The organism is Streptomyces sp. NPDC029466 (genome assembly GCF_055574515.1).
In genome coordinates this window covers 17,406-130,340 of record NZ_JBVHZH010000001.1, presented here as the reverse complement: position 1 = coordinate 130,340, position 112,935 = coordinate 17,406, and the positions used below count along the sequence as shown (strand labels likewise).

The 112,935-nt window shown below is 71.7% G+C and carries 95 protein-coding genes, 1 other RNA gene and 2 pseudogenes (1 of these 98 cut by a window edge); 54 read left to right on the top strand and 44 right to left on the bottom strand.

Features of this window, described 5'->3' with window-relative positions; all coding sequences use genetic code 11:
• From ACZ4XD_RS00565 to ACZ4XD_RS00555, 3 genes and pseudogenes are all read left to right on the top strand, one after another.
• Window positions 1-86: pseudogene (locus ACZ4XD_RS00565) on the top strand (class I SAM-dependent methyltransferase); its annotated part reaches 664 nt to the left of the window's first position; the annotation flags it as partial.
• A gap of 185 nt (window positions 87-271) precedes the next feature.
• Entirely contained in the window at window positions 272-1,339 is a 1,068-nt protein-coding gene (locus ACZ4XD_RS00560) for a prenyltransferase/squalene oxidase repeat-containing protein (RefSeq protein WP_468036767.1), read from the top strand.
• Between the two features lie 130 nt (window positions 1,340-1,469).
• Window positions 1,470-2,279 carry a maleylpyruvate isomerase family mycothiol-dependent enzyme gene (locus ACZ4XD_RS00555; protein WP_468036765.1) on the top strand — a complete coding sequence of 270 codons (810 nt, stop codon included), beginning with the start codon at window positions 1,470-1,472 and terminating at the stop codon, window positions 2,277-2,279.
• A gap of 14 nt (window positions 2,280-2,293) precedes the next feature.
• Here the strand turns inward: ACZ4XD_RS00555 and ACZ4XD_RS00550 are convergent, their stop codons facing one another.
• The 4 genes from ACZ4XD_RS00550 to ACZ4XD_RS00535 all read right to left on the bottom strand — a co-directional run bounded on the left by ACZ4XD_RS00550 (window position 2,294) and on the right by ACZ4XD_RS00535 (window position 6,062).
• On the bottom strand, window positions 2,294-3,304 hold the full coding sequence (locus ACZ4XD_RS00550) for an LLM class F420-dependent oxidoreductase (RefSeq protein ID WP_468036763.1): 1,011 nt from the start codon (window positions 3,302-3,304) through the stop codon (window positions 2,294-2,296).
• Window positions 3,305-3,462: 158 nt separating this feature from the next.
• Window positions 3,463-4,278, bottom strand: coding sequence for a DUF5336 domain-containing protein (locus ACZ4XD_RS00545; RefSeq protein WP_468036761.1), 816 nt, complete (start codon window positions 4,276-4,278; stop codon window positions 3,463-3,465).
• Window positions 4,279-4,477: 199 nt separating this feature from the next.
• Window positions 4,478-5,383, bottom strand: a complete 906-nt coding sequence (locus tag ACZ4XD_RS00540) for an N-acetylmuramoyl-L-alanine amidase (RefSeq protein ID WP_468036759.1) — start codon at window positions 5,381-5,383, stop codon at window positions 4,478-4,480.
• A gap of 19 nt (window positions 5,384-5,402) precedes the next feature.
• A complete protein-coding gene (locus tag ACZ4XD_RS00535; protein ID WP_468036757.1) occupies window positions 5,403-6,062 on the bottom strand; it encodes a class I SAM-dependent methyltransferase in 660 nt (219 codons plus the stop codon).
• Window positions 6,063-6,665: 603 nt separating this feature from the next.
• On the opposite strand from ACZ4XD_RS00535, the gene ACZ4XD_RS00530 reads away from it, so the two are divergent.
• From ACZ4XD_RS00530 to ACZ4XD_RS00520, 3 genes are all read left to right on the top strand, one after another.
• Entirely contained in the window at window positions 6,666-9,008 is a 2,343-nt protein-coding gene (locus ACZ4XD_RS00530; RefSeq protein ID WP_468036755.1) for an acyl-CoA dehydrogenase, read from the top strand.
• A 56-nt stretch (window positions 9,009-9,064) separates the two neighbouring features.
• Window positions 9,065-10,258 carry a lipid-transfer protein gene (locus ACZ4XD_RS00525; RefSeq protein ID WP_468036753.1) on the top strand — a complete coding sequence of 398 codons (1,194 nt, stop codon included), beginning with the start codon at window positions 9,065-9,067 and terminating at the stop codon, window positions 10,256-10,258.
• Between the two features lie 439 nt (window positions 10,259-10,697).
• Window positions 10,698-12,149 (top strand): MFS transporter, encoded by a 1,452-nt coding sequence (locus ACZ4XD_RS00520; RefSeq protein WP_468036751.1) that lies wholly within the window; start codon window positions 10,698-10,700, stop codon window positions 12,147-12,149.
• Between the two features lie 325 nt (window positions 12,150-12,474).
• Here the strand turns inward: ACZ4XD_RS00520 and ACZ4XD_RS00515 are convergent, their stop codons facing one another.
• From ACZ4XD_RS00515 to ACZ4XD_RS00500, 4 genes are read right to left on the bottom strand one after another with little or no spacing between them, the layout of a single operon-like run.
• Complete coding sequence (locus tag ACZ4XD_RS00515; RefSeq protein WP_468036749.1) at window positions 12,475-13,080, bottom strand: response regulator; 606 nt, start codon at window positions 13,078-13,080, stop codon at window positions 12,475-12,477.
• Window positions 13,077-14,582, bottom strand: a complete 1,506-nt coding sequence (locus ACZ4XD_RS00510) for a sensor histidine kinase (protein WP_468036747.1) — start codon at window positions 14,580-14,582, stop codon at window positions 13,077-13,079. Before ACZ4XD_RS00510 ends, ACZ4XD_RS00515 begins: the two co-directional genes overlap by 4 nt.
• A 6-nt stretch (window positions 14,583-14,588) precedes the next feature.
• Complete coding sequence (locus ACZ4XD_RS00505; RefSeq protein WP_468036745.1) at window positions 14,589-15,317, bottom strand: ABC transporter permease; 729 nt, start codon at window positions 15,315-15,317, stop codon at window positions 14,589-14,591.
• Window positions 15,317-16,300 (bottom strand): ABC transporter ATP-binding protein, encoded by a 984-nt coding sequence (locus ACZ4XD_RS00500; RefSeq protein WP_468036743.1) that lies wholly within the window; start codon window positions 16,298-16,300, stop codon window positions 15,317-15,319. Before ACZ4XD_RS00500 ends, ACZ4XD_RS00505 begins: the two co-directional genes overlap by 1 nt.
• A gap of 455 nt (window positions 16,301-16,755) precedes the next feature.
• Between ACZ4XD_RS00500 and ACZ4XD_RS00495 the strand changes: the two genes are divergently transcribed.
• The 3 genes from ACZ4XD_RS00495 to ACZ4XD_RS00485 all read left to right on the top strand — a co-directional run bounded on the left by ACZ4XD_RS00495 (window position 16,756) and on the right by ACZ4XD_RS00485 (window position 19,787).
• Window positions 16,756-17,631 carry a MaoC/PaaZ C-terminal domain-containing protein gene (locus ACZ4XD_RS00495; RefSeq protein ID WP_468036741.1) on the top strand — a complete coding sequence of 292 codons (876 nt, stop codon included), beginning with the start codon at window positions 16,756-16,758 and terminating at the stop codon, window positions 17,629-17,631.
• Window positions 17,632-17,700: 69 nt separating this feature from the next.
• Complete coding sequence (locus tag ACZ4XD_RS00490) at window positions 17,701-18,777, top strand: Zn-dependent alcohol dehydrogenase (protein ID WP_468036739.1); 1,077 nt, start codon at window positions 17,701-17,703, stop codon at window positions 18,775-18,777.
• 68 nt (window positions 18,778-18,845) lie between these two features.
• On the top strand, window positions 18,846-19,787 hold the full coding sequence (locus tag ACZ4XD_RS00485; protein WP_468036737.1) for a 3-oxoacyl-ACP reductase: 942 nt from the start codon (window positions 18,846-18,848) through the stop codon (window positions 19,785-19,787).
• 114 nt (window positions 19,788-19,901) lie between these two features.
• Here the strand turns inward: ACZ4XD_RS00485 and ACZ4XD_RS00480 are convergent, their stop codons facing one another.
• Window positions 19,902-20,069, bottom strand: coding sequence for a hypothetical protein (locus ACZ4XD_RS00480; protein WP_167539201.1), 168 nt, complete (start codon window positions 20,067-20,069; stop codon window positions 19,902-19,904).
• A gap of 98 nt (window positions 20,070-20,167) precedes the next feature.
• Window positions 20,168-21,718, bottom strand: coding sequence for a hypothetical protein (locus ACZ4XD_RS00475; RefSeq protein ID WP_468036734.1), 1,551 nt, complete (start codon window positions 21,716-21,718; stop codon window positions 20,168-20,170).
• A 264-nt stretch (window positions 21,719-21,982) separates the two neighbouring features.
• Here ACZ4XD_RS00475 and ACZ4XD_RS00470 point away from each other — a divergent pair, with 264 nt between their 5' ends.
• Genes ACZ4XD_RS00470 through ACZ4XD_RS00460 form a run of 3 tightly spaced genes read left to right on the top strand, consistent with a single transcriptional unit; the run spans window position 21,983 to window position 24,789 of the window.
• Entirely contained in the window at window positions 21,983-22,849 is an 867-nt protein-coding gene (locus tag ACZ4XD_RS00470; RefSeq protein WP_468036732.1) for a Nif3-like dinuclear metal center hexameric protein, read from the top strand.
• On the top strand, window positions 22,846-23,589 hold the full coding sequence (locus tag ACZ4XD_RS00465) for a zinc ribbon domain-containing protein (RefSeq protein ID WP_468037162.1): 744 nt from the start codon (window positions 22,846-22,848) through the stop codon (window positions 23,587-23,589). Before ACZ4XD_RS00470 ends, ACZ4XD_RS00465 begins: the two co-directional genes overlap by 4 nt.
• A gap of 3 nt (window positions 23,590-23,592) precedes the next feature.
• Window positions 23,593-24,789, top strand: coding sequence for a bifunctional RNase H/acid phosphatase (locus ACZ4XD_RS00460; RefSeq protein ID WP_468036730.1), 1,197 nt, complete (start codon window positions 23,593-23,595; stop codon window positions 24,787-24,789).
• Window positions 24,790-24,899: 110 nt separating this feature from the next.
• On the opposite strand, the gene eda is transcribed toward ACZ4XD_RS00460, so the two are convergent.
• Both eda and yaaA read right to left on the bottom strand, forming a co-directional pair.
• Entirely contained in the window at window positions 24,900-25,559 is a 660-nt protein-coding gene (gene eda / locus ACZ4XD_RS00455) for a bifunctional 4-hydroxy-2-oxoglutarate aldolase/2-dehydro-3-deoxy-phosphogluconate aldolase (RefSeq protein ID WP_468036728.1), read from the bottom strand.
• Between the two features lie 135 nt (window positions 25,560-25,694).
• On the bottom strand, window positions 25,695-26,492 hold the full coding sequence (gene yaaA, locus ACZ4XD_RS00450; protein WP_468036726.1) for a peroxide stress protein YaaA: 798 nt from the start codon (window positions 26,490-26,492) through the stop codon (window positions 25,695-25,697).
• Window positions 26,493-26,646: 154 nt separating this feature from the next.
• Between yaaA and ACZ4XD_RS00445 the strand changes: the two genes are divergently transcribed.
• Window positions 26,647-28,152 carry an RNB domain-containing ribonuclease gene (locus ACZ4XD_RS00445; protein WP_468036724.1) on the top strand — a complete coding sequence of 502 codons (1,506 nt, stop codon included), beginning with the start codon at window positions 26,647-26,649 and terminating at the stop codon, window positions 28,150-28,152.
• Here ACZ4XD_RS00445 and ACZ4XD_RS00440 read toward each other — a convergent pair.
• Together ACZ4XD_RS00440 and ACZ4XD_RS00435 are read right to left on the bottom strand one after the other, a co-directional pair.
• A complete protein-coding gene (locus tag ACZ4XD_RS00440; RefSeq protein ID WP_468036722.1) occupies window positions 28,139-28,870 on the bottom strand; it encodes a hypothetical protein in 732 nt (243 codons plus the stop codon). The two genes, ACZ4XD_RS00445 and ACZ4XD_RS00440, sit on opposite strands and share 14 nt — an antisense overlap.
• Window positions 28,867-29,679, bottom strand: coding sequence for a MerR family transcriptional regulator (locus tag ACZ4XD_RS00435; protein WP_468036720.1), 813 nt, complete (start codon window positions 29,677-29,679; stop codon window positions 28,867-28,869). Before ACZ4XD_RS00435 ends, ACZ4XD_RS00440 begins: the two co-directional genes overlap by 4 nt.
• Before the next feature lie 109 nt (window positions 29,680-29,788).
• Between ACZ4XD_RS00435 and rnpB the strand changes: the two genes are divergently transcribed.
• Together rnpB and ACZ4XD_RS00425 are read left to right on the top strand one after the other, a co-directional pair.
• An RNA gene (rnpB, locus tag ACZ4XD_RS00430) (RNase P RNA component class A) lies at window positions 29,789-30,190 on the top strand.
• Between the two features lie 88 nt (window positions 30,191-30,278).
• Entirely contained in the window at window positions 30,279-31,277 is a 999-nt protein-coding gene (locus tag ACZ4XD_RS00425; RefSeq protein WP_468036718.1) for an NAD(P)H-dependent flavin oxidoreductase, read from the top strand.
• Between the two features lie 85 nt (window positions 31,278-31,362).
• On the opposite strand, the gene ACZ4XD_RS00420 is transcribed toward ACZ4XD_RS00425, so the two are convergent.
• The 3 genes from ACZ4XD_RS00420 to ACZ4XD_RS00410 all read right to left on the bottom strand — a co-directional run bounded on the left by ACZ4XD_RS00420 (window position 31,363) and on the right by ACZ4XD_RS00410 (window position 34,571).
• Window positions 31,363-32,385, bottom strand: coding sequence for a trypsin-like serine peptidase (locus ACZ4XD_RS00420; RefSeq protein WP_468036716.1), 1,023 nt, complete (start codon window positions 32,383-32,385; stop codon window positions 31,363-31,365).
• Window positions 32,386-32,632: 247 nt separating this feature from the next.
• The gene (locus tag ACZ4XD_RS00415; protein WP_468037160.1) at window positions 32,633-33,523 is read right to left on the bottom strand and encodes an SDR family oxidoreductase; all 891 of its coding nucleotides are present in this window, start codon (window positions 33,521-33,523) and stop codon (window positions 32,633-32,635) included.
• A gap of 97 nt (window positions 33,524-33,620) precedes the next feature.
• Window positions 33,621-34,571, bottom strand: coding sequence for a DUF4429 domain-containing protein (locus ACZ4XD_RS00410; RefSeq protein ID WP_468036714.1), 951 nt, complete (start codon window positions 34,569-34,571; stop codon window positions 33,621-33,623).
• A gap of 178 nt (window positions 34,572-34,749) precedes the next feature.
• Here ACZ4XD_RS00410 and ACZ4XD_RS00405 point away from each other — a divergent pair, with 178 nt between their 5' ends.
• The 4 genes from ACZ4XD_RS00405 to ACZ4XD_RS00390 all read left to right on the top strand — a co-directional run bounded on the left by ACZ4XD_RS00405 (window position 34,750) and on the right by ACZ4XD_RS00390 (window position 40,031).
• Window positions 34,750-36,381, top strand: coding sequence for an alkaline phosphatase D family protein (locus tag ACZ4XD_RS00405; RefSeq protein ID WP_468036712.1), 1,632 nt, complete (start codon window positions 34,750-34,752; stop codon window positions 36,379-36,381).
• 173 nt (window positions 36,382-36,554) lie between these two features.
• The gene (locus ACZ4XD_RS00400; RefSeq protein WP_468037158.1) at window positions 36,555-37,871 is read left to right on the top strand and encodes a multidrug effflux MFS transporter; all 1,317 of its coding nucleotides are present in this window, start codon (window positions 36,555-36,557) and stop codon (window positions 37,869-37,871) included.
• A 56-nt stretch (window positions 37,872-37,927) separates the two neighbouring features.
• Window positions 37,928-39,004, top strand: coding sequence for a serine hydrolase domain-containing protein (locus ACZ4XD_RS00395; protein WP_468036710.1), 1,077 nt, complete (start codon window positions 37,928-37,930; stop codon window positions 39,002-39,004).
• Between the two features lie 40 nt (window positions 39,005-39,044).
• A complete protein-coding gene (locus ACZ4XD_RS00390; protein WP_468036708.1) occupies window positions 39,045-40,031 on the top strand; it encodes a small ribosomal subunit Rsm22 family protein in 987 nt (328 codons plus the stop codon).
• 204 nt (window positions 40,032-40,235) lie between these two features.
• Here the strand turns inward: ACZ4XD_RS00390 and ddaH are convergent, their stop codons facing one another.
• Both ddaH and ACZ4XD_RS00380 read right to left on the bottom strand, forming a co-directional pair.
• Complete coding sequence (gene ddaH / locus ACZ4XD_RS00385; protein WP_468036706.1) at window positions 40,236-41,078, bottom strand: dimethylargininase; 843 nt, start codon at window positions 41,076-41,078, stop codon at window positions 40,236-40,238.
• Window positions 41,079-41,242: 164 nt separating this feature from the next.
• Entirely contained in the window at window positions 41,243-41,413 is a 171-nt protein-coding gene (locus ACZ4XD_RS00380) for a DUF6243 family protein (protein WP_468036704.1), read from the bottom strand.
• A 132-nt stretch (window positions 41,414-41,545) separates the two neighbouring features.
• On the opposite strand from ACZ4XD_RS00380, the gene ACZ4XD_RS00375 reads away from it, so the two are divergent.
• A complete protein-coding gene (locus ACZ4XD_RS00375) occupies window positions 41,546-42,145 on the top strand; it encodes a TetR/AcrR family transcriptional regulator (protein ID WP_468036702.1) in 600 nt (199 codons plus the stop codon).
• Between the two features lie 163 nt (window positions 42,146-42,308).
• Window positions 42,309-43,055 (top strand): bifunctional DNA primase/polymerase, encoded by a 747-nt coding sequence (locus ACZ4XD_RS00370; protein ID WP_042154160.1) that lies wholly within the window; start codon window positions 42,309-42,311, stop codon window positions 43,053-43,055.
• A 112-nt stretch (window positions 43,056-43,167) separates the two neighbouring features.
• On the opposite strand, the gene ACZ4XD_RS00365 is transcribed toward ACZ4XD_RS00370, so the two are convergent.
• The 4 genes from ACZ4XD_RS00365 to efeO all read right to left on the bottom strand — a co-directional run bounded on the left by ACZ4XD_RS00365 (window position 43,168) and on the right by efeO (window position 47,593).
• A complete protein-coding gene (locus ACZ4XD_RS00365; protein ID WP_468036699.1) occupies window positions 43,168-44,094 on the bottom strand; it encodes an SCO2278 family lipoprotein in 927 nt (308 codons plus the stop codon).
• Window positions 44,027-45,019: an iron uptake transporter permease EfeU gene (gene efeU / locus ACZ4XD_RS00360; protein ID WP_468036697.1), complete on the bottom strand. Its 993-nt coding sequence runs from the start codon at window positions 45,017-45,019 to the stop codon at window positions 44,027-44,029. The genes ACZ4XD_RS00365 and efeU overlap by 68 nt, the downstream gene beginning before the upstream one ends.
• Before the next feature lie 66 nt (window positions 45,020-45,085).
• On the bottom strand, window positions 45,086-46,414 hold the full coding sequence (gene efeB / locus ACZ4XD_RS00355; protein WP_468036695.1) for an iron uptake transporter deferrochelatase/peroxidase subunit: 1,329 nt from the start codon (window positions 46,412-46,414) through the stop codon (window positions 45,086-45,088).
• 24 nt (window positions 46,415-46,438) lie between these two features.
• Window positions 46,439-47,593: an iron uptake system protein EfeO gene (efeO, locus tag ACZ4XD_RS00350; protein WP_468036693.1), complete on the bottom strand. Its 1,155-nt coding sequence runs from the start codon at window positions 47,591-47,593 to the stop codon at window positions 46,439-46,441.
• A gap of 300 nt (window positions 47,594-47,893) precedes the next feature.
• On the opposite strand from efeO, the gene ACZ4XD_RS00345 reads away from it, so the two are divergent.
• Window positions 47,894-48,604, top strand: coding sequence for a PhzF family phenazine biosynthesis protein (locus ACZ4XD_RS00345; protein WP_468036691.1), 711 nt, complete (start codon window positions 47,894-47,896; stop codon window positions 48,602-48,604).
• A 108-nt stretch (window positions 48,605-48,712) separates the two neighbouring features.
• On the opposite strand, the gene ACZ4XD_RS00340 is transcribed toward ACZ4XD_RS00345, so the two are convergent.
• Window positions 48,713-49,393 carry a biliverdin-producing heme oxygenase gene (locus tag ACZ4XD_RS00340; RefSeq protein WP_468036689.1) on the bottom strand — a complete coding sequence of 227 codons (681 nt, stop codon included), beginning with the start codon at window positions 49,391-49,393 and terminating at the stop codon, window positions 48,713-48,715.
• Window positions 49,394-49,598: 205 nt separating this feature from the next.
• The gene (gene map, locus ACZ4XD_RS00335) at window positions 49,599-50,456 is read right to left on the bottom strand and encodes a type I methionyl aminopeptidase (protein ID WP_468036687.1); all 858 of its coding nucleotides are present in this window, start codon (window positions 50,454-50,456) and stop codon (window positions 49,599-49,601) included.
• Window positions 50,457-50,521: 65 nt separating this feature from the next.
• Between map and ACZ4XD_RS00330 the strand changes: the two genes are divergently transcribed.
• The gene (locus ACZ4XD_RS00330; protein WP_468036685.1) at window positions 50,522-50,758 is read left to right on the top strand and encodes a hypothetical protein; all 237 of its coding nucleotides are present in this window, start codon (window positions 50,522-50,524) and stop codon (window positions 50,756-50,758) included.
• Window positions 50,759-50,912: 154 nt separating this feature from the next.
• Here the strand turns inward: ACZ4XD_RS00330 and ACZ4XD_RS00325 are convergent, their stop codons facing one another.
• Window positions 50,913-51,542, bottom strand: a complete 630-nt coding sequence (locus ACZ4XD_RS00325) for a hypothetical protein (RefSeq protein ID WP_468036683.1) — start codon at window positions 51,540-51,542, stop codon at window positions 50,913-50,915.
• Window positions 51,543-51,706: 164 nt separating this feature from the next.
• Between ACZ4XD_RS00325 and ACZ4XD_RS00320 the strand changes: the two genes are divergently transcribed.
• Window positions 51,707-53,056: a hypothetical protein gene (locus ACZ4XD_RS00320; protein ID WP_468036681.1), complete on the top strand. Its 1,350-nt coding sequence runs from the start codon at window positions 51,707-51,709 to the stop codon at window positions 53,054-53,056.
• Here ACZ4XD_RS00320 and ACZ4XD_RS00315 read toward each other — a convergent pair.
• Window positions 53,053-54,018 (bottom strand): dihydrodipicolinate synthase family protein, encoded by a 966-nt coding sequence (locus ACZ4XD_RS00315; protein WP_468036679.1) that lies wholly within the window; start codon window positions 54,016-54,018, stop codon window positions 53,053-53,055. The two genes, ACZ4XD_RS00320 and ACZ4XD_RS00315, sit on opposite strands and share 4 nt — an antisense overlap.
• A gap of 156 nt (window positions 54,019-54,174) precedes the next feature.
• Between ACZ4XD_RS00315 and ACZ4XD_RS00310 the strand changes: the two genes are divergently transcribed.
• The 7 genes and pseudogenes from ACZ4XD_RS00310 to ACZ4XD_RS00280 all read left to right on the top strand — a co-directional run bounded on the left by ACZ4XD_RS00310 (window position 54,175) and on the right by ACZ4XD_RS00280 (window position 60,021).
• Window positions 54,175-54,861: a FadR/GntR family transcriptional regulator gene (locus ACZ4XD_RS00310; RefSeq protein ID WP_468036677.1), complete on the top strand. Its 687-nt coding sequence runs from the start codon at window positions 54,175-54,177 to the stop codon at window positions 54,859-54,861.
• Window positions 54,862-55,183: 322 nt separating this feature from the next.
• Window positions 55,184-55,519, top strand: a pseudogene (locus ACZ4XD_RS00305) (hypothetical protein); the annotation flags it as partial.
• Window positions 55,516-56,841 carry an ABC transporter substrate-binding protein gene (locus ACZ4XD_RS00300; protein ID WP_468036675.1) on the top strand — a complete coding sequence of 442 codons (1,326 nt, stop codon included), beginning with the start codon at window positions 55,516-55,518 and terminating at the stop codon, window positions 56,839-56,841. The pseudogene ACZ4XD_RS00305 and the gene ACZ4XD_RS00300, both read left to right, overlap by 4 nt.
• Window positions 56,838-57,839 carry a carbohydrate ABC transporter permease gene (locus ACZ4XD_RS00295; RefSeq protein WP_468036673.1) on the top strand — a complete coding sequence of 334 codons (1,002 nt, stop codon included), beginning with the start codon at window positions 56,838-56,840 and terminating at the stop codon, window positions 57,837-57,839. The genes ACZ4XD_RS00300 and ACZ4XD_RS00295 overlap by 4 nt, the downstream gene beginning before the upstream one ends.
• A complete protein-coding gene (locus ACZ4XD_RS00290) occupies window positions 57,836-58,684 on the top strand; it encodes a carbohydrate ABC transporter permease (RefSeq protein ID WP_468036671.1) in 849 nt (282 codons plus the stop codon). Before ACZ4XD_RS00295 ends, ACZ4XD_RS00290 begins: the two co-directional genes overlap by 4 nt.
• Window positions 58,685-58,907: 223 nt before the next feature.
• A complete protein-coding gene (gene npdG, locus ACZ4XD_RS00285) occupies window positions 58,908-59,639 on the top strand; it encodes an NADPH-dependent F420 reductase (protein ID WP_468036669.1) in 732 nt (243 codons plus the stop codon).
• Between the two features lie 172 nt (window positions 59,640-59,811).
• The gene (locus ACZ4XD_RS00280; protein WP_042154130.1) at window positions 59,812-60,021 is read left to right on the top strand and encodes a hypothetical protein; all 210 of its coding nucleotides are present in this window, start codon (window positions 59,812-59,814) and stop codon (window positions 60,019-60,021) included.
• Window positions 60,022-60,118: 97 nt separating this feature from the next.
• Here the strand turns inward: ACZ4XD_RS00280 and ACZ4XD_RS00275 are convergent, their stop codons facing one another.
• Window positions 60,119-60,925, bottom strand: a complete 807-nt coding sequence (locus tag ACZ4XD_RS00275; protein WP_468036667.1) for a site-2 protease family protein — start codon at window positions 60,923-60,925, stop codon at window positions 60,119-60,121.
• A gap of 172 nt (window positions 60,926-61,097) precedes the next feature.
• On the opposite strand from ACZ4XD_RS00275, the gene ACZ4XD_RS00270 reads away from it, so the two are divergent.
• On the top strand, window positions 61,098-64,616 hold the full coding sequence (locus ACZ4XD_RS00270) for an AfsR/SARP family transcriptional regulator (RefSeq protein WP_468036665.1): 3,519 nt from the start codon (window positions 61,098-61,100) through the stop codon (window positions 64,614-64,616).
• A gap of 54 nt (window positions 64,617-64,670) precedes the next feature.
• On the opposite strand, the gene ACZ4XD_RS00265 is transcribed toward ACZ4XD_RS00270, so the two are convergent.
• Window positions 64,671-65,501 (bottom strand): ABC transporter permease, encoded by an 831-nt coding sequence (locus ACZ4XD_RS00265; RefSeq protein WP_468036663.1) that lies wholly within the window; start codon window positions 65,499-65,501, stop codon window positions 64,671-64,673.
• On the bottom strand, window positions 65,498-66,526 hold the full coding sequence (locus tag ACZ4XD_RS00260) for an ATP-binding cassette domain-containing protein (protein ID WP_468036661.1): 1,029 nt from the start codon (window positions 66,524-66,526) through the stop codon (window positions 65,498-65,500). The genes ACZ4XD_RS00265 and ACZ4XD_RS00260 overlap by 4 nt, the downstream gene beginning before the upstream one ends.
• A 334-nt stretch (window positions 66,527-66,860) precedes the next feature.
• Here ACZ4XD_RS00260 and ACZ4XD_RS00255 point away from each other — a divergent pair, with 334 nt between their 5' ends.
• Window positions 66,861-67,886, top strand: coding sequence for a hypothetical protein (locus ACZ4XD_RS00255; RefSeq protein WP_468036659.1), 1,026 nt, complete (start codon window positions 66,861-66,863; stop codon window positions 67,884-67,886).
• Window positions 67,887-68,056: 170 nt separating this feature from the next.
• Here the strand turns inward: ACZ4XD_RS00255 and panB are convergent, their stop codons facing one another.
• A complete protein-coding gene (gene panB / locus ACZ4XD_RS00250) occupies window positions 68,057-68,917 on the bottom strand; it encodes a 3-methyl-2-oxobutanoate hydroxymethyltransferase (RefSeq protein WP_468036657.1) in 861 nt (286 codons plus the stop codon).
• Window positions 68,918-69,108: 191 nt separating this feature from the next.
• Here panB and ACZ4XD_RS00245 point away from each other — a divergent pair, with 191 nt between their 5' ends.
• From ACZ4XD_RS00245 to ACZ4XD_RS00230, 4 genes are all read left to right on the top strand, one after another.
• Window positions 69,109-70,728, top strand: coding sequence for an MFS transporter (locus tag ACZ4XD_RS00245; protein WP_468036655.1), 1,620 nt, complete (start codon window positions 69,109-69,111; stop codon window positions 70,726-70,728).
• Window positions 70,725-71,384, top strand: coding sequence for a TetR/AcrR family transcriptional regulator (locus ACZ4XD_RS00240; RefSeq protein WP_468036653.1), 660 nt, complete (start codon window positions 70,725-70,727; stop codon window positions 71,382-71,384). The genes ACZ4XD_RS00245 and ACZ4XD_RS00240 overlap by 4 nt, the downstream gene beginning before the upstream one ends.
• 298 nt (window positions 71,385-71,682) lie before the next feature.
• Window positions 71,683-72,687, top strand: coding sequence for an endonuclease/exonuclease/phosphatase family protein (locus ACZ4XD_RS00235; RefSeq protein WP_468037156.1), 1,005 nt, complete (start codon window positions 71,683-71,685; stop codon window positions 72,685-72,687).
• A gap of 163 nt (window positions 72,688-72,850) precedes the next feature.
• Window positions 72,851-74,086, top strand: coding sequence for an MFS transporter (locus ACZ4XD_RS00230; protein ID WP_468036651.1), 1,236 nt, complete (start codon window positions 72,851-72,853; stop codon window positions 74,084-74,086).
• Window positions 74,087-74,155: 69 nt separating this feature from the next.
• Here the strand turns inward: ACZ4XD_RS00230 and ACZ4XD_RS00225 are convergent, their stop codons facing one another.
• Complete coding sequence (locus tag ACZ4XD_RS00225; RefSeq protein WP_468036649.1) at window positions 74,156-75,910, bottom strand: NAD+ synthase; 1,755 nt, start codon at window positions 75,908-75,910, stop codon at window positions 74,156-74,158.
• A gap of 100 nt (window positions 75,911-76,010) precedes the next feature.
• On the bottom strand, window positions 76,011-77,627 hold the full coding sequence (locus ACZ4XD_RS00220) for a multicopper oxidase family protein (RefSeq protein ID WP_468036647.1): 1,617 nt from the start codon (window positions 77,625-77,627) through the stop codon (window positions 76,011-76,013).
• Window positions 77,628-78,174: 547 nt separating this feature from the next.
• Here ACZ4XD_RS00220 and glnA point away from each other — a divergent pair.
• The 3 genes from glnA to ACZ4XD_RS00205 are packed head-to-tail and all read left to right on the top strand — an operon-like array spanning window position 78,175 to window position 82,990.
• A complete protein-coding gene (gene glnA, locus ACZ4XD_RS00215) occupies window positions 78,175-79,536 on the top strand; it encodes a type I glutamate--ammonia ligase (RefSeq protein WP_042154106.1) in 1,362 nt (453 codons plus the stop codon).
• A 29-nt stretch (window positions 79,537-79,565) separates the two neighbouring features.
• Window positions 79,566-82,589: a bifunctional [glutamine synthetase] adenylyltransferase/[glutamine synthetase]-adenylyl-L-tyrosine phosphorylase gene (locus ACZ4XD_RS00210; protein ID WP_468036645.1), complete on the top strand. Its 3,024-nt coding sequence runs from the start codon at window positions 79,566-79,568 to the stop codon at window positions 82,587-82,589.
• 53 nt (window positions 82,590-82,642) lie between these two features.
• Window positions 82,643-82,990, top strand: coding sequence for a hypothetical protein (locus ACZ4XD_RS00205; protein WP_468036643.1), 348 nt, complete (start codon window positions 82,643-82,645; stop codon window positions 82,988-82,990).
• A 24-nt stretch (window positions 82,991-83,014) separates the two neighbouring features.
• Here ACZ4XD_RS00205 and ACZ4XD_RS00200 read toward each other — a convergent pair whose 3' ends face one another.
• The 3 genes from ACZ4XD_RS00200 to ACZ4XD_RS00190 form a co-directional block, all read right to left on the bottom strand.
• On the bottom strand, window positions 83,015-83,854 hold the full coding sequence (locus ACZ4XD_RS00200) for a phosphatase PAP2 family protein (RefSeq protein WP_468036641.1): 840 nt from the start codon (window positions 83,852-83,854) through the stop codon (window positions 83,015-83,017).
• Between the two features lie 118 nt (window positions 83,855-83,972).
• Window positions 83,973-85,025 carry a LacI family DNA-binding transcriptional regulator gene (locus tag ACZ4XD_RS00195; RefSeq protein ID WP_468036639.1) on the bottom strand — a complete coding sequence of 351 codons (1,053 nt, stop codon included), beginning with the start codon at window positions 85,023-85,025 and terminating at the stop codon, window positions 83,973-83,975.
• 24 nt (window positions 85,026-85,049) lie between these two features.
• Window positions 85,050-86,681 (bottom strand): glycoside hydrolase family 13 protein, encoded by a 1,632-nt coding sequence (locus ACZ4XD_RS00190; protein WP_468036637.1) that lies wholly within the window; start codon window positions 86,679-86,681, stop codon window positions 85,050-85,052.
• A 223-nt stretch (window positions 86,682-86,904) separates the two neighbouring features.
• Between ACZ4XD_RS00190 and ACZ4XD_RS00185 the strand changes: the two genes are divergently transcribed.
• Window positions 86,905-88,182: an extracellular solute-binding protein gene (locus tag ACZ4XD_RS00185; RefSeq protein WP_468036635.1), complete on the top strand. Its 1,278-nt coding sequence runs from the start codon at window positions 86,905-86,907 to the stop codon at window positions 88,180-88,182.
• On the top strand, window positions 88,179-89,114 hold the full coding sequence (locus tag ACZ4XD_RS00180; RefSeq protein WP_468036633.1) for a carbohydrate ABC transporter permease: 936 nt from the start codon (window positions 88,179-88,181) through the stop codon (window positions 89,112-89,114). Before ACZ4XD_RS00185 ends, ACZ4XD_RS00180 begins: the two co-directional genes overlap by 4 nt.
• A 62-nt stretch (window positions 89,115-89,176) precedes the next feature.
• Here ACZ4XD_RS00180 and ACZ4XD_RS00175 read toward each other — a convergent pair whose 3' ends face one another.
• The gene (locus ACZ4XD_RS00175; protein WP_468036631.1) at window positions 89,177-90,400 is read right to left on the bottom strand and encodes an RNA-guided endonuclease InsQ/TnpB family protein; all 1,224 of its coding nucleotides are present in this window, start codon (window positions 90,398-90,400) and stop codon (window positions 89,177-89,179) included.
• Between the two features lie 203 nt (window positions 90,401-90,603).
• On the opposite strand from ACZ4XD_RS00175, the gene ACZ4XD_RS00170 reads away from it, so the two are divergent.
• The 4 genes from ACZ4XD_RS00170 (at window position 90,604) to ACZ4XD_RS00155 (ending at window position 94,472) form a co-directional block, all read left to right on the top strand.
• Window positions 90,604-91,446: a sugar ABC transporter permease gene (locus tag ACZ4XD_RS00170; protein ID WP_468036629.1), complete on the top strand. Its 843-nt coding sequence runs from the start codon at window positions 90,604-90,606 to the stop codon at window positions 91,444-91,446.
• A gap of 1 nt (window position 91,447) precedes the next feature.
• Window positions 91,448-93,136, top strand: coding sequence for a glycoside hydrolase family 13 protein (locus ACZ4XD_RS00165; protein WP_468036627.1), 1,689 nt, complete (start codon window positions 91,448-91,450; stop codon window positions 93,134-93,136).
• On the top strand, window positions 93,121-94,188 hold the full coding sequence (locus tag ACZ4XD_RS00160; protein ID WP_468037154.1) for a LacI family DNA-binding transcriptional regulator: 1,068 nt from the start codon (window positions 93,121-93,123) through the stop codon (window positions 94,186-94,188). The genes ACZ4XD_RS00165 and ACZ4XD_RS00160 overlap by 16 nt, the downstream gene beginning before the upstream one ends.
• A 71-nt stretch (window positions 94,189-94,259) precedes the next feature.
• Window positions 94,260-94,472, top strand: a complete 213-nt coding sequence (locus ACZ4XD_RS00155) for a DUF4287 domain-containing protein (RefSeq protein WP_468036625.1) — start codon at window positions 94,260-94,262, stop codon at window positions 94,470-94,472.
• An 84-nt stretch (window positions 94,473-94,556) separates the two neighbouring features.
• Here ACZ4XD_RS00155 and ACZ4XD_RS00150 read toward each other — a convergent pair whose 3' ends face one another.
• Window positions 94,557-96,194, bottom strand: coding sequence for a serine/threonine-protein kinase (locus tag ACZ4XD_RS00150; protein WP_468036623.1), 1,638 nt, complete (start codon window positions 96,192-96,194; stop codon window positions 94,557-94,559).
• A 285-nt stretch (window positions 96,195-96,479) separates the two neighbouring features.
• On the opposite strand from ACZ4XD_RS00150, the gene ACZ4XD_RS00145 reads away from it, so the two are divergent.
• A complete protein-coding gene (locus ACZ4XD_RS00145) occupies window positions 96,480-96,836 on the top strand; it encodes a hypothetical protein (protein WP_468036621.1) in 357 nt (118 codons plus the stop codon).
• A gap of 63 nt (window positions 96,837-96,899) precedes the next feature.
• Here ACZ4XD_RS00145 and ACZ4XD_RS00140 read toward each other — a convergent pair whose 3' ends face one another.
• Together ACZ4XD_RS00140 and ACZ4XD_RS00135 are read right to left on the bottom strand one after the other, a co-directional pair.
• A complete protein-coding gene (locus tag ACZ4XD_RS00140) occupies window positions 96,900-97,148 on the bottom strand; it encodes a DUF397 domain-containing protein (protein ID WP_468036619.1) in 249 nt (82 codons plus the stop codon).
• On the bottom strand, window positions 97,145-97,975 hold the full coding sequence (locus ACZ4XD_RS00135) for a helix-turn-helix domain-containing protein (RefSeq protein WP_468036617.1): 831 nt from the start codon (window positions 97,973-97,975) through the stop codon (window positions 97,145-97,147). Before ACZ4XD_RS00135 ends, ACZ4XD_RS00140 begins: the two co-directional genes overlap by 4 nt.
• A gap of 168 nt (window positions 97,976-98,143) precedes the next feature.
• Here ACZ4XD_RS00135 and ACZ4XD_RS00130 point away from each other — a divergent pair, with 168 nt between their 5' ends.
• The 5 genes from ACZ4XD_RS00130 (at window position 98,144) to pulA (ending at window position 106,056) form a co-directional block, all read left to right on the top strand.
• Window positions 98,144-98,626, top strand: coding sequence for an ATP-binding protein (locus tag ACZ4XD_RS00130; protein WP_468036615.1), 483 nt, complete (start codon window positions 98,144-98,146; stop codon window positions 98,624-98,626).
• A 196-nt stretch (window positions 98,627-98,822) separates the two neighbouring features.
• Entirely contained in the window at window positions 98,823-99,257 is a 435-nt protein-coding gene (locus ACZ4XD_RS00125) for an ester cyclase (protein ID WP_468036613.1), read from the top strand.
• 278 nt (window positions 99,258-99,535) lie between these two features.
• Window positions 99,536-102,196 carry a winged helix-turn-helix domain-containing protein gene (locus ACZ4XD_RS00120; protein ID WP_468036611.1) on the top strand — a complete coding sequence of 887 codons (2,661 nt, stop codon included), beginning with the start codon at window positions 99,536-99,538 and terminating at the stop codon, window positions 102,194-102,196.
• Between the two features lie 5 nt (window positions 102,197-102,201).
• Window positions 102,202-103,194 carry a phosphotransferase gene (locus tag ACZ4XD_RS00115; protein ID WP_468036609.1) on the top strand — a complete coding sequence of 331 codons (993 nt, stop codon included), beginning with the start codon at window positions 102,202-102,204 and terminating at the stop codon, window positions 103,192-103,194.
• 171 nt (window positions 103,195-103,365) lie between these two features.
• Window positions 103,366-106,056: a pullulanase-type alpha-1,6-glucosidase gene (gene pulA / locus ACZ4XD_RS00110; protein WP_468036607.1), complete on the top strand. Its 2,691-nt coding sequence runs from the start codon at window positions 103,366-103,368 to the stop codon at window positions 106,054-106,056.
• Here pulA and ACZ4XD_RS00105 read toward each other — a convergent pair.
• Window positions 105,965-108,211, bottom strand: coding sequence for an NACHT domain-containing protein (locus ACZ4XD_RS00105; protein ID WP_468036605.1), 2,247 nt, complete (start codon window positions 108,209-108,211; stop codon window positions 105,965-105,967). The genes pulA and ACZ4XD_RS00105 overlap by 92 nt on opposite strands.
• Window positions 108,208-109,107: a DUF6801 domain-containing protein gene (locus ACZ4XD_RS00100; RefSeq protein WP_468036603.1), complete on the bottom strand. Its 900-nt coding sequence runs from the start codon at window positions 109,105-109,107 to the stop codon at window positions 108,208-108,210. The genes ACZ4XD_RS00105 and ACZ4XD_RS00100 overlap by 4 nt, the downstream gene beginning before the upstream one ends.
• Window positions 109,108-109,577: 470 nt before the next feature.
• Between ACZ4XD_RS00100 and ACZ4XD_RS00095 the strand changes: the two genes are divergently transcribed.
• Window positions 109,578-110,456 (top strand): helix-turn-helix domain-containing protein, encoded by an 879-nt coding sequence (locus ACZ4XD_RS00095; RefSeq protein WP_468036601.1) that lies wholly within the window; start codon window positions 109,578-109,580, stop codon window positions 110,454-110,456.
• A gap of 146 nt (window positions 110,457-110,602) precedes the next feature.
• Complete coding sequence (locus ACZ4XD_RS00090) at window positions 110,603-111,517, top strand: PE-PPE domain-containing protein (RefSeq protein WP_468036599.1); 915 nt, start codon at window positions 110,603-110,605, stop codon at window positions 111,515-111,517.
• Window positions 111,518-111,521: 4 nt separating this feature from the next.
• On the opposite strand, the gene ACZ4XD_RS00085 is transcribed toward ACZ4XD_RS00090, so the two are convergent.
• The gene (locus ACZ4XD_RS00085; protein WP_468036597.1) at window positions 111,522-112,184 is read right to left on the bottom strand and encodes a TetR/AcrR family transcriptional regulator; all 663 of its coding nucleotides are present in this window, start codon (window positions 112,182-112,184) and stop codon (window positions 111,522-111,524) included.
• A gap of 45 nt (window positions 112,185-112,229) precedes the next feature.
• Window positions 112,230-112,748, bottom strand: a complete 519-nt coding sequence (locus ACZ4XD_RS00080; RefSeq protein ID WP_468036595.1) for a GNAT family N-acetyltransferase — start codon at window positions 112,746-112,748, stop codon at window positions 112,230-112,232.
• Window positions 112,749-112,935 lie beyond the last annotated feature (187 nt).

The following is a 112,935-nucleotide window of genomic DNA, read 5'->3' as shown; positions in this document are numbered from 1 at the left end:
ACCCCGTCATCGGCAAGAGCTTCGTCGTCTACGCCACCAAGCCGCATCTGCCCCAGGCGGCCACCGCCGAGCCGGCCGCCGCCGAGGCGAGTGAGTCCGCCGCGGCCCCCGCCACCCCGGCCGCCGAGCCGCCGGCCGGGACCCCCGCGAAGGCCCGCAAGGCCGCGCCGGGCACCAAGTCCGGCGCCAAGGCCCCCGCCAAGGCCCCCGCCAAATCCGGCGCCAAGCCCGCCGCCAAGGCTTCCGCCAAGCGCTCCGCCGGGGCCGCCAAGTGACAAGTCCCGGGCGTACCGAACGGCTCGTCCTGCCGGGGGTGCTCACCGCCGAGCAGGCCGCCCGCACGGTGGCCGGCATCCTGGCCACCCAGCGGCCGGACGGCGCGATCCCCTGGTTCCGGGGCCACCACCTCGATCCGTGGGACCACACCGAGGCCGCCATGGCTCTGGACGCGGCCGGCGAACACGAGCGCGCCGAGGCCGCGTACGACTGGCTGGCGCGGCACCAGAACCCGGACGGGTCCTGGTACGCGGCCTACGCCGACGGCGACGCCGAGGAACCCACCGACCGCGGCCGGGAGACCAACTTCTGCGCCTATCTCGCGGTCGGCGTCTGGCACCACTTCCTGTCCACCGGCGACGAGACCTTCCTCGACCGCATGTGGCCCGCGGTGCATGCCGCGACCGAGTACGTCCTGGAGCTCCAGCAGCCCGGCGGCGAGATCGGCTGGAAGCGCGAGGACGACGGCACGCCCGTCAACGACGCCCTGCTGACCGGCTCGTCGTCCATCTACCAGGCGCTGCGCTGTGCGCTGGCGCTCGCCGAGCAGCGCGAGGAGCCGCAGCCCGACTGGGAGCTGGCCGTCGGCCGCCTCGGCCATGCGATACGCAGCCACCCCGAGCGGTTCCTGGACAAGTCCCGCTACTCCATGGACTGGTACTACCCGATCCTCGGCGGCGCCGTCCGCGGCGCGCAGGCCCGTGAGCGCATCGACGCGGACTGGGAGCAGTTCGTCGTGCCCGGCCTGGGCGTGCGCTGTGTGCTGCCCAACCCCTGGGTCACCGGCGGCGAGAGCGCGGAACTGGCGCTCGCCCTGTGGGCGATGGGGGAGTCCGATCGGGCCGTACAGATCCTCAAGTGGATGCAGCACCTCCGCGCCGAGGACGGGATGTACTGGACCGGCTACGTCTTCGACGACGATGCGATCTGGCCACAGGAACGCACTTCCTGGACCGCCGGTTCGCTGCTGCTCGCGGTGGCCGCCCTGGGCGGCGACGAGGCCACCACCACGGTCTTCGGGGGCGAGCACCTGCCGACGGGGCTCGACCCGGACTGCTGCTAGACGGGGCGCCGTCGGGGTTCGCGCGAGCCCCGACGGCACCGCACCGGGCCCGGCGCCGGCGGGGCCTTCAGGCGTCGTTCCCGGCGAAATCAAGAGGCCGGGCGGGCGCCGGGCACGTACTGTCCGTCACATGACACTCCAAGGCTCCCTCACTCATGAGGAATACTGCGCCCACCTCCTCGCCGAGACCGGCCGGCTCCGGGAGATCGTGCGCACCGCCGACCTCTCCGTGACCGTGCCGACCTGCCCGGACTGGACGCTGGCCGACCTCGCCCGGCACGTCGGCGGGGCGCACCGCTGGGTCGGCGCGGTCGTCACCGGCCGCGCCACGGACTACGTCGACCCCGAGGGCGTCCCGGACGCCAAGGGCCCCGGCGACGACGCCGCGGAGCTGGACGCCTGGCTGGCGGACGGCGTCGAACGGACCGTGACGGCGCTGCGGGAGGCCGGGCCCGACGTGGCGGTGTGGAACTGGGCCGGTCAGGGCGGCACCGGCTTCTGGTCCCGCCGGATGGCCCATGAGACGGTGATCCACCGGATCGACGCCGCGCTCGCCGCCGGTGCCGCCTTCGACGTCCCGCCGGAGATCGCCGCGGACTGCCTGGAGGAGTGGCTGCAGATCTGTGAACTCCCCATCGCCCAACAGCGGCTGGCCGAGCGCGCGGCATCAGGGGAGACCCTGTACGGCCCCGGCCGCACCCTCCACTTCCACGCCACCGACGCCCCGGCCGCACTGAACGCCGAATGGGTCCTCGACCTCACCGGCCCCGGGCCCACCCACCGCCGCGCGCACGAGAAGGCGGCGGTCGCCCTGCGCGGCCCGCTCACCGACGTGCTGTGCGTCGTCCACCGCAGGCTGCCCGCCGACAGTGACCGGGTCGAGGTGCTGGGCGACCGCGCCCTGCTCGACCTGTGGCTGAGCTGGGCGACCTTCGGGTGACCGGCCGGGTGCGATCAGTGGTTCAGCTCGGCCAGCACCCGTAGGGTGTCCGGGTCAGGGGCGGTGACCAGCAGGTCGGTGACCGGGCCCGTGCGCCACAACTCCAGCCGCTCCGCGATCCGTTCGCGTGGTCCGACCAGCGAGATCTCATCGGCGAAGGCATCCGGAACGGCCTGCACCGCCTCCTGTCTGCGGCCTTCGAGGAAGAGCCGCTGCACCCGGCGGGCCTCCTCCTCGAAGCCCATCCGGGCCATCAGATCGGCATGGAAGTTCCTGGCCGCGGGCCCCATCCCGCCGATGTAGAAGCCGAGCATCGCCTTGACCGGAAGCAGCCCCTCGGCGATGTCGTCGCAGACCACGGCGCGGGCCATGGGGGCGATGAGAAAGCCCTCCGGGGCCTCGGACAGGGACGCTTGGTAGACGTCGGTGCGGGTCGGCGACCAGTACAGCGGCAGCCAGCCGTCGGCGATCCGGGTCGTCTGGGCGATGTTCTTGGGCCCCTCCGCGCCGAGCAGGAGGGGGAGGCCGGCGCGCAGCGGGTGGGTGATGGGCTTGAGCGGTTTGCCGAGGCCGGTGCCGTCCGCGCCGCGGTAGGGATGCGGGTGGAAGGCCCCGTCCGACTCCACCGGCCCTTCCCGGCGCAGGACTTGGCGGATCACGTCCACGTATTCGCGGGTGGCGGTCAGCGGGCTACTGGGGAACGGCCGGCCGTACCACCCCTCGACGACCTGCGGTCCGGACAGCCCCAGGCCCAGCAGCACCCGGCCGCCGGAGAGATGGTCGAGGGTGAGGGCGTGCATTGCGGTGGCCGTGGGGGTGCGGGCCGCCATCTGGGCGATGCCGGTGCCCAGTTTGATCCGGGTGGTGTGGGCGGCGATCCAGGTGAGCGCGGTGAAGGCGTCCGACCCCCAGGCCTCCGCGGTCCACACCGAGTCGTAGCCCAGCCGCTCGGCCGCGCGGGCGAGTTCGAGGTGCCGGGGGTCCGGGCCGCGGCCCCAGTAACCCAGTGCCAGTCCGAGTCGCATCCCGATCGCCCCTCTCCGGCGGACGGTGACCCTGAAGACGATTAACTGACGCTTCGTCAGATCGGTGTCGGGGAACTGTACGGGCCGGCCGCCGGCAGCGCAACGGCCCCCCGCCCGCAGGGGCGAGGGGCCGCGAAAGGACCGCTGTGCGTCCGGCGTCAGCCGCGCTGGATGCCGGTGGTGTCCTGGAGGACGCCGCGCCGGCCGTCCTGGGTCTGGGCGATCAGGGCCGCGCCGCGCTGCTCCACCGCCAGATACCAGGTGCCGGGCGCAAGTTCGGCGATCGGCGCCGGGGCGCCGTCCTCGCCGTACAGCGGACGCGCGACGGGCACCGCGAACCAGAACGGGGCGAAGTCCGCCGGGGCACCGGCCGCCGCGGTGGCACCCGCCGGGCCGCCGGCCGTGGCGTCCACCGGCGCCTGCTGACCGTGCGGCTGGCCGCCCTGCGACTGCTGCTGGGCGCCCGGGTAGCCGTAGCCCTGGCTCGCCTGCTGCTGGGCGCCGGGGTAGCCGTAACCCGGGTTGGGGCCGGCCCCGTAGGGGGCGGCGGGCTGCGGCTTCGGGGCGCCGATCAGGGCGACCTTGAGCGGCGGCAGGAGCGGCGTGGCGATGGCGCCACCGGCCAGGATCAGGGTGGCGATCAGGCCGATGATCAGGCCCGCGCCGGCGCTGGGGGCGTCGATGAGGGACCAGAACGCCGTCCATGCCGCGAACACGGTGAGGGCGACACCGAACTGGGCGAGGTCGAGACCGGCGACCTTGCGCACCTGCTGCTGCGGCAGCGCACGGCTGACGACGATGATTGCCGCGCCGATCACCCCGGCCAGGTACACGCTCATCAGGATGGACACCGAGCTCCAGGCGTTGAAGCTGCTGTAGGGGCCGCCGGTGGAAGAGAGGAACGAGGCGATGAACAGCAACACCGCTGCTCCGATCACCACGCCGTCGCCTCGAGTGAGGGAGCGGATGTTCACGTAAGGGTCCTTTGTCGGTTTCGTGGGTCCGGTCGTCGCTGTCGCGGTGCGCGCAGTGCGAGGCACGGCGGTGGCCACCCATCGTAAAGGGGAACCCGTCGCGGAATCCGGCGGCCCGTCGTGTTCGTTTCCGCGCGCTATCGGTACGCCGTCCCGGATCCGGTATCCGCGGGTTCCGGAGCCGGGTTGGGCGGTCCGGTCAGTGCGTCAAGAAGTCCGTAATGCCCTCGGTGATCCCGCGGGCCGCCTTTTGCCGCCAGTGCGCATCGGTCAATTGCGCGGCGTCCTTCGGGTCGCGCATATTGCCGCACTCGATGAACACCTTCGGCACCGTGGAGAGGTTGAGGCCGCCGAGATCGGAGCGCTTGTCGAGCCCGCTGCCGCCGCCGATGTAATTGGACACGGCACTTCCGGTGGCCGTGCGGAACCGGCCGGCCAGCCGCTCGCCCAACTGCCGCGAGGGCCCGACAATCCTGGCGGTGTCGGCCGGGCCCGCCGTGACGCGGGCGGGCAGGATGACATGGAAGCCGCGGTTGCCGGCGCCCGAACCATCGGCGTGCAGGGACAGCGCGGCATCGGCGTGCGCCTTGTTGCCGATCTTCGCGCGCTCGTCGACGCACGGCCCGTAGGGGCGGTCGCCGTCCTGGGTGAGGACGACCTTGGCGCCCTGCGCCTGGAGGAGCGTGCGGGCCCGGCGGGCGAGGTCCAGGGTGAAGGACGCCTCGGCGTATCCGTCGTTGGTGGCGGTGCCGGTGGTGTCGCACTCCTTGCGGTCGTTGCCGATGTCCACCTGCCGGGCGATCTCCCGGCCGTGCTCGCTGTTGTGCGGATTGTGGCCGGGGTCGAGCACCACGACCTTGCCCTTCAGGCTGTCGCGCGGGCCGTGGTCCTTGGCGCCCTTGCCGCCCGGGGTGTGGCTGCCGCCGGGGCCGGTGGCGCTTTCCGCCGGGCCGCCCGGTGCGGGTTGCCCGGCTCCGGGCCCGTCGTGGCCCGACGAGCGCCAGGCCAGCCAGCCGCCCAGGCCGGCGACCACTACGGCGGCCAGCGCGACGAGGAGGGTGCCGCGCAGGCGGCGGTGCGAGGGGAGAGAACTGCCGTTCGACACGTCCGCGATCGTAGCCCGCTCAGATGCCCGCCCCGGTGCGCCGCAGGACATGCAGCGACCCATGGGCCGAGATCTCGGTGAACGCGCCGGACTCCAGGGCCCTGCGGTAGATGCGGTACGGGGCCTGGCCGCCGTCCGCCGGGTCCGCGAAGACATCGTGGATGACCAGCAGCCCGTTGGGCGCGAGATGCGGCGCCCAGCCCTCGTAGTCGGCGGTGGCGTGCTCGTCGGTGTGCCCGCCGTCGATGAAGACCAGACCCACCGGGGCCTGCCAGACGGCCGCTGCCTGCGGTGACCGGCCCACCAGGGCGAGCACATGCTCCTCCAGGCCGGCGGCGTGCAGGGTGCGGCGGAAGGTGGGCAGCGTGTCCATCCGGCCGACCTCGGGGTCGACGACGGTCGCGTCGTGGTACTCCCACCCGGGCTGCTGCTCCTCGCTGCCCCGGTGGTGGTCGACGGTGACGGCGAGGACCCCGGCGCCGCGCGCGGCGTCGGCGAGCAGGATCGTGGACCGGCCGCAGTAGGTGCCGACCTCCACCAGCGGCAGCCCCAGGGCCGCCGCCTCGGCCGCCGCCGCATACAGGGCGAGGCCCTCGTCCACGGGCATGAAGCCCTTCGCCGCCTCGAAAGCGGCGAGTATCTCCGGCTGCGGAGCGGTCGGAGCCGTGGGAGCGGGCATGGGCTTCCTCCTGTGGTGCGGTCAGGGGCTCATCGTGCCGTACGGGGCGGCGCGGGTGGAGTGCGGGTGTCCCCCGGGCGGAACATTCGGATATCGGAACGGCGGTTCGCATTTCCCGCGTCGGGCGCCCCGGCTCTTCCCGGCTCTTCCCGGTGGTTCCTGTCGGGTTCCGGTCCGTTCCCCGACTGTTCCCGTCGATTTCCCGTCGGTGATTTCCGGGATGCCCGAAAGCGGTGAATTCGGGGGTGGGGGAGTGGGGTGGGAGGAAGGGATCGGGAGGGAGTCGTCGGGAGGGAGAGAGGGGTGGGGGGAGGGTGCGGGAAATGACTTCCGGGGTGGAATTCAACGGACTGTTTCCGGTGTGCATCCGAACTGTTCCCCTCGGGGGAATCCCCGCCGGGGGGCTGTCCTGCGTCTGTCGGTTGCTGCCTGCGCGGGGTGGGGTGGGGTGGGGTGGGGCGCCGTCTGCGGTGCGTGCGGCGGCGCTGCCCCCGGGCCCGGACTGCCCGCCGGCCGCGCCGCTGGCTGACCCCTCAACTGGCCTTCTAGCCAACCCTTCAGCTGACCTTCCGTCAGAATGAAACGTGTTCTAGTCTGCCCCGCATGGGCATCGGAATCACACCGGAACACCGTGACCTGGCCGAGGCGGCGGGCGGCTGGGCCGCGCGGGCCGTGCCGCCTGAGGCGGTGCGCAAGCTGCTCGACACCGCGCCCACGCGCCCAGGCCGGCCCGCGTACTGGGACCAGCTCGCGGCTCAGGGCCTGCTCGGGCTCCATCTCCCCGAGGGTGACGGCGGCGGGGGCGGTGAACTGCTCGATCTCGCCGTCGTGCTGGAGGAACTGGGCCGCACCGCGTTCCCCGGCCCCTATCTGCCCACCACCCTCGCCGCCGCCCTCCTGCACCGCGGCGGCGCCCCCACCTTCGTACGGGCCCTGGCCACCGGGGCACGCATTGGCGCCGTCGCGCTCGGCCCGGGCTCGCTCACCGCCGTCGAGAGCCCCGACGGCTATGTGTTGGACGGCACCGCGCCCCCGGTGCTGGCCGGCGCCGACGCGGATCTGATCGTGCTGGCGGCGGAGGTCGCCGCGGAAGCGGAAGTGGAAGTGGAATCGGAGGCGGAAGGTGACGGGGAGGCGGCGGGCGCCTCGGATCGGGCGGACGGAGCGGACGGAGCGGACGGAGCGCACGGGGCGGGCGGGGCGGACGGAGGGTACGGAGCGCAGCGCGGCCGTGGGCGGCGGGCCGGGGAGACGGTCTGGCTCGCGGTCGACGCCGAAACGCTGACCGTACGCGTCCAGGAGAGCGCCGACCCGACCCGGCCGACCGCCGAGGTGAGCGCGCACGGAGTGCCGGTGCCCGCCGAGCGCCGGCTCACCGTCGACAGTGACCTGGTCCGCGACCTGGCCGGGGTGCTGTGGGCCGCCGAGAGCTGCGGCACCGCCTCCTGGGCGCTGCGCACCGCCGCCGAACACGCCGCGGTCCGCGTGCAGTTCGGCCGTCCCATCGGCCAGTTCCAGGCCGTCAAACACCTCTGCGCCGACATGCTCGTACGTTGCGAGCAGGCCGCCGCCCTGGTCTGGGACGCGGCCCGCGCCCTGCACGAGCCACCCGCGGTCCGCGGGCTGGTCGCGGCGCTGGCCACCGCGACCGCCCTGGACGCCGCCGTCAGCTGCGCCAAGGACTGCATTCAGATCCTCGGCGGCACCGGCTTCACCTGGGAACACTACGCCCACCTCCACCTGCGGCGGGCGACCGTCGCCCGCCAGCTGCTCGGCAGCGGCGACACCCACCGGCTGCGGGCCGCCCGGCTCGCCGCCGAGGGTGCCCGGCGCCAGCTGCACCTGGAACTCCCCGCCGGGGCCGCGGAGTTCCGGACCGGGGCCCGGACGGTCCTCGACGGTGTCCGCGGCCTCGACCCCGCCGGCGTACGCCGCGCCCTGGCCCCCACCGGCTACGCCGCACCGCACCTCCCCAAGCCCTACGGACTGGGCGCCGGCCCCGTCCAACAGCTCGCGATCCAGCAGGAGCTGGCGGCCGCCGGGGTCCGGATCAGCGATCTGGGCATCGCCACCTGGGTCGTCCCCTCGCTGATCGCCCACGGCACGCCGGAGCAGCAGGAGCGCTATCTGCTGCCGTCGCTGCGCGGCGATCTGCTGTGGTGCCAGCTGTTCTCCGAACCCGAGGCCGGTTCGGACCTGGCCGCGCTGCGGACCCGCGCCGAGCGGACCGCGGACGGCGGCTGGCGGATCAGCGGCCAGAAGGTATGGACCTCGGCCGCCCAGTGGGCGAGCCACGGCATCCTGCTGGCTCGCACCGACCCGGACGCGCCCAAGCACAAGGGGCTGACCTTCTTCCTCGTCGACATGAAGTCCCCGGGCATCGACATCCGCCCGCTGAAGGAGATCACCGGCGATGCGCTCTTCAACGAGGTCTACTTCGACGAGGTGCTGCTGCCGGCCGACGCGGTGGTCGGCGAGGTCGACAACGGCTGGAAGGTGGCCCGCACCACCCTGGACAACGAACGCGTCCACATGGCCGACCAGTTGACCTTCGACACCGGACTGGAAGCGCTCCTGGACCGCGCCACCGTACTGGACGGCTCGGTGCGGGTGCGGGTGGGCGCGCTGGCCGCCGAGGCGCACGCGCTGGGCTGTATCGGGCTGCGCACCACGCTCCAGCAGGTCTCGGGGCTGGAGCCGGGCGCCGGTGCCAGCATCCGCAAGCTGGTGCAGACCCCGCACCAGCAGAAGGTCGCCGAGCTGGCGCTGGAACTGCTCGGCCCGGACGGCGCCGTGCGCGAAGGGGCCGGTGAACGGGCGCTGCACGGTTTCCTGATGTCGCGCTGTCTGACCATCGCCGGCGGCACCACCCAGGTGCAGCTCAATGTCGTCGCTGAGCGGCTGCTCGGCCTGCCCCGCGACCCGGAGCCCCGCCCCCTGATCTGACTCCCCACTCACTCCCCACGCACTCCCCGGACTCGGCCACCTCCAGGAGGACACGCATGGCTGGCAAGGCGTACATCGTCGGCGTCGGGATGACCCGCTTCGAGAAGCCCGAGACCCGCGAGTGGCAGTACTGGGACATGGCGAAGGAAGCGGGCGGCGCGGCGCTCGCGGACGCCGGGGTCGGCTACGAGGCGGTCGAGCAGCTGCCGGTGGGCTACTGCTACCAGGCCTCGACGGCCGGCCAGCGCGCCGCCTACGAACTGGGCCTGACCGGCATCCCCGTCTACAACGTCAACAACAACTGTGCGACCGGCTCGACCGCGCTAATGATGGCCCGCCAGTTCGTCGCATCCGGCCTCAACGACTGCGTCCTGGCCCTGGGCTTCGAGAAGATGAAGCGGGGCGCGCTGGGCGGCGGCGCGGACGGCGGCGACTTCAGCGCCTCGCCGGTGGCCCGCCACTACGGAGTGATGGCCGCCGCCCACGGCTTCGAGATGACCCCGCCCACCGCCCAGATCTTCGGCAACGCGGCCCGTGAACACATGGAGCGCTACGGCACCACCGCCGAACAGCTCGCCGCCGTCGGCGCCAAGAACCACCGCCACTCCGCCCACAACCCGAACGCCCAGTTCCAGGAGGTCTACACGGTTGAGGAGATCCTCGCCGCGAAGACCATCCACCGGCCGCTGACCAAGTTGCAGTGCTCGCCGACCTCCGACGGCGCGGCCGCCGCGGTGATCGCCTCCGAGCGGTTCGTGCGGGAACACGGTCTGGCCGACCGGGCGGTGGAGATCGTCGCGCAGGCCATGACGACGGACACCGAGGAGAGCTTCACGTCCGGCTCCTGCATCGATGTCGTCGGCAAACCGATGTCCCGGGCCGCGGCCCGGCAGGTGTACGCGGCCGGCGGCCTCGGCATCGAGGACGTGGACGTGATCGAGCTGCACGACTGCTTCTCGGTCAATGAGCTGCTGACCTATGAGGCGCTGGGCATGTGCGCGGACGGGGAGTCGGGGAAGCTGGTCGCCGACGGCGCCACGACCTACGGCGGGCGCTGGGTGGTCAATCCGTCCGGCGGCCTCATCTCCAAGGGGCACCCGCTGGGCGCGACGGGCCTGGCCCAGGCCGCCGAACTGGTCTGGCAGCTCCGCGGCACCGCGGGCGAGCGCCAGGTCCCCGGCGCCCGGGTGGGCCTGGCCCACAACATCGGCCTGGGCGGCGCGGCGGTGGTGACGTTGCTACGGAGGTGAGGGGGTGGGGAATTGGGGTGAGGAACCGTGGTGGGGGACCGGGGTTGGGGGGAGGTCGGTCGGTGCGGGGGGCCGGGCGGTGAGTTCGGCCCGGTGAGGGGGTCCGATCGGCCCGGTGACGGGGGCCGGCCGGCGCGGTGACGGGGTCCGGTCGGCTCGGTGACGGGATCCGGCCGGTGAGCCGCTCGACGCCGTGGCCGGCACTCGACCTGTGTGCCCACTCTGCCGTCCTCCACGTTAACTCGCCCCAGGCATTGGGTAGTTGGCCCAGTGGGGGCCCTCTCACCCCCTAGGGGGCCGCCCCCCTCTCCCCGTAAGGCCCACCCCGTAAAAGCCCCCGCCCCCAGCCCCCGCCCCTCTGCGACTTCCGGCCTAGGTCTTCTGTCAGGTGGCCCATGCACCGATATACCGATGCGGGATTCATACGACGAATGCAAGCATGGTCGGCATGCCGCCGCCGATAGCCACCTCCGCCACCCTGCCCAAGACCGCGCGCCGGAGGACGGCCCCGCCGGCCTGGCTGGTGATGCTGCTGGTCTGCTCCGGGCAGTTCCTGGTGATCCTGGACGTCTCCGTCGTGAATGTGGCGCTGCCCGCCATGCGGACCGGTCTGGGCCTGAGCGAGCTCGGCCTTCAGTGGATCGTCAACGCCTACGTCATCACCTTCGCGGGCTTCATGCTGCTCGGTGGGCGGGCCGCCGACCTCTTCGGCCGTAAGCGGATCTTCGTCCTGGGGCTGGCGCTGTTCACGGTCGCGAGCCTCGGGGGCGGGCTGGCGCAGGAGCCCTGGCAGCTGATCGCGGCCCGTACGGTCCAGGGCATCGGCGCGGCCGTGCTCTCACCGGCCACCCTCACCATTCTGACCACGTCGTTCCCGGCCGGCCCGGCCCGGACCCGCGCCATCGCCACCTGGACGGCGGTCGGCGCGGGCGGTGGCGCGGTGGGCGGCCTGGTGGGCGGGACGCTCACCGAATTCCTCTCGTGGCGCTGGGTGTTGCTGATCAACGTGCCGATCGGGGCGCTGGTGCTGGGCGGCGCGGTGCTGTGGCTCACCGAGAGCCGACAGGGGGCCGGCCGGCGGCTCGATGTGCCCGGCGCGCTGCTGGTGACGGCCGGGCTCGGGTTGGTCGCCTACGGGATCGTGCAGACCGAGACGGACGGCTGGGGGTCGCTGTCCGCGCTGCTGCCGCTGGCCGCCGGGCTGGTCGTGGTCGCGGTGTTCCTCCTCGTCGAGGCGCGCGCCAAGGCCCCGCTGATGCCGCTGGGGCTCTTCCGGCTGCGCTCGGTCTCGTCCGCGAACGGGGCGATGGTGCTGTCCGGCGCCGCGATGTTCTCCATGTGGTACTTCCTGTCCCTCTATGTGCAGAACGTGCTGGGCTACCGGCCGTTGGAGGCCGGGCTCTCCTTCATCCCGCACTCGCTGTCCATCGTCCTGGGCTCCAAGATCGCGCCACGGCTGATGAACCGGCTGGGTGCCAAGCCGCTGGCCATCGCCGGTGCGGTGATCTCCGCGTCCGGCATGGTCTGGCAGGGCACGATGGACGTCGACGGCACCTACCTCGGCACGATCCTCGGGCCCGGCATCCTGATGGCACTGGGCGCGGGCCTGACCGCGACACCGATCGCCTCCATCGCGACCTCCGGGGCCGACCCCGCCGACCAGGGCCTGGTCTCCGGCCTGATCAACACCTCCCGGCAAATGGGCGGCGCGCTGGGCCTGTCGGTGCTGTCCACGATCGCCGCGGCCCGGATCGAGGCGGGCGACGGGCCCAAGGCCCTGGCGGACGGTTACGGGCTGGCCTTCCAGGTCGGCTCGGTGGTCCTGCTCGGCAGCATTCTGCTGATGGTCGTCGCGCTGCCGCAGCGCCGGGCGGACACCGCCCACGGCTGACACCGCCCACGGCTGACACCCGTCGGCGGGTCCCGCAGGCGGCCGGGCGGGCCGGGCGGGCCAGGCGGGCGCCCGGCCAACGGCCTGCCGGGCTTCCCCTGCGGGGCTTCCGCTGCCGGGCTTCCCCCGCCGGGTGCCTGCGGGGTGCCCCTGCCGGGCGCCCGTGGAGTGTCCCCGCCGGGTGTCCCCGCCGGGTCTCCCCGCCGTGCGTGCGTGTGCGCGTCGGGCGTGCCTGCGCGTGCCGGGCGTCGCGAGCGGGACGCCGGCCGTCGTGAGCGGGAGGCGCCGAACGTCGCGAGCCGGAGAGGACGGGGGCGCGCGCCGCCTACAGCCAGCCGTTCTGCCGTGCCGCCCGTACCGCTTCCATGCGGTTGCGGGTGCCGGTCTTGCCGATGGCCGCGGAGAGGTAGTTGCGGACAGTGGCCTGGGAGAGATGGAGCCGGCCGGCGATATCGGCGACCGTGGCGCCGTCCACGGCGGCGGTGAGGACATCGCGCTCCCGCTGGGTCAGCGGGTTGGGGCCGGCGCTCAGTGCCGCCGCGGCGAGGCCGGGGTCGATGACCCGCTCGCCCGCCAGCACCCGGCGGATCGCCGCCGCGAGTTCCTCCACCGGGCCGTCCTTCACCAGGAAACCGGACGCTCCGGCCTCCATGGCGCGGCGCAGATAGCCGGGGCGGCCGAAGGTTGTCACGATCAGCACCTTGCAGGCCGGCAGCTGTTCGCGCAGCTCGGCCGCGGCGTCCAGACCGCTCTGGCCGGGCAGTTCGATGTCCAGGAGGGCGACATCGGGGCGGGCGTCGAGGGCCGCGGCGACGATCCGGTTGCCCGCCGCTACCTGTGCCACGACCTGCATATCCGCTTCCAGGCCGAGCAGCAGCGCGAGCGCGCCCCGCATCATTCCCTGGTCCTCCGCCAGCAGGACCTTGATCACCTGGTCCACTCCTCCGTATCCGCCGCGTCGCCTGTGCCGATCGGGAGCTCGGCCGTGACCCGGAAGCCGTGCCGGCCGTCCGCGCCACTGTGCAGTGTCCCGCCCGCCGCGGCCAGGCGCTCGGCGAGCCCCTTCAGCCCGGTGCCGCCCACCGGCCCCGAGCGTCCGGGCAGCGCCGGCCCGCCCTCGTCGGCGCCGCCGTCCGCGAGGGCCGCGCCACTGCTGCCGACCGTCCCCGGTATGCCGTACGCCTCCCGGCCGTTGTCCATCTCCTGGCCGCTGTCCCCACCCCGGCCGCTGTACGTCTCCCCGCCGCCGCCCATGTCCCGGCCGCTGTACGTCTCCCCGCCGCCGTACGTCTCCCCGCGGCCGGGGACACGGTCGCGGAGCCAGGCCAGGCCGGGGGCCGCGGCAGCGCCGGAGGCCAGGGGGCCGCGGCCGTCGTCCGTGATCGTCAGCCGGACCCGTTCCGCGTCGGCGTGGACCGCGATCTCGCAGCGGGTGGCGCCGCTGTGCCGGACGGTATTGGTGACGCCCTCGCGGACCACCCAGCCCAGCAGGGCGCCGGCCTGCGGGGGCAGCGGCGGCCCGGCCTGCCGCACGACGGGCGCGATGCCGGCCGCCTCCAGCGCGGAACGGGCCCGGTCCAGCTCGGTGGTCAGACTGCCCTCGCGATAGCCGCTGACGGCCTCGCGGATCTCGGTCAGTGCCTGCCGGCCTACCGCCTCGATATCGGTGGCCTGCGCGAGCGCCGCGTCCAGATCGCGGGGTGCGAGCCGGCGGACCGCCTCGGCCTTGACGACCACCACGGACAGGGTGTGCCCCAGCAGGTCGTGCAGATCGCGGGAGAAGCGCAGCCGCTCCTTCTCGACGGCGCTGCGGGCCAGTTCCTGGCGGGTGGTGTTCAGCTCCTGGATGGTGTCGAAGAGACTCAGGACCGTGGCCGTCACCATGCCGGACAGGAAGGTGCCGTAGCCGATGCCGAACGCGCCCCACGGGTCGTCGTCGTGCCAGCCGGTCAGATAGCCGGCCGCCCCGCTGAGCGTGATCAGCCAGAGCGCGAGCTTCTTGCCGCGCAGCGCACGGACCGTACCGGAGGCCAGCGACAGCAGCGGGAAGAACAGGAACCAGTTGCCGCCGAACCCGAGCGCGACGGCGAAGGTGACGGCGGTCAGCATCCCCAGGGCGTACAAGGGACGGCGGGAGTCCCGCAGCCGCGGGTTGAAGGAGGTCCAGATCACGCTGATGTAGAGGGAGTTGAAGACGAGCAGCCCGAGACCGGCCAGCCAGGGGTTGCCCGACTTCCCCTGGATGATGTTGGAGAAGGCACCCAGGCCCATCAGCAGCCAGGGCAGGAAGGCGTACTTGCCCGGCCCCTGCCCCGGCTTCCTGCCCCGCCGTCCGGGCCGGCACGACTCGGTGCCGTCCGCGCCGCCGGGGCTCTTCCCGCCCGCGGTCCGTTGTTCCGTGTGCTGCACTGTCGCTTCCCAGGTCTGCGCCATCGCCGGTCACACCGTGCGTGCGGCCCGCCGGTACGCGTACACCGCGTATCCGCCGAAGAGTGCCAGCCAGACGGCCAGCACCGCTACCGATGCCAGGTCCGGTGCGCTGCCGTGGGTGACGCTCCGGCCGAGCTCCGCGAAGCGGTTGCCGGGCGTCCACCCGGACAGCGAGCGGAGCCAGTCGGGGAACAGCACGGGCGGGAACCACAGTCCGCCGATGATCGACAGCAGCAGCACACAGCCCGTGTTGACCACGCCGGTGGACTGCGCGGACAGGCGGTAGCCGTTGCCGAGACCGAGCAGCGTGAAGGGCATGGTGCCGATCCACAGCAGCCCGGCCAGCGCGGCCCACTGCCAGGCCGGCATCCGGACGCCGTTGACCATGGCGCCCACCAGCAGTACGGCGGCGAGGGCCGGCAGTACCGTCACCGAGCCGGTCAGCCCGCGGCCCACCACCACCCGGAGGGGGCTCAGCGGGGTGATGCGCAACTGGCGCAGCCAGCCCAGCTGCTTGTCCTCGGCGACGCCGGTGCCCGTGCCGACCGCCGCACCCAGCGCGCCGTACGCGGCCATGCCGACCATCGAGGCGATCTTCCACTCCCGGTCGGCGCCGCCCGGACCCACACCGATGTTGGTCATCAGCACATACATCAGCACCGGCATCCCGATACCGAAGATGACGAAGCCCCGGTCCCGGAGGGTGCGGCGGACTTCGAGGCGGAGGTAGTCGAGCATCACGCGCGCTCCTTCACGGGCCGGGCGCCGGCGGTGTGTGCCGGGGCGCCGGGGGTGGCTTCGGCGGCGGTGAGCGCGAGGAACGCGTCCTCCAGGCTGGCGGGGGTGACCTGTAGTCCGCGGACGAGCCCGAGCCCGGCGAGCGCCAGGACCGTGGCGTCGGAGTCCGCCGTCCGCAGCCGCGCGCGGTCGCCGCGCACCTCCACGGCGCTCACGCCGGGCAGCCCGGCCAACGGCCCGGTGGCGGCGCCCGCGAGGTCGAAGGAGACCTGCGAGCTGCCGGCCCGCCGCTTTATCGCGTCGCCGCTGCCGTCGGCGACCACCCGGCCGCGGTCGATCACCACGATCCGGTCGGCGTGCTCGTCGGCCTCCTCCAGATAGTGGGTGGAGAACAGGACGGTGTGGCCGCGGCGGGCATAGGCCCGCATCGAGCGCCAGAAGGCGCGGCGCGCCTCCACGTCCAGCGCCGCGGTTGGCTCGTCGAGCACCAGCAGTTCGGGGTTTCCGGCCAGCGCCACCGCGAAGCGGACCCGCTGGGCCTGCCCTCCGGACAGCCGGTCCACCCGCCGTCCGCCGAACTCGTCGAGGCCCGCCAGCTCCAGGGCCTCGGTGACGTCCATGGGGTGCGGGTAGGTGGCGGCGACGAAGGTGATCAGTTCGCGGACCGTGACCCGCGGGATGGCCTTGCCGTCCTGAAGCATGGCGCCCACCCGGCCCGCCAGCACCGCCGACTCCGGTGGGCCGCCGAACAGTTGGACCGTACCCGTGCTGGGCGGCAGCAGCCCCAGCAGCATATGGAGGGTGGTGGACTTCCCCGCGCCGTTGCGCCCCAGCAGCGCCACCGTCCCGCCCGCCGCGATCTCCAGGTCCAGTCCGTCCACGGCCCGCACCGCGCCATAACTCCGGGTCACCCCGGAGAATCCCACCGCTGCGGCCCCACGCGCCCTTTCCGCCGTGCTGCCGGGCCTTGTCGTCACTGCCATGCTCACCCCGCCTCTCGTCCTGCTTGTCTTCGACGTTACGGAGCGTGATCGGCTCGCGGTAGAGGCGAATGTGGATGAACTCCTCTGACAAATGTCACGGTTCCGCGCACCGAAGGTGGGGATCGGCGCGACGGAGGTGAGGGGCGGTACCACGTACGGGCCGGTCCGGGCGGCGTGGGCCGGCGTGAGAGGTGCGCGCGGCGCCAGGCGGGAGCCCGAGGCGCCAGGGAGGTCTCCGCCGTCCGCGGGGACCGTTTCTGACAAGCCGTCAGGGGGCTTCCGGGTGCCGGACGGATCGGCTATACATGAGAACCATCGGCTAGAACGCGTTCTAGAAGTGTGCCCTGTGCGCTGTCGGAGCGCGGCCGCGCCGACCAGATACGACCCCGGCACGGTCGACGGTGCGGACGGCCGGGCCGGGGTCTTCCCCTCGTGGTGAAGGAGCAAGCAGCCCCATGCCCATCGACGCCGCCAAGGCCACCTCCGCCGAGCCGCGGACCACCGAACTCGCCTGGGACCACAAGGACGTCCAGCTCTACCACCTCGGCATCGGCGCCGGTGCGGCCACTCCGGAGAAAGCGCACCCCGCTACCGACCCGGACGAACTGCGCTACACCCTGGAGAGCGCGCTGCACGTCCTGCCCAGCTTCGCCACCGTCGCGGGCGGCGGAATGGCGCTCGCCGGCGGGCTCTCCGCACCCGGCATCGAGGTCGACCTCGCCGCGGTCCTGCACGGCGGCCAGACCGTCACCGTGCACCGCGCCCTCCCGGTGAGCGGCCGGGCCACGCAGACCTCATCGGTCCCCGCCGTGTACGACAAGGGCAAGGCCGCCGTCATCGTGCTGCGCTCCGAAGTGGCCGACGACGAGGGCCCCCTGTGGACCTGCGACACCCAGATCTTCGTCCGCGGCGAGGGGGGCTTCGGCGGCGAACGCGGCCCCTCCGCCCGCCTCGAACTCCCCGACCGCGCCCCCGATCTGACCACCGAACGCGCCATCCGCCCCGACCAGGCGCTGCTCTACCGCCTCTCCGGCGACTGGAACCCGCTGCACGCCGACCCCGAGTTCGCCCAGCTCGCCGGCTTCGACCGGCCGATCCTGCACGGGCTGTGCACCTATGGGGTCACGCTCAAGGCCGTCGTCGACACGGTGCTCGGCGGCGAGGTCGCACGGGTGCGGTCCTACACGACCCGCTTCGCCGGTGTGGTCTTCCCCGGGGAGACGCTGCGCATCCGTCAGTGGCAGGAGCCCGGCCGGGTCCTGGTGTCGGTCACCGCGGCCGACCGGGAGGAGGCGCCGGTGCTGGCTGACACCGTGGTGGAGCACAGCTGATCCGTCAGGCACGCCCCAGCCGGTCCGGACCGGGCCCGGACCGGCCGTCCGTACGAGAGGAGCCGTGACATGCGCGCAGCCGTACAGCACGAGACAGGGCAGGACAAGCTCGAAGTCCTCGACGACATCGAGGCGGTGGGCTTTGGCCCCGGCAAGGTCAAGATCCGCATCCGGGCGACCGGGCTGTGCCACTCCGACCTCTCGGCGATGAACGGGGTCCTGCCGCAGCCCGCGCCCTTCGTCCCCGGTCACGAGGGCGCCGGCGAGATCCTCGACGTGGGCGACGGCGTCACCGGACTCGCCCGGGGGGACCGTGTCCTGATGTGCTGGCTGCCCGCCTGCGGCAGCTGTCCGTCCTGCCGGCGCGGCCAGACCCATCTGTGCCTGGCCGGGTTCATGAACGCCGGGACGCCCAACTTCCGGCGCCCCGGCGGGGATGTCTTCGGCTTCGCGGGTACCGGCACCTTTGCCGAGGAGGTCGTGGTGGCCGCCAACTGCGCGGTCCCGATCCCGGACGACGTCCCGTACGAGATCGCCGCGCTGATCGGCTGCGGTGTCACCACCGGGCTGGGCGCGGCCCTCAATACCGCCCGGGTGGAAGCGGCTTCCTCCGTGGCGGTCATCGGCTGCGGGGGCGTCGGCATCTCCGTCATCCAGGGGGCGAGGGCCTGCGGCGCGGCCCAGATCATCGCCGTCGACCCGGTGCCCGCCCGACGGGAGGCCGCGCTGCGCTTCGGCGCGACCGAGGCCGTCGCCCCGGAGGAGTTCGCCGACGCCAAGGCCCGGATCACCGCGGGGGAGGGCTTCGACTACGTCTTCGAGGTGGTCGGCAAGTCCGCCACCGCCCGCACCGCCTACGAGATGACCCGGCGCGGCGGCACCCTGTGCGTGGTCGGCGCGGGCGCCATGGACGACACCTTCCAGGTCAATATGTTCGAGCTGTTCTTCGACGAGAAGCGGATCCTGCCGTCCCTGTACGGCGGCGCGGATGTGCTGCGCTCCTACGAGCGGGCCATCGCCCTGTGGCGGGCCGGCCGGATCGACCTGGAAGGGCTGATCACCCATCGCGTCCAGCTCACCGAGATCAATGACGCACTCGACCAGATGCGCTCCGGCACCGCCCTGCGCACCTGTATAGAGCTCTGACGTCCACCGTTCACCCCTCGCAGCGCACCGCACCGCACCGCGTGCCGCGACCACTGGAGAGGACAGGAATGGCACAGCCACTGGAGGGCCTGACCGCGATCGTCACCGGTGCCGGGCGCGGTCTGGGCCGCGCCGAGGCCCTCGAACTCGCCCGTCTCGGCGCCCGCGTCGTGGTCAACGACTACGGGCAGCCGGGCCGCGACGGTTCCGGTGAGGCGTCCTCGGCGCCCGCCGAGGACGTCGTCGCCGAGGTCCGCGCGGCGGGCGGCACCGCCGTCGCCCACCTCGGTGATGTCGCCGACCACGCCCAGGCCCGCGCACTCGTGCGGCTGGCGGTCGACACCTACGGGCAGCTCGACATCCTGGTCAACAACGCGGGCATTCTGCGCGACCGGATGGTGTTCTCGATGACCGAGGACGAGTGGGACGCGGTCATCCGCGTCCACCTCAAGGGCCACTTCAACACCACCCACTTCGCCGCGGCGCACTGGCGCGAGCGTGCCAAGGCGGCCGGCGGCCCGGTCCACGGCCGGATCATCAACACCTCCTCCGAGGCGTTCCTCGCGGGCTCGGCGGGCCAGCCCAACTACGCCGCGGCCAAGGGCGGCATCGTCGGCCTGACGACCTCCACGGCGCTGGCACTCGGCAAATACGGGGTGACCGCCAACGCGATCTGCCCGCGCGCCCGCACCCGTATGACCGAGGATGTCTTCGCCGGCTTCCAGGAGCCCGAGGACGGCGCCCTCGACCCGCTCGCGCCCGAACATGTCGCACCGCTCGTCGGCTATCTCGCCTCCCCGGCCGCGGCACGGGTCAACGGCCAGCTGCTGGTCGTCCACGGCGGCATGGTCGCCATCGCCGAACGTCCGCGGATCGCCGCCAAGTTCGACACCGCGAAGGACGTCTTCAGCTACGCGGAGCTCGATGACCTGCTGACGCCGTATTACGCACAGCGCCCGCCGGACGAGACCTTCGCGGCGGCCGAGGTGCTGGGCCTCAAACGCGGCTGACCGAGGCTGAACGAGACGGAGTACGCACCACGGCCGTGGCCACCGCCCGCTGTCCAGCGAGGCGGCGGTCACGGCCGTGGTGCGGTCCGCCGGTCCGGGCGTGCCGGACCGGCGCTATGCGTCCTGCGTCTGCTTGTCCCGGCGGTGCCGGCCATGAGGGGTGGAGCCGGACTCCTCCGCGGCGGCCGGGCCACGGTGCCTGCCGGAGCTTGCGGCCTCGGCGGCCTGGGCGGATGCCTCCTGCGGGCGCGCCTGGGTCGTGTCGGTTCGGGCTTCGGACATGAAAAGAGTCACTCCGTCAGTTCGCTTACAGCTGTACGCGTCGGGACCTCGCCCGACGACCGCCACGGCTGCTCCCGAGCGGCACTGCCGGTGGCCGGTCAACCGGCTGCGCAGCCCCCGCCCGAAATTCTAACGGGGCCGGAAATCGCGCTCCACCGGGTCTGCCGGGCCGCCAGAGGTGCCTCTTGCAAGGGAACTGGCCTGCATGTTTGGGGATGTCCGGGGGTGCGCGCCGGTTCCGCGTCCGTGGCCTGAAGTTGTGCAGATGCTGTGGAGCGGGTGTCCGCATCCGCCGCATCCGGGACAATCTCCGCGCCGCTCCGGACGCCGGCCCCGGAGGGTGACGCCGCCATCGGCTCCACGGCCCCCACCGGCTCCACGTCTTCCTGCGGCTCCATCGCTGCCTCCGGCCGCACGGCCCTCGCCGGCCTCACTGCCTCCTCCGGTTCCATGGGCTCCACCGGGCGTGACGGTTCCACCGGTGGTGTCACGGGTGCCACAGGTGCCACCGGCCGTGCCCTCCCCGTCCGCCCCGCCGTCCATGTCGGCGCCACCTGCCGCACCGGCCCCATGGGCCCCATGGGCCGCCCCGCCTCCCCAGGCCGCACCGGCTCCACCGACCCGCTCCGCTCCACCGGCTCCACACCCACGGCCATCCGCGCCACCCCGCACGGCTCCGTCCGCGTCGCGTACGGCAGCCGCAGTTCGCCGTCCGCTGTCCACAGGCCGGTCCCCGGCAGCCAGCCCTCCGGTGCCGGGTACTGCCGCAACTGCCGCCCCGAGGGCCGCCAGACGCCCAGCCAGGTGCCGTTCGGCCCGGCCATCCGGAAGGCCACCGCACAGCTCTCCGGCGCCAGCATCTGCCCCGGTTGCACCGCGAATGGTGCGGCCGTCCCCTGCGTGGGCCGCAGGCACTCCGGGAAGCGCACCGGCAGGCTGCTGCCCAGTACGCCCCAGCCCAGCCGGTCGTGCCCCGGGGCGTCCGAGTGCACGAGCAGCAGCCCGCTGTCCGGATCGGCCAGCAGCAGCCGGTCGTTGCTCTCCTCGGTGATCTGGAGCAGCAGACCGGTTTCGCCGCCCCGTTCCAGATCGGTCACCACGGTCTTGGTACGGCCGTCCAACTCCCGGTCCAGCGCCAGCAGTCGGCCGACGCGGTCCAGCCACACGCCGCCCGTGCAGCGTCCCGGGATCCGGGTGACCGGCTCGGGCCCGTTCGCGCCGCCGTGCACCCGCCACAGCGTGGTGTGCTCAGCCCCGGGGGCGAGGGCGTAGGCGAGGGTCCCGCCGGGGGCGGGCGGCAGCAGGGTCAGCCGGGGGGCTGCCACGGCGCCCAGCAGGAGCTCGCCGGTGCCGGGGCCCGTCGGGTAGAGCAGCGAGACGGCGAAGCGGTCGGCGACCCGGCGCAGGATCAGCACCCGCCCGTCCGTGAGCGGCAGCAGGGCGCTGTCCGGCTCCTCGGGCTGGGTGCCCTGCAGCGGCACGGCGTACGGCTCGGGGCCGCTCAGCGTCCAGCGCTCCGGAAACCAGCTTCCGGCCGCGTCGTCGTGCCGGGCGAGCCGGGCGGCGTACGAGCCGTCGGCGGCGATCGTCAGGCGCCCGGCGAGCGGGCCGGCCGGCGCCATGGTGTCCTCAGTGGCACAGATCGTCATCGAGTGGTCACCTCCAGTCGGCAACCGAAGCTAGTTTTCGTACTCCCGGCCGAACGCTGCAAGTTGTGGTACTTCACGCATAAGGGTGGCAGTTGTCCGGTTCGCCGGTGCCGGACGGCGTGGCTGTGCTCCGGCTTCCCGCCCCGGGCCGGTGCGGGGCGGGCGCGGACCGTGCGTTCCCCCGTTCCCCTAAGGGGAAGGTGGTGGGGGAACAGGGGTGGAGGACCGGACGCCATGTCACGGCCGGGAGGTAACCTTCCATCCGTGCCCGTACTGTCTGAAGTCCTCACCGCGCTCGACGCCCTCTGGCCCCCCGAGCGGGCCGAAGGGTGGGACGCCGTCGGCACGGTCTGCGGAGACCCCGGCGCGGAGGTCCGCCGCGTCCTGTTCGCCGTCGACCCGGTCCAGGAGATCGTCGACGAGGCGGTGACGCTCGGCGCCGACCTCCTCGTCACCCACCATCCGCTCTATCTGCGCGGTACGACGACGGTCGCGGCCTCCACCTTCAAGGGCAAGGTCGTGCACACCCTCATCAAGCACGACATCGCCCTGCATGTCGCGCACACCAACGCCGACACCGCCGACCCCGGTGTCTCCGACGCCCTGGCCGGCGCCCTGGACCTGCGCATCGTCGGCACCCTCGTCCCGGACCCGAGCGATCCGGCGGGCCGCCGGGGCCTGGGCCGGATCTGCGAGCTGCCGCATCCGATGACGCTGGCCGAGCTCGCCGCGCACGCCGCCGAGCGGCTGCCCGCCACCGCGCAGGGCATCCGGGCGGCCGGCGACCCGGACCGCGAGATCCGGACCCTCGCCGTCTCCGGCGGCTCGGGCGACAGCCTCTTCGAGGACGTACGGGCGGCCGGTGTGGATGCGTTCCTCACCGCCGACCTGCGTCACCACCCGGCCTCCGAGGCCACCCAGAAGAGCCCGCTGGCGCTGCTCGACGCCGCCCACTGGGCCACCGAATGGCCGTGGTGCGAGCAGGCCGCGGCCCAGCTCGACGCGGTCTCCGACCGGCATGACTGGGGCCTGCGCACGCATGTCTCCCGTACGGTCACCGACCCCTGGACCGCCCACGCGGCGTCCACCCGATTCGTCACCCCGACGCACACCACAGGAGCCCCACGCTGAACGCCGCGCCCGCCGACCAGATCCGCCTCCTCGACGTCCAGGCCCTGGACGTGAGGCTCACCCAGCTCGCCCACCGGCGCAACAACCTCCCCGAGCTGGCCGAGCTCCAGACCCTGGAGGCCGACCTCATCCAGCAGCGCGACCTGCTCGTCGCCGCGCAGACCGAGGAGAGCGACACCAGCCGCGAGCAGACCAAGGCCGAGCAGGACGTGGACCAGGTGCGCCAGCGCGCCGCCCGCGACCAGAAGCGCCTGGACTCCGGTGCCGTCACCTCCCCCAAGGACCTGGAGAACCTCCAGCGCGAACTGGCCTCGCTGGCCAAGCGCCAGGGCGACCTGGAGGACGTCGTCCTGGAGGTCATGGAGCGCCGGGAGGCCGCCCAGGAGCGGGTCACCGAGCTCACCGCCCGGGTCGAGGCCATCCAGGCCAAGGTCGACGACGCCACCACCCGCCGGGACGCGGCGCACTCCGAGATCGACGCCGAGCGCGCGACGGTCTCCAAGGAGCGCGAGCTGACCGTCGCCGACATCCCGGCCGATCTGCTCAAGCTCTACGACAAGATCCGCGCGAAGGAGGGCGGCGTCGGTGCTGCCCGCCTCTACCAGCGCCGCTGCGAGGGCTGCCGGCTGGAGCTGAACATCACCGAGGTCAACGACGTGCGCGCGGCCGCCGCCGACGCCGTCCTGCGCTGCGAGAACTGCACCCGCATCCTCGTCCGCACGCCCGACTCGGGTCTGTAGGCCGTGGCACGCACGCTGATCGTCGAGGCGGACGGTGGCTCCCGGGGCAACCCGGGGCCGGCCGGCTACGGAGCGGTCGTCCTCGACCCGGAGACCGGCGAGGCGCTGGCCGAGGCCGCCGAGTTCATCGGCACCGCGACCAACAACGTCGCCGAGTACAAGGGGCTGGTGGCCGGTCTGCGGGCGGCGCACGCCCTCGATCCACAGGCGTGCGTCCAGGTGCGGATGGACTCCAAGCTCGTCGTCGAGCAGATGTCCGGGCGCTGGCAGATCAAGCACCCGGACATGAAGCCACTGGCCGCCGAGGCCCGGTCGGTCTTCCCGCCCGACCGGGTGACGTACGAGTGGATCCCCCGCGCGCAGAACAAGCACGCCGACCGACTCGCCAACGAGGCGATGGACGCCGGCAAGATAGGCAAGCAGTGGGAGCCGGGCAACTCCAGGGCAGCGCTCGCCACCGCCGCCGTGCCCGCCCGCAGTGCCGCCGCCCGCGCCGCCGACGAGGCCGCCGCCTCGGCGGAGGCGGCGGACGCGGCCCCCAGTGCCCCGGCGGCCGGCTGGGGCGCCCCCGATCTCGGTCCGCCCGCGACCTTCGTCCTGCTGCGGCACGGCGAGACCGCGCTGACGCCCGAGAAGCGGTTCTCCGGCAGCGGCGGCACCGACCCCGAGCTCTCCGCCGCCGGCCGCCGGCAGGCCGAGGCGACCGCCACCGCGCTCGCCGCCCGGGGCTCGATCCAGGCCGTCGTCAGCTCCCCGCTGCGGCGCTGCCGGGAGACCGCCCAGGCGGTCGCGGCCCGGCTCGGCCTGGAGGTCCGTATCGAGGAGGGCCTGCGCGAGACCGACTTCGGGGCCTGGGAGGGGCTGACCTTCGCCGAGGTGCGCGAGCGCTTCCCCGAGGACCTCGACGCCTGGCTCGGCTCCGCGAGGGTGGCGCCCACCGGAGGCGGCGAGTCCTTCGCATCGGTCGCCCGCAGGGTCGCCGTCGCCCGGGACAAGCTCCTGGCCCGGTACGCGGGCAAGACGGTGCTGCTGGTCACGCATGTGACACCGGTCAAGATGCTGGTCCGGCTGGCGCTGGGCGCCCCGCCGGAGTCGCTGTTCCGGATGGAGCTCTCCGCGGCATCGCTGTCCGCGGTGGCGTACTTCTCCGACGGCAACGCCTCGGTACGGCTGCTGAACGACACCTCCCACCTGCGGTAGCGGGGGCAGCCCCGTAGGTCACCAGGTACCCGCCGTACGCGCACGGGCCCGGCACCCCGGACGACCGGGGCGCCGGGCCCGTGCCCGTCCATAGCCCGTACATACCGCCGTCAGGCCGCCAACGCCGCCGCCTCCTGGGCGAGTTGGCGCACCCGGTCCCAGTCCTTCGCGGCCAGCGCGTCGGCCGGCAGCATCCAGGTGCCGCCGACGCAGCCGACGTTGGGCAGCGCCAGATAGGACGGCGCCGACTCCCGGCCGATCCCGCCGGTCGGGCAGAAGCGGGCCTGGGGGAGGGGCGAGACCAGCGAGTGCAGATACGGTGTGCCGCCCGCCGCCTCCGCCGGGAAGAACTTCATCTCGGTGACGCCCTCGTCCAGCAGCGTCACCACCTCCGAGGCCGTCGAGACACCCGGCAGGAACGGCACCCCGGAGTCCTTCAGCGCGCCCAGCAGCCGCGGCGACCAGCCGGGGCTCACCAGAAAGCGGGCGCCGGCCACCAGGGCGGCCGCCACCTGCCCGGGGGTGAGCAGGGTGCCCGCGCCGATCACCGCCTCGGGGACCTCCTCGGCGACGGCCCGGATCCCGTCGAGCGCCGCGGGCGTCCGCAGCGTCACCTCGATCGCGGGCAGCCCGCCGGCGACGAGCGCACGGGCCAGCGGTACCGCGTCGGCGGCGTCATGCAGCACGACGACCGGGATGACGGGGGCGAGCCCGAGGACGGAGGGGCCGGAGGGCGCGGGGGAGGGGGCGGCGCTGGTCACGTCGCTCATGGTGCGCCGGGTTGTCCACTCTCCGCAACGAGTGTTGCACATGCTGCAACGAGTGGGGGTGTGGGCGTGGTCAGGCTCGCGAGGCCATGCCCCCGCGCGAGGCCGTGGCCCCCGGAAGGCCCCCGCCCTGCCCGTCTACAGCTCCGTGACGATCACATCGACGGCCCACGCCTTGCCGCTCTTCGCGGGGGCCTGCGCCTCCACCGCGTAACCCAGCTCGCGCAGCGCCGCCACCAGCTCCGCCGGGCCCGCAGGGTCGAGTCCCGCCGACAGCAGATCCCGTACCAGCCGCCCCTTCGTCGCCTTGTTGAAGTGGCTGACCACCGTCCGCTTCTCCACACCGGCCACGATCTTCGACTGGAGCACCCGCACCGTCGCGGTCCGCTCGGCCACCTCGCCCTTGGGCTTCCACGCCGTCGCATACGCCGCGGACCGCAGGTCGAGCACCAGCCCCTCCCCGGCGGCCGCCGGCAGCACCTCGGCCATCGGCGCCCGCCAGTACGCGCCCAGCGCACCGAGGCCCGGCAGCTTCACGCCCATCGAGCAGCGGTACGACGGAATCCGGTCGCCGATCCGTACCGCGCCCCACAGCCCCGAGAACACCAGCAGTGACCGCTCGGCCCGCTTCCGCGCCGCCGCGTCCAGCGACGCCAGACCGAGCGCGTCGTAGAGCACCCCGGTGTAGATCTCCCCGGCCGGCCGGGTCCCCGCCGTCCGCAGCCCCGCGTTCTTGGCGATCTCGCCCTTGAGGCCGTCGCTGAGCCCGAGCACCTCCTGGGCCTTGGTCTCGTCCGCCGCGCACAGCTCGACGAGCTCGGCCAGCACCGTCTCGCGCGCCGCGGTCAGCCCCGGCAGCGACAGCGCCCCGGTGTCCAGCGGCGCCCCGGCCTCCGCGGAGGCCTTCCCTTCGGACGGCGGCAACAGCACGAGCACGGTGGTTCTCCTTCACGGCGGGTACGGGCGGGGGTGCGGCCCCGGAAAAGCGTAGGGCCTGCGGCGGGCGGGCGAGGACCGCGCCGGGCGCCCGGGACCGGGGCGGAACGCGCACGGCGCGCCGGGAGCCGCCGCCCGCCATACGCTCGGTGTCATGCCCCGTCTCCATATGCATGTGACCGACGCAGCCGAGGCCCCGCTGCGTGTCGCGCTGCATGAGCTGCGCGGCAGGCTGGAGATCCCGGACCACTTCCCGCCCACGGCACAGGCCGAGGCGGAGAGCGCGGCCCGCGCCCCGCGGATCCCGGCCGCCGACGGCGCCGTGGCGACCGAGCACACCCTGGAGGACGCCACCGACCTCCCCCTCTTCACCCTCGACCCGCCCGGCACCCTCGACCTCGACCAGGCGATGTTCCTGTCCCGCCGCCCGGCGCCGCCCGGATCGAAGGCCGGAGGCGGCTACCGCGTCCACTACGCCATCGCCGATGCCGCCTCCTTCGTGACCCCGGGCGGGGCCCTGGACGCCGAGGCGCACCACCGCGTGACCACCCTCTACTTCCCCGACGAGCGCGTCCCGCTGCATCCGTACGTGCTGAGCGAGGGCGCCGCCAGCCTGCTGCCCGACCGGGACCGCCCGGCCGTCCTGTGGCAGCTCGACCTCGACGCGGACGGCGCCCTGACCGGCACCTCCGTCCGCCGCGCGCTGGTCCGCTCGCGCGCCAGACTGGACTACGCGGGCGTCCAGCGGATCCTCGACGACGGGACGGCCGAGGAACCCCTCGCCCTGCTGCGCGAGATCGGCCAGCTGCGGGAGGAGCGGGAGGTCGCCCGGGGTGCGATATCCCTGAACGTCCCCGAGCAGGAGATCGTCGAGCACGACGGCCGCTACACCCTCGAATACCGCGCCCCGCTCCCGGCCTACGCCTGGAACGCGCAGATCTCCCTGCTGACCGGTATCGCCGCGGCCGAGCTGATGCTGGCCTCCGGCACCGGCATCCTCCGTACGCTGCCCACCGCGCCGGACGGCTCGGTCGCCCGGCTCCGGCTGACCGCCCGCGCGCTCGGCGTCGACTGGCCCCATCACACCTCGTACGCGGCGCTGATCCGCACCCTCGACCCGCGCCGCGCCACGCACGCCGCGTTCCTCCAGGAGTGCACCGCCCTGCTGCGCGGCGCCGGCTACACCGTCTTCGACGGCACCGCGCCCGCCGCCTCCGAGGCCCTGCACGCCGCCGTCGCGGCCCCGTACGCGCATGCCACCGCACCGCTGCGGCGGCTGGTCGACCGCTACACCTCCGAGCTGTGCCTGGCGGCCTCGGCCGGCGCGGCACCGCCCGACTGGGTCCGCACCGCGCTGCCCGCGCTGCCCCGGGAGATGGAGCTGGGCACCCAGCGCGCCAACCAGGTGGAACGGGCCTGTGTCGACCTCGTCGAGGCGGCGCTGCTGCGCGACCGGGTCGGCGAGATCTTCGAGGCCCTGGTCGTCGAGATCCAGGAGCAGGACCCCACCCACGGCACCGTCCACCTCTACGACCCAGCCGTCATCGGCACCGTCGAGACCGCCCCCGAAGGCCCCGCCCTCCCCCTCGGCCACCGCATCCCGGTCCGCCTCGCCGAGGCCGAACCGGGGCATCATCCGGTCCGCTTCACGCCTGCTTGAGGGGAGCCGCGGCTGCCTCGGGCGTCCCGGCGGCCTCCGGCGCCCTGCCCGGCTCAGGCGTCCCGCCCGCTTCCGGCGTCCCGCCCGAACCTCGCGCCCCCGCCGCCTCCAGCGCCCCGGCCCGCGCCGCCATCCCTTCCCGTACGGCCGTCACCGCCGCCCGTGCGTCATCGGCGTGGAACCGCACCGTACGGACCGTTTCCCGCCGCCCCAACAGCCGGACGGCCACCACCGGTTCGGACAGTTCGACGGTGACCGAGGTCTGCCCGGCGACCGCCAGCTCGGCCACCTCGCCGCCGTCCTTCTGCTGCTCCCGCACGAACCGGAGGTCGTAGCGCACTGAGGCGATCCGCTCCAGCGGTATCCGTATTTCCCGGCGCGGGCCGTCCCGCAGCCGCAGCTCCGCCGCCCCCAGCACATGCGGCCGGGTGACCGCCGCGGCCTGGAACCCCAGCACCGCCAGCACGGTGTACACATCGACGAACAGCATCACCTCGTGCACCACCGCCTGGCCGGCGAGCAGCGCCCCGAGCCCGACCGTCTCCACCACACAGACGAAGGTCAGCCCGTAGACGAGCGCCGCCTGCGCCCCCGCATACCCCAGGGCCCGCTCACCCGGCGCCACCCCGATCCGCCGCCGGGCCGGCCAGCACCCCAGGCTCATCAGCCACCGTCCCTCATGGGCGGCCAGCCGGCGCAGTACGGTGCCCCGGCTCATCGCGCACGCTCCGCCACCAGCTGGATCGCCCGGCGTACGGCACGGGCCTGCGCGGGCGCGAAGTGCGCGTAGTACGCCGCCAGGAAGCCGCCGTCCGTCTCCGCGCCCGGCCCGGCCGCCCGTGCCCAGTCCTCCGCGCTGAGCTCCGCGATCATCGCGTCCGGAATGCAGTCGGCGAGCGCCCGCGCGGCCTCTTCCACCCGCGGATCGTCCGTCCCGGCGTCCACCAGCGCATCGAGCAGCCCGTACACCTCGTACGCCTGCTCCATCGCCCCCGGCGCCGCGGTCGCCTCCCCGAGCAGCTCCACCATCCGCTTCTTCCCCTCCTCGCCTTCCACCGATTCGAGCAGCGCCAGCACCTCCCGCTCCTTCGACGCCACGGCGGGCTCCGGGCCCGGCCGGGCGGCCGAGGTCCGCGCCATCTCCGCGAAGAGCGCCGCCAGTTCGTCCGACACGGGCCCCTCGGCGGGCAGCCCGCCATGCTCCGCCGCCTGCCGCCGCACGGCGGCCAGTCGGGCCCGCCGCCCCCGGAGCTCCTCCTCCTGGCGGGCCAGATCCGCGTCCAGCTCGTCCAGCACCTCGTGCAGCTCGCGCCCGGCGTCGTCGGCGAGGACATCCCGCACCTCGTCCAGCCCGAGCCCCAGCTCGGTCAGCCGCCGCACCCGCGCGAGCGCGACCGCGTCCCGCAGCCCGTAGTCCCGGTACCCGTTGGCCCGGCGCTCCGGCTCGGGCAGCAGCCCGAGATGGTGGTAGTGGCGCACGGCACGGGTGCTGATCCCGATCAGACCTGCAAGCTCACCGATTCTCATGCGCTCAGTAGAAACGTTGCCGCTGCGACAAGGTCAAGCACGAACTGCCCCGGCAGCGGGCCTGGCAGGGACGGGTGCCCCCTGTGGGTAGCATGGTCGGCACGGCGGACGAGCCGGCCGGACGGCCGCGTGGGGATCTCACGATCCTCCCGAGGAACGTCCGGGCTCCACAGGGCAGGGTGGTGGGTAACGCCCACCCGGGGTGACCCGCGGGACAGTGCCACAGAAAGCAAACCGCCGGAGGCTTCGGCCTCCGGTAAGGGTGAAACGGTGGTGTAAGAGACCACCAGCCTCCGAGGTGACTCGGAGGGCTCGGTAAACCCCACCCGGAGCAAGGTCAAGAGGGGGCATCGGCTGATGCCCCTGCGCGGACGACCGAGGGCTGCCCGCCCGAGTCCGCGGGTAGACCGCACGAGGCTGCCGGCAACGACAGCCCTAGATGGATGGCCGTCTCCCCCCGGCCCGCAAGGACCGGGGGCGACAGAACCCGGCGTACAGGCCGACTCGTCCGCCCCATCCTCACCCCTGGTGTTTCGGTTTCCGAAACACTAACCTCGCGTGCTAATTCGGAAATCGAAGCGCTTGCGGGGAAGGACACCATGACGGCTTCAACGACCCCTGTGTGCCGGCAGCTGGGCATCGAGGTTCCCCTGGTGCAGGCGCCCATCGGCTCCGCGGCCACCCCGGAGCTGGCGGCCGCGGTGGCGGAGGCCGGCGGGCTGGGCACTCTCTCGCTGACGTGGGTGAGCGCGTCCGAGGCGGTGCGCCGGATCCGGCAGGTCCGGCGGCTGACCCCCAGGCCCTTCGCCGTGAACCTGGTACTGGACTTCCCCGTCGAGGAGCTCGTAGAGGTCTGCCTGGCGGAGAACGTGCCCGTCATCTCGACGTTCTGGGGTGATCCCTCGGCTGTCTCCGCACGCGTGCGTCCGGCCGGCGCCGTCCACCTGCACACCGTCGGTTCCGTCGCCGAGGCCGAACGTGCCGTTGCCGCGGGCGTCGATGTGATCGTGGCCCAGGGGTGTGAAGCAGGCGGCCATGTGCGCGGGGAGGTCAGCACGATGGCGCTGGTGCCGGCGGTCGTGGACGCGGTGCACCCGGTGCCCGTCATCGCGGCGGGCGGTATCGCCGACGGGCGCGGCCTGGCCGCCGTACTTGCGCTGGGCGCCCAGGCCGGATGGCTGGGCACCCGGTTCCTGACGGCGTGTGAGGCGGCCACGCACGAGGTCTACCGCCAGGCCGTGATCGGGGCGGCACCCCAAGACGCGGTGCACACCTGGTGCTTCGACGGCGGCTGGCCCGACGCCCCGCACCGGGCGCTGCGCAACTCCACGCTCAGCGCCTGGGAGGCCGCGGGCCGTCCCACCGCGCCGGACCGACCAGGAGAAGGCGCCGTGGTGGCCCGCAGCGCCGACGGACGGACCTGGTCGCGTTACCAGGACATGGTCCCGGTCCCCGACATGTCCGGCGATCTGGAGGCTCTTGCCCTCTACGCGGGCCAGAGCGCCGGCCTCGTCCATGACATCGCCCCGGCAGGCCACATCGTGGCGGACATCGCCGCTCGCGCCGCCGCCCTGATGGGACGGGCTCCGGCACCCTGACGCTCTCTGTCGCGGGACGCCTCACCCCGTGACGGGCGCCGGGAGGGGGCTGCCCCGACAACGCCCGGGCAGCCCCCGTCGTGCCTCAGGACGCCTGGGCCGTGTTGTAGAGGTTCTTGGCGTCGTCGCCGAAGTAGGGGCCGAACATGGTGTTGGGCCAGAACTGGTAGCCGAAGCTGTTTACCGAGGACTGGAGGCCGGTGCCGGTCTTCTCGTCGAAGGTGGTGAACCAGGGGCCGCCGCTGGAGCCGCCGGTCATGTTGCAGGACAGGCCGTGGTCCTGGGAGAACAGCGGGTCCTTGATGGTGGTGCCGCTGCAGTAGATGAGCTTGCTGCCGTCGTACGGGGCGGCGGCGGGGAAGCCGAAGGCGTACATCGGCTTGCTGTAGCCGGAGTTGAAGGACAGGCCCTGGCCGCCGACGACATCGGTGAGCTTCTTGCCGTCGAGCGGGGCGACCACCGCGGCGCCGACGTCGTAGTTGATGTCCTCGCTCGCCGTCCACTGGGGGGTGGCGAGCGTCTTGGAGGCCGGCCATTTGCCGTACGGGGCCTCGCCGTCGTGGTAGCCGGGGACGAAGACCCAGTTGGTGTGCCAGGCGCCCTGGAGCTTGACGCAGTGCCCGGCCGTGATCACGGTGCTCTTGTTGCCGCTGGTGACGGCGTCGCCGGAGCAGGAGGCGTTGCGGCCCTGGTAGGTGAAGAACACCCGGCCGGTGGTTTTGACGACTGCGCCGCCGCCGGTCCAGGGGCCGCCTGCCTGGGGGAGGGAACCGGGCAATGACCGGGCGGGGCGGGGGAGGGTGGGGGAGACCTTGAGCGGGGCGCTGCGCGGGACCGCGGCGGGGGCGGACCGCTTCGGGGGTGTGGCGAGGTCCAGGGGAGCGGCGGCGCGCATCCGGTCGGCGGTCCAGAAGGCGGCGGAGGTGGTCTGCGGAGTGGCGGTGCGGTGGCCGGGCTGCGGGGCGGCGCCGGCCTGACCGGTGGGGAGCAGGAGGGCGAGCAGCGTACCGGTGGCTGTCAGGGTGCCGAGGGCGGCCCGGGATCTGCCTGCGGGGCGCGGCGCCGGTATGCCGTGAACTGCCGGTATGCCGCGAGCGGTTCGTCTCACGCGTAACTCCTTCTGCGGGGGCCGCGTACGGCGGGCGTGCGCGGCCGCGGGGGGCGGGCCGCACGGGGGCGGCCCGGCAGACGAGAGGTGCGGATTCGAGGAAGCGCCTGTCTTCACACCCCGGCCGGTCGGCCCGGCCGGGTGCGAAGGCAGGCTCTCAGGGTGCCACCGGAAGGGGAAAGTGGGCAGGGGTCGTACGGGGATTCGATGGGCCGCCCTCCGGCCGCCCCTTACTCCCGTAGTTCCCTCAACCCCGGCCGATGTACGGCATGTTGGTGGCCATCACCGTCGCGAACTGCACGTTGGCCGTCAGGGGCAGTGCGGCCATGTGGACGACCGTGCGGGCGACATCCGTGGCGTCCATGACGGGCTCGACCGCCGTCCGGCCGTTCGCCTGGAGAATGCCGGTCTGCATGCGGCCGGTCATCTCGGTGGCCGCGTTGCCGATGTCGATCTGGCCGCAGGCGATGTGGTAGGGACGGCCGTCCAGGGAGAGCGACTTGGTCAGGCCGGTCATCGCGTGCTTGGTGGCGGTGTAGGCGATGGAGTGCGGGCGCGGGGTGTGTGCGGAGATCGAGCCGTTGTTGATGATCCGTCCGCCCTGGGGGTCCTGGGCCTTCATGGTGCGGAAGGCGGCCTGGGCGCAGAGGAAGGAACCGGTGAGGTTGACGTCGACGACCGCGCGCCAGTCGTCGTATTCCAGTTCCTCCAGCGGCACCGCGCGGCCGAAGGTGCCCGCGTTGTTGAAGAGCAGATCCAGCTGCCCGAAGCGCTCCTGGACGGCGGCGAACAGGGCGTCGACCTGCTCGGGACGGGTGACATCGGTCGGCATCGTCATGATCGCGGGGCCGTCGGGGCCCGCCGGGCCGGCCAGACGGGAGGTCTCGGCCAGTGCCTCCGCCCGCCGCCCGGCCAGCACCACCGTCCAGCCGGCGGCGATCAGCGCGAGGGCGACCGCCCGCCCGATGCCGGAGCCGGCGCCGGTCACCACGGCCACCTGCCGGGGGGCCGCCGCGTCCTGCCCTGCCTCCTGTACGGCCGGGGCCGTCTGTGTGCTCTGCCCGCCCCGCGAGGTCGGTGCCGGCAGGGTGGGCCGGGGCGCGGTCGCCGTACCGCCCACCTGCCCGGCCCGTGCCATCGGCGTCGTCCGTGCTGCTGGTGCCGCCTCTGTGTTCTCTGCCATGGCGGCAGCGTAAACGGCGTACGGGCGGCGGACGGGGCGCCGCCGCCGCGACTCAGCCGCCGGTGTGGAAGCGCCGCAGCACCGCCGTCTTCGTGGCGGTGAACTCCTCCTCGGTGAGGATGCCGTCGCGGTGCAGGTCGCCCAGTTCCCGCAGTCGGCGCAGCAGGGCGTCATGGTCCTCGGCGGGGGCAGCGGCGGATGCCGGGGGAGCGGCCGGGGCGAGCGGCGCGGCCGTGGGGAGCGGCGCGGCCGTGGGGAGGGGCGCGGCCGGGGCCGCCGGCAGGGCCTTGCCCGCACCGGCCGACGGATGCGGCAGCCGCGCCGCGACGGCGGCCGCCAGCAGCGCCGTGGTGCCGCTCTCCTTCTTGAAGCCCCACAGCTCGATGGAGTTGGGGTCGTGCTCCGGCTTGAGCCGCTCCGTCGCGCCGCGCGGCCGGAACCGGAGATAGCCGGACTCCAGACCGGCGGCGGCCCGCCACTCCACCGCCTCCAGCGTGCCGAGCGGGAAGTTCCGCGGGCCCCAGTCCCGCTTGGTCTCGCTGGTGTTCCAGCGCCATTCGAGGTGCACCCGTTCGCCGTCGAAGGTGGCGACACCGTCCACCCCGGCGGCCGACAGCGGTACGGACGGGCCGGGCAGCAGATAGCGGTCGACGGGCCCGTCCGGTATCTGTTCCAGCATCAGGGCCTGGCGTACGGTGTCGACGAAGTACTCGGCGACCTCGACCCGTCCGGCGTCCACGGTCAGCCGGTACGGGTTCGCCTCGTCCGGCAGACCGCCGCCGGTGACCTGAAGCAGCGGATCCGCGCCTTCCCGCAGCCGCAGTCGCAGCCGGCCGCCCTTACGGCCCGGTTCGAGGGCGATCCCGGCCAGCGCGGCCAGCGGCACCGTGAACTCACCGAGATCCTGGCGCAGTTTGTGCACCCCGCGCTCGCGGCCCGGCACGATGCGCACGGCGTCGCCGTCGAAGGTCCAGGTGCCGTCGCGCACCATCAGTTCAGCCATGCCCCGAATCCTACGGAGGCACGGCCGGTGCCGTGATTGTCCGACCGCGTCCGGTGCGGGCCCAGTTCTCATCCAGCTGTCATGTATGTGTCGTGCGTGGGTCAGCACCGCGCCGTCCCGTTTCCCTGGAATGGCTTCTCTACGGGCTCTGCGACAACCGCCTCCAGGGGAGGGCCAGATGACTCACCACGCACCGCACGAGCAGGAGATCCGGGCCGCGGCCGCACACTTCGGGCGCCGCCGCTTCCTCACCGCCACCGGGGCCGCAGCCGCGCTCGCCTTCGCGACCAACCTGCCGGGCACGGGCGCCGCATACGCCGCCGAGGCCGATGCGCGGAAGATCAGCGAGAACCCGTTCACCCTGGGCGTCGCCTCCGGTGACCCGCAGCCCGGCTCCGTCGTGCTGTGGACCCGGCTCGCCCCGCGTCCGTACGAGCCCGGCAACGGCATGCCGGACGCCAGAGTCACGGTCCGCTGGGAAGTCGCCTACGACGAGCACTTCAAGCGGCTGGCCGGCCAGGGCCGCGCCGACGCCCACCCGGAGTTCAACCACTCCGTGCACATCGAGCCCACCGGTCTCGCGCCCGACCGCGTCTACTACTACCGCTTCCGCGCCGGCAGCTGGATCAGCCCGGTCGGCCGCACCCGCACCGCCCCCGGCCGTAGCGCCCACAACTCCCGGCTGAAGCTCGCCGCGGTCTCCTGCCAGGCCTACCACGACGGCTACTTCACGGCCCACCGGCACCTGGCCGAGGAGGACCTCGACGTCGTCTTCCACCTCGGTGACTACCTCTACGAGTACCCGGTAGGCGCCAACGGCGGTGCCCGCAACTACACCGACCGCACACTGCCCGCGGTCTTCAACCGCGAGACGGTCACGCTGGAGGACTACCGGCTGCGTTACGCCCTCTACAAGTCCGACCCGGACCTCCAGGCCGCGCACGCCGCGCACCCCTTCATCGTCACCTGGGACGACCACGAGGTGGAGAACAACTACGCCTCCGCCATCAGCGAGGACCACCTCCCGCCCGCCGAGTTCCTCATCCGCCGGGCCGCCGCCTACCGCGCGTACTGGGAGAACCAGCCGCTGCGCCGCCCGCAGCGGCCCCAGGGCGCCGACTGCCGGCTCTACCGCCGCCTCCAGTACGGGCAGCTCGCCCAGTTCGACATCCTCGACACCCGCCAGTACCGCTCCGACCAGGCCTACGGCGACGGCTGGCACGCCCCGGGCCCCGAGTCCCGGGACCCCGCGCGCACGCTGACGGGCGCCGCCCAGGAGCGCTGGCTGATCGACGGCTGGCGGCAGTCCTCCGCCCGCTGGAACGTCCTGCCGCAGCAGGTCACGTTCTCCGAGCGGCGCAACGCCACCGGCCCCGGCTACCAGCTGAGCATGGACGCCTGGGACGGCTACGCGGCCTCCCGCGACCGGGTCCTGGCCGGTGCCGAGTCGGCGGGGGTGGACAACCTCGTCGTCCTCACCGGTGATGTGCACGTCCACTACGCCTTCGACATCAAGAAGGACTTCCAGGACCCCGGCTCGCGCACCGCGGGGGTGGAGCTCGTCACCACCTCGATCGCCAGCGGCAAGAACGGCGCCGACAGGCCGGCCAACTGGGACACCTACCTGGCCGCCAACCCGCACCTGAAGTTCTACAACGGCCGGCGCGGCTACCTCACCGTCACCCTCGACCAGGACACCGCCCGCGCCGACTACCGCACGGTGTCCGCCGTCACCACCCCCGGGGCGGCGGTGAGCACCGCCGCCTCGTTCGTCTCCGAAGCGGGCGATCCGGGCCTGAAGCCGGCCTGATCCGGGGGCCTGAAGCCGGCCTGATCCGGGGGCCTGAAGCCGGCCTGATCCGGGACGTTCGTCCTAGGTCCGGGACAGGTCCGTCCTAGGGCGAAGGGACCGGTCCGAATCCGGTCAGAAGCCGTCCCGTGCATGACACCATGGTGCAGCCATCTATCACCATGGAGACCCGCATGACGGAGCCCGGCGCGGCCGAGACCCAGGACCTTCCCTCCATAGCCGAGCGGGGCGCGGCAGCAGCACCGGCCGCGTCCCGCCGCACCAGCCTCCTCGTCACCCTCGTCCTCGGCGGCCTCACGGCGGTCCCGCCGCTCTCCATGGACATGTACCTCCCGGCCCTGCCGCAGGTCACCGCCGCCCTGCACAGCCCGGCCGCCACCGTCCAGCTCACCCTCACCACGTGCCTGGCGGGCATGGCGCTGGGGCAGATGATCGTCGGCCCGATGAGCGACAAGTGGGGACGCCGACGCCCCCTGCTGGCCGGCATGGTGGTCTACATCCTGGCGACCGCCCTCTGCGCGATCGCCACCAACGCCGAACTCCTCATCGCCTTCCGGCTGTTGCAGGGCCTGGCGGGCGCGGCCGGTATCGTCATCGCGCGGGCGGTGGTCCGCGATCTGTACGACGGTGTGGCGATGGCCCGGTTCTTCTCCACCCTGATGCTGATCTCCGGGGTGGCGCCGGTCGTCGCCCCGCTCATCGGCGGCCAGATCCTCCGGCTCACCGACTGGCGCGGGGTCTTCGTCGTCCTCACCGCCGTCGGGGTGGCGCTCACCCTCGTGGTGTGGCGCAAGCTCGACGAGACCCTGCCGCCCGCGCGCCGGCACCCCGGCGGCCTCGGCCAGACCCTGCGCACCATGCGCGATCTGCTCGCCGACCGGGTCTTCTCCGGCTACGTCCTCGTCGGCGCCTTCGCCTTCGCCGCCCTCTTCGCCTACATCTCCGCCTCGCCGTTCGTGGTCCAGGAGATCTACGGCGCCTCCCCGCAGACCTTCAGCCTGCTCTTCGGCATCAACTCCGTCGGGCTGGTGGCCGTCGGCCAGGTCAACGGCAAGCTGCTGGTCGGCCGGGTCGGCCTGGACAAGGTGCTCGGCACCGGCCTGGCGCTGACCGCCCTCGCCGCGACCTCCCTGCTCCTGATGTCCGCGGGCGTCTTCGGCCCGGTCGGTCTGGTCCCGACGGCCGCCGGCCTCTTCGTCCTGATGGCCTCGATGGGCCTGGTCATGCCGAGCACCAACACCCTGGCGCTGCTGCGCACCCCGCACGCCGCCGGCTCCGCCTCCGCGCTGCTGGGCACCTCCACCTTCCTCCTCGGCTCGGTGGCGTCCCCGCTGGTGGGTATCGCGGGCGAGCGGACCGCCGTGCCGATGGCCCTCGTTCAGCTCTCCTGCGCCGTGTTGGCGCTCGTGAGCTTCCTGGGAATGTGCCGCCCGTGGCAGCGTAGGGGGGAGAGCAACGGGAGCACGGCAGGCGAGAGGACCAGGCTCTGAACGCGACGGTACTCACCTACGGAACACCGGCCCGCGCGGGGCTGGACCCCGGCTGGATGGAACGGCTGGTCCGCGGGGTGCGGGCGCTGCCCGAGGGCCGGCCGCCCTGGGCCCCCGGCGTCGTCGTGCTGGCCGGCCGGGGCCCGGTCGTCGCCGCCGAGGCCGCCGCCGGCTGGGCACTGCGCTACCGGGCCTACGACCCCGAGCGGGACCGCGGCCTCGATCTGCCCCGTGACCTGTGGGAGCCGATGCGGGTCGGCACCGTCTTCGACCTGGCCTCGCTCAGCAAGCTGTTCACCGCCATCGCCGCGATCCAGCAGGTCGAACAGGACCGGCTGGCCCTCGACGACGAGGTACGGGCCGATCTGCCCGCCTTCGCCCCCGGCATCACCGTCCGGCAGCTGCTCACCCACACCTCCGGACTCGCCCCCGAGCTCCCCTTCCACGACCACCGGGACCGCGCCGCCCAACTGGCGCTGCTGTGGCGGGAGGCGGCGGCCCCGAGCGGCGGCCCGAGCCCCGTCCACCGCTACTCCGACCTCAACCTCATCGCCCTCCAGCTGATCCTGGAGCAGCGCACCGGCCGGCGGCTCGACGCCCTCATCCGCGACGGCATCACCGGCCCGCTGGGCATGTCCAGCACCGCGTACGGACCGCTGGCACCACACGGTGTGGCGGCCACCGAGGACCAGCGGCGGCCCTGGGCCAAGGCGGACCGCGGCATGGTCCGCGGTGAGGTGCACGACGAGAACGCCTGGGCGCTGGGCGGTGTCGCCGGCCACGCCGGGCTCTTCTCCACCGCCCAGGACCTGGCCGTCCTCTGCCGCACCCTGCTCAACGGCGGCACCTACGGCACCGCCCGGATCCTCGGCCCCGGCGCCGTCGCCGCCCTCCTCGACCCGCCCGGTCTCGGCTTCGGCGTCGACCAGCCGTATTTCATGGGCGAGTTGGCGGGCCGCGGCGCGGCCGGCCACACCGGCTTCACCGGCACCAGCCTGGTCCTGGACCGCGCCACCGACACCTTCCTCGTCCTGCTGGCCAACACCGTCCACCCCCGCCGCCGCGAGAGCGGCAGCGCCCCCCGCGCCGCGGCCGCCACCCGGCTGGCCCGCGCGGTGGCCCGTGCCACCTGACCAGGCAGGGCATGCCGGCCGGGCCCGTAGAATTTCCCCCATGCACGAGGAACTGCGCGCCGCGCTGGCGGGCCTGCTCGACGGCCTGCCACCCAAGCAGGCCGCGCAGGCCGTCGACCGGCTGATCACCAACTACCGGGGCCGCACCCCCACCGACGCCCCGGTCCTGCGCGACCGCGCGGATGTGGCCGCGTACGCCGCCTACCGCATGCCGGCCACCTTCGAAGCCGTACGGGCCGCGCTGACCGCGTTCGCCGCCCGGGTCCCGGACTGGTCCCCGGCCACCCATGTGGACATCGGCGGCGGCACCGGCGCCGCCACCTGGGCCACCGCCGCCACCTGGGAAGGCCACCACAGCACCGTCCTGGACTGGGCCCAGCCCGCCCTGGACCTCGGCAGGGAACTGGCCGACGAGATCCTCCCCGACGTCACCTGGCAGCGGCAGACCATCGGCGAGGGCCTGACCGTCCCCGCCGGCACGGACCTGGTCACCGTCTCCTACGTCCTCGGCGAACTCCGCCCCGAGGACCGCCGCGCCGTCGTCGCCGCGGCCACCGCGGCCCGCACCGTCGTCCTGATCGAACCCGGCACCCCCGACGGCTACCTCCGCATCCGCGAGGCCCGCACCCAGCTCACCGAGGCCGGTCTGCACATCGTCGCCCCCTGCCCGCACAGCGACACCTGCCCCATCGTCCCGCTTGTCCGGAGCGTGGGGGCACCCCCAGCCGTAGCTGGGGGAGACTGGTGCCACTTCTCCGCCCGGGTCAGCCGCTCCTCCCTGCACCGCCAGGTCAAGGGCGGCTCCCTCCCGTACGAGGACGAGAAGTTCAGCTACGTCGCCGCCACCACCCTCGACGCCACCCCCGCCCCCGCCCGCATCATCCGCAAACCCCAACTCCGCAAGGGCCAGGTCCTCCTGGACCTGTGCACCACCAACGACGAACTCCAACGCACCACGGTGACCAAGCGCCACGGCCCCCAGTACCGCGAGGCCCGCGACGCCACCTGGGGCGACACCTGGTCCTGACCCCATCCCCCCACCGGGCCGCGGTCCCACACGGGCACGAGGTGCCGGGGGCGGAGGGGTGTGTTGTCGGACGTAAAGCGAAGCAGTCCGACAACACACCCCGGAGCCCCTGGCACCGCACCCCCACTCACCGGGGCCGCGGCCCACACCCCACCCCGCCGAAGGCGAAAACCCACCACGGCGGGAAGCCGAAAACGCGGGAAGTCATCCCCTCAGCTCCCCCGTCACACACTTCACACTCCCACCCCCCTTCAACAACTCCGTCAGATCCATCCCGATCGGCTCGTACCCCCGCTCCCGCAGCGGTGCGAAGAGCCCCACCGCCGCCTGGGGCAGCAGCACATGCCGCCCGTCGGACACCGCGTTCAGCCCGAACGCCGCCGCGTCGGCCGGGCCGGCGATCAGCGCGTCGGGGAACAGCCGCGCCAGCACCGCCCGGCTCCCGGCGGAGAACGCGCCGGGGTAGTACATGACCTCCGCCCGGCCGCCCGGCTCCCGGCTGCCGGGGTCGAGCACGCACAGCGCCGTATCGAGGTGGTAGTAGCGCGGATCGACGAGATCGAGGCCGATCACCGGGCGGGCGAAGTATTCCTGGGCCTCCGCGTGGGACAGCGGGCTGCTGCGGAACCCGCGGCCGGCCAGCAGCCAGGACGCGGTGACCACGAAGTCGCCCTCGCCCTCGTTGACGTTCTGCGGCTCCCGCACCGCGGGGAACCCGTGAGCCCGGTACCACGCGGCATGCACCGCGGCCTCACCGTGCCGCTCGGCGAAGGCGAACCGGGCGCCGAGCACCCGGCCGTCCACCACGGTGGCGCCGTTGGCGGCGAAGACCATGTCGGGGAAGGCGGGGTGCGGCGGCAGCTCCTCGACGGTGTGGCCGAGCGCGCGGTAGCGGTCGCGCAGGTCCTCCCACTGGGTATGGGCCAGCGCGAGATCCACGGGTTTGCCGGGGTTCATCCAGGGGTTGATGGAGTAGCTGACCCGGAAGTACGTGGGCGGGCACATCAGATAGCGGCGGGGGGTGGGGCTGCGCCGGGAGGTACGCAAGGAGGGCTCCTCACGGTGGGGCACTGGGGCGGATACGGAATCCCGTACGCGCTCCCAAATCGTCCACCGCGCGGAGCCCTCGTGCCGTGGACCGTGCGCCGTTCGAGTGGCCCGCGGCGCACCCCGCCGCGACGGGGTGCGCCCGGCACCCCGCACCGCGCCGGTCACCCCTTCCGGGCCCGCTCCCGGAACTTGCGCAGCAGCTCCCCGCGCCGGTCCTGTTCGGCCTGCCCCCGGCCGCCGCGGCCGGTGCCGCCGCCGCGCAGGGCGCCCCGCGAGAGCTTGCTCCTGGTGCCCCCGACGCCGAGCATCCCGCCCGCATTTCCCTTGCTCATGGGATTCCCCTCCCTCTGACTCTTTCCCCTCACTGTGCGAGACGGAGCGTCTCGCTCGACCTCTACTATGCGCGAGACGTTGCGTCTCGTCAAGACGATACGTCTCGCCTCTTCCCCGTTAGACTCCGCGGCATGGCCAACACCTCGACCCCCGACTCCTCCCGCCGCAGCGAACGCTCCCGCCGCGCGATCTTCGATGCCGCCCTCGCGCTCGTCGGTGAGGTCGGCTACGACAAGCTCACGATCGAAGGCATCGCCTCCCGGGCCGGGGTCGGCAAGCAGACGATCTACCGCTGGTGGCCCTCCAAGGCCGCCGTGCTGCTCGACGCGTTCACCGCCGGGGTCGACGAGTACGACACCAAGGGCCTCCCCGACACCGGTGATCTGGCCGCGGACCTCAAGACCGTGCTGCGGGCCACCGCCGACGAGTTCAACGACCCGGCGTTCCAGGCCCCCTACCGGGCCCTCGCCGCGGCCGGCGCGAACGACGAGGAGCTCTCCCGCACCTTCGTCGCCCGGCTGATGGAGCCCGGCACCCAGCTCTACGTCGACCGGCTGCGGGCGGCCCAGGAAACCGGAGAGGTCGCCGAGGGCGTCGATGTGCGGATCGCCGTCGAGATGCTGCTGAGTCCCTTCTCACAGCGCTGGCTGATGCGTACCGGCGAACTGACCCACGAGTACGTCGACACGCTGGTCGACCAGGTGCTGCGGGGACTGCGGCCGCGCGGCTGAAGGGGCGGACGGCCGGGCTCCGGCGGCGCCGGTGTGCCGCCGATGCCCCGAATTGCCGGTATTCCTCCGAGGTTCGTTCACCCCGGATCCGCACACCGGTCACCCGAGGAGCAAGGATGGTGGCAGCATTGATCCCAGACCACCGCTCGAAGTGAGGGGATAGATGGAACGCAAGAGCAGGTTCTCCCAGTGGCTGCGCCGGCCGAAGAGCGGATCGGACGGCGGCGATACGGACACGGGATCAGCGGCTGCGCGCAGCCGCGAGGACCTGCTGCTGGCGGCGGCCGACGCGGGATTCCCGGTGGCCCCGGCGGCGCATCCTTCCGGCTACGGCTGTTCCTGTGAACGCATCGGCTGTCCCACCCCCGGCCGGCACCCCGTCTCCTTCGGCTGGCAGACCGTCGCCACCACCGACCGTGACAAGGTCGCCGCCTGGGTCCGCACCCTGCCGCAGGCCAACTTCATCACCGCCACCGGCATCACCCATGACGTACTGGACGTCCCCGTCGAGGCGGGCCGCAGCGCCCTGGGACGGCTGGACGCGGCGGGCATCGACGTCGGACCGATCACCCTCAGCGGCGCCGGCTTCGGCGACGGCCGGATGCTCTTCTTCACCGCCACCCGCGGCACCCCGGACGACGAGGACGAGTGGTGGCCCTGCGAGCTGGACTGCCACCCCGAGACCATGGACGAGCATCCCGGGCTGCGCTGGCACTGCCGCGGCAGCTATGTGCTGCTGCCGCCCTCGACCCTGCCCGGCGACCAGCCCGCGGTGACCTGGCTGCGCGGCCCCGAGCTGCCGCTGCCCGACCCGCTGACGCTGCTGGAGTCGCTCACCGACGCCTGCGCGGAGTTCAACGACCGCGAGCCGCACCACCACGAGGCGCACGCCTGGCCGATCGGCCGCTGACCGGGCCCGCGCCCCGTCCGCTCGTCCCCCGTCCGTACGCCGAAGGGCCGCCGGGAGCACCCCGACGGCCCTGCTGCGTCTCCGCGGTCCGGCCGCGTGCGCCGTACCGCCGCTACTGCGGCTCCACCGACGTCTTGCCCTCCCGCCGGTTCAGGACGACGACCTTGTCGCCGGAGCCCTTGGCCGGCACCTTGACCGCCTGGGAGGAGACGGTGGTGAAGTTCATCCGGTTGGTCTTCTTCTCCGGCCCCACCACCAGGCCCCGCAGATTCGCCGGCACCCGGATCGTCGCCCCGGCGAACATCGTCTGCTGCTGGTGGTAGACGGTCGAGAAGAACACCAGGGCCCCGCCGTCCGTGGTCCGCAGCGCCACCGGCGGATGGCCCGAGGGGGAGTCCCGCCACTGGATGCGCGAACCGACCTGACGGGCATCCTTGGCGCGCCTTTCACGCCAGCCGTCGGTCTGCGGACCGGGCGCGAACACGCTGCCCTTGCCGGTGTTGAGATAGTCCGCGTAGGCCCGGCTCAGCTTGCCGGGGGCCACCGTCAGACCGGAGCCGGAGCCGGGCGCCACCGCCTCGGCGTAGCCGTCCTCCGTCTTCAGCTCCGGCGCCTTGTTGCCGGGGAACTGCGCGAAGTACACCGCGCGCCACTTCTCGTTGATGTCGTTGCGGCTGAACACCAGGAACCAGCGGGTGGGGTGGCCCTTGGCGTCCTTGCGGTTGCTGAGCGCGTCCGCGATGAAGTACTTCGGCCAGCCCGCCTGTTTCGGGACGGTGAAGCGCGGCTCCGTCAGCTCCAGCGCGGGGAACTGGGGATTGCCCTGCGGTCGCAGGGCCTGTGCCGCCTTTATCCCGGCCTGGTCGATCGCCAGCAGCGCACCCGCCTCGAAGGAGGGGTTCCGCTTCGGGTCCAGCTCCCGGTAGGTCTGGTTGAAGCTGTCGGTGAAGCGGGTGAGGGCCTTGGCGCCCTCAGCCTTCGACACCGCCGGCAGCATCTCCCTCTCGCCGTGCACCGTCATGCACCCGCTCAGTATCACCAGCGCCGCCGCTGCCGACGTCAGTGTTACGGGCACCCGGAACGGCGACCTGCGTGTCATGGGGCTCGGGCTCCTTCGGGGCGACCGGGGCGGACGGGGCGGCCGCCGGGGTGGCACGATTCGGCGCAACCCTACCGGGGGCGAGGAAGAAGGCGAGGGTGGGGATCAGATACAGAGCCCACACCGTGACCTGAAGGACCGTCGGATCCGGCTGGAAGTTGAAGACGCCCTTCAGCAGCGTCCCGTACCAGCTGTCGGCCGGGATCTGGGCGCTGATGTCGAACGCCCGGGTGGACAGCCCCGGCAGGATGTCCGCCTCCTGGAGATCGTGGAAGCCGTACGCCAGCACGCCCGCCGCGACCACCACCAGCATGCCGCCGGTCCAGGTGAAGAACTTCGCCAGGTTGATCCGCACCGCGCCGCGGTAGAACAGCCAGCCCAGCAGCACCGCCGTCAGCAGTCCCAGCAGCGCCCCGACCAGCGGCCGTACGCCGTCGTTCGCGGACTGCGCGGCCGTCCAGATGAACAGCGCGGTCTCCAGGCCCTCGCGGCCCACCGACAGGAACGCGGTGACCACCAGCGCCACGGTGCCCATCTGGAGCGCCGCGTCCAGCTTGCCGTGCAGCTCCTGCTTCAGATGCCGCGCGGTGCGCCGCATCCAGAAGACCATCCACGTCACCAGGGCCACCGCGATGACCGACAGCGAACCGCCGAGGGCTTCCTGGGCCTCGAAGGTCAGCGTCTGCGAACCGAACTGGAGCGCCGCACCGAACGCGAACGACAGCACCACGGCGAGCGCGATACCGAGCCAGACCGGGCGCAGCGCCTCCCGCCTCCCGGTCTTGACCAGGTAGGCGATGAGAATGCAGACCACGAGGCTGGCTTCCAGGCCCTCGCGCAGACCGATCAGGTAGTTGCCGAACACGTCGGTTCCTTCCCTTCCTTCATGGAGTCGGCGACGGTCCCCGCCGCCGACGGTGGCACGGTGGTGTCAGGCGAACAGCGCCCGGCCCCACCAGTCGTCCACGTTCCGGACGCCCGGCGGCACCGCGAAGACCGCGGAACCCACGTGCTGGATGTATTCGTTGAGCGCGTCATTGGCCGCCAGCCGCTTCTGGAGCGGGACGAAGCCCTGGCGTACGTCCCGCTGGTAGGCGAGGAAGAACAGCCCCGCGTCCAGCCGGCCCAGCCCGTCCGTCCCGTCGGTGAAGGAGTAGCCGCGGCGCAGGATCCGCACCCCGCCGTTGGAGTCCGGATGCGCCAGGCGGACATGCGCGGTCGGCAGCATCGACTTCAGATGCGGGGTGTCCCGCTCGTTCTTCTTGCCGACCGGTGCGCCCTCGCCCTTGTTCCGGCCGAAGATGTCCTCCTGCTCCTGGAGCGAGGTGCGGTCCCAGGTCTCGATGTGCATCCGGATCCGGCGGGCGACGAGGTAGGAGCCGCCGGCCATCCAGCTCTCCTTGCCCTTCGCGTCGCCGTCCGCGACCCACACATGCTTGTCCAGCGCGGCGGCGTCGGTGCCCGCGAGATTGTGGGTGCCGTCCTTGAAGCCGAACATGTTGCGCGGGGTCTGGGCGTCCGGCGTGGTGGAGGAGGTCTTGCCGAAGCCCAGCTGCGACCAGCGGATCGCGACCTTGCCGAAGCCGATACGGGCCAGGTTGCGGATCGCGTGCACCGCGACCTGCGGGTCGTCCGCACACGCCTGGACACACAGATCGCCGCCGCTGCGCGCCTTGTCGAGGTTGTCGCCGGGGAACTGCGGCAGCTCGATCAGCGCCTCGGGGCGCCGCGCCTTGATGCCGAACCGGTCCTTGCCGTCCTTCTCGAACAGCGTGGGGCCGATCCCGAACGTCAGGGTGAGCCGCGAGGGCGGCAGTCCGAGCGCCTCGCCGGTGTCGTCCGGCGGCGCCTCCGCCAGCCCGCCGACCGCGCCGTCGCCGACCGCGTCCCCGGCCGTCATCCGCGCCGCCGCCTTGGTCCACTCCTTGAGCAGCGCGATCAGCTCGGCACGGTCGTCGGTGGTGACATCGAACGCGGCGAAGTGCAGCCGGTCCTGGACCGCGGAGGCGATCCCGGACTGGTGCTTGCCGTGGAAGGCGATCGCGGAGCCCGCGGTCGCGTCCGCGCCGGCCGGCTGGGCGTCGCCGCCGGTGCGCAGCGCCGCCGCGGTACCGCCGGCCGCGACCGCGCCGAGGGCCAGTCCCGCGCCGCCCCAGCCGAGCAGTGAACGCCGGGAGGGCGCGCGCCCGTCGGTGGTCTGCGCGGCCTCGCCGCCCTCGGTGGCGGAGTGCTCGGTGGACGTGTCGTTGTCGTGCGTCATCGTCTCCCCTTGCCTGGCAGCGGACTACTTGGCGCCGGCCACGGCGGCGGCCAGCTTGGACAGCGGCTCGGCCAGCGCGTTGACCCCGTCGGAGAGCGTCTTGCGCTCGCCCTTGCCGACCGTGTCGTACGAGGCGAAGCCGTCGGCGGAGTCGCTGTCGCGGTGCTTGTCGAGCAGCTCGCCGATCACCTTGAACTGCTTGTCCAGCTCCTTGGCGAGCGCCGGGTCGTTCTTGCCGACGACCGGCTTCAGCAGCTCGTAGGCCTTCTCGGCGCCCTCGACATTGGCGTGGAAGTCGAGCAGGTCGGTGTGGCTGTAGCGCTCTTCCTCACCGGTGACCTTGCCGGTGGCCACCTCGTCGAGCAGCTCCTTTGCACCGTTGGCCATGCTGGTCGGGGTGATCTCGGCCTTGCCGACCCGCTTCTGCCAGTCCTTCAGGTCGGTGATGAGCTGCGTCGCGAGCTTCTTGTCGTCCCCGGAGATCTTCTTCTCCTCCCACAGGGACTTCTCCAGCTTGTGCCAGCCGGTCCACTTCTGGCCCTTCTCCACGCCGTCGGCGCGCACATCGACCTTGGGGTCGATGTCACCGAACGACTCGGCGACCGGCTCGGTGCGCTCCCAGCCGACCCGCGAGAGCGCATAGGTCTTCTTGGCGGCCTCGACATCGCCGTCCTTGACCGCGTCGGCGAACTTCTGCGCCGCCGGGAGGGTCTGGTCGGCCTGCTCCTGGACGTACTTGCGGTACGCGGCGACCGCGGCGTCCAGCTTGGGGTCGCGCTTGGCGGCCCCGCCCTTGCCGCTGGCGGTCACCTTCTGGCGGATGCCGTCGCCCTTCATGCCCGGCTTGCAGGCGATTTCGTACGAACCGGCCTTGACCTCGGCGGTGATCTCCGTCCGGGTGCCGGGACCGATGTTCTCCCGCTCGGTCACGATCCGGTCGCCGGGCGCGTAGACATAGACCTCGGTGACCTTGGAGCCCTTGTTCTGCACCGCGAACCGGACATGTCCGGCGGGGAATTCCTTGGCGGAGAGCTCGCAGCTGGTGTCGGTCGCGGTCACCTCGATGGTTCCCTTGCCGCTGCCCCCTTTGCCGTCGTTCTTCGCGGCGCAGCCGGAGACGGCGGTGACGGCCGTGGCTGCCGCGATGGCGGCGACTAGGGCGGGACGAAGGGCACGCATACAGGGCTCCAAGCAGGCTCGGATGTACGGAAACGGCGTACGGAACGATAGACAGTGGCCGGGGTCGCCACTAAGGCGGCCCTAACTTAACCGAGGCTTACCTATTCCTGCCCGGCCTGTCCAGTGATCCCGCTCTCACGCACAACGGCCTGATTACGGATTGACCCGCCCCCGGTCACGGAATCGCCATGCGCCGGTCAAGGTAAGGGGCCTCGTTGGCGAGGGTCCATGACCGCCGGAATCCGGCCACCGCCGCCGGGCCCCTGTCGCCCCCTCCCGGCTCTGCTGTTCACTGTCCGGATGATTGATCTTGAGGTGCTCCGGGTGTTCTGCGGACCGGACGGGACCGGCGGCAATGCACTGGGCGTGGTCCGCGACGGGGCCGCGCTCCCCGGCGCCGACGCCCGGGCCGCGCTCGCCGCCGAACTCGGCTTCAGCGAAACCGTCTTCCTCGACGACGCCGTCCGCGGCACCGTCGACATCCACACCCCCGGCGTCCGGCTCCCGTTCGCGGGCCATCCGCTGGTCGGTCTGGCCTGGCTGCTGCGGAGCCTGGGGCGGCCGCCACGCACCCTGCGTCCACCGGCCGGTGAGGTGGCGGTCGACTTCGAGGGGGACCTGACCTGGGTGCGCGGGCGTGCGGAGTGGGTGCCCGCCCGGACGACCCGGCGGTACGCCTCGGTGGCCGAGGTCGACGCGCTGCCCGCGCCGCCGCCGGGGGAGGGCTGGCTCTACGCCTGGGCCTGGCAGGACGAGGCCGCAGGCGTGGTCCGCGCCCGGGGCTTCCCGCGCCGCATTGATGAGCGCGGCGTCAGCCGCTCCAGTGGAGCCGGGGCTCGCGCCGGGGGCGTCGCCGAGGACGAGGCGACCGGCGCCGCCGCCATGCTGCTCACCCATGAGCTGGGCCGCCCGCTCGACATCCGCCAGGGCACCGGCTCCCGGATCCTCACCCGCACCCATCCCGACGGCACCGTCGCCGTAGGGGGACGGGTGTGCCGCGCCGCCCCCTGACCCGGAACGGCGACCCGCCTGTCGGAGACATCAACAAGCAAGCGTCCGGCGGCAGTTGAGGAAGAACGGGCGTCGGCGGCGGTTGACGCGGAACGGGCGGCCGGGCCGCTACGCGCTCAGCGGGAACTGCTCGCCCAGCTCCCGGAAGACCGCGCTGTTCAGTCGGAAGGCCCGCTTGCACTCGTCGACCACCCGCTGCTTCTCCAGGTCGTCCACGGGCAGCGCGTCCAGCATGGCCCGGTACTCCCGCTTGAAGGCGGCGGGGTTGGGGATGTCCTCGAAGACGTAGAAGCGCACCCCGTCGCCCTTGCGGGCGAAGCCCCAGGTCTTCTCGGCGGTGCCGCGGATGATCTGGCCGCCGGAGAGATCGCCGAGATAGCGGGTGTAGTGGTGGGCGACGAAGCCGGCCGGCCAGTCGCGGGCGCAGGCCGCCACCCGGTCCGCGTAGGCGGCGGTGGCCGGCAGCGGCGCGAGGCCGGTGCGCCAGGACGGCCCGCCGAGATGGGCGAGGTCGCGCTCCAGTGCGGCGGTGCGGGCCAGCTCCGGCCGGAGGAAGGGGCCCGCGACCGGATCACCGGCGAGCGGCCCGGAGGCGTCCTCCAGCGCGCGGTAGACGAACCACAACTGCTCGGTGTAGCGCCGGTAGGCCCGGACACCGAGCCGGCCGCCGAGCAGATCGCTCATGAAGGAGGAGTTCTCGGCCTCCGTGTGCTGCTCGTGGGACGCGGTGCGGATCACCGTCGAAAACGGAGCGGACGGAGCGGGCGGGGTCGGGCTGGACGCTTCCAAGGCGGACCTCCGGGGACCGAGGGTGGGCGTCCCCCCTGCTCGGATTCGAGAGCTTGGGGGAGGACGGGAACAGGCCGGCTCCGCCGAGCCGCCGAACTTAGGGTTACCTAACCTGAGGTCCGCGTCAACCCGTTCCCGACGTCCTGTCGGTACGAGCCTACCCCTGTTCCCGACGCGCTGTCGGTAAAGAGTTTCCCCGCTTCCGTCAGGGCAGCGTGAGGATCTCCGCCCCGGTGTCCGTGACCACCAGCGTGTGCTCGAACTGCGCGGTCCGCTTGCGGTCCTTGGTCACGACCGTCCAGCCGTCGTCCCACATGTCGTAGTCGTAGGACCCCAGCGTCAGCATCGGCTCGATGGTGAAGGTCATGCCGGGCTTGATGTCGGTGGTGTGGTGCGGGCTGTCGTAGTGCGGAACGATCAGGCCGGAGTGGAAGGAGGAGTTGATGCCGTGGCCGGTGAAGTCACGGACCACTCCGTAGCCGAAGCGCTTGGCGTACGACTCGATGACCCGGCCGATGATGTTGATCTGCCGGCCCGGCTTGACGGCCTTGATCGCGCGGTTGAGCGCCTCCCGGGTGCGCTCGACCAGCAGCCTGGACTCCTCGTCCACGTCGCCGCACAGGTAGGTGGCGTTGTTGTCGCCGTGCACCCCGTGGATGTACGCGGTGACGTCCAGGTTCACGATGTCGCCGTCCTTGAGGACGGTCGAGTCCGGGATGCCGTGGCAGATGACCTCGTTGAGTGAGGAGCACAGCGACTTGGGGAAGCCGCGGTAGCCGAGCGTGGACGGGTAGGCGCCGTGATCACACATGAACTCATGGGCGACCCGGTCCAGTTCGTCGGTCGTCACGCCCGGCGCGATCAGCTTGGCGGCCTCCGCCATCGCCTGCGCGGCGATCCGGCCGGCGATCCGCATCTTCTCGATCGTTTCGGCATCCTGCACCTCGGGCCCCGTATAAGGGGTGGGTGCGTCCTTCCCGACGTACTCGGGGCGCCGGATCGAAGCGGGGACGGAGCGGGTGGGGGAGATCTTCCCCGGGACAAGAAGCGACTGGCCAGACATGTCAGCGAGTGTATCCGCGGGCCGTCGGGCAGGATGGTGGCACGGAACATCCACAGGAGGCGGCAATGGCGCTGTTCAAGAGGCGTACGGTCGGCAAGCCGGGCGAGTGGTACTACTGCCTCAAGCACGGGACGGTCGAAGACGGGCCCGAGTGCCGCGCCGCAGACCGCTTCGGCCCGTATGCCACCCGCGAGGAGGCGGCGCACGCCATGGAGACCGCCCGCGAGCGGAATCTGGAGTGGGAGACCGACCCGAAGTGGCATGACGCGGACAAGGGGAAGACCGGCGCGGAGGGCGACTAGCGGACCGGGCCGGGGTTGGGCCGGGGTCGGGGTCGGGGCGGGAGCCCCTGCGGCCCCGGCCCGTTTTCGACCGCCGCCGGATCCGTGTCCTGGCTTCCGGCCCCGGAGGCGGCACCGGCCTGGGTGATCTCCGGCACGCGGGTGGGGCGGAAAGCTACCAGCGGGGCGGCGGTGGCGCGGTCAGCTGATCGGCGAGACGGGCCAGCCGGTCGCGGAAGCGGCGGCGGCCGCGGGGCGCGGGCAGGCTGTTCTCACCGGCGGCCGCGCTCACCAGATGCTGGACGGTGTCCAGGTCGAGATCCGACGAGGCTCCGGCCGCCGGGTCGGGCGGGGCTGGGGGTGCGGCGAGCGCGTCATGGGCCAGGGCGTGCAGATCGCGGTCTCCGCCGTCCAGGGCGAGCACCGTGGCGCCGTTCCGGCGGGCGTCGTGCACCCGCTCCAGCAGCTCGGCACCCGGCTGCCCCGGCGCCACGACCAGCAGCGTCTCGCCCCGCCCGGCCGCCTCCAACCGGCCCAGCCCGACCGCCAGATGGGCCGGGGCCCCGCCCGGGACACGGTGCCGCACCAGGGTCGGTGACAACTCCGGCAGTCCCGACCAGGCGGCCTCGTCGTCCAGATGCGCGGCCAGATGCCAGGGCTCGTACGCGGCACTGCCGACCAGCAGCAGCCCGCCCCCGTGCGGGACGACGGCACCCCGCAGCGCCCCGGCGAAGCGGCGGGTGGCCTGAATCCACTCGGTCCCCGCGAGAACCTCACGCAGCAATGCGACCCGTACGGCATCCATGGCCCGGCATCCTGCCGCAGCACGCCCGTTTCTGGTTGCCGTTTCAACGGGTGTCACCCATACGGGAATTGGGGTGTGCAGACCGTGGGCGGTCGCGGGCCCATCCGGGGTAAGTGCCGCGCGGCGCTGCGAAGACTCGATCAGGCTGCTCTTAATTTTGGGGCATGCCGAAATCTCGCGCACGCCGGATGCGCAGCATGGTGAATTCTTCTGCGCACCGTATGAAGCGTGCATGGAATTCCATTCCGCACCTTTGGAGTACGGCATTGCCGCCCCGGCGCCGAGTGGAGCTGCTCTGCGCTGTCCTCATCTTCGAAACCCTGCTGTTTTCCGGAAGCGCCGTCTATGATGTGATCGAATATCCGCGGGAACAGGTGGTTTCGGCGGTACTTCGGATCGTGATCGCGATCCTGAACGGGATCGCCGGCCGGCGCGTCTTCCAGGAGCTCAGGAAGACGCCTCATCCGCTTCGCCGCGATTCAGTGGAAGACGCCTGGAGAGACCCGGTCGTGCTGGTCGCCCAGGCCTCCGCCATCCCCATGCTTTTCATTCCCGTCTGGGTTGAGATCTACAGCCCCATTCATGATGAATTCTGGGACCTGCTGATCACGGCCGCCGCGGTGTTGTTGCTTGCGTTTGCGGCGTGCGTCATCGTTCGCGCTTTCGCCTTCGATCATATTGCGTTGTCGAAGGTCGGAACTGCGGCCATCGCGTTGCTGCCCTTGGCGGGCGTCATCCAGTTCTGGTTCATGAACTTCTACCAGCCGACCCACGACAGCCCCCGGGTGAGTGTGACCTCCCGGCTGAGTGAACTGAGCCACTCCCGCGGCGTTTCGCATCTGCGCGGCGAAATCAAGCTGCATAACGAGGGGGCGGCGCCGGTGGACATTCTCGGCGCCATGTATACGGTGAGCGGATATCGCATGAAGTCAGCCGATGGGATGAAGCCGGATAAGGTGGTGGAAGATCTGGACGGCGCCGAGCCGAACCAGACGCACCTCGGCAAGTACCGGGGGCTGCTCACCTTCGATGATGTGATGCAGTCCGGCGATATCTTGATGCCGAACCAGAAGTGGTCAAAAACCTTCGCGTTCGACGTTCGCGGAAACAAGCAGGATCTGGCTCGGCTCGTGGTGCATCTCTCCGCGCTGACTCACACCGGCGATTCGGACACGTCCGGCAAGTGTGAGGGCAACTTTGCGCTCGAAGGGAAGTACCCCGGGGAGTACCTGTGCACACAGACGAAGCTCCCGTGGCAGAGCCTGATGCGCATGGTGCTGGGTGATCAGCCGATTGCTCGTACCGTCAGATACTTCCCGGGAAAAGTGAACGTGAAGAACAAGGAGAAGGCGCCGTCGCTGTATACGCGATACCAGTCCGCCGACCGTCAATTCAGGGGCACGCCCAAGGAATTCGGGAAGGACCCGGAACTGGAGAAGGAGGCGGAGGAGATCGACTCACTGGTGCGCGACCAGAACGCCGAGAGCATCGCGGAGACGCGAGTGGACCCCTAGTCACCCCGCCTCGGCAGCAACCCCGCCGCCACGAGCCGACGTCCTACCTCCGCCACCGACTCCTCGCTCAGCGGGCGTTGGGGGAAGGCGGTGGCGCTCCGGTCGATCACGCCGAGGAGGTGGAGGGCCGCCTTGAACGCGCCCAGGGCGGAGGAGCTGCGGCCCATCTCGGTCTCCGGGCCGACGTCGACCAGGGAGAAGAGGGTGACCAGGCGTTCCTGTTCGGCGGCGGCCTGTTCCCAGTCGCCGGCCCGGGCGGCGTCGTAGAGGCGTACGTAGGCCGCCGGGTCGACATTGCCGATGCCGGGCACGACGCCGTCCGCCCCCGCCAACAGGGCGGCGTCCACGGTCAGTTCGGAACCGGTGAGGACGGAGAAGCCGGGGGCGGGGCCGGTGCGGCGCGCGGTGCGGCCGCCGAGCGCGGTGAGCAGACGGCGCAGCGAGCCCTCGTCGCCGCTGCTGTCCTTGAGCCCGGCGAGGGTGCCGTCCTCGGCCAGCTCCCGCACCAGCGACGCGGACAGCTTGCTGTGGACGGCGAGGGGGATGTCGTAGGCGAAGAGGGGGCGGTCCACGGCCGTGCGCAGATGGCGGAAGTGGGCGGCGATCTCCCGGGGGTGGGTGCGGGTGTAGAAGGGCGCGGTGGCGACCAGGGCGTCGGCGCCCAGGGCGGCGGCGGTCCGGGCGTGGTCGAGGACCCGGGGCGTGGTGGTGTCGATGACCCCGGCGAGCACCGGGACCCGGCCGTCCGCGGCCTTGATGACGGCCTCCAGGGCGGTGCCGCGCTGGGCGTCGGTGAGGTACGCGACCTCGCTGGTGGAGCCGAGCGCGAACAGGCCGTGCACGCCGCCGTCGACGAGGTGGTTCACCAGGCGCGTCAGGGAGGCGGTGTCGATCTCGCCGCGCGGGTCCAGCGGGGTGCAGACCGGCGGGATGACGCCGTGCAGGGGGGCGGGCAGTGCCATGGGGGCTCCGGGCTCCGATCGGACAGGACATGGGATGTCCTATGTCGAGCACAATAGACCTGTTCACAGGCGGTCGGTCAAGGATCAGCGGCCATGGCGGGGCAGGTGGCGGAGGGCCGGCGGCGCGGCAGACGCGGGAGCGGGAGAGGGAGATTCATGGCGCGAGGGACGATGTCCGAGGATGTGCAGGCCCAGATCAAGCAGCTGATCCTGAACGGCCGGCTGACGCCGGGGGACCCGCTGCCCACCGAGGCCGAGCTGGTCGCCCTGCTCGACGTCAGCCGCAACTCGGTGCGCGAGGCGCTCAAGGCCCTCCAGGCCATGCGCATCGTGGAGATCCGGCACGGCTTCGGGACCTATGTCGGCCCACTCACCCTGGAGCCGTTCGTCGAGGGCGTCGCCTTCCGTGCCGCGGTCCGTCACCACCAGGGCGAGTCGAGCCTGTACGAGCTGATGGAGGTCCGCGAGGCGCTGGAGGCGGGCCTGATCGGCGCCGTCGCCCGCAATGTGCCCGCCGAGGATCTCGCCGTCCTCAGGGGGCTGGTGCAGCGGATGGCGGAGGAGGCGCGCGGCGGGCAGGTGCAGAGCGCCACCGACCGGGCCTTCCATCTCGCCCTGTACCGCTCGCTGGGCAACCATCTGCTGAGCGAGGTGCTGGACGCGTTCTGGGCGGCGCTGCGGCGGGTGCGGGAGGACCTCTCCGACGACCGGCCCGATCCGCTGGTGACCCATCGTCAGCACCAGGAGATCGTGGACGCGTTGGAGGCCGGCGACGGCGACCGCGCCGTGAAGGCCATACACCGGCACTTCGACGGCATCCGGCGGCGACTGTCCGAGCAGTGACATAGCGGCGTGCGGCGTGCCGGGTGCGGCGGTGCGCGGTCACGGCACCGGTGCGGGCGTGACCGGCCCCGTTCACCGGGATGCCACCCGGTGTCGGTGGGCCCGTTGCCGGCGCGAAAAGGCGCCATGTGGGCCGTCTTGACGGCCAGTTGGGCACTCCCTATGGTCACCGCAGGACGAGGGACATCCTACGTCCTTGCCCATTGGGGGTGACCCATGGCGTACGAGAGCTCAGTGCCGTACCGGGCCGGACCCGAGGGGTACACCAGCTTCCGGATCCCCGCCGTGGTCCGGGCGCGCTCCGGGGACCTCCTTGCCTTCGCCGCAGGCCGGGCTGACCGGACCCGCCGTCCAGGGCGGCGTCCTGCCCCTCGGCGACCACGGCGCGCTGCTCTTCTCCGGGCCGGCGCACCCGTCGGCCCGCGCCTTGATGACCCTGCGCACCAGCCGCGACGGCGGGCTGACCATGGGGGTCCCCCCCGGCGAGCGAAGCCGAGCGTGGGGGAGGACCGCGCACCCCGTCACCGGGCTCCCGGCCGCCTACTCCGACCTCGTCCGCCTCGACCGCGACAGCGTCGGACTGCTCTACGAGACGGGCGACTTCAGCGCCTGCTCGACGATCACCTTCCGCCGCATCCCCGTGGAGGAGCCGACATGACCAGCAACCCCCTGCACCGCAGAACGGTCCTGGGCGGGGCGGCCGCCCTCGCCGCCGGCTTCGCGCTCGCCGGCTGCGGCGACGACGGCGACGGCCGGGCGCCGAAGGAGCGCAAGAAGGGCCAGCAGATCAGCCTGACCTTCTGGTCCTGGGTGCCGGGCATCGACAAGCCCGTCGACCTGTGGAACCGCAAGAACCCGGAGGTCCAGGTCAAGGTCGAGAAGGTGTCGGCCGTCAACGGCCAGCAGTACGCGAAGATGCACGCCGCCATCAAGGCCGGCAACCCGCCCGACCTCGGCCAGATCGAATTCCCGGTGGTCCCCAGCTTCCTCCTCGACAACGGGCTGCTGGACCTCGCCCCGCTCGGCGCCGCCCGTCACAGGGACAAGTTCTCCGGCTGGCAGTGGCAGCAGTCCGTCTTCGGCAAAAGCCTCTACGCCATCCCGCAGGCCTCCGGGCCGATGGGCCTGTTCCTGCGCCAGGACCTCTTCGACAAGTGGGACGTGCCGACCCCGCGGACCTGGGACGAATACGAGACCGCCGCCAAGGCCGTCCGTAGGAAGGGCGCCTGGATCGAGACCTTCGCGCCCACCAACGGCAACCGCTTCGCCGGCCTCGCCTGGCAGGCCGGCGCCAAGTGGTACGCGACGCACGGCGACACCTGGATCGTGCACCTCGACGACGAACCCACCCGCCGGGTCGCCGATTACTGGGAGTCCTTGGTCCGGCAGAAGCTTGTCAAGACCATCCCGGACCGGCAGAACGCCTGGTACAAGGACCTCCAGACCGGCGCCATCCCGGCCTGGGTGGGCGCCAGTTGGGGCGATGCCCTGCTGGTCGGCAACGCGCCGGGCACCAAGGGGAAGTGGCGGGCCGCGCCGCTGCCGCAGTGGAAGGCGGGCGAGCAGGCCTTCGCCAACTGGGGCGGCTCGACCACCGCCGTCTTCGCCAAGGCCCGCTACCCCAAGGACGCCCTGGACTTCGCCGTCTGGCTCAACACCGACCCGGAGTCGGTCAAGCTGCTGATCGAGGGCGGCTACGGCTTCCCCAGCGCCAAGAAGGGCTACGCCACCACCGACCTCGATGTCGACAAGGACTTCTTCGGCGGCCAGGCGTACAGCAAGGTCTTCGCCGACGCCGGCGCGCATGTCGACACCAGCTGGCGGTGGGGGCCCGGCGTGGACACCCTCTATCAGCGGCTCGGCGACGCGTTCACCGACGCGCTCGCCGACGGCAGCTCCTTCCGCTCGGTCCTGACCAAGGTGCAGCACCAGACCCTCGCCGACCTCAAGGGCAAAGGTCTGAAGGTGGCGAGCGGATGAACCGGGAGGTGCTGAGCCGGGACGCCCTGAGCCGGCCGGCGGCGGTCACCCCGCGGCCGGCCCGCCGGAACCGCCGCGGGCCCCGGCGCCGTGCCTCCCGCGGCGAGGCCCGCAACGCCCGCGCCGCGGCCGTGTTCGTGCTGCCCTTCTTCGCCCTCTTCGGCCTCTGCTTCCTCGCCCCGATCGGCTACGCCCTCCACCAGAGCCTGTTCACGACCGAACGGACCGGCCCGCTCGGCCTCGGCGGCCAGGAGCGCGAGGTGTTCGCGGGCCTCGCCAACTACGCCCAGGCGCTCGCCGACGACCGGTTCCTGACCGGTTTCGGCCGGGTGCTGCTCTTCGGTGCCGTACAGATCCCGCTGATGATCGTGCTCGCCACCGCCCTGGCCCTGCTGCTGGAGAGCGCGAGCGCCCGCGCCGTCCCCTTCTTCCGCAGCGCCTTCTTCCTGCCGTACGGCGTGCCCGGCGTGATCGCCTCGATCCTGTGGGGCTTCCTGTACGTGCCGGGTATCAGCCCGCTGGTGAAGATCGCCGACGCCGTGGGCTGGGACCTCGACTTCCTCTCCCGCGGCACCGTCCTGTGGTCCATCGCCAACATCGTGACCTGGCAGTTCACCGGCTACAACATGCTGGTGCTGATCGCCCAGCTCAAGGCCGTACCGGGGGAGTTGTACGAGGCGGCCCGGATCGACGGGGCGAGCGCCTGGCAGGTCGCCCGGCACATCAAACTCCCGCTGATCCGGCCGGCGCTGGTGCTCACCGGTGTCTTCAGCATCATCGGCACCCTCCAGCTCTTCGCCGAACCCATGGTGCTGCGCCCGCTGGCCTCCTCCATCGACTCCGGCTTCACCCCCAACCTGCACGCCTACAGCGAGGCGTTCGTCGGCAACAACCAGCATGCGGCGGCGGCCGAGGCGGTATTGCTCGCGCTGGTGGCGTGCGTGGTGTCCTTCGGCTTTCTGCGGCTGGTCGGCGGGCGCGCGAAGGAGCGCGGATGACCCGGCCCCCGGTCCGCTACCGGATCATCACCGTCTCCCTGCTGACCGTCGCCGCGCTCTACTTCCTGGTCCCCGTCTATTGGCTGGCCGTCTCCGCCACCAAGAACAGCGCCGACCTCTTCGGCACCTTCGGCTTCTGGTTCTCCGACCATCCACGCCCCGTCGCGTACCTGCTCGATGTCCTCACCTACGACCACGGCAGCTACGCCCGCTGGTTCGCCAACTCCCTCTTCTACGCCGGGGCCGGTGCGGTCTGCGCCACCCTGCTGTCCGCCGCGGCCGGCTATGCGCTGGCGAAATTCCCGTTCCGCGGCCGGGAGGCGCTGTTCAACGTGGTGCTCGCCGGGGTGCTGATCCCCGGCACGGCACTGGCCCTGCCGCTCTACTTCCTCTTCAGCGCGATCGGCCTGGCCAACACCTACTGGGCGGTGCTGATCCCCAGCATGGTGAGCCCGTTCGGCGTCTACCTGTGCCGGATCTACGCGGCTGCCGCGGTCCCCGACTCGCTGCTGGAGGCGGCCCGGATCGACGGCGCGGGGGAGGCCCGGATCTTCGGCGGGCTCGGGCTGCGGCTGATGACCCCGGCGCTGGTCACCGTCTTCCTCTTCCAGTTCGTACACATCTGGAACAACTACTTCCTGCCGCTGGTGATGCTCTCGGACTCCGGCCTCTACCCGATCCAGCTGGGCCTGACCTCCTGGACCGGCTACGCCGACCGCCAACCCGTGCTCTACCAGTACACGGTGGGCGGTGCGTTCCTCTCCGTGGTGCCGCTAATGGTGCTGATGACGGTGCTCCAGCGGTACTGGCGCACGGGGCTGACCGAGGGGAGCGTGAAGGCGTGAGGGCGTGAAGGCGTGACGGGGGGGCGGGGTGAGGGGGCGTGACGGGAGGCGGGACGAGGGGGGACGGCGACAGGGTGGCGGGGGTGCGGTGCCTACGCGACCGGGGCGTGGCGCGGCTGTGGCCTGGCCGCTGCGACGGCGTGCGGGGCGTGGCGGCCGCGTGGGCCGGATTGCTGTCGAGGGCATGACCGGCCTGCCTTCGGCGCGTGACAGTATCGCTGTCATGACTACTTCTGACGCTTCCCGGTCCCCGAACGCCGCGACCCGTGCGAAGGCCGCCCTCCAGCGCGACCCCTGGGACCTCCCGGACGTCTCCGGTCTGGTGGTCGGCGTCCTCGGCGGCACCGGTGACCAGGGCCGCGGCCTGGCGTACCGGCTGGCCAGGGCCGGCCAGAAGGTGATCATCGGTTCCCGGGCCGCCGAGCGCGCGCTGACCGCCGCCGGGGAGCTCGGTCTGGGCATCGAGGGCGCGGAGAACGCCGAATGCGCCCGGCGCAGCGATGTCGTGATCGTCGCGGTGCCCTGGGAGGGCCATGCCAAGACCCTTCAGGCGCTCCGCGACGAGCTGGACGGCAAGCTCGTGATCGACTGCGTCAACCCGCTCGGCTTCGACAAGAAGGGCGCTTACGCGCTCAAGCCGGAGGAGGGCAGCGCCGCCGAGCAGGCCGCGGCCCTGCTGCCCGGGGCCCGGGTCACCGCCGCGTTCCACCATCTGTCCGCGGTGCTGCTCCAGGACCCGGAGACCGAGCAGATCGACACCGATGTGATGGTGCTCGGCGAGTCCCGCGCGGACACCGATGTGGTGCAGGCGCTGGCCGCCCGTATTCCCGGTATGCGCGGTGTCTTCGCCGGCCGGCTGCGCAACGCCCACCAGGTCGAGTCGCTGGTCGCCAACCTGATCTCGGTCAACCGCCGCTACAAGGCCCACGCGGGGCTGCGGATCACGGACGTCTGAGGCGGCCCGGTCCGGTGGTGTCGCGGGCTCGAAAAAGCCGCAGGCGCCTCCCCCCACCCCCGAACCCACCCCCGCCCCCTCCCCCGAAGGGGGAGGAGGGGGAGGGGGCGGGGGAAGCGCGGGCATGGGGGACACTGGGGAGGTCCGACCACTCCCGACAGGAGCCGCCCCCATGTCCCTCTTGCCCCCGCCCGGCCCGGCCCGGCGACTCGCCCTGATGGCCCTCGCCGTGTGCGTCCTCTCCGTCGCCGCGGCGGTCGTCGCCTTCGTGGAGGGCAGCTTCGTCGGCGTCGTCTGGATCCTGCTGGCGGGCATCTCCAGCAACATGGCGTGGTTCTACCTCCGCAAGGCGAAGATCCAGCGGTCCGGGGCGGCCGGCTGACGCAGCCGGCTGACGTCCGGCGGCCCGTGCGTCGCCCGGCCGCCGGGAGCCGTCGGAAGCCGCTATCCCTGACGCCGGGCTGTCGGCGCCCCCGCCGTCAGAGCAGGCCGCCCGTCTGCGGGAGCTGCGGTGCGTCCCGCCAGAAGCGGAAGTACTCCTGGCCGATGTAGGTCTCCAGCTCCGAGACGCCGAGCCCGCGCAGGAGCGTATCGACCAGGTCGAAGAACACCCGGTTGACCTCCGGCACCCACAGGAAGGCGAAGACCGCCAGCAGTCCGAACGGCGCGAACGGCTCCACCTGCCGCCGCACCTTCCGTGACAGCCAGGGTTCGAGCACGCCGTAGCCGTCCAGCCCCGGGACCGGCAGGAAGTTCAAGATCGCCGCGGTCACCTGGAGCAGGGCCAGGAAGGCCAGCGCGTAGCGGAACACGGCCGGTACGCCCGCCAGCGCGTGCAGCCAGAACGGGGCCGTGCACACCGCCGCGAAGAGGATGTTGGTCAGCGGCCCGGCCGCCGAGATCAGGCTGTGCCGCCAGCGCCCCCGGATCCGGCCGCGCTCGATGAACACCGCACCGCCCGGCAGCCCGATCCCGCCCATGATCACGAAGATCACCGGCAGCACGATGCTGAGCAGTGCATGGGTGTATTTCAGCGGGTTCAGGGTGAGATAGCCCTTCGCCTCCACCGAGATGTCACCGCTGTGCAGCGCGGTGCGCGCGTGGGCGTACTCGTGCAGACACAGCGAGACCACCCACCCGGACACCACGAAGCAGAACACCGCGACACCGGTGTACTCCCCGAACGTCCCGCTCCACACGGCCCATCCCGACACCGCCATGACGGCGGCAAGCGCGAGGAAGACCGGGCTGACGCGACGGTCGGCGCGCCGGATTGCTGTGGTCATGGTGCGGGCTCCCGGGTTCTGGTGAGGGGCAGCCATGACCGTAACCGCGGCAGGGCGCGCGGCGCACGGCCCCCGCGGAACTGCTGCCTCCGCGGGACCCCTCCTCCCGGTCCCCGTGCCCCGAAAACGAAAGGCGATACCTGCCGCTTCCGCCTTGCACGACAATGGGCCGGTGCATTACGGAATTCTCGGCACCACCCAGGCCGGCCGGGCCGACGGCAGCCCCGTCGCCCTCGGTGGCGCACGCCTGCGCGCGCTGCTCGCCGCCCTCGCGCTGCGACCCGGCCGGGCGCTGTCCCCGGAGTTGCTGATCGGCGACGTCTGGGGCGCGGACCCGCCCGCCGACGCGGCCGGTGCGCTCCAGGCACTGGTCGGCCGGCTGCGCCGCGCCCTGGGCCATGCCGAGATCGCCTCGGTCGACGGCGGCTACCGGCTGTGTGCCGAGCCCGACGCCGTCGATCTGCACCGCTTCGAACGGCTCGCGGCGGAGGGCAACCGGGCGCTGGCCGAAGCGGATCCGGCCCGGGCCGCCGCCCTGCTCGATGACGCCCTGGCGCTCTGGCGCGGTCCGGCCCTCGCCGATCTCCCGGACGCGGGCGTCGAGGTGGCCCGCGCCGAGCGCCGCCGGCTGGACGCCCAGTGCACCCGCCTCGCCGCCGATCTCGCCCTCGGCCGGGCCGCCCAGGCGCTGCCCACGCTCCTCGCGCTGTGTGAGGACCACCCCCTCGACGAGCCCCTCCAGGCCCTGCGGCTGCACGCCCTGCGCGCCGCCGGCCGTACCGCGGAGGCCCTGGCGGCCTACGAGGAGATACGCATCGGCCTCGCCGAACGCCTCGGCGCCGACCCGGGCCCGGAACTGCGCACCCTGCACGCGGAGCTGCTCCGGCCCGCGCCACCGCAACCGCCGGTGAATCCCCTGCCGCCGCTGATACCCGGCGCCCCGGCCACCGCCCTCACCGGCCCCGCCCCGAACGGGACCGGCACCGGCACGCCGTACGGCACGACCCCGCCGTACGGCGCCGCCACGTCGTACGGCACCGCCACCGCCCACGGCATCGGGACCCTCCACACCGGACCCCACCGCCACGAAACCCACCCCGCCCCTCACTCCCACCCCCGCACCGGCAACCTCCGGCCCCGGCTCACCTCCTTCGTCGGGCGGGACAGCGATCTGGCGGCGATCCGTGACGATCTGGCCGCGCACCGGCTGGTGACGCTGCTGGGCCCCGGTGGCGCCGGGAAGACCCGGCTGTCGCAGGAGGGCGCCGAGACCGCAGCGGCCGCCTCGCCGGAGGCCTGGCCGCACGGCGTATGGCTGGCCGAACTGGCGCCGGTGGACGATCCGCAGACCGTGCCCGAGGCGGTGCTGACCGCGCTCGGCGCCCGCGAGACCGTCGTCCGCGGCACCACGGCGGACGGTCTGCGCGCCGCCGCCGACCCGACGGCGCTGGACCCGCTCGCCCGGCTCGCCGAGCACTGCGCGGGACGCCGGATGCTGCTCGTCCTCGACAACTGTGAGCATGTGATCGACGCCGCGGCCGAGCTCGCCGAACGGCTGCTGGCCGACTGCCCCGGGGTGACGGTGCTGGCCACCAGCCGGGAGCCGCTGGCCGTACCGGGCGAGGTGCTGCGGCCGGTCGAGCCGCTGCCGGACCCGGTCGCGCTGCGGCTGCTCGCCGACCGCGGGGCCGCCGCCCGCCCCGGCTTCCGGGTGGCGGACGACCCGGAAGCCTGCACCGAGATCTGCCGGCGGCTGGACGGGCTGCCGCTCGCCATCGAACTCGCCGCCGCCCGGCTGCGGTTGCTCTCGCCACGGCAGCTGGCCGACCGCCTCGACGACCGGTTCCGCCTGCTGACCAGCGGCAGCCGGACCCTGCTGCCCCGGCAGCAGACGCTGCGCGCCGTCGTGGACTGGTCCTGGGAACTGACCGATGAGCCCGAACGGGCCGTGCTGCGGCGGCTGTCCGTCTTCGCCGGCGGGTGTGATCTGGCCGCCGCGGAGGAGGTGTGCGCGGGCGACGGGGTCGACGGCCGCGAGGTGGCCGGGCTGCTCGGCTCACTGATCGACAAGTCGCTGGTGGTGGCGGCGCCGGCCGGCGAGGCGGACGGCGCCGGCCACGCCGCCGGCAGCGGTGGGCAGATGCGCTACCGGCTGCTGGAGACCGTGGGGGAGTACGCCGGGGAGCGGCTGGACGAGGCGGGGGAGCGGGCCGCGGCCGAGCGCCGCCATCTCGTCGCCTACCGTGAACTGGCCCGTACCACCGACCCGTTGCTGCGCGGGCCCGGCCAGCGCGCCGGTATGGAGCGGCTGGAGCTGGAGCACGACAATCTGCGCACCGCGCTGCGCCGCGCCCTGGCCGCCGGGGACGAGCACGAGGCCCTGTGTCTGGTGCTGTCCCTCCAGTGGTTCTGGTCGCTGCGGGACCACCGCAGCGATGCCCTGCACTGGGCGACCGCGGCCGCCGCGCTCGGCCCCAACCCCTTTGCCGCGCCCGCCGAACCCGCCCCCGACCTGCACGAGCGTCCCATCGACGGACCGCCGCCGCTGGCTCCCGAACAGCTGCTGGAGGCCCGCCGTGAGGTCCGGCTGGTCGCGCTCGCCAGCATGGACAGCGAGCTCGCGGCGCTGCGCGATCCGGTGTTGAAGGAGGAGCTGGCGGGGATGCTCGCCGCCTACCGCCCCGGCATGCCGCAGACCTGCAAGGTGCCCGGCGTGATGTGGTTCTACGCGGTGATGGTCACCGGGCAGGTCGACGAGCTGGCGGAGCTGGTCGACGGCGCGGTGCGGGCCTGCCGCGACTTCGGCTACGAGTGGGAGCTGGCCTACGTCCTCCAGCTGCGTTCCAAGGTCTTCAACGACCATCCGGGCGGGCTGGCGCAGGCGGCCCAGGATGCCGACGAGGCGCTGCGGCTCTTCCGCCGGATCGGCGATGCCTGGGGCGCGGCCGAGGCGCTGTCGGGGCGCGGCGAGAGTCATGAGCGGCGCGGTGCGTACGGGGCGGCGGCGGACGACTACCGGGCGGCGATGGTGTATGCCGAGGACCTGGGCGCCCACGGCCAGATCCTGCTGCTGCGCTGCCGGCTGGGCGCCGTGCTGATCGAGGACGGCCAGGCGGAGGCCGGTGAGCGGATGCTGCGCGAGGTGCTGGCCGATGCCGCGAAGGGCAACAGCGGCCGGGACACCGAGCCGTTCGCGCGGTTGACCCTCGCGATGTGGCTGGTGGTGACGGGGCGTCTCCAGGAGGCGCGGGCGGAACTCCGGCGCGTCGACGAGTTGTTCACCCCGCGCGCCCCCGATGTGTTCGCCGGGATGCTGCAGGCCCTGCTGATCTCGCTGGATGTGGACGAGGGGCGCCGGGAGGCACTGCTGCCGAGGTTCCGGCAGGCCATGGAGCTGATGCAGGACTCCATGGCGCGGATGGTGGCGCCGGACCTTCCGGTGGTGCAACTCCTCACCGGAGCACGGGTGTTGCTGGCCGAGCGCGGCGCCGCGGCGGGCCGGGACGCGGCACGTCTGGTGGGTGCGTACGACGCGCTGCGGGCGGACGGCCAGGTGCCGCCGCAGATCGTCCGCAGGGACCGGGTCCGGACCGAGGCGGCGGCACGGGCGCTGGTGGGCGATGCGGCGTATGCCCGTGCGTACACCGAAGGCAGTGGCCTCTCCCTCGGGGAGGCCACCGCCCTCATCTGACGCGAGCCGGGCGAAAGGCCGTCCCGCGGGGAAGCCCCCCCCGCGGGACGCACGTCAGGTCTTCGTACGGAACTTCCGTACCGCGAGCGGCATGGTGACCGCCGTGATGGCGACCGCCCAACCGAGCGTGACCAGCGTCGGGTGCGCCACCGCGCCCTCGCCGTTGACCAGCGCACGGGCCGCGTCCGCCAGGTTGGAGACCGGATTGACCTGGGTGAAGCCCTCCAGCCAGCCGGGCATCGACGTCGGCGGCGCGAAGATCGACGAGCCGAACTGGAGCGGCATCAGCACCACCATCGCCATGCCCTGGACCGCTTGCGGGGTCTTCACGGCGAGCCCCAGCAGGATGAAGATCCACATCAGGGCCGCACCGAAGACCGTGGACAGCGCGATCGCCCCGGCGAACTCCAGTACGCTGCCCCGGATTTCCAGACCCAGCAGAAAGCCCATGCCGAGCAGGATCGCGGTGGCGACCAGCATCCGGCCGATCTCGACGACGATCTTGGCTATCAGGACCGAGGACCGGGCGATGGGCATCGTCCGGAAACGGTCCATCACCCCCTTGCGGAAGTCCTCGTTGACGCCCGTGCCCACCGCCATCGCGATGTTCATGCCCATCATCGCCATCATGCCGGGCACCAGGCGCTGGATGTATTCGTGCTGATTGTCCTTGCCGGCGATGGCGCCGCCGAAGACGTAGGTGAACAGCAGGATGAAGATGACCGGCATCAGCAGGACATCGAACATCGACTCCGGGTCCTGCTTGATCTGGAGGGCGTTGCGGCGCACCAGGGCGCCGATGTGCCGCAGATTGGCGCGGAGCCCGATCCGGCCCTCGTCGGCCCCGGCCTTGCCGAGCGGCGCCGTCATCGTCGCGGCACTCATGCCGATACCTCCGCGTACTGCTGGTCCATGTCGTCCTCGGATACGTCGGCCCGGGAGGTCTTCTGGCCGGTGATGGCCAGGAACACCTCGTCCAGGCTGGGCAGATGGGTGCTGATCCCGGCGAGCGTGAAACCCTGCCGGCTGAGCAGACCGACCACCTCGGTCAGCTGCTCGTCGCTGATGATCGGCACGTTGACCACACCCCCGTGGTGGTCAGCGGTGGCGCCCGCGATGCCGTCCAGCCCGGCCTGCTCGATGACGGTGACCACCCGGCCCAGTTCGCTCTCGTCCGACGGCTGGATCTGCAGCGTCCGCCCGCCGACCTTGGCCTTCAACTCGTCGACCCGGCCCTCGGCGATCACCCGGCCGCGGTCGATCACCGTCAGCTCGTTCGCCAGCTGCTCGGCCTCTTCCATGTACTGGGTGGTCAGCAGCACCGTCGCGCCCTCGCGCACCATCCGCTGGACCTCCTCCCACACCTCGTTACGGGTACGGGGGTCCAGACCGGTGGTCGGCTCGTCCAGGAACAGCACCGCCGGCCGGCCGATCATCGAAGCGGCCAGGTCGAGCCGGCGGCGCATACCGCCGGAGTACTTGGCGGCGGGCCGCTTGGCGGCGTCGGTCAGCGAGAAGCGCTCCAGCATCTCGTCCGCCCGCCGGCGGGCGTCCTTGCGGGACAGATCGAGCAGCCGCCCGATCATGTAGAGGTTCTCCCAGCCGGAGAGCTTTTCGTCGACCGAGGCGTACTGCCCGGTCAGCCCGATCGTGCGGCGCAGCGCCCGGGGCTGGCGCACCACGTCGAAGCCGGCCACCACGGCCCGGCCGGCGTCCGGCACCACGAGGGTGGACAGGCAGCGCACCAGCGTCGTCTTCCCGGCACCGTTGGGGCCGAGCACCCCGAGCACGGTGCCTTCCTTCACGTTCAGGTCCACCCCGTCAACGGCCTTCACCGCGCCGAAGTGCTTGACCAGACCGCGCACCTCCACGGCGTTGCCGCCCTTGGTGGATATCTTCTGTCGCGTCATGTCTTCAAAGGTGCCAGCGGCCACCGACAGGGCGCCGATAGGGCGCCGACAGCGGGGCCGGCGCCCCCTACAGCGGGCCGATGGAACACGGGCTCCGGAGCCTGGCGGCCACCTCTCCCGACCGCTTCCGTGCCGACCTCGGGCATTTCGCCCGGCTCCACCGCATCCCCTTGCTTGTACCCCCGCTCTGCGGGCGGGGCGTGAACTTCGGCAGCAGCGGCGCCGCCAACTCCCACGACCCGTCCGGCACAAGCCGACCGGACAGATCGACAGCCACAGGGGAATGTCCGGCCTTCTTACATTCCTCTCACAACTGTGCGGCACCGTGCGGTTCATGGCGACCAAACGAATTGCTGTCGGTGTCGGAATTCTCGTGGCGTTGGGCCTGACGGGCGCGGCAGCGGTGGCCTCCGGGGCTCCCGCTCCGGTGTCCGGAAAGGCTTCCGCCGCAGCGCCCGGAAAGAAGGCGAAGAACTATCTTTACGCCTCCATCGGGGATTTCGACGCAAATGTGATGCCGTTGATCGATCGTCCCGATGTCGCCGGCGTGCAGCTGGTGGTGCCGTGGAAGGCGCTGGAGCGGAAGAAGAATCAGTATGACTTCTCGGAGATCGACCGGGCGCTGAACGCTCTGCAGTCCCGCCACAAGAAGCTGTTCATCCAGGTCCAGGACCGGTTCTTCGCGCTGCCGGCGAGGCTCCCGGACTATCTGTTGAAGGATCCGGAGTACAAGGGAGGCGCGGCTCCGACAAAGAACGAGAACGGCCTCGGTCCCGGTGAGCCCGGGGCGGTCGCGGCGCAATGGAACCCGCAGGTGCGGGGCCGTTTCCAGCAGCTGCTGAAGGCGATGTCACAGCGGTTCGACGGTCGCCTCGCCGGGGTGAACCTGCCGGAAACCGCTACCGAGGTGGACACCGAGAAGGACCACACCGGCTACAGCGACGACGCCTACTTCAAGGCGGAACTCGACAACATGGCCTACGGCAAGAAGGTCTTCACCAAGACGCCGTTCATCCAGTACGTCAACTTCTGGCCCGGTGAATGGAACAACAGCCGCACGTACATGAGCCGCACCTTCGAGTTCGCCAAGGCGCACGGGATCGGCCTGGGGGGACCGGACATCCTGCCGGACCGCCCGGCGCAGATGGAGAACGCGTACCCCTTCTTCAAGAAGTACCGGGGGCAGCTCCCCATGGTGGCCATGGCCGTGCAGGAACCCGACTTCCAGTACAAGAACCCCAAGACGAAGAAGCCGTACACCCGGCAGGAGTTCACCGACTTCGGCACGAACACCCTCGGAGCCGACGTCATCTTCTGGGCCACAAGCGCGCCCTGGCTCCACCAGCCGACGGCACGATAGAGCTCCCATCCCTCGCGGCTGGGGAAGGCGCGGACTGCGCCGATTCCTCGGTCTCCATCGGCAGCTGCTAGCGACGCCGGAACAAACGTCCCCCGTCGGGTCCGGGGCTGCCGGACCCGACGGGGGACGTGGACGCGGCTGATGGCGGGTCCGGCAGTCGTCAAGGCTCCCTAGTGGAAGGTGTGCTCCTCGGCCGGAAACGCGCCCCCCACGACCTCCTCCGCGAACGCCTTGGCCGCGCCGCCGAGCAGTGCGCGCATGTCGAGGTACTGCTTGACGAACTTCGGGACCCGGCCGGCGGTCATGCCGGCCATGTCGGTCCACACCAGGACCTGCGCGTCGCAGTCCAGGCCGGCGCCGATGCCGACGGTGGGGATGTAGAGCGATCGGGTGACCTCGGCGGCCAGCTCGGCGGGGACGGCCTCCAGGACGACCGCGAACGCACCGGCGTCCTGGACCGCCTTGGCGTCCCGCAGCAGCTGCTGGGCCGCCTCCTCGCCGCGGCCCTGGACGGGGTAGCCGCCGAAGGCGTTGACCGACTGGGGGGTCAGGCCGACGTGTGCCATCACCGGGATGCCGGCGGAGACCAGCAGTTCCACCTGCTCGGCGGAGCGCTCACCGCCCTCCAGCTTGACGGCGCCCACCCCGGCTTCCTTCACCAGCCGGGTGGCGCTGCGCAGCGCCTGTACCGGGCCTTCCTGGTACGAGCCGAACGGCAGGTCGCCGACGACGAGTGCGCGCTTGGTGCCCCGGACGACCGCCGCGGACAGCAGGGTGATCTCGTCCATGGTGACCGGCACGGTGGATTCGTAGCCGAGGTGGCAGTTGCCCATCGAGTCGCCGACGAGCAGGACGGGAATCCCGGCCTCGTCGAAGACGGAGGCGGTCATCGCGTCGTAGGCGGTGAGCATCGGCCACTTCTCGCCGCGCTCCTTGGCGGCGGCGATATCGCGGACGGTGACCCGGCGCGATCCGGTGCCTCCGTAGAGCGACTTGTCGACCGGCTTCTGGGCAGGCGAAAGCTGCGTCATGGTGACGGCTCCTGTTCATCATCTCGAGGCACCCTGACGGCGTCCCCGGACTCCCCTCCATGCTGGCACGGCCCGCGCACAAAGGAAAAGGGAGCGGGCGCAAGCCGGCCCGTTCACCCGGAGGAGGGGACGCGCCCGCGGCTGCCTCCAATACGGAACGGTGCCGTATCGGAAGCCGTAGGGTGCCCGGCATGGCCACCTCACCCCCCGCCCCGGACGCACCGCAGGACCGCCAGGTCCCGGACCGCATCCACCGCCGCCGCTGGGCGATCCTGTCCACCCTCATGCTCAGCCTGCTGATCGTGGTGCTGGACAACTCGATCCTCAACGTCGCCATGAAGACGATCGCCACCCCGGCCCCGGCCGGCCTCGGCGCCACGCAGAGCGAGCTGGAGTGGGCGATCAACTCCTACACCCTGGTCTTCGCCGGTCTGCTGTTCACCGCGGGTCTGCTCGGCGACCGTGTCGGCCGGAAGAAGATCCTGCTCTTCGGGCTGGCCGTCTTCGGCGCCGGGTCGGTGCTGGCCGGGGTCTCCGGCTCGCCCGCCGAGCTGATCACCTTCCGGGCCGTGATGGGCCTGGGCGGCGCCTTCGTCATGCCGGCCACCCTCGCCATCCTGATGAACGTCTTCGAGCGGGACGAGCAGCCCCGGGCGATCGGTATCTGGGCCGGCGGGGTGGGCATCGCCATCGCGGTCGGCCCGATCGCCGGCGGGCTGCTGCTGGACCACTTCTGGTGGGGCTCGGTCTTCATGATCAACGCGCCGATCGTGCTGCTGTCGCTGGTGGCGATGGTGGTCCTGGTGCCCGACTCCAGGGACCCGCACCCCGGCCGGATGGACCCGTTCGGGGTGCTGCTGTCCGTCGTCGGGCTGGTCCTGCTGGTCTACGGCATCATCAAGGGCGGTCAGCTCGCCGACTTCTCCGACCCGGAGGTGGTCGGCACGGTCGCCAGCGGTCTGCTGGTGCTGACCGTCTTCGTGCTGCACCAGAAGCACAGCGACCATCCGTCCATCGACATCAGCTACTTCCGTACGCCCGCCTTCTCGGCCGCCATCGCCGCCATCGCGCTGGTCTTCTTCGCGCTGATGGGGGTCTCGTTCTTCGCCGTCTTCTACATCCAGAGCGTGCGCGGCTTCAGCCCGCTCCAGGCCGGGCTGCTGTTCCTGCCGCTGGCCGCCGCCCAGCTGCTCTTCGCGCCGCGGGCCCGGCTCGCCGTGGACCGCTACGGCGCCCGCGCGGTGTGCACCTTCAGCATGTTCGTGGTGGCCGACACCATGCTGGGACTGCTGTTGCTGAACGAGGAGACCCCGATCTGGATCATGGAGGCGCTGCTCTTCCTCCAGGGCGCCGGGATGGCGCACATCATGCCGCCGGCCACCGTCGCGGTCATGCAGTCGCTGCCGCGGGAGAAGGCCGGCTCCGCCTCGGCGCTCAACAATGTCTTCCGGCAGGTCGGCGGCACCCTGGGCGTCGCCGTCCTCGGCTCGCTGCTGTCGACGAGCTACCGCGACGGCATCGAGGACACCCTCGACGCGGTGCCGGGACTGCCGGACGCCGCCCGGCACGCGGCCGGCGAATCCATCGAGGCCACCCTCGGTCTCGCGGACCGGATGGGCCCGGCCGGCCGGCCGCTGGCCGCCGCTGCCGACGATGCCTTCGTCCACGCCATGCATGTCACCGCGCTCGGTTCGGCCGTCGTCGCGCTGGTCGGGGCGCTGGTGAGCGTGCTGTTCCTGCCGGGCAAAATGGGGCCGGCGCCGCAGGCGGCGGAGCCCCTGGAAGAGCGGAAGGCGGGCGCGGAGAGATGAGCCGGGCGGCGGAGCACCCCGAGGGCGCGGCAGCCGGGGGGCGGCCGGGCCCGGCGGCCCCCGCGGGCCGCGGCCGGCCGCGCAGCGCCGCCGCCGACTCCGCCATCATCGAGGCCGTCCTGCGTCTGATCGAGGACGGGGCCTCCATAGGCGAGTTGTCCATGGAGGGCATCGCCCGCGCGGCGGGCGTCGGCAAGGCCACGGTCTACCGCCGCTGGTCCGGCAAGAGCGCGCTGCTGCTCGACGTGATGCGGTCCCTGGACGTCCCCGGCCCGCCGCCGGGCGGGGACTCGGTGCGCGACGATCTGGTCGCCCTGCTGGAGTTCCTGCGCCGCCGCGGACTCGCCAAGCGCGGCTCCGCGCTGCTGCGCACCCTCGTCAGCCATGTGCAGACGCAGCCGGAGCTGTGGGCGGAATATCACGACACGGTGGTACGGGCCCGCCGCGAGGCGCTGCTCGGGGTGCTGCGGCGCGGGGTGGCGAGCGGCGAGATCCGCGCCGACCGCGATCTGGAGGTGCTCGCCGATCTCTTCGTCGGCCCGATGCTGTCCCGCGCCCTCCTCCATGAGTGGAAGGAACTGCCCGAGGGCCTTTCGGCGGATATCGTCGACACGGTCCTGGAGGGCGTACGGCCGACGGCGGACACGGCGGGCTGAACGCCCCGGCACCCGCGCCGGGTTGAACGCACCGTCAGCTCCCGTAGGACGGGCGGGAAACCACTGGTGAACAGGTGCGGGCCCCGTCGGCGGAGGCCGCCACCAGCTCCGCCGTATGACCGGATCATGCCCGTTCTGTCACAGCCGATGTGACAACCCCCGGGGCCGGAACCCGGACCCGTCACCGGGCCGTCCTCACTTCTAAGAAAGCCCATTACGGACCATCGCCTAGGGTCGGAGATCCAGGTGAGGCGCAGCGACGCAAGGTAGTGAGGACAGCGACATGGCGCAGGCATATATGACGGAGCCGGGACAGGGGCACACCCCCGGGCAGGCCGGTTCCCGGGCCGAACGCCTGCGGAACTGGTGGCGCCCCGAGGGCACCTGGCGGCGCGGCCTGGTGCTCGCGGTGCTCGCCATCCTGCTCGGGCTGCTGATGATTCTGCACGCGGAGGTCCCCAACACCCCGGGAAACTGGGGCAGTCTGCTGGAGACCTTCCTGCCGTGGGTGGGCCTGGGCATCCCGCTGCTGCTCATCGCCGCGGTGCTGCGCCGCTCGGCGAGCGCGCTGGTCGCCCTGGTGCTGCCGGCCTTCGTGTGGGTCAACCTCTTCGGGGGCCAGGTCACCGACAAGGCCGGTGAGGGCGGCAACCTCACCGTGCTCACCCACAACGTCAATGTCGCCAACCCCGATCCGGCGGGCACCGCCAAGGACCTTGTGGCGTCCGGCGCCGATGTGGTGGCCCTGGAGGAGCTCTCCGGCAACGCCCTGTCGACCTACCGTCAGGAGCTGGCGAAGGCGTATCCGTACCACACGATCGAGGGCACGGTCGGTCTGTGGAGCAAGCGTCCGCTGACCGACACCCGGCCGGTGGACACCAAGATGGGGTGGAACCGCGCGCTGCGGGCCACCGTCACCGCCGCCGACGGCCAGCAGGTCGCGGTGTACGTCGCCCATCTGCCGTCGGTGCGGGTCAACGCCGCGAAGGGCTTCACCGCCAACCGGCGCGACGCCAGCGTCGCGGCACTGGGCGAGGCGATCGCCGCCGACCCGGTGAAGAAGGCCGTACTCCTCGGCGATCTCAACGGCACCATGAACGACCGCTCGCTGGCCCCGGTCACCTCCCAGATGCGCTCCGCCCAGGGCGCCGCGGGTGACGGCTTCGGCTTCAGCTGGCCGGCGGCGTTCCCGATGGCCCGGATCGACCAGATCATGATGAAGGGGATGGACCCGGTCAAGGCCTGGGTGCTGCCCTCGACCGGCAGTGACCACCTTCCGGTCGCGGCGTCGGTGAAGATCTGACGGACGGCGGGGCGCGCGGCCGACGGAGAGCGGAAACGGGTTCGTCACGCCCCGTTCTCCGGGCGGAATACTGGGCCTTAGAGACTTTGTTCCGTAAGAGAACTTATTGCTTACGGTCCGCTGTCCGCGTGCCCGCCGCACGCAACACCCCGAAAGGTCTTTCATGCCCTTGGCTCTGCTCGCGCTCGCGATCTCGGCCTTCGGTATCGGCACCACGGAGTTCGTGATGATGGGCCTGCTGCCCAACGTCGCGGACGATCTGGGCACCTCGGTGCCCACCGCCGGCTACCTCGTCTCCGCCTATGCCCTCGGCGTCGTCATCGGCGCCCCGCTCCTGACCGCCCTCGGCTCCCGTATCCCGCGCAAGCGGATGCTGGTCTGGCTGATGGCGGTCTTCACGGTCGGCAACCTCGCCTCCGCCCTGGCCCCCACCTTCGGGCTGCTGGTCGCCGGGCGGCTGCTGGCCGGCCTGCCGCACGGGGCGTTCTTCGGCGTGGGCGCGGTGGTCGCCGCCCGGCTGGTGCGGGAGGGCCGCCAGGCCCGCGCGGTCGCCACGATGTTCCTCGGGCTGACCATCGCCAACATCATCGGGGTGCCCGCCGCGACCCTCCTGGGCCAGCGGTTCGGCTGGCGCGCCACCTTCCTCATCGTGGCCGCCATCGGCCTGGTCGCGATGGCCGCCCTGGCCCGGCTGGTTCCCCCGCTGCCGGCCGACGAGCGCACCGGCCTGGGCCGCGAGCTGCGGGCGCTGGGCAACCGCCAGGTGCTGCTCGGCCTGCTCACCACCGTCTTCGGCTTCGCCGGGATCTTCGCCGTCTACAGCTACCTCGCGTCGATGATGACCGAGGTCACCGGCTTCGCGGAGGGCTCGGTCCCGCTGGTCCTCGCCCTCTTCGGCATCGGGATGACGCTCGGCGCGCTGGCCGCGGGCCCGCTCACCGACCGGGCCCTGCGCCCGACCCTGTACGGCTCGCTGGCCGCCCTGGCCCTCGTCCTGACGGCCTTCCACTTCACCGCCCAGGTGAAGGGGGCGGCACTGGCCACGGTCGTCGTCATCGGTGCCGTCGGCTTCCTGACCACCACGCCGCTCCAGATGCTGGTCATGAACAAGGCCCAGCAGGCTCCGACGCTGGCCGCCGCCTCCAACCAGTCCGCCTTCAACCTCGCCAACGCCGGCGGCGCCTGGGTCGGCGGCCTGGCCCTGGCGGCCGGCTGGGGCTGGACCTCCCCGACGCTGGTCGGCGCGGTGCTGGCGGCCCTCGGCCTGGCCGTCGCCCTCGTGGCCGGTCTCCTGGACCGCGGCGACCGGGACCCGTCCCGGATCGTGGCCCGCAGCGGCGAGGCGGAGACGGAGCGGACCACCGGCGCGGCGGTGCCGGCCGGGGACCGCGCCGGCTGACCGCGCACGGACGCCCCGCGGGGGCGGGCGGGTCGGTCACTCACCCCGCCGCCCTCACCTGACGCCCCATCAGGCCCCTTCCCGCCAGTGGTTGGTGATCGGCAGCCGGCGGTCCTTGCCGAAGCCCTTCGCGGAAATCTTGGGGCCGGGCGGGTACTGGCGGCGCTTGTACTCGGCGTGGTCGACCATCCGCAGCACCCGCGTCACCAGCTCGGCGTCGAAGCCCTGGGCGACGATCTCCTCCCGGCCGTGGTCGCGGTCGACATACAGCTCCAGGATGCGGTCCAGGACGGCGTAGTCGGGGAGCGAGTCGGTGTCGACCTGGCCGGGGCGGAGTTCGGCGCTCGGGGGCTTGCTGAGGGTGTTCTCCGGGATCGGCGGGGTCTGCCCGCGGTCGGCGGCGGCCTGGTTGCGCCAGCGGGCCAGCTGGTAGACGACGGATTTGTAGACGTCCTTGATGGGGCCGTAACCGCCCACCGAGTCGCCGTAGAGGGTCGAATAGCCGCAGGCCAGCTCGGACTTGTTGCCGGGCGCGAGGACCAGATGGCCCTCCTGGTTGGAGATGGCCATCAGGGTGGTGCCCCGGAGGCGCGACTGGAGATTCTCCTCGGCCAGGCCGGTCAGCGGCAGCGCGGCCATGTAGGCGTCGAACATCGGGCCGATCGGCACCGTACGGAAGGACAGGCCCGTACGGCGGGCGAGTTCGGCGGCGTCGGTGAGGGAGTGCTCCGACGAATAGCGGGACGGCATCGCCACCGCATGCACCTGTTCCGCCCCCAGCGCGTCACAGGCCAGGGCGGCGACCAGCGCGGAGTCGATCCCGCCGGAGAGCCCGAGCACCACACTGCGGAAGCCGTTCTTGGCGACGTAGGCCCGCAGGCCGACGACCAGCGCGGTGTAGATCTCCTCCAGGTCGGGGAGGCGCTCGGCCCGGCCGCCGGGGGTCTCGGGAGGGTAGGGCGGCAGCGGGTCGGGGGAGAGGGTGACATGGGTGACGCGCAGCCCGTCGTCCAGGACCCCCGAGGGGGGCTCGGGCGCCGCGGCCGGCAGGTCCAGATCGACCAGCACACAGCCCTCAGCGAACTGCGGCGCCCGCGCGATCACCCCGCCGTCCTTGTCGACCACGATCGAGTCGCCGTCGAAGACCAGCTCGTCCTGCCCGCCGATCATCGCCAGATAGGCGGTGGTGCAGCCGGCCTCCTGGGCCCGCCGGCGGACCAGCTCCAGCCGGGTGTCGTCCTTGTCCCGCTCGTACGGTGAGGCGTTGACCGACAGCAGCAGCCCGGCGCCCGCGCTGCGCGCCGCCGGCACCCGTCCGCCGTCCTGCCACAGGTCCTCGCAGATGGCCAGCGCGACATCCACCCCGTGCACCCGTACGACGGGCAGCGTGTCGCCGGGGACGAAGTAGCGGAACTCGTCGAAGACGCCGTAGTTGGGCAGGTGGTGCTTGGCGAAGGACAGCGCGACCTCGCCGCGGTACAGCACGGCGGCGGCGTTCTGCGGGGCGCCCGCGGGACGGCCGTAGCGCGGGGTGGCCTGCGTACCGTGATCGAGATAGCCGACGATCACCGGCAGCTCGCCCAGCCCCTGCTCGGCCAGCCGGGCGGCCAGCGTCCGCAGCGCGGCGCGGCTCGCCTCGACGAAGGAGCGGCGCAGCGCGAGGTCCTCGACGGGGTAGCCGGTCAGCGCCATCTCGGGGAACGCGACGAGGTGGGCGCCCTGGCCGGCGGCGTGCCGGGTCCAGCGCAGGATCGTCCCGGCGTTCTGGTCGAGGTCGCCGACACAGGAATCGATCTGATTGAGGGCGAGACGAAGTTGAGGCACCCCGCCAGTCTAATCGTCTTTCTGACGCAATGGGGGTGGAGCGGTACCGGCGGCGCCGCGGACGTGACCGGCGGCGTCGGCTCGCCCCCTGCGCCGGCCCCTAATCCTTGAGGTAGCCGAGCACCGTCATCATCCCCGACTCCGAGTGATAGACGTTGTGGCAATGGACCATCCACAGCCCGGGGTTGTCGGCGTCGAAGTCGACATCGAGGCTGCGTCCCGGCAGCACGATCGCGCTGTCCTTGCGGGGCCCGCCGTTCGGCAGCGCGAAGTGGTGCCCGTGGATGTGTACGGGGTGCCACATCCGGGTGTGGTTGCGGATGGCGAGCCGCACCCGCTCACCGGCCCGGATCGGGTCCCGGTGGGACGGTGAGTACTGCCGCCCGTTGATCGCCCAGTCGAACTTGTCCATGGAGCCGGTGAGCTTCAGCTCGACGGTGCGGTCGGGGCGGCGGGACACCGCCCGTGCGCTCTCGGCCGCCCGGAGCCGGTACGCGGACAGCAGCCGGCCGTCCAGCTCCTCGGGCCGGGTGGACTCCCCGGGTGCCTCGCCGCCGCCGGTACGCAGCACGGCCCGGGCCGTGTGCTTCTTGCCCTCGGCGAGCGCGGTCAGCGGGAAGACGCCGTCCTTGGCCGTGACCAGGACGTCGAAGCGCTCACCCATGCCGAGCAGCAGCGCCTCGGTCTCGGCGTGCTCGACGGGGAAGCCGTCGGCGTGCGTCACGGTCATGGCGTGGCCGCCGAGCGCGACCCGGTAGGCGGTGTCGGCGCCCGCGTTGAGGAAGCGGATCCGGATGCGGTCGCCGGGCTTGGCGCGGAAGGTCTCCGCGTCCTTGGCGAGCCGGCCGTTGATGAGGTGGTACGGGTAGTCCACATCGCCCGCGTCGCCGCCGAGCAGCTTGCTGTAGGAGCCGGTCAGCATCCGCGACGGGCCGCCGCCGGGCTCGGAGCCCGCGGCGGGCGCGCCGTGCTCCCCGCCGTTCTCGCCCTCGTCCATGTGCATGCCCCCGTGGCCCGCCTTGCCGCCCATGCCCCGGTTCAGTTCGGCGAGCACGCTGTCCGGGGTGCTGCCGTCCACCCCGTCGACCCAGTCGTCCAGCACGACGACCCACTCCCTGTCGTAGGAGAGCGGCTCCTTGGGGTCCTCGACGATCAGCGGTGCGTACAGCCCGCGGTCCTGCTGGACGCGGGAGTGCGGGTGCAGCCAGTAGGTGCCGGGGTGGGTGACCGCGAACCGGTAGGGGAAGGAGGCGCCGGGCAGGACGGGCCGCTGGGTGAGGGTGGGGACCCCGTCCATGTCGTTGCGCAGCGCCAGTCCGTGCCAGTGCACGGAGGTGGACTGCGGCAGATGGTTGACGAGGGTCATGGCGAGCGTGTCGCCCGCCGTGACCCGGATTTCCTTGCCGGGCAGCGCCTCGCCGTACGCCCAGGTGTCGACGGTGTGGCCGCCCAGGTCGATGTGGGCCGGGGCGGCGGTCATGGTGAACTCGCGCACCGGTCCCGGGCTCCGCTTGCGCTCGGCCTCGACGACCTCCGGGCCGTCCGGCGCGACATAGTCGGACGGGGTGGGGCGCTGTGGCCCGTGGGCGTGGTCCCTGCCGTCCGTGCCCGTGTGCGGGCCGGAGCTGAGGTCGCCGGCGGCACGGGCGGCCAGCAGACCGCTGCCGACCACGGCGATACCCGCGCCGAGCAGGGCGCGGCGGGAGTGCGTACGCATAGAGAAGCACCTCGTGACGGTGTCGCTGGGTGAGGGGGGACGGGCGGCGGGGGCACTGCCGCGGACTCCGGCGGGCGTCGGCGGCAGGGCGCGCACCTACACGCGCGGCACCGACGGGCGGTCGGGGAGGTCATGGCGTGGCGGCACGGATATGGGCCACGGCCCGGCGGCGGCCTTGCCCATTTCGCGCATCGCGGACCTCTCGACGGAACGACGAACCGGCGGACGCCGGGGCGGCCGGCACCTCGCAGCCTACCCCCGAGGGGTACCGCGACCCCTTCACCGGCCGGGGAACGACCCCCTCACTTCCGGGTCAATGAGTCCTCGGCGAGCGTTCAAGAGTGGACCAAGCCGCCCGATTGCCGCCGCCGGCCGCGCTGAGCCGGTGCGCTGCGGGAAGGATGCGAGGTGAGGGTTACGGGACGGCGGTTCTGGTTCAGGCCAAGGGTGCGTAATGTGACGGTAACCCCCTCACGTGATACTGGTGCCACAGCACGTTGTTCCACGTGGCTGGACGGGCCGATTGACCTGCAAGGATTGGTGACCCATGGACAAGCAGCAGGAGTTTGTGCTCCGTACGCTCGAGGAGCGCGACATCCGCTTCGTACGGCTGTGGTTCACCGACGTGCTCGGGTTCCTCAAGTCCGTGGCGGTGGCCCCCGCGGAGCTGGAGCAGGCCTTCGACGAGGGCATCGGCTTCGACGGCTCGGCCATCGAAGGATTCGCACGGGTATACGAATCCGACATGATTGCCAAGCCCGACCCCGGCACCTTCCAGATCCTGCCCTGGCGCGCCGAGGCCCCCGGTACCGCCCGGATGTTCTGCGACATCCTGATGCCGGACGGCTCCCCCTCCTACGCCGACCCGCGCTATGTCCTCAAGCGCATCCTGGCCAAGACCTCCGACCTCGGGTTCACCTTCTACACCCACCCCGAGATCGAGTTCTTCCTGCTCAAGGACAAGCCCGTGGACGGCCAGCGGCCGACCCCCGGTGACTCCTCCGGCTACTTCGACCACACCCCGCAGAACGTCGGCATGGACTTCCGCCGGCAGGCGATCACGATGCTGGAGTCGATGGGCATCTCGGTGGAGTTCAGCCACCACGAGGGCGCACCCGGCCAGCAGGAGATCGATCTGCGGTACGCCGACGCGCTCTCGACCGCCGACAACATCATGACGTTCCGGCTGGTCATGAAGCAGGTCGCGCTGGAGCAGGGCGTGCAGGCCACCTTCATGCCCAAGCCGTTCTCGGAGTACCCGGGCTCCGGCATGCACACCCACCTCTCGCTCTTCGAGGGCGACCGCAACGCCTTCCACGAGTCCGGCTCCGAGTACCAACTCTCCAAGGTCGGCCGCTCGTTCATCGCCGGTCTGCTGCGGCACGCCGGGGAGATCTCCGCCGTCACCAACCAGTGGGTCAACTCCTACAAGCGCATCTGGGGCGGCGCCAACCGCACCGCGGGCGCCGGCGGCGAGGCCCCCTCCTACATCTGCTGGGGCCACAACAACCGCTCCGCGCTGATCCGCGTGCCCATGTACAAGCCCGGCAAGATGGGCTCGACCCGGGTCGAGGTCCGCTCCATCGACTCCGGCGCCAACCCCTATCTGTGCTACGCGGTGCTGCTCGCCGCCGGCCTCAAGGGCATCGAGGAGGGCTACGAGCTGCCGGCCGGCGCCGATGACGACGTCTGGGCGCTGTCCGACTCCGAGCGCCGCGCGATGGGCATCGAACCGCTGCCGCAGAACCTCGGCGAGGCCATCGAGCTCATGGAGCGCAGCGAACTGGTCGCCGAGACCCTCGGCGAGCATGTCTTCGACTTCTTCCTGCGCAACAAGAAGCAGGAGTGGGAGGAGTACCGCTCCGAGGTCACCGCCTTCGAGCTGCGCAAGATGCTGCCCGTGCTCTGAGCCACCGCGCCACCGAGAGGCTTGCACCCATGGCACTTCCCGCTCCGCAGGGACGGCGGAGCAGCACCTTCACCCGGCTGCTGAGGCACGGTTTCACCGATCCCTCGGCGGCCGGGGAGCTGCTCGATTCCGCTCCGTTCGCCTCCGTGCGCGATGACTCGGTACTGCTGGAGGCGCTGGGCGCCACCGCGGACCCGGACCTCGCCCTGCACAGCCTGGCCCGGCTGGTCGAGGCCCAGGAGCCGGACGAGCAGCAGACGCTGCTGAGCACCGTCGTCGCGGCGAAACCGCTGCGCGACCGGCTGCTGGGGGTGCTGGGCGCCTCCGAGGCGCTCGCCGACCACCTCGTCCGGCATCCGCACGACTGGCAGTCGCTGGTCACGTACGAGTCGGTGGATCTGCACCCCACCACCCCCGAGTTCGAGCTGGCGCTCGCCGAGGGGATCTGGGGCGGGCAGAACGCCGAACGGCCGCGCGCGGACGCGCTGCGCACCGCCTACCGCCGCTCCCTGCTGGGCATCGCCGCCCGCGACGTGTGCGGCACCACCGATGTCGCCGAGGCCGCCGCGGAGCTGGCGGACCTGGCCACCGCCACGGTCCGGGCCGCCCTGGAGATCTCCTACGAAGAGGCGCCCGGCGACGCCGCGGTGAGCCGGCTGGCCGTCATCGGCATGGGCAAATGCGGCGGCCGCGAGCTGAACTACGTCTCCGACGTCGATGTCATCTTCGTCGCCGAGGCCAAGGAGGGCGTGGACGAGGGCAAGGCCCTCCAGGCCGCGACCCGGCTCGCCGCCCGCATGATGCGGCTCTGCTCGGACAACACCGTCGAGGGCACGATCTGGCCGGTGGACGCCAACCTGCGCCCCGAGGGCCGCAACGGCCCGCTGGTACGCACCCTCAGCAGCCATCTCGCCTACTACCAGCGCTGGGCCAAGACCTGGGAGTTCCAGGCGCTGCTCAAGGCCCGCCCGATGGCCGGTGACCTCCAGCTGGGGCAGGAGTACGTGGACGCGCTGGCGCCCATGGTCTGGGAGGTCGCCGAGCGGGAGAACTTCGTCGCCGATGTGCGCCAGATGCGCCGCCGGGTCGTCGAGAACATCCCCGCTGCCCAGGTCGAACGGGAGCTGAAGCTGGGCCCCGGCGGGCTGCGCGATGTCGAGTTCGCCGTACAGCTGCTCCAGCTCGTGCACGGCCGCAGCGATGCCACCCTGCGCAGCGCCACCACCCTCGACGCCCTCGCCGCGCTGGCGGCCGGCGGCTACGTCGGACGCCAGGACGCCGCGGCCCTGGACGCCGCCTACCGCTTCCTGCGCACGCTGGAACACCGGATCCAGCTCTTCCGGATGCGCCGTACGCATCTGATGCCCGAGGACGAGGGTGAACTGCGGCGGCTGGCCCGCTCGTTGGGCCTGCGCACCGAGCCGGTCGACACCCTCCGCAGGGAGTGGCGCTGGCACGCCCGCGAGGTGCGCCGGCTGCACGAGAAGCTCTTCTACCGTCCGCTGCTCGACGCCGTCGCCCACCTGGAGCCCGGCGAGACCCGGCTCTCGGCCAAGGCCGCCGGCCACCGCCTCGAAGCCCTCGGCTACGCCGACCCGGTCGCCGCGCTGCGCCACCTGGAGGCCCTCGCCTCCGGCGTGACCCGCAAGGCCGCCATCCAGCGGACCCTGCTGCCGGTGCTGCTCGCCTGGTTCGCGGACTCCGCCGACCCGGACGCCGGACTGCTCAACTTCCGCAAGGTGTCCGACGCGCTCGGCAAGACCCCCTGGTACCTGCGGCTGCTGCGTGATGAGGGCGCCGCCGCCGAGAACCTCGCCCGGGTGCTCTCGGCCGGCCGGCTCGCCCCCGATCTGCTGCTGCGCGCCCCCGAGGCGGTCGCCCTGCTGGGCGCCCCCGACGGGCTCCAGCCCCGCGGCCGGGCCGCCCTGGAACAGGAGGTGCTGGCCGCGGTCGGCCGCGCGGACGGTGCCGAGGCCGCGGTCGCGGCGGCCCGCGGGGTGCGCCGCAGAGAGCTGTTCCGTACGGCCGCCGCTGATGTGATCGGCGCGTACGGCACGGAGTTCAGCCCCGCGGCGAACGACCACGGCCGCTCCGTCGACGCCGTCGGCTCCGCCGTCTCCGACCTCAACGCCGCCACCCTCGCCGGGGCGCTGCGCGCCGCCGTCCGCGAGCAGTGGGGCGACACCCTGCCCACCCGCTTCGCGGTGATCGGCATGGGCCGGTTCGGCGGCCATGAGCTCAACTACGGCTCGGACGCCGACATCCTCTTCGTCCATGAGCCACGCGAGGGCGCCGACGAGCAGGAGGCCGCCAAGGCCGCGCACGCCGTCGCCAACGAGATGCGCCGGCTGCTCGAACTCCCCTCCTCCGACCCGCCGTTGCTCATCGACGCGGACCTCCGCCCGGAGGGCCGCACGGGCCCGCTGGTACGGACCCTCGCTTCCTACGCCGCCTACTACCGGCGCTGGTCCCTGGTCTGGGAGTCGCAGGCCCTGCTGCGCGCCGAACCGGTCGCCGGCGACATCGAACTGGGCGAGCGGTTCATCGAACTCATCGACCCGCTCCGCTACCCAGCCGAGGGCCTCGGCGAGGACGCGGTCCGCGAGATCCGCAAGCTCAAGGCCCGTATGGAGGCCGAGCGGCTGCCCCGCGGCGCGGACCCCACCACCCACGCCAAGCTGGGGCGCGGCGGCCTGAGCGATGTCGAGTGGACCGTACAGCTGCTCCAGATGCAGCACGGCTGGGAAATCCCCGGCCTGCGCACCACCCGCACCCGCGAGGCACTCGCCGCCGCCCACGCCGCCGAACTGATCGGCACCGAGGACGCCCAGACCCTGGACGAGGCCTGGGTCCTGGCCGCCCGCGTACGCAACGCCGTGATGGTCGTCCGGGGCCGCCCCGGCGACACCTTCCCCGTCGACGGCCGCGAACTGGCGGCCGTGGGCCGCTACCTCGGCTACGAGGAAGGCCAGACGGGCGAGATGATCGACGACTACCGCCGGGTGACCCGCAGGGCACGGGCGGTCGTCGAGGAGATCTTCTACGGGGCGTAGGGGCCGGGGGTCATTACGGCGTTCCTTGAATGACGGGACCGAAAGGAGAGGCCGTGGACCATACGCCGCGTGGCGGTATGGCGGTGGAAGAGTGGCTCGCGCAATTTCAGCGGTCCCTGGAACGCTCCCTGCCGAAGAGTCTGGCCTCGGAGGAGGATCAGGGTTCCTTGCGGGAAATGCATGTCGACCGGAGAGAGCAGGGTGTCTGGGTCACTGCCACCTTCGCCATGGCGAGTCATCCCGGGGTGGCCTTCGAATGGCAGCGGAATGTGGTGCCCGAGTTGAGTGCGGACTGGGACCCGGCATTCGCTTCCATGCTCTTCCGCACGCACCTCATCGAGTGGTATCACACGGAGGCCAAAAGGCGGCCCCCCACTGCTGACGGCGTCGTCCGGGACTGACCCGGCGGCCACGCCGGCCGCGGCTCACGCCGTGGCCGGCAGCACCCGCGCCAGCCGGTGCGGCAGCCTCCCGTACCACGCGGAGGCCAGCGCGAAGCCCAGTGACAGGCACAGCACGCCGCCCACCGCGTCCAGCCAGAAGTGGTTGGCGGTGGAGATGATCACCAGCAGGGTGACGGTGGGGTAGAGCAGGCCGAGCGCCTTGCCCCAGAGCGGCTTGGCGAGCAGCGCGATCGTCAGGCCGCACCACAGCGACCAGCCGATGTGCATGGACGGCATCGCGGCGTACTGGTTGGACATCGCGGCGAGGTTGCCGGACGCCATCGAGCCCCAGGTGCCGTGGTTGACGAGGGTGTCGACGAAGCCGCCGTCCGGCATCAGCCGGGGTGGCGCCAGCGGGTAGAGGTAATAGCCGATCAGGGCGAGACCGGTGGTGGTGAACAGGGCCAGCCGGGCGGCGGCGTAGCGGCCGGGGTGCCAGCGGTAGAGCCAGATGAGGACACCGATCGTGACGACGAAGTGCAGTGTCGCGTAGTAGTAGTTCATCGTGACGATCAGCCACGTCACGGAGTTCACCGCGTGGTTGACGGTGCGTTCGACGGCGATGCCCAGGAAGTGCTCCGCCTGCCAGACCCAGTCGGCGTTCTTCAGGGCCTGGATCTTCTGCTCGGGCACGGCGTTGCGGACCACCGAGTAGGTCCAGTAACTGACCGCGATCAGCAGGATCTCGAACCAGAGCCGGGGGGAGCGGGGAGCACGCAGACGGGCCAGTCGGCTGTCGGTCACCGGGCGGTCCGCGTGTTCCCCCTTGGGTGGCGGGGTGGTCGGCGGGCCGTCCAAAATCCTCGTATTCGCATCACCCATAGGCAGACAGTCTGCCAGAAACGGACGTCTTGCCGATCATCCTTCGGGCGGGTATCCGGGGCCTTGTATGGGACCTGTGGGGTATGTCAGGACCCCGTACTTACGGGTGATACGGCGCTCAGTGAGCCCGCGACGGCTTCGGGATCCGTGCCGTGGTGCGGGGTGCCGAGGCGGTCGAGCCGCGTACCACCAGTTCGGGGTGGAAGACGAACTCGCTGTGGGGGGCGGGGGTACCGCCGACCTCTTCCAGGAGGGCCCGGACCGCCGCCTGTCCCATGGCCGTCACCGGCTGCCGGATCGTGGTCAGCGGCGGGTCGGTGAAGGCGATGAGCGGGGAGTCGTCGAAGCCGACCACGGAGACGTCACCGGGGACGTCGAGCCCGCGCTGCCGGGCGGCGCGGATCGCGCCGAGCGCCATCATGTCGCTGGCGCAGACGATGGCCGTGGCGCCGCGCTCGATCAGCGCGCCCGCGGCGGCCTGGCCGCCCTCCAGGGTGTAGAGGGAGTGCTGGATGAACGGCTCCGCCTCGGCCGGGCCGAGCTGGAGCCGCTCCTGCATGCTGCGGACAAAGCCCTCGATCTTGCGCTGCACGGGAACGAAGCGCTTGGGGCCGAGCGCCAGCCCGATCCGCCGGTGGCCGAGCGCGCTGAGGTGGGTGACCGCCAGGTCCACCGCGGCCCGGTCGTCGGGGGAGACGAACGGCGCCTGCACCTTGTCGGAGAAGCCGTTGATGAGGACGAACGGGACGCCCTGGCCGCGCAGCTGCTCATAGCGCTGCATATCGGCGGAGGTGTCCGCGTGCAGCCCGGAGACGAAGATGATGCCGGCCACTCCGCGGTCCACCAGCATCTCGGTCAGCTCGTCCTCGGTGGAGCCGCCCGGCGTCTGGGTCGCCAGGACCGGCGTATAGCCCTGGCGGGTCAGGGCCTGCCCGATGACCTGGGCGAACGCCGGGAAGATCGGGTTCTCCAGCTCCGGGGTGATCAGTCCGACCAGCCCGGCGCTGCGCTGCCGCAGCCGCACCGGACGCTCGTAGCCCAGCACATCGAGGGCGGCAAGCACGGACTGGCGGGTGGTGGCGGAGACACCGGGCTTTCCATTGAGCACCCGGCTGACGGTGGCCTCGCTGACACCCGCCTGCGCTGCGATATCGGCCAGCCGGGCGGTCATGGGTGGGACTGTACCGTTCGGCTCTCAGATTGCCCACCAGGTGCAGCTGTCACCGGGGAGCACCGCGGCGGCACCCTTGCCGGTCACCGGGGCGCTGGCCAGCAGCAGCGCGCCGGGCGGCGGCAGCTCCACCTCGTGACCCAGTGTGTTGACGGCGCACAGCAGGCCGGGCCGGGTGAAGGCGAGTACCCCGTCGGGTGCGGGGGCCCAGCTCATCTCCCCGTCGCCCAGTCCCGGCAGCCGGCGGCGGAGGGCGAGGGCGGTGCGGTAGAGCTCCAGGGTGGAGGCGGGGTCGCCGGTCTGGGCCTCGACGGTGAGGGCGGCCCAGTCGCCGGGCTGCGGCAGCCAGCTGCCACCGTCGCCGAAGCCGTACGGCGGCAGCTCGCCGGACCAGGGGAGCGGCACCCGGCAGCCGTCGCGGAAGCCGTCCTGGCCGCTGGTGGCGGCGGCGCCCGCGGTCCGGCCGCCGCGGAAGAAGGCCGGGTCCTGGCGGACCTCGTCGGGCAGGTCGGTGACCTCGGGCAGGCCCAGTTCCTCGCCCTGGTAGAGGTAGGCGGAGCCGGGCAGCGCCAGCATCAGGAGGGTGGCGGCGCGGGCGCGGTCCAGGCCGCCGCCGAGCCGGGTGGTGTGCCGTACGACGTCGTGGTTGGACAGCACCCAGGTCGTCGGAGCGCCGACCGAGGTGGTGGCGGCGAGCGAGGCGTCGATGACCTCGCGCAGTGCGCCGGCCTCCCAAGGGGCGTTCAGGAACTGGAAGTTGAAGGCCTGGTGCAGTTCGTCGGGGCGGACGTAGAGGGCGAGGCGCTCGGCGGTGGGGGCCCACGCCTCGGCGACGCCGACCACCTGCTTGCCGTGGGCCTCGCCGTAGCCGTCCAGCAGGCGGCGCCAGGCGCGGTGGATGGTGTGCACCCCGTCCTGGTCGAAGAACGGCAGCACCTGATTGCCGATCAGCTTGGCCTGCTGGCCGTGGCCGATGTCCGGCAGGCCGGGCGCCTTGACCATGCCGTGTGCGACATCGACCCGGAAGCCGTCCACGCCGAGGTCGAGCCAGAAGCGCAGGATGGCCTCGAACTCGGCGTGCACCTCCGGGGCGTCCCAGTTGAGGTCGGGCTGTTCGGGCGCGAAGAGGTGCAGATACCAGTCGCCGCGGTCGGTGCGGGTCCAGGCCGGGCCGCCGAAGACCGACTCCCAGTCGTTGGGCGGGAGTTCGCCGTTCTCTCCCTTGCCGGGGCGGAAGAGGTAGCGCTGCCGGGCGAGCTCGGGGTCCTGGAACCACGGGTGCCGGTCGGAGGTGTGGTTGGGGACGATGTCGACGATCACCCGCAGGCCCAGGTCATGGGCGGTGCGGATCAGGTCGTCGGCGTCCTGGAGGCTGCCGAAGAGCGGGTCGACGGCGCGGTAGTCGGCGACGTCGTAGCCGCCGTCGGCCTGCGGTGAGGCATAGAAAGGGGTGAGCCAGACGGCGTCCACCCCCAGGTCTTTGAGGTGCGGCAGCCGGGCGCGGGCGCCGCGCAGATCGCCGATGCCGTCGCCGTCGCTGTCGGCGAACGAGCGCACATACACCTGGTAGATGACGGCGTCGCGCCACCACCCCGGACCTCGGCCCGTTCCGGGGGCCTGGGGGGCGGGGCTGGGGGAAGTGAGCTCCTGGGTCATCTGCCGTCCCTTTGAGGTCAAGAGGCGTCGGTGCCTTCACGCAATCAACGCTCGGGCGGGCGCGGGGTGACGGTGCCGCGGGCGCCCGGAGGGTCCTGTTCCAGCCATCTCGTTGCAATTCGTTCCCATGGTCTTGCAGAAATTTGCCGCAAGGTCTTTCGGTTTGTTTTCCGCGCTGTTACGTTCCTGACCGCCATCTGAGGCATTTCCCTAAGGAGTTCACATGCGGCGTGGCATACGGGGCAGCACGGCCACCGCGCTGGTAGCGGGCCTGGCACTGGCAGCGACAGCGTGCGGCGGAGGCGACAGCGGCAGCGGCGGCGACAGCGGGGGTGAACTGTCCGGAACCGTGACCTTCTGGGACACCTCCAACGACGCCGAGAAGGCGACGTACCGCAAACTTGCCGAGGGTTTCCAGAAGGAGCACCCCAAGGTCCACGTCAAATATGTGAACGTCCCCTTCGGCGACGCCAACGCCAAGTTCAAGAACGCGGCCGGGGGCAACTCCGGTGCCCCCGACGTGATGCGTACCGAGGTCGCCTGGGTCGCCGACTTCGCCAACCTCGGCTACCTCGCGCCGCTCGACGGCACCCCCGCCCTCGACAAGACCGACGACTACCTTCCGCAGGCCGTCGGCTCGACGAAGTTCAAGGGCAAGACCTACGCCGCACCCCAGGTCATCGACACCCTCGGCCTCTTCTACAACAAGAAGCTCCTCAAGGACGCCGGCGTCGAGGTGCCCAAGACCTTCGACGAACTGGCCAAGGCCGCCAAGAAGATCAAGTCCAAGACCGGCGCCACCGCCCTCTACCTGCGCGGCGACGACCCCTACTGGTTCCTGCCCTACCTCTACGGCGAGGGCGGCGACATGGTCAACGCCCGCGACAAGGTCGTGGAGATCGACGACGGCGCCGGTGTCCGGGCGTTCAAGACGATCAAGGACCTGGTGGACTCCAAGGCCGCGGTCACCGACGCCACCGACGGCCAGGAGAACCAGCTCAAGGCCCTCAAGGACGGCACCGTCGCGATGGCCGTCGACGGCCCCTGGGACATCGAGGGCGCCCGCGCCGGCAAGGCGTTCAAGGACAAGAAGAACCTCGGCGTCGCCCCCGTCCCCGGCGGCAGCACCGCCCAGGGCTCCCCGCAGGGCGGCTGGAACCTCTCCGTCTACGCCGGCAGCAAGAACCTCCGGGCCTCCTACGCCTTCGTGCAGTACATGAGCTCGGCCAAGGTCCAGCAGCAGACCAACGAGAAGCTCAGCCTGCTGCCCACCCGCAAGTCCGTGTACGAGGTGCCGGCCGTCAAGAGCAACGAGATGGTCCAGTTCTTCAAGCCCGCCGTCGACGGTGCCGTCCAGCGCCCCTGGATCGCCGAGGGCAACTCGCTCTTCGAGCCGGTCAAGGTCCAGATGAACAAGGTGCTCACCGGCGCCTCCTCGCCCGAGCAGGCCGCCAAGGCGACCGGCGACGCCTACCGGAAGCTGCTCAAGGACTACAAGTGACCCTTGCTGTACGGGTGCGCCGGGCGCTGGGCACCCACTGGTACGCGTGGACGATGGTCGCCCCGGTGGTACTCGTCATCGGGGTGATCATCGGCTACCCGCTGGTGCGCGGCGTCTACCTCTCGCTCACGGACGCCAACGAGGCCAACGTGGAGCGGAACATCGGGGTCAACCACCTCCCCGCCACCTACAAGTTCACCGGCCTGGACAACTACCGGGCGGTGCTCTCCGACGGCGTCTTCTGGGACCGCCTCGGCTGGACCGTCCTGTGGACCGTCGGCTGTGTCTCGCTGACGTTCCTGACCGGCCTCGCCCTGGCGAACATGCTCAACCGCACCCTGCGCGGCCGCACCTTCTACCGCCTCGCGCTGATCCTGCCGTGGGCCATCCCCGCCTTCATCTCGGTCTTCACCTGGCGGATGCTCTACAACGAGAAGAACGGCATCCTCAACAAGCTGCTGGCCGGCGGCGGTATCGACGCGGTCCCGTGGCTCAACGACCCCACCTGGGCCAAGCTCTCGGTCATCGCCGTCAACGTCTGGCTCGGCGTGCCCTTCATGCTCGTCGCGCTGCTCGGCGGCCTGACGTCCATACCGGGCGAGCTCTACGAGGCCGCCGAGATGGACGGCGCGAGCGCCTGGCAGCGGTTCCGCCACATCACCGTGCCGGGGCTGCGGGCCGTCAGCAGCACCGTCATCCTGCTCTCCACCATCTGGACCTTCAACATGTTCCCGGTGATCTTCCTGCTGACCCGGGGCGGCCCCGGCGACGCCACCGAGATCCTGGTGACCTACGCCTACCGGCTCTCCTTCATCGACAGCCCCCGCAACTTCTCCGAGTCCGCGGCCTGGGGCGTCCTGATCCTGGTCCTGCTCTCGGTCGTCGCGGTCGTCTACCGACGGGCGCTGCGCAAGCAGGGAGAGGTGTGTTGACTGCTCCCCTTCCCTGAAGGGAGGGAATCCTCACCCTCCAGGGTTGAGCGGGGATTTACGGCTCAGGCTGCCGTCTGGACCAGCGGACCAGGCGGTCTTACGCCCTCAGCACCGTCCGGGACCAGTCCTGCCCGGACCAGCATCACGTGCGCGGAGTTCTTGTCCCTGGGGGATGCGGCTCCGCACGCGGTGCAGGCATACGTTCTCTCAGAAAGAGGTAGTGCGTGCTTGACTCTCGCTCCGCACTGCGCACAGTCCATCGTGGTGTGCGCGGGATGCACGAGACGGATGTCTCGCGCGTGCTTGTGGCCCATCTCGACCAGGGCCCTCTTCGTAGCGCCGATGGCGGCATCCGCCGCCTTGCGGGCCATGGTGGTTTTCGCCAGGAACTTCGGCCGGAAGTCCTCCACGGCAACGGCATCGTGGTCGCGCATCACGGACTTCGCCCACTTGCGGCCGGCATCCTGCCGCTGCCGGGCGACCTTCTTGTTGAGCTTCGCGGCCTGCGCCTGAGCGGCCCGGTAACCCCCAGATGCGGGCTGCCCCTTGGGGCGGCGTCTCCGGGCCATCATCCGCTGATAGCGGGCGAGCCTTTGCGCGGCATTGCGCCCGTGCTCGGCATGGGGCAAGTCGTAGGCGTCCTCGGTGGTGGTGGCGGTCTCCTTCACGCCCCAGTCCACCCCGAGCACACGCCCGGTCACGGCCAGCGGCTCCACGGCAGCCGGGGCCACAAAGGAGGCGTACCAGTGCCCAAGGCTGTCTTGGTACACGCGCACGCTCGAAGGCTCAGCCGGAAGACGCCGCGACCACACCACCCGCAGCACGATGTTCCCGGCCAGGTGCAGGCGGCCGTCTTTCAGACGGAAACCGCGCCGGGTGTAGTTCAAGCTCGGGCGGGCGTCGCGCTTGCGCTTGAAGCGGGGCATTCCGGCCCGGCGGTGCATCGGCAACCGGTCTTTGATGTCCTTCAAAGCCTTCGCCCGCGACTTCGCGAAGTCGCGTACCACTTGCTGCTGCGGGACGCTCGCCCCCTCACGAAGCCACGGCGTCGACTTGCGGGCCCCGGTCAGCATCTTGTCGAGCTGGGCCGGACCACACGTCAGCTTCTCGCCCTTGGCCTTGTTGTCATGGTGCACGTCCTTGGACTTCGCGACGCATTCGTTCCAGATCCAGCGGCACCGATCCCACTCGGCTTCAAGCTGACGCCGCGCCGTGGCCGACAAACGCACACGGAAGGTGTACCGGGCAGGCCCGGCCTCCCCCGTCATCTGCGCTGCTGTCGACATACATCCGAACCTACCTGGGAGGACTGACAGTTGAGAACTCTTGATCATTGCGGACCGCCTCACCCCGCCGCGAAGCGGACGCCCGATCGCCCTGACGGCCAGCCCGCTATCGCTGCCCTGCTCCGCAGGAGTCCGATTCTCCCCCGCAAGCGGGAGGTGCCCCCACCCCGACCTGAAGGCCGGGGCATCCTCGGAGGAACCCGGTGACCAGGCCCCGCAAACGCCATGAGCGAGGCAGGCCGGCGTCCATCGCCCTGCACGCGGCCCTGCTCGTCGCCGCCGTACTGGCCGTCTTCCCGCCCCTCTGGCTGCTGGTGACGTCCTTCAAACCGAAGAACGACGCCTTCTCCACCGGCCTCGTCACCCACTTCACCTTCGCCAATTACACCCACGTACTGGCCGACACGGAGTTCCTGACCTGGTTCAAGAACTCGGTGATCATCGTCGGGCTGACCACCGTCCTCGGCGTCTTCCTCGCCGCCACCACCGGCTACGCCGTCAGCCGCTTCCGCTTCCCCGGCATGCGCCCGCTGATGTGGCTGCTGCTGATCACCCAGATGTTCCCGGTCGCGGTGCTGATCGTGCCGCTGTACAACCTCCTGGCGAGCCTCGGCCTGCTCAACCAGCCCGGGGGCCTGGTCATCACCTACCTGACCATCGCCGTGCCGTTCTGCGCCTGGATGATGAAGGGCTTCTTCGACACCATCCCGGTGGAGATCGACGAGGCGGGCCGGGTCGACGGCCTCAACCCGTTCGGCACCTTCTGGCGGCTCGTCCTGCCGCTGGCCCGCCCCGGGCTCGCCGTCACCGGCTTCTACACCTTCGTCACCGCCTGGGCCGAGGTCGCCTATGCCTCCGCGTTCATGACCGGCGAGGAGAACCTGACGCTCGCCGGCGGCCTCCAGACCTTCGTCAACCAGTACACCAACGACTGGGGTTCGATGACCGCCGCCGCCGTGATCATCGCCGTACCGGCCGCGCTCGTCTTCGCCTTCGCCCAGCGCCACCTCGTAGCCGGACTGACCGCCGGCACCACCAAGGGTTGAAATGACTCCACAGCACAACGTCACCCCTGAGAACGTCACTCCTGAGAACGTCACCCCTGAGAACGTCACCTCTGAGAACGTCACTCCTGAGCACGTCACTCCGGCCACCGACTGGTGGCGCGACGCGGTGATCTACCAGGTCTATCCGCGCAGCTTCGCCGACGCCAACGGTGACGGCATGGGGGACCTGGCCGGCGTCCGCAGCCGGCTGCCGTACCTGCGCGACCTGGGCGTGGACGCCGTCTGGCTCAGCCCCTTCTACGCCTCCCCGCAGGCCGACGCCGGTTACGACGTCGCCGACTACCGCGCCATCGACCCGATGTTCGGTACCCTGCCCGACGCCGAGGCCGTTATCCGCGAGGCCCATCGGCTGGATCTGCGCATCATCGTCGACCTCGTCCCCAATCACTGCTCCGACCAGCACGAATGGTTCCGCCGCGGGCTGGCCGAGGGCCCCGGATCGACGCTCCGCGAGCGCTTCCACTTCCGTAAGGGACGGGGCCAGAACGGCGAGGAGCCGCCCAACGACTGGGAGTCCCTCTTCGGCGGCCCCGCCTGGACCCGGGTCCCCGACGGAGAGTGGTACCTGCACCTCTTCGCGCCCGAACAGCCCGACTTCAACTGGGACCACCCCGCCGTCCAGGACGAGTTCCGCTCCATCCTGCGCTTCTGGCTGGACCTGGGCGTCGACGGCTTCCGGGTGGACGTGGCCCATGGCCTGGTCAAGGCGCCCGGCCTGCCCGACATGGGCCACGGCGAACAGCTCAAACTGCTCGGCAACCAGGTCCTGCCCTTCTTCGACCAGGACGGTGTGCACGACATCTACCGCTCCTGGCGCACCGTCCTCGACGAGTACTCCGCCGGCAGCCGGCCCGGGGCGCTCCCCGGCGAGCGGATCGCCGTCGCCGAGGCATGGACCCCCACCGCCGACCGCACCGCCCTTTACCTCCGCCCCGACGAACTCCACCAAGCCTTCAACTTCCATTATTTGAACGCGGGTTGGGACGCGGCCGAGCTCCGGGAGGCGATCGACTCCTCCCTCGACGCCATGCGCCCGGTGGCCGCCCCGACGACCTGGGTGCTGTCCAACCACGACGTCGTACGCCACCGCACCCGGCTCGGCGGCGGCCTGGACCGCGCCCGTGCCGCCACCCTGCTGATGCTGGCGCTGCCCGGCTCCGCCTACCTCTACCAGGGCGAGGAACTGGGCCTGCCCGAGGTCACCGACCTGCCCGACGAGGTCCGCCAGGACCCCTCGTTCTTCCGGGACAGCGGCCAGGAGGGCCTGCGCGACGGCTGCCGGGTGCCGCTCCCGTGGAGCGGCGACACCGCCCCGTACGGCTTCGGCACCGGCGGCAGCTGGCTCCCGCAGCCGGACGACTGGGCCCCGCTCACCGTCGAGGCCCAGACCGGCGACCCCGCCTCCACCCTGGAGCTGTACCGCACCGCCCTCGCCCTGCGGCGCGACCACCCGGGCCTCGGCGCGGGGGAGTCGGTCGAGTGGCTGGACGCCCCCGACGGCGTCCTGGCCTTCCGCCGCCCCGGCGGCCTCATCTGCACCGTCAACACGACACAGAGCCCGGCCCCGCTCCCCGCCCCCGGCCGGATCCTGCTCAGCTCCCGCCAACTCGACGCCCGTGACGGGGACTTCACCCTCCCCGCCGACACCGCCGTCTGGTGGGAGGAGTGACCCTGCCCGACCTCCATGCCACCCCCCGGCTCTCCGACATCGCGGCCCAGGCGGACGTCAGCGAGGCGACCGTCAGCCGGGTCCTGAACGGCAAGGCGGGCGTGGCGGCGAGCACCCGGCAGCGGGTGCTCGCCGCGCTCGACGTGCTCGGCTACGAACGTCCCGTACGGCTGCGCCGCCGCAGCGCCGGGCTGGTCGGCCTGGTCATCCCCGAGCTGACCAATCCGATCTTCCCCGCCTTCGCCCAGATCATCGAACAGTCGCTGGCCGGCCACGGCTACACCCCGGTGCTGTGCACCCAGATGCCGGGCGGGGCCACCGAGGACGAACTCGTCGAGCAGTTGGAGGAACGCGGTGTCACCGGCATCGTCTTCCTCTCCGGCCTGCACGCCGACACCCGCGCCGACCCCACCCGCTACACCCGGCTGGCCTCCCGCGGCGTCCCGTTCGTCCTCATCAACGGCTACAACGACCGCATCGACGCGCCGTTCGTCTCACCCGACGACGGCGCGGCGGCCCGGATGGCCGTACGCCACCTGGCCGAGCTGGGGCACGAGCGGATCGGCCTGGCCGTCGGCCCGGCCCGCTATGTGCCCTCCCGTCGCAAGGCCGAGGGTTTTGTGGCGGCGCTGGCGGAGTCGTTCGGCCTGTCGAGGGGGCAGGCCGAACGGCGCGTTCAGCACACCCTGTTCAGCGTCGAGGGCGGCCATGCGGCAGCCGCGGCACTGCTCGACGACGGCTGCACCGGCGTCGTCTGCGGCAGCGACCTGATGGCCCTGGGCGTGGTACGGGCGGCCCGCCAACGCGGCCTGCACGTCCCGGGCGACGTCTCGGTCGTCGGCTTCGACGACTCCCAGCTGATCGCCTTCACCGACCCACCCCTGACCACGGTGCGCCAGCCGGTCCAGGCGATGGCGACGGCGGCCGTGGGCGCCCTGATCGAGGAGATCCACGAACGCGCCCAGGGACGTCAAACCCCGCCGCAGCGAACGGAGTTCGTCTTCCGGCCGGAGCTGGTGGTGCGGGGGTCGACGGGGCCGGTGCGGACCTGACCGCGCGCCCGCAGGGGGAGGGGCGGGCGCGGGCCGGCCGGATTGTCAGTGGGGGGTGTCATGCTGCCCCCATGACCAACAGCGTGCAGGGCCCCGCGAGTTACTTCCCGTCGATCGAGAAGAAGTACGGCCGCCCGATAGCCGAGTGGAAGAGCCTGATCACCGCCTCGCCGCTGACCAAGCACATGGAGCTGGTGGCCTGGCTCAAGGCCGAACACGGCCTGGGCCACGGCCACGCCAACGCACTGGTCGCGCACACCCTCGCGGAGGCCGCCGGCCGGTAGACCCTGGCGGTTCGGCCCTCCGCCGCCGACAGCGGAAACGGCGGCGAAGAGCCGGCCATCCGGACCGGACGGCGCGGAACGGTCTCAGGGCTTTGCGATCTCAAGATTGGCGATCGCGATCCGGGCGACCTCGCGGCCGCGGGCGGTGATGTCGCCCTTGCCCGGATAGTCCACCCACAGCCGGTACATGTCACCGGCGTGGGTCCGGTAGTAGAACGCCTTGGCCTCGCGCGGGACGTCCCCGTCGATGCCCACGCCGGTGCCGCTGGTGCCGTAGGTGACGGTGTTAAGCGCTGCATCGCGGTCCTGGTACGTGACGTTGGAGTCCGTGCTGCTGCGGGCTTTGGTGTCCGAGGACATCGAGATCCCCGGCCCCGAGAAGGAGCCGCCCTTGATCGCGTCCGAGTCCTTGAACGCCTGGGCGTCGGCGGTCCCCGAGATGTCGCTCTTCTGCCGCACGTGGTCCCACCGGGCCAGCTCGACCGTCACCGCTCCGCTGGGATCCTTGTACGTGATCACGGAGGGGTCCGCGTCGTCCTTGATCCGGAGGTAGCCGGCGGGCACCGCGACGACCGCGTTCAGCGGCGCCGCCTCCTGGCGCATCCTCCACCCGTCCGGCAACGGCCCGGCGAACGGATCCGCGACGACCACATAGGCAGCCATCACCAGTGCCACCACGACTCCGGCAGCGCCCCCTACGAGTGCCCTGCGGCCGATGCGGACCCCCTTGCCGGCCTCAGGGGCACCGGCCCGCTCGATCGGGGGCGGCGGCTGCACAGCGCGTTCGAGCAGCTCGCGCACCTGCGCCGCGCTCGGCCGGTGCGCCGGATCCTTCTGTAGCAGACCCTGGATGGCCTCGGTCAGCGGGCCGTTGCCGGCCGCGGTCGGGGCGACCGGGACGGCGTTCAGCACGGCCTGTAGCGTGGCAGGGGTGTTGGTGCGGCGGAACGGCGAAACGCCTTCCGTCGCCGCGTACAGGACGACGCCGAGTGACCACAGGTCGGAGGCGCTGCCGGGCTGCTGTCCCAACACACGCTCGGGCGCGATGAATTCCGGCGAGCCGACGAACCCGCCGGTCTCGGTCAGCTTGGTCTCGCCCTCGATCTGCGCGATGCCGAAGTCGGTGAGGATGACGCGATCGTGGCGGCCGAGCATGACGTTGTCCGGCTTCACATCGCGGTGCAGGATCCCGGCGGCGTGCGCGGCTTCCAGCGCGCCCAGCACCTCCAGCCCGATCCGCGCGGCGTCGCGCGCGCTGAGCGTGCCCTCCTGGAGCGCATCGCCGAGCGAGCGCCCCTGGACGAACTCCATGACGATCCACGGCTGTCCCTCTTCGACGGCGACGTCATGGACGTTCACCACCGCGGGATGATCGAGGCGGGCCGCGGCCCGTGCCTCCCGCCGCATCCGCTCGAAGACGCCGGCCCGCTCCCGCTCCGGCAGGTGGTCGGGGACACGGGACTCCTTGGCCGCGACCTCGCGGTCCATGACCTCGTCCCGGGCACGCCATACGGTGCCCATGCCGCCGTGCCCGAGCCTGCTCAGCAGCCGGTAGCGGCCCGCCACGAGCCGGCCCGCACCCGGATCGGACGGCGGCGGTGAAACCTGTGTGGCCGGAGCCTGTGACTGCTCCGCGGCCGGCACGTGGGCAGGCTGCGGCGGCCGCAGCCGGAAGCTGGTGGGATCGTGCGGACCCTGTGCGGTTCCCCCGTTGTCATTCATGTGCTCATGTTTATCCTCAGCGACGTCCGGCGTGCCACTGGGGTCAGGGGCATGTGACCGCCGAGAAAGCCCACAGGGGGCATATGACTCCCGAGAAAGGCCACTGGAGGAATCGCCGGCCCGCGCTCGACCGGTCCGGAACGGGGATGCCCCCGGGGCCCGCAATTCCGCTGTTCTCCACCCTGGTGCCGATAGCCGGCGAACAGCCACCGATAGGTGAAAAATAACCCCGCTGCCTAGCGTCCCTTCCCGGACGAGCTGTCATTCCGGAGGGAAGAGAACGACATGAAGAGGCGCAGGAACGCGGGACGCACGCTGGCCATGGGCGCCATGGCCGCCTCCCTTCTGATCCTGGGAACGGGTGCCGCGAACGCCGCGACCGGCACGCTGGAGTTCTCCGGGAACGGCGAGCGGACGCTGACCAACCCCAAGGACGGGGAGTGCTACAAGCTCGCCAAGAAGACGGGGCCGTGGGAGTCGCTGGGCTACAAGACGATCACCAATCACACCAACAAGAAGGTGACCTGGTACACCGCGGACAACTGCAAGGGAGACGGCTCGGCCGTCGAGCCCGGTGAGACCTCGGAGGCGAGCTCCACCTGGTGGCCGCTGGTCTCCATCAGGTACGTCAAGATCGGCTGACCGCGCGAGCCCGGGGCCGCAGGCGGGCGTGCCGCCGTGGCCCCGGGGTCAAGCCGTGCGCCGTCAGGCCAGTTCGACGGCGTACCCGACGAATGCCGCCCAGGCATCGGCGGGCACGGCGAGCTGCGGGCCGGCCTTGTCCTTGGAGTCGCGGATGTGGACGGTGGTGGGGCAGGTGGCGATCTCCACGCAGTCGTCGCCGGAGTCCCCGCTGTAGCTGGACTTGTGCCAGGAGAGGGCGACTTCCACGCAGCTGTCGCCGGAGTCGCCGCTGTAGCTGCTCTTGAACCAAGCCAGTTCGGTGGTGTTCATAGCGCTCCTCGCATCTGCATCAGCAGGCTCCGGGAGTCGTCGGGGGTGAGAGCCTGCGAACGCAGTTTCGCATAGCGCATGTGCAGGTTGCTGATGGTCTTCGCGTCAGAAATGAGGAGGCCGGATTCCTGCCCCTCGGAGTAGGCGTACCACCGGTTGCTCGGGGTCTCCAGCAGCTGCATCGGCCCGTTCATCCCCGCGTGAACTCCCCTTGCCAGCGGCATGACTTGCAGCTCGACGTTCCGGAGCCTGATGGCCTCCAGCACATAATCGAGGAGCTCCCGGCAGACCTCCGCACCGCCGGTCCGCCGCAGAAAGACATGCTCATCGACGATGAAGCTGAACGCCGTGTTCGGCCGGTCCCGCAGCAGCTTCTGCCGGTCCAGTCGGGCGGTCATCTGCGTCTCGGTCTCCTTGTCGGTCAGCAGCGGAATGCGGTGCTCGAACAGCTCCCGCGCGTACGCCTCCGTCTGCAACAGCCCCGGCACCAAACGGCATTCGTACGTGTACAGGCTGATCGTCTTCTCCTCCAGGCGGGCCCACTGCCGGAACCACGCGGCTAATCCCGGCTGCCGCGCCAGCTGCGTCGACATCGCCCGCAGCACCCCGAACGCGTCCAGCACCCGCTCGGCCCGTTCGATGAACTCCGGTGGCGGGAGCCGGCGCCCCTGCTCGATCGACGCGACGGTCCCGGCGGAGAACCCCACCCGCCGCGCCAGACCTTCCTGCGTCAGCGTCGCCCGGCCCCGGAATGCCTTGACCACGGCCCCGAACGCCCTGAGGCTGTCGGTGGTTTCGGGCTCGCTGTTGCCCGCTTTGCCGGCCATACCGGCCACCTCCCATGCGTCTGTCGTGCCCCACGCACAACTCATCCATGGTTACGGTCCGTTACCGCCGATGTCTACCCTTTGCACTCGTACGCTGACGCTGCGTACGAGCTCCGTAGGGGCGGAAATCCTGGCCATGGCTGCCATACGGGCGCCACCGTGGAGCGCATGCCAGCCCAAGCAACCTCCCGGGTTCCCCAAGCCCCGGTTACCGTACGTGTGTTCACGCAGCGCTTCAGCGCCACCTGCCTCGGCGCCCGTCTCGCCCGGCATCTCGCCGTCCACCGGCTCGATCTGTGGGGCTACCCCTACGGCGGCGCGCTGTCCGATGCCGCCGCCTCGGTCGTCGCCGAACTCGCCGCGAACGCCGTGACCCACGGCCGCGTCCCGGGCCGGGACTTCGAACTGCGCCTCGCGACCCTGTCCTACGCCCGTGGGGACACCGATGCGGCCCACCCCGCCACCCTCCGCATCGAGGTCGCCGACACCCGTACCGAGAAGCGCCCGCCGTCCCCCGGCGCTCTCGTGCCGCCGCCGCCCGACTGTGAGACGGGACGGGGGCTGCCGCTGGTGGCCGCGCTCGCCGCCCGCTGGGAGGTCGTCGACCGGATTCCGGTGGGCAAGGTGGTACGCGCGGAACTGGACCTCTAGGGCCGCATCGGCAACTAGGCCCGCATCGGCAACGTTTTGCTCTGCCCTCGGTGGCCGAGTGACCCGCACGGCTGCTTTCGAGTGAACGTCCGCGGCGGTCTGGCGCGCCGAGGGCGTGGCCCGGGGAGCCGACGGGCGACGATTCGGGCCGTATCTGCCGCTCCGGCATACGAGGCGAACGCGCAGAGGGGTTCCCGTGTCCACCGAGGAGAACAAGAGGCTGGTTCGCCGCTTCTACCAGGAGATCGACGCGGGCAACCTCGATGCCATGGATGATCTCGTGGCCGAGGACTACCAGGACCACTCGCCGCCACCGTTTCCAGGCTTCGCACCCGGCCGGGAGGGGCTCAAGCAGGTGTTTCGGCTGTTCTGGGAAGCCACACCCGGTACGCACGAGATCGAGGACCAGATCGCGGAGGGCGACAAAGTCGTGACCCGGCTGACGGCCCGGGGCGTACACGAGAGGGATCTCCCGGGCATCCCTGCCACCGGCCGGCCGATCGCGATGACCGCGACGGTGATGCATCGCATCGAGAACGGCAAGCTCGCCGAAAAGTGGTCGGACAAGGATCTCCTCGGCTTTCTTCAGCAGCTTGGTGTCCTCCCGACGCCCGGTGGGGACTCGGGATAGTCCAGGGCGACACCGGCGCGGGCTGAGCGGGCCTGTCCGGCGGGAAGTTTGATGGCGTCCTGTTGGGCTGTGATGCTCGCGCCTCCAGGGGCAGGCGCCGGCGGGGCCGGCGGGCCTCGTCCGGGGACCGGCCCAGGAGCAGGCGGGGGGCCGGGCTGACGGCTGAACCGCGCCACACACCTGCGCGACCCCTGTCCGAAGAGTGACCATTGCTTGACTGGCCATCAAGCAAGCTGCTGGGCTGGCTATTTCGAGTCCTTCAGCCGGAGGTTGCCCAGGTGTCCAGGTCGGATCTTCGTGCGTTATTCCGGTCGAATGATCGTGAGCTGAAAGCCGTCGATTACTTCGCCGACCGACGAGACGAATGGGCCACGGTCGTCGAGAGTCTCGTTCGCCATACACAAGCGGTGCACGGGCCCGGGTTTGACGTCGAGGATCTGGAGACGCCGCGGCGTAACGTGCTTGTCTTCTACGGGGTTGGCGGCATCGGCAAGTCCACGCTGTCGCGTGGCGTCGCCGAGCACCTCGTGGACGGTGAAGCACACGACGTCGGCTGGCCTCCGCTGGACCCTCAGTTAGGGCGGGTGGCTCCTGTGCGCGTCGACTTGTCCCGCGACTCCGGCAGCGACTTCGAGTCCTTGATGCTTGCCCTGCGGCTCGCAGTCGCCGAGCTGGGGGAGCCGATGCCGGCATTCGACCTTGCGTTCCAGCGCTACTGGGAGTGCAACCACCCCGGTGAGCCGCTTGAGGAGTACCTACGGCGCCGTACATGGTTCAGCCGGTTCCCGGGATCGCGATCCTTGTCCCGGCAGATGCAGTCAGTGCTGTCAGACGTCGCGCAGGCGGTGTCCTTGCCCGGGACGGTGGGGGTACTCGCGGGAAAGGGACTTCGGTCGCTCATCCGTGCGTTGCGCGACCGTCGTCACCAGGTCCGCTCGCTCGCCGAGTGCCGCCGTCTGGCCGACCTGCTTGAAGCTGAACCGGACCTGGAAGCACTCAGCTACTACTCGCATCTGCTTGCCTGGGACCTCAGCAGGGTTCCGGTCAAGCGTCAGGCAACACTCGTCGTTCTTCTGGACACCTTTGAGGATGTCGGGGACCGCGTGCACCGCGACCTCGAGCGGCTGATCCAACGGGTGGTGTGGCTGATGCCGAACGCACTCTTCGTTATCACCGGCCGAAACCGTCTGCAGTGGGACGATGCCAAACTGGAAGGGCAGCTGGACTGGGCGGGACCGGACTTCTGGCCGCTGCTCGTCGGTGGCGCAGTGCAGGAACCGCGTCAGCACACGGTCGGATACCTGTCTGCTGAGGACTGCGAGAGATACCTGTGCGAGCGGCTGACCGTGGACAGCCGGCCGCTGATGGATGACGGTGCGCGACATCTGATTACCGCCAACTCGCATGGGTTGCCGCTGTACCTGGACCTCGCGGTGATGCGGTTCTTGGACATGTACCGCAAGAACGGGCGCGCCCCGGTAGCGAGCGAGTTCAATCTGGACTTCCCGGCGCTGGTCGCCCGAACCTTCCGGGATCTCCCACCGAGCGTGCGGCAGGTCCTCAGAGCGGTGAGTCTGCTGGATTCCTTCTCTGTCGAGTTGGCAGCTGCCGCCGCGGGCCTCGATCATGACGCTCCCGCAATGGAGTTGGTCGAGCGTCCCTTCGTGGACCTGGATCCCGGCGCGCCTTGGCCCTACCGGCTGCACAACCTCGTACGCGATGCCATGCGCGAGGCGGACTCGACGAGCGAGGACCGCTGGAGCCCGGCTGACTGGCGGCGGGCCGCTCAACGCACAGTCGATGCTCTGGAACGTGAGGTGAACGGCGACCGAAGGCGTCTGGTCGCCGCCTTGCGACAGGGCATGACGATCGCCCGCGACTATGGCCTGGAACTCGGATGGCTCCAGGAAGCGGCCTTCCGCTACGTCGCCGACTTCGTGTGGGAGCCCATCGAACTGCCTCCCCCAGCTGTGGAACAGAGGCGCAGCGCCCGGATCGGGAGTGCGGCGGATGCCCTGGCCATCACGCTGTCCGCGATCGCACGGCGGCAGCGGTGTCACCGGGGTGAAACGGCTGCGGAATTGCGTGTGGTGCTGGCGTCGGGGAAACTGCCCGACTCGCTGTTGGAGCTGCCGCGTTATTTCCTTGCGGAGTGTGACCGCGACCTCGGGAACTTCGCGAGCTCGCTGGAGGGGATGCGGCAGGTCGTCGAGGCCGGGGGTCGGCTGGCCCCCACTGCGGCCCGTGGCTTGGTACACCTCGCGCGTCGTGTGGGGCGCTTTCCTGAGGTGCATGCCGCAGCCGAGGCCCTGGGCGTGGAGGGCCGCCGCGATCGGGCACTCGGCGACCTCTGGTGGACCCAAGGGGACATGGCACTGGCGTGTTCCTCGTACGCGGTCAACCGCGATGAGGCGCTACGGCGTGACCAGCCGGGCGAGGCCGCACTGTCGCAGGCGTGCTTGGCCTTCGCTGCCGCGTTCCGGGACCGCCCACGAGCCGGGGAGGAGATCGAGCGGGCGTGGGACGACCTGGGAGGAGTGTCGATCCGGTGGGCGGAGCTCCAGACGAAGATCGCCTGTCTCGTCCGGGATGCCGGTGTCAGCACTGACCTGCCCGTCCGCGCGGAGGAAGTCGTCGACGAGGCCCGCGAAGCGGGGCTGACGTCGTCCATCGCATATGTGCGCTTCGCGGTCTGTCTCCACGCCGCCGTGCTGGACCAGCCTGCCCTGCATGCCGAGGCACGGGAACGGCTGCACGAGTGCGTACGAGGAGAGGAATTCGCCTACTTGGTCGAACTGTCGTACCTGATGGCGGGGGAGGATCCGCCCGAGGATCTGCCGCGCGCCCAATGGATGGATGAGCGAAGTCGGGTGCGGGCACGCTGGGTTGCAATTGTCGAGGATCGGCGCCGAGAAGCCGCCGCATACAGAGGAGCCTGAGCAGGGTGGCCACATATACCAGGCTGGACCAGATCGACCTGCCCGCCGTGTCCGAGCGCTACGGGCTCCGGGACTCGCAGCTGGAACCCCTCAAGGGTGGTGCAGCGAATTCCAGCTTCCACCTGTCGAGCGCTTCCGGCGACTTCACGCTGACCATCCTCGACAATCACGACCTCGTCAGCGCTCAGCGACTGGCGACGCACACGCAGGCCGTGTATCGGCTGGGCGTACCGACCACCGAGGTTGTTCCCGCCCTCGACGGAGCGCTCATCACTACTTTCGGCGGCCGCCCGGTAGTCCTGAAGAAGTGGATCACGGGGCAGGTGCTTCAACCGCTTCCGATTCCCCTGCTGCCCGAGGCGGGGCGCATCCTTGCGCAACTGCATTCCCTGGCGCCGGGTTCGGAAGGGCTCGCCGACCTTCCTGTCGGCACGCGCCGCCTTTCCCCCGAGCAACTGGATGCCATTCCGCATTTCGCCGACCGTGAGTTCGGGGCATGGCTCACCGAGCGCCTGAAGCGGGTGCGCAGCGCCGAGGCGGGGAGCGAGCGTGCTAAGACGATCGCGCATGGGGACCTCTTCGCCGACAACGTGATCGTGCGTGACGGCGGGGAACTGTCCGTACTGGACTGGGAAACGATCTCTCTCGACGATCCTCTGCTTGACCTCGGAATGGCGGCGGTCGGGCTGGCGCAGGAGGATGACGTCTTGGTGCCCGAAAGGCTGAGTGCCCTGGTGGCGGGATATCAGGCCCTTACTCCCCTGTCGGAGGCAGATGCCGCCGCATTGCCACTGGAGATCGAACACGCGGCGTGCATCATCGCCTTCCACCGCTATTACCGGCACCATGTGCGCTTTCCCGATCCGAGCAAGAGTACGTACCACCTAAAGATGATCAAGTTTGTGGAATCCGTGTCAGCTGTGACTCGTCCTTGCCAATCATGCGGGAGTGAGCTGCATGTGATCCGTGGGCCGCTGCCGACCGGTGGGGTGTGCTGACCGTCGAAGTTGACGATCTCCTGGACGCCGGTCCGACCGTCCGGGCGCGTAGGGCCCGTTCGGTGACGGGTCTCCGGTCGGCCGGACCGGCTACTGCGGGAACGTAACACCCTTGCAATGTCTTGCGTAAGGTCTTGCAACGGGGAATCGGCGCGGATAGAACCATGACCCATGTCCTCCACCACCCGCCGGTCCCGCCGGCGCCCGGCCGCCGCGCTCGCCCTGGTCCTCGGTGCGGCGACCCTGCTGGTCTCGTCTCCGCAGCAACCGGCGCAGGCGGCGCCGGCCCCTCCGGAGCAGGCGCTGGCCCAGTGGATCGACCGTGACACCGTCGTCTGGAAGGGCGCGGAACACCGCGCTGCCCAGCTGGAGTTCGGTGCCCATGGCGATCACATACGGCTGGCGCCGGGCAGCCTCTCGCCGTCCGAACGGGCCGCCTATCCGCATCTGACGGGGTACCCGGCCTTCACCGTCGACCCCCGCGACCGCCACCTGGCCGGTAGCGCGCTGCGCGGCAAGCTCGTCGCCGCCCAGCGCACCATCGACGGGCGGCGCACCACCACCGGCGTCCAGATACCCGGCGTTCTGGACGACCTCTACGGCCGCCATGCCCAACAGGCCGCGCTGGGGCCGGTGTTCGGCCGCCACGGCCGGCCCACGCTCTCCCTCTGGGCGCCCACCGCCCGCACCGTCGCCCTGGAGCTCGACGGCCGTACGGTCCCGATGCGGCGCGATGACCGCAGCGGTGTCTGGCGCGTCCAGGGGCAGCGGGACTGGGCCGGGAAGCCGTACCGCTACCTGGTCACGGTCTTCGCGCCCACCGTCGGCAAGACCGTCACCAACAAGGTCACCGACCCCTACTCCACCGCCCTGACCGCCGATTCGGCCCGCAGTCTCGTCACCGACCTCGATGACCCGCGGCTCGCCCCGGACGGCTGGGCGCGGCTGGACAAGCCCGCAGCGGTGCCGCTGCGCCGGGCCCGCATCCAGGAGCTGCAGATCCGCGACTTCTCCGTCGAGGACCGCACCTCCCGCCACCCGGGGCAGTACCTCGCCTTCACTGACCGGCGCTCGGACGGGATGCGGCACCTGCGCTCCCTCGCCCGGTCCGGCACCTCCTACGTCCATCTGCTGCCCGCCTTCGACTTCGCCACCGCGCCCGAGCGCCGCGCCGACCAGGCCCGTCCCGGCTGCGACCTCGCCTCGTACGCCCCCGACTCCGACCGTCAGCAGGACTGCGTCGGGAAGACCGCCGCCCGCGACGCCTACAACTGGGGCTACGACCCGCTGCACTACACCGTCCCGGAAGGGTCCTACGCCTCCGACCCGGACGGGACGGCCCGCACCGTCGAGTTCCGGCGGATGGTCCAGGGGCTGAACAGCGCCGGGCTGCGTACCGTCATGGACGTCGTCTACAACCACACCGCCGCGAGCGGCCAGGATGCGCGCTCCGTTCTGGACCGCATCGTCCCCGGCTACTACCAGCGGCTCATGGACGACGGCAGCGTCGCCACCTCCACCTGCTGCTCGGGCACCGCGCCCGAGCACACCATGATGGGCAAGCTCGTCGTCGACTCGGTCGTCACCTGGGCCAAGGCGTACAAGGTCGACGGCTTCCGCTTCGACCTCATGGGCCACCACCCCAAGGCCAACATCCTCGCCGTCAGGAAGGCCCTCGACGCGCTGACCCCGGAGAAGGACGGCGTCGACGGCAAGAAGATCGTCCTCTACGGCGAGGGCTGGAACTTCGGCGAGGCCGCGAACGATGCCCGCTTCGTCCAGGCCACCCAGCGGAACATGGCCGGCACCGGCATCGCCACCTTCAACGACCGGGCCAGGGACGCGGTGCGCGGCGGCGGCCCCTTCGACGACGACCCCCGCATCCAGGGCTTCGCCTCGGGCCTGGCCACCGACCCCAACTCATCGAAGGAGAACGGCACTCCGGCCGAGCAGCGCGCCCGGCTCCTGCACTACCAGGACCTCCTCAAGGTCGGTCTCACCGGCAACCTCGCCGACTACACCTTCACCGACACCACCGGCCACCGCGTCAAGGGCTCCCAGGTCGACTACAACGGCGCCCCGGCCGGCTACGCCGCCGCCCCCGGTGACGCGCTCGCCTACGCCGACGCCCACGACAACGAAACCCTCTACGACGCCCTCGCCTACAAACTCCCGCCCAACACCGGCCCCGCCGACCGCGCCCGGATGCAGGTCCTGGCCCTCGCCACCGCGGCCCTCTCGCAAGGCCCCGCGCTCTCCCAGGCGGGCTCCGACCTCCTGCGCTCCAAGTCCCTGGACCGTAACTCCTTCGACAGCGGCGACTGGTTCAACGCCCTGCACTGGAACTGCGCCGACGGCAACGGCTTCGGCCGCGGGCTGCCGCCGGCCGCCGACAACAAGGACAAGTGGCCCTACGCCAGGCCCCTGCTGGCTGACCCCGCGCTCCGGCCCGGCTGTGCCACGATCCACGGCGCCTCCGCCGCCTACCGCGACCTGCTCCGTATCCACGCCACCGAACCGGCCTTCGGCCTGCCCACCACCGCCCGCGTCCAGTCCGCGCTGTCCTTCCCGCTCTCCGGTAAGGACGAGACCCCCGGCGTCCTCACCATGCGCCTGGGCAACCTCGTCGTCGTCCTCAACGCCACCCCGGACCGGCAGCACCAGACCGTCCGCGACCTGGCGGGGGAGCGCTACGCGCTGCACCCCGTCCAGGCCCACGGCGCCGACCGCACCACCGCCACCGCGTCCTACGCGCCCGCCTCGGGCACCTTCACGGTTCCGGGACGCACGGTGGCCGTCTTCCGTCAGGGTCAGGAGAAGCCGGCTGGTGCGGCGGGGCGTGGTGGAGGTGGCCGCGGGTGAGGAAGTCCTGGAGTTCGCGGTGACGGAACTGGTAGGCGATCCCGGCGGTGCGCGTCAGACCCGCCTCGCAGCACCAGTCGAGGAAACGGCCCAGGCGCCAGGGCAGTGGCTGGCTGGACCACCAGCGGCGGGTGCAGAGCAGGAAGGCCGTGTAGCGGATACCTGCGGCGCCGAGGGCCGGTCCGGCGCCGGTCCTGAACAGCGGGCCGAACGCACGCCAGGGCCTGAACAGCGCGTCGAGCGCGCCCCGGTAACCGCATCGGAACAGGCGGTTGTAGAGGAGCGCGAGCGCACGCCCGCCGCCGAGACCGAACAGCAGCATGTAGATGAGTACGGCCCCGAGCGCGAATACGGGGCCCAGGGCGAACCAATAGAAAGGGACGAACCCGAGCCCGACCACGAGGCCGGTCGCGAACCCGGTCACGAGGTCGTCCCGCACCATGCCGCGCGGCGACGCGTTTCCGTGCGACCTGCGCACTTCGGGGGCGTCCGAGAGCACGCCCGCCAGTCCGGCTCCCACCATCGCTCCACCGGCCAGCCCCACCAGCAGTCCGTAGACGAGCCCGATCACCGGCCCGACGACATTCCCGATGTCGACCACGACGATGAGCCCGCCCCAGAAGAGCCCACCCACCAGCCCGTTCACGAGCTGGTGCCGTCCCGCGGGGGTTTTGGCAGCGACGCGTTCCAGCCGGGACGGCATGGGCCACGGCGGGATTCCGATGAGCAGACTGCCCACCGCCATGAGTGTCACATTCGCCGCGTACACCTTCCAGTCATCGAGCAGGGCGGCAGGCAGGTCAGCGGTGGCCCACAGCGCGAGGGTCAGCAGGACGTGGACGGTGCGGGCGCGGCGGTGGCCGGTGAGCGGCCACAGTTCATGGAGGACGAGGTCGGTGCCCGAGAGACGCCGCCCGGCCACATCGCGGGCGCTGGTGGTGTTGGCGTGCAGGTAGCCGGCGAGGACCGTCAGCCAGGTGCGTACCTGGAGCCGGGTGTAGGGCGCCGTCGTGGCGCCTGTGGAGGAGGCGGCAAGGAGGAACAGATTCAGCAGATGGTCCCGGATCTGCTCGGGGGTCCGGAGGGTGGGCTCAAGGAGATCCGCGGGGTCACGGGCCCAACTGCCGTCGCGGTGGCGCGCGTCGTAAACGGCGAGGGCCAGGGTCAGCCGCCAGGGCGTGGACAGGCCCCGGGCCAGTGGACCGGCCGGGGCGGCGTGGAGGGCGTTCAGGACGGGTTCCCAGCGGGCCGGCTTGCGGGCGCGAGCGGTGACGAACGCCTCGGTCGCGGCCAGGCTGACGGGGGCGATGTCGATACGGGAGGCGTCCTCCGCCCACATATCCGCACCTTCGAGCGCGGCGTAGGGAGTGCTGCGGCAGGTGAGGACGAGCTGGCCCTTGGCGGTGCCATGGACGTAGCGGTTCATCGCCTCCAGAGCGGCCGCGGCGCGGGAGGTGCGCCCGGGAGTCTCCCCGGCGTCCATTTCGTCGAGCCCGTCGAGCACGGGGAGGATCAGCCGGGCGGCGACCAGGGCGGCCGCTGCGGTGGGGCGTAGCCGGTGGGTACGGGTGAGATGGTCGGCGAGCCAGTCGTCGAGCGTGTTCCGGTCGGGGTCGAAGGTGGACAACGACAGGCGTACGGGAACGGTGCCGCCCGGCGCGCGGTCGGCGAGCAGAAGCAGTATCAGGTGGAGGGCGAGCACGGTTTTGCCGGCTCCGGGTGCGCCGGTGATGACGAGACGGCCGGGCCGGAGAGCCTGGTAGTAGGCGGCGACTTCTTGCAACGTGCCGTGGGGTGCTGCGCCGGTGCCGTGGTGGGCGGGGGAGGGCAGGAAGGTGAACTCGACGTTGATGGTGCGGTCGCTGCCGCCGAGGAGTCTCTGGCGGGCTTCCTCCTCGCGCTTCCTGACGTCGACGGCGAGGCGGTCGGCGAGTCCGGCGGTGTCGGTGTCCTGCCACGCCTGGGAGAGCGTCGCCTGGTGCAGGCCCGCCACCGCCAGCATCAGGCTGACCAGCCCGACCGCCAGCCCGCCCGGGTCCACCGCCCCGGTACCCGCCCGGACGGCTATGGTGACCGCCACCCCCACGGTCACCACCGTCAGCGCCAGCCATCCCCACCGCGGGTGACGTGCCGTGGCGGGGTGCGCCCTGGTCACCTGCTGCGTGAGCGGAAGCGGAAGGCGGCGGCCACGGCCAAGGTGCCCAGGACGACGGTTCCCGCGGCCAGCGCGATCAGCCGCGTGGTGCCCTGGCTGCCGGTCGTCGCCAGGTTGCCGGAGGGGCCGGCCTTGCCTCCCGTGGCCGCGCCCGCCCTCCCACCTCCGCCCGGGTGCTGCGACCCGGTGGTGCCGGAGGTGGCCGTATCAGCCGTCCCGGACGGGTCCGGGCCGGCCGTCGTTCCCTTCCCGGCGATGCCGAGCGAGGCCACGACGTGGTGTTGCCGCGGATCCAGCGTGCACGGCACATCGAGCTTGACCGTCATGACGCCGCTCGCGGTGACGTGCACGATGAGGTCACCGATGGAGATCTTCGCCCTGCCCGGCCGGCTGAAGGTGCGGCTCGGCGCGGCGCCGGTCGCCTTGACCACGAACGGTCCGGACGCCGGGACGTGGGTCCTGGCCACGTGGAACGGCACTGTGAGGTGGGTGTCGCCCTCGGGCGCTGTCACCCGGACCTTCGCTTCCACGGTGCCCTGGATGGTCTTGATGCCGGCCCTGCGCAGCCCTTTCGCGTCAGCCGCGCTCACCGGTACCGCCGCACGGATGGCGAACTTAGGGGTGGGCCTGCCGACCGCAGCCGACGTCGGGACATCCGAGTCGATCTTCACCGTGCCCGGCCGGTCGTGGGCCGCCAGAACCGAGCAGGTGTACCGGAGTTCGAGCGATAACGGGTCCGCGGCCGCCGGTCCGGCTCCGAACACTCCCACGCTTGCGGCCGCGACCCCTGCCGCCATCGTCAGTCCCCAGGCTCTACGGGCCACGGGACCGCTCGGGACGGCACGGGATGTCCTGTGCTGCGCACGCGGGTTCTGGATCAGCTTGTCGCTTGCCATCTTGATCCTCGGTCAAGTACTGGGGTCTCTGGACAAGGCCCACGGGTTCGTCCACCAGGCGGGGCGGTTGCGGGGCCCGTCCCACCTCAGCCGGCGGGGACCCGCCTTGCCCTGGCGCACAGCGGATCCGGTGACCGATCGTAGGACTGAATCACCCTCCGGAATTGCCCGCGCGCGTAAGGAAATTGTCACAGTGCGCAACGGCGAGGTCAGCGCACGCATCGCTCCGCCTGTGGCGCGCGCTGCCCGGACCGCACCGCCTTCACTAGAATTCGGCGGCACCACCGGGGGGCCTCATGCCGTGAGCGCGAGAACCGACTCCGGCGGTGCACGCTGTGAGAAGGCCGCGGTGAAGGGTGTCTTCGATGGCCTTGGGAACCTACGTGGTGGATTCGTGGACGACCCGGGACGTGGCGTCGCGGGAGCGCACCGATCTCTGGGCCGAGCGTGTGACGTCGTATCAAAGCCGGATGAGCTATGGGTACCCGCACACCGACGACTTTCCTGCGGGCACGATCCGGCAGTGCACCGACACCTATCAGCTCGTCAAGTGGTGGTCGGACACGATCAAGTACACCCGGACCGCGGGCCAGGTGCGGCACGAGCCGGACGAGGACTACCGCTTGGTGCTGCCGGTCGCCGGAGAGCTGGTGCTGCGGCAGGACGACCAGGAGCTACGGCTGGTGCCGGAGACCGGGTGCCTGCTCACGTTCGCCGCACCGTTCGAGATCCTCCAGGACGACCCCATGCGGGCGTTCATCATGTCGATCCCCGCTCAGGAGGTGAACGGGCGGCTGAACCGGTCGTCGCCGCTCGCTACGGGCCTCGACCTGACCTCCGGCCTGGGGCGGGTGGTAGGCGACATGCTGACCGGCCTGCACGAGGAGCGCGACACCCTCACCAGCGGCCAGTTCGACGCGGTGTCGGACCGGCTGGTCGAGCTCCTGTGCATGCTCGTCGCGGGCGACGACCGCCCCACCGCACCGGGCCATCTGGCCGAGGTGGAGACGGTGGTCCGCCGCTACATCCGCGAGCACGCGGCCGACCCCGACATGACCGGCGCCACCATGGCACGGGCGCTGGGCTGGTCGCTGCGCCAGGTGCAGCTGGCCCTTCAGCATGCCGGGACGACCCCCCGCGAGCTGATCCGCGAGGAGCGGCTGCGGTTGGTACGGGACCGGCTGCGGGCGCCCGCGTACCGGCATATGACGATCACCGAGCTGGCGTACGCGTCGGGCTTCTCCTCCTCCAGCGCGCTCAGCACCGCATTCCGGCAGCGCTTCGGGGTGTGCCCCCGCGAGATGCGGCACGCGGGCCCCCGGTCCGTCGGCGATACGCGCCGGAGCTGATTGACGCCCCCGGCCCTCCGGTCGCACCGGTCGCGGTCAAACTTTCACGAACACCTCTGTTCGCAGAACCTCTCTCGACGCTACCTTTGGCGTCGCACGGGGTCGGAACTCCCGTTCCCGGCAAGCCGATTCGAGACGAGGTGCACATGCGAAGGACCCGCTCGTTACTCGCGATACTGGTCGCGCTGCCTGCCCTGGGGCTGAGCACACCGCAAGCCCTGGCGGCCGCCCCACAGGCGCAGGCGCAGACCCGGGCCGACTGCCCGAACACGATGATCTTCGAGGTCGGGGGTCACCTCGATGGCGATGCCACGGTCTACGACCGCAGCAACGCCGCGCTCCCCGAAGGCGTTTCGTTCACCAAAATCCACTACTCGGCGTCCATCGCTCCCTACCCCGGCGACACCAAGACGCTGGACGACTCCGTGGCCGAGGGCATCGCCACGCTCGACGCGGCGGTGAAGACCTTCCACGGCGCATGCTCCGCCAGTCACGTGACCATCGCCGGCTACTCGCAGGGCGCGCTCGTCGCCGGCGATGAGCTGGCCGCCCTCTCCAGCAGCGACGCCGTCCCGCACGACCAGATCAACGGCGTGCTCTACGGCGATCCCCGGCGGCCCGGTGTGGACGGCGGCCCCGGCGGCATCGAAACGAACCTGCCGACGATCCTGCCGGGCATGACCATGAAGGGACCGCGCGGCTTCGGCGACCTGACGGTCAAGGAGATCTGCAACACCAACGACGGCATCTGCTACTCCGAGAACCCGGTCACGAACCTGGCGTGCTTCGCCAACGGCGTGGTCGGCTACTTCACCGGCGACCACGGTTACGACATCGACCCGCACGCCGTCTCGGGCGGCGGCGACCAGCTCCACCGTCAGGCGCCGAAGGTCCCGCTCTGCGGCCCCGGACTGCAGATCCCGAACAAGACGCCCCACGCACTGTTCCAGAGCGACCGCACCGCGGCCCGGCACCAGGTAGCCGGATACCGCGCGATGCTCACGCCGCTGCTGCCCGCCGGCCTACGGGACCAGCTGGCGCGCTTCCCCTGGCTCCCCTAGCCGTTCAGCCGAGGAGCCGTACCGCAAGCCGGACGAGCGGATCCTCCAGTCCGCGCAGGCCCGTCAGGTCGTCCGCGACCAGGTGCGCCGTCACCAGCTGCGCGGTGGCCGCGACCAGGGCTTCGCAGCCGAAGCTCCGCTCGTCCGCACCGCCCTCGTCCGCCACGTGGAAGATCTCGGCGAGGGCGTCGGCAAACCATCGCTGCCACTCCATACGGATGGCCATCGCCTCAGGCCCGGCGGCATACACCTCGACGAGGAACAGCCGGGCAAAGGCGGACTGTTCGGTGAGGGTCCGCAGATAGAGGTGCAGCAGCCGGCGGAAGGTCTCCTCCGGGGGCGCCTGCCGGGTTGCCTCCGGAGAGCCGGCCGCCGACTGCCGAGCGGCCTCCAGCAGGCCCGCCAGCTGCTTCGTGGCCGCGTCCAGGGCCTGGACGAAGCAGTCCTCCTTGGAACGGAACTGCTGGTAGAAGGTCTCCCGCGACACCCCGGCGCGCCGGATGATCTCGGCAACCGAGGTCCCCACGTACCCCTTGTCCTTCATCGCCTCGGCGAGGGCGGTCAGCATGCGCAGCCGCTGCGACGTCACCACCTGCTCACGGCTGAGGTGGTGCCGGCCGCTGGGCAGCGGCCCGGGCCGGGCAGCACTGCCCCGGGACTCAGCCACTCTTCCCTCCACAGATCGGATCGGGCTCAAGGACCCGGGGGCGCCTCAGGCCCCCAGCCGCTTTTCGAGGAGGGTGACGGCGTACGGGCTGCCGCCGCCGCCCTCCTTGGACTGCTCCCCGACGACCGAGTAACCGGCGCCCTCGTAATAGGTGCGCAGCCGCGGGTTGGAGGAGACACAGTCCAGCCGGGCCCACGCCCGCCCCGCCCCCGCTATCCGCCGCTCGGCATGCGTCAGCAGCGCCCGCCCCGCCCCGGCCGGGGCGTGCCGGCGGTCCACCATCAGCCGGTGCACATAGCCCGCCTCCGGCGGCCGCGGCCCCCACGCGGGCACGTCCTCCCACCACAACTCGAAGGCCCCCACCCGCCGCCCGGCGACCTCCGCCAGCCAGACCTCCCCGTCCTTCTGCCGCAGCCGGAAGTGCGCCTCATCCTTGCCGCCGGGTTTCCACTGGTCGATCCCGTTCTCCTGCATCCAACGGGCGGCCCCGTCGTACAGCTCGACCAGGGCCGCGAAATCGTCGTCTTCACCGGCGCGGACGAGCCTGAAGCTGATGTCTCCCATGCGGTTGATTTTCCTCCCACGTTTTCGGCTGGCCCGCCGTGGGGGTTGTTCGCCGTTGCGCCTGCGGCGGGCGGTGCCGCTGCGCGGGGCTGTTGGGGTGCGGTGGGGGGGGGGGGGGGGGGGGGGGGGGGGGGGGGGGGGGGGGGGGGGGGGGGGGGGGGGGGCGGGGGCGCCCCCCCGTCCCCCT

Bases quoted from the DNA above. Each gene is read 5' to 3' on its own strand.
- ACZ4XD_RS00555 (WP_468036765.1), top strand. From the start codon at position 1,470: ATGACACTCCAAGGCTCCCTCACTCATGAGGAATACTGCGCCCACCTC.
- ACZ4XD_RS00550 (WP_468036763.1), bottom strand. From the start codon at position 3,304: ATGCGACTCGGACTGGCACTGGGTTACTGGGGCCGCGGCCCGGACCCC.
- ACZ4XD_RS00535 (WP_468036757.1), bottom strand. From the start codon at position 6,062: ATGCCCGCTCCCACGGCTCCGACCGCTCCGCAGCCGGAGATACTCGCC.
- ACZ4XD_RS00530 (WP_468036755.1), top strand. From the start codon at position 6,666: ATGGGCATCGGAATCACACCGGAACACCGTGACCTGGCCGAGGCGGCG.
- ACZ4XD_RS00525 (WP_468036753.1), top strand. From the start codon at position 9,065: ATGGCTGGCAAGGCGTACATCGTCGGCGTCGGGATGACCCGCTTCGAG.
- ACZ4XD_RS00520 (WP_468036751.1), top strand. From the start codon at position 10,698: ATGGTCGGCATGCCGCCGCCGATAGCCACCTCCGCCACCCTGCCCAAG.
- ACZ4XD_RS00510 (WP_468036747.1), bottom strand. From the start codon at position 14,582: ATGGCGCAGACCTGGGAAGCGACAGTGCAGCACACGGAACAACGGACC.
- ACZ4XD_RS00505 (WP_468036745.1), bottom strand. From the start codon at position 15,317: ATGCTCGACTACCTCCGCCTCGAAGTCCGCCGCACCCTCCGGGACCGG.
- ACZ4XD_RS00500 (WP_468036743.1), bottom strand. From the start codon at position 16,300: ATGGCAGTGACGACAAGGCCCGGCAGCACGGCGGAAAGGGCGCGTGGG.
- ACZ4XD_RS00495 (WP_468036741.1), top strand. From the start codon at position 16,756: ATGCCCATCGACGCCGCCAAGGCCACCTCCGCCGAGCCGCGGACCACC.
- ACZ4XD_RS00490 (WP_468036739.1), top strand. From the start codon at position 17,701: ATGCGCGCAGCCGTACAGCACGAGACAGGGCAGGACAAGCTCGAAGTC.
- ACZ4XD_RS00485 (WP_468036737.1), top strand. From the start codon at position 18,846: ATGGCACAGCCACTGGAGGGCCTGACCGCGATCGTCACCGGTGCCGGG.
- ACZ4XD_RS00480 (WP_167539201.1), bottom strand. From the start codon at position 20,069: ATGTCCGAAGCCCGAACCGACACGACCCAGGCGCGCCCGCAGGAGGCA.
- ACZ4XD_RS00475 (WP_468036734.1), bottom strand. From the start codon at position 21,718: ATGACGATCTGTGCCACTGAGGACACCATGGCGCCGGCCGGCCCGCTC.
- eda (WP_468036728.1), bottom strand. From the start codon at position 25,559: ATGAGCGACGTGACCAGCGCCGCCCCCTCCCCCGCGCCCTCCGGCCCC.
- ACZ4XD_RS00445 (WP_468036724.1), top strand. From the start codon at position 26,647: ATGCCCCGTCTCCATATGCATGTGACCGACGCAGCCGAGGCCCCGCTG.
- ACZ4XD_RS00440 (WP_468036722.1), bottom strand. From the start codon at position 28,870: ATGAGCCGGGGCACCGTACTGCGCCGGCTGGCCGCCCATGAGGGACGG.
- ACZ4XD_RS00435 (WP_468036720.1), bottom strand. From the start codon at position 29,679: ATGAGAATCGGTGAGCTTGCAGGTCTGATCGGGATCAGCACCCGTGCC.
- ACZ4XD_RS00425 (WP_468036718.1), top strand. From the start codon at position 30,279: ATGACGGCTTCAACGACCCCTGTGTGCCGGCAGCTGGGCATCGAGGTT.
- ACZ4XD_RS00415 (WP_468037160.1), bottom strand. From the start codon at position 33,523: ATGGCACGGGCCGGGCAGGTGGGCGGTACGGCGACCGCGCCCCGGCCC.
- ACZ4XD_RS00410 (WP_468036714.1), bottom strand. From the start codon at position 34,571: ATGGCTGAACTGATGGTGCGCGACGGCACCTGGACCTTCGACGGCGAC.
- ACZ4XD_RS00405 (WP_468036712.1), top strand. From the start codon at position 34,750: ATGACTCACCACGCACCGCACGAGCAGGAGATCCGGGCCGCGGCCGCA.
- ACZ4XD_RS00400 (WP_468037158.1), top strand. From the start codon at position 36,555: ATGACGGAGCCCGGCGCGGCCGAGACCCAGGACCTTCCCTCCATAGCC.
- ACZ4XD_RS00395 (WP_468036710.1), top strand. From the start codon at position 37,928: ATGGAACGGCTGGTCCGCGGGGTGCGGGCGCTGCCCGAGGGCCGGCCG.
- ACZ4XD_RS00390 (WP_468036708.1), top strand. From the start codon at position 39,045: ATGCACGAGGAACTGCGCGCCGCGCTGGCGGGCCTGCTCGACGGCCTG.
- ACZ4XD_RS00380 (WP_468036704.1), bottom strand. From the start codon at position 41,413: ATGAGCAAGGGAAATGCGGGCGGGATGCTCGGCGTCGGGGGCACCAGG.
- ACZ4XD_RS00375 (WP_468036702.1), top strand. From the start codon at position 41,546: ATGGCCAACACCTCGACCCCCGACTCCTCCCGCCGCAGCGAACGCTCC.
- ACZ4XD_RS00370 (WP_042154160.1), top strand. From the start codon at position 42,309: ATGGAACGCAAGAGCAGGTTCTCCCAGTGGCTGCGCCGGCCGAAGAGC.
- efeB (WP_468036695.1), bottom strand. From the start codon at position 46,414: ATGACGCACGACAACGACACGTCCACCGAGCACTCCGCCACCGAGGGC.
- efeO (WP_468036693.1), bottom strand. From the start codon at position 47,593: ATGCGTGCCCTTCGTCCCGCCCTAGTCGCCGCCATCGCGGCAGCCACG.
- ACZ4XD_RS00345 (WP_468036691.1), top strand. From the start codon at position 47,894: ATGATTGATCTTGAGGTGCTCCGGGTGTTCTGCGGACCGGACGGGACC.
- map (WP_468036687.1), bottom strand. From the start codon at position 50,456: ATGTCTGGCCAGTCGCTTCTTGTCCCGGGGAAGATCTCCCCCACCCGC.
- ACZ4XD_RS00330 (WP_468036685.1), top strand. From the start codon at position 50,522: ATGGCGCTGTTCAAGAGGCGTACGGTCGGCAAGCCGGGCGAGTGGTAC.
- ACZ4XD_RS00325 (WP_468036683.1), bottom strand. From the start codon at position 51,542: ATGGATGCCGTACGGGTCGCATTGCTGCGTGAGGTTCTCGCGGGGACC.
- ACZ4XD_RS00320 (WP_468036681.1), top strand. From the start codon at position 51,707: ATGCCGAAATCTCGCGCACGCCGGATGCGCAGCATGGTGAATTCTTCT.
- ACZ4XD_RS00315 (WP_468036679.1), bottom strand. From the start codon at position 54,018: ATGGCACTGCCCGCCCCCCTGCACGGCGTCATCCCGCCGGTCTGCACC.
- ACZ4XD_RS00310 (WP_468036677.1), top strand. From the start codon at position 54,175: ATGGCGCGAGGGACGATGTCCGAGGATGTGCAGGCCCAGATCAAGCAG.
- ACZ4XD_RS00300 (WP_468036675.1), top strand. From the start codon at position 55,516: ATGACCAGCAACCCCCTGCACCGCAGAACGGTCCTGGGCGGGGCGGCC.
- ACZ4XD_RS00295 (WP_468036673.1), top strand. From the start codon at position 56,838: ATGAACCGGGAGGTGCTGAGCCGGGACGCCCTGAGCCGGCCGGCGGCG.
- ACZ4XD_RS00290 (WP_468036671.1), top strand. From the start codon at position 57,836: ATGACCCGGCCCCCGGTCCGCTACCGGATCATCACCGTCTCCCTGCTG.
- npdG (WP_468036669.1), top strand. From the start codon at position 58,908: ATGACTACTTCTGACGCTTCCCGGTCCCCGAACGCCGCGACCCGTGCG.
- ACZ4XD_RS00280 (WP_042154130.1), top strand. From the start codon at position 59,812: ATGTCCCTCTTGCCCCCGCCCGGCCCGGCCCGGCGACTCGCCCTGATG.
- ACZ4XD_RS00275 (WP_468036667.1), bottom strand. From the start codon at position 60,925: ATGACCACAGCAATCCGGCGCGCCGACCGTCGCGTCAGCCCGGTCTTC.
- ACZ4XD_RS00265 (WP_468036663.1), bottom strand. From the start codon at position 65,501: ATGAGTGCCGCGACGATGACGGCGCCGCTCGGCAAGGCCGGGGCCGAC.
- ACZ4XD_RS00260 (WP_468036661.1), bottom strand. From the start codon at position 66,526: ATGACGCGACAGAAGATATCCACCAAGGGCGGCAACGCCGTGGAGGTG.
- ACZ4XD_RS00255 (WP_468036659.1), top strand. From the start codon at position 66,861: ATGGCGACCAAACGAATTGCTGTCGGTGTCGGAATTCTCGTGGCGTTG.
- panB (WP_468036657.1), bottom strand. From the start codon at position 68,917: ATGACGCAGCTTTCGCCTGCCCAGAAGCCGGTCGACAAGTCGCTCTAC.
- ACZ4XD_RS00245 (WP_468036655.1), top strand. From the start codon at position 69,109: ATGGCCACCTCACCCCCCGCCCCGGACGCACCGCAGGACCGCCAGGTC.
- ACZ4XD_RS00240 (WP_468036653.1), top strand. From the start codon at position 70,725: ATGAGCCGGGCGGCGGAGCACCCCGAGGGCGCGGCAGCCGGGGGGCGG.
- ACZ4XD_RS00235 (WP_468037156.1), top strand. From the start codon at position 71,683: ATGACGGAGCCGGGACAGGGGCACACCCCCGGGCAGGCCGGTTCCCGG.
- ACZ4XD_RS00230 (WP_468036651.1), top strand. From the start codon at position 72,851: ATGCCCTTGGCTCTGCTCGCGCTCGCGATCTCGGCCTTCGGTATCGGC.
- ACZ4XD_RS00220 (WP_468036647.1), bottom strand. From the start codon at position 77,627: ATGCGTACGCACTCCCGCCGCGCCCTGCTCGGCGCGGGTATCGCCGTG.
- glnA (WP_042154106.1), top strand. From the start codon at position 78,175: ATGGACAAGCAGCAGGAGTTTGTGCTCCGTACGCTCGAGGAGCGCGAC.
- ACZ4XD_RS00210 (WP_468036645.1), top strand. From the start codon at position 79,566: ATGGCACTTCCCGCTCCGCAGGGACGGCGGAGCAGCACCTTCACCCGG.
- ACZ4XD_RS00200 (WP_468036641.1), bottom strand. From the start codon at position 83,854: ATGGGTGATGCGAATACGAGGATTTTGGACGGCCCGCCGACCACCCCG.
- ACZ4XD_RS00195 (WP_468036639.1), bottom strand. From the start codon at position 85,025: ATGACCGCCCGGCTGGCCGATATCGCAGCGCAGGCGGGTGTCAGCGAG.
- ACZ4XD_RS00190 (WP_468036637.1), bottom strand. From the start codon at position 86,681: ATGACCCAGGAGCTCACTTCCCCCAGCCCCGCCCCCCAGGCCCCCGGA.
- ACZ4XD_RS00185 (WP_468036635.1), top strand. From the start codon at position 86,905: ATGCGGCGTGGCATACGGGGCAGCACGGCCACCGCGCTGGTAGCGGGC.
- ACZ4XD_RS00175 (WP_468036631.1), bottom strand. From the start codon at position 90,400: ATGTCGACAGCAGCGCAGATGACGGGGGAGGCCGGGCCTGCCCGGTAC.
- ACZ4XD_RS00165 (WP_468036627.1), top strand. From the start codon at position 91,448: ATGACTCCACAGCACAACGTCACCCCTGAGAACGTCACTCCTGAGAAC.
- ACZ4XD_RS00155 (WP_468036625.1), top strand. From the start codon at position 94,260: ATGACCAACAGCGTGCAGGGCCCCGCGAGTTACTTCCCGTCGATCGAG.
- ACZ4XD_RS00150 (WP_468036623.1), bottom strand. From the start codon at position 96,194: ATGAATGACAACGGGGGAACCGCACAGGGTCCGCACGATCCCACCAGC.
- ACZ4XD_RS00145 (WP_468036621.1), top strand. From the start codon at position 96,480: ATGAAGAGGCGCAGGAACGCGGGACGCACGCTGGCCATGGGCGCCATG.
- ACZ4XD_RS00140 (WP_468036619.1), bottom strand. From the start codon at position 97,148: ATGAACACCACCGAACTGGCTTGGTTCAAGAGCAGCTACAGCGGCGAC.
- ACZ4XD_RS00135 (WP_468036617.1), bottom strand. From the start codon at position 97,975: ATGGCCGGCAAAGCGGGCAACAGCGAGCCCGAAACCACCGACAGCCTC.
- ACZ4XD_RS00130 (WP_468036615.1), top strand. From the start codon at position 98,144: ATGCCAGCCCAAGCAACCTCCCGGGTTCCCCAAGCCCCGGTTACCGTA.
- pulA (WP_468036607.1), top strand. From the start codon at position 103,366: ATGTCCTCCACCACCCGCCGGTCCCGCCGGCGCCCGGCCGCCGCGCTC.
- ACZ4XD_RS00100 (WP_468036603.1), bottom strand. From the start codon at position 109,107: ATGGCAAGCGACAAGCTGATCCAGAACCCGCGTGCGCAGCACAGGACA.
- ACZ4XD_RS00095 (WP_468036601.1), top strand. From the start codon at position 109,578: ATGAGCTATGGGTACCCGCACACCGACGACTTTCCTGCGGGCACGATC.
- ACZ4XD_RS00090 (WP_468036599.1), top strand. From the start codon at position 110,603: ATGCGAAGGACCCGCTCGTTACTCGCGATACTGGTCGCGCTGCCTGCC.
- ACZ4XD_RS00080 (WP_468036595.1), bottom strand. From the start codon at position 112,748: ATGGGAGACATCAGCTTCAGGCTCGTCCGCGCCGGTGAAGACGACGAT.